This is a genomic window from Ruegeria meonggei (assembly GCF_042768335.1).
GTDB lineage: Bacteria > Pseudomonadota > Alphaproteobacteria > Rhodobacterales > Rhodobacteraceae > Ruegeria > Ruegeria meonggei.
In genome coordinates, this window is record NZ_JAXHBT010000001.1 from 620065 (window position 1) to 734834 (window position 114770).

Annotated in this window: 108 protein-coding genes and 4 tRNA genes (2 of these 112 only partly in view); 63 read left to right on the forward strand and 49 right to left on the reverse strand. The window is 57.4% G+C overall.

Annotation, left to right across the window (positions count from 1 at the left end):
* The 6 genes from lexA to SJY13_RS03125 all read right to left on the reverse strand — a co-directional run.
* On the reverse strand, positions 1-540 hold the 5' portion of the coding sequence (lexA, locus tag SJY13_RS03100) for a transcriptional repressor LexA (RefSeq protein WP_377187563.1). It extends 159 nt beyond the left edge of the window; 540 of the gene's 699 nt are visible here — the first part of the coding sequence; the start codon lies at positions 538-540; the stop codon falls past the left edge of the window.
* Positions 541-618: 78 nt separating this feature from the next.
* Complete coding sequence (locus SJY13_RS03105) at positions 619-1791, reverse strand: molybdopterin molybdotransferase MoeA (protein WP_377187566.1); 1173 nt, start codon at positions 1789-1791, stop codon at positions 619-621.
* Entirely contained in the window at positions 1788-2261 is a 474-nt protein-coding gene (gene moaC, locus SJY13_RS03110; RefSeq protein ID WP_085820656.1) for a cyclic pyranopterin monophosphate synthase MoaC, read from the reverse strand. Before moaC ends, SJY13_RS03105 begins: the two co-directional genes overlap by 4 nt.
* Complete coding sequence (gene trpC, locus SJY13_RS03115; protein ID WP_377187570.1) at positions 2261-3073, reverse strand: indole-3-glycerol phosphate synthase TrpC; 813 nt, start codon at positions 3071-3073, stop codon at positions 2261-2263. The genes moaC and trpC overlap by 1 nt, the downstream gene beginning before the upstream one ends.
* A complete protein-coding gene (trpD, locus tag SJY13_RS03120) occupies positions 3070-4089 on the reverse strand; it encodes an anthranilate phosphoribosyltransferase (protein ID WP_377187573.1) in 1020 nt (339 codons plus the stop codon). Before trpD ends, trpC begins: the two co-directional genes overlap by 4 nt.
* Complete coding sequence (locus SJY13_RS03125) at positions 4086-4667, reverse strand: anthranilate synthase component II (RefSeq protein ID WP_377187576.1); 582 nt, start codon at positions 4665-4667, stop codon at positions 4086-4088. Before SJY13_RS03125 ends, trpD begins: the two co-directional genes overlap by 4 nt.
* A 75-nt stretch (positions 4668-4742) precedes the next feature.
* Here SJY13_RS03125 and SJY13_RS03130 point away from each other — a divergent pair, with 75 nt between their 5' ends.
* Positions 4743-6281: a divergent polysaccharide deacetylase family protein gene (locus SJY13_RS03130; RefSeq protein WP_377187579.1), complete on the forward strand. Its 1539-nt coding sequence runs from the start codon at positions 4743-4745 to the stop codon at positions 6279-6281.
* Positions 6282-6326: 45 nt separating this feature from the next.
* Here the strand turns inward: SJY13_RS03130 and trpE are convergent, their stop codons facing one another.
* The 5 genes from trpE to fabI all read right to left on the reverse strand — a co-directional run bounded on the left by trpE (position 6327) and on the right by fabI (position 12298).
* Positions 6327-7838, reverse strand: coding sequence for an anthranilate synthase component I (gene trpE, locus SJY13_RS03135; RefSeq protein WP_377187582.1), 1512 nt, complete (start codon positions 7836-7838; stop codon positions 6327-6329).
* A gap of 12 nt (positions 7839-7850) precedes the next feature.
* A complete protein-coding gene (locus tag SJY13_RS03140; protein ID WP_377187585.1) occupies positions 7851-9692 on the reverse strand; it encodes a peptidyl-prolyl cis-trans isomerase in 1842 nt (613 codons plus the stop codon).
* An 80-nt stretch (positions 9693-9772) separates the two neighbouring features.
* On the reverse strand, positions 9773-10948 hold the full coding sequence (locus SJY13_RS03145) for an aminotransferase (RefSeq protein ID WP_377187588.1): 1176 nt from the start codon (positions 10946-10948) through the stop codon (positions 9773-9775).
* 30 nt (positions 10949-10978) lie between these two features.
* Positions 10979-11488 carry a xanthine phosphoribosyltransferase gene (gene gpt / locus SJY13_RS03150; RefSeq protein WP_085820648.1) on the reverse strand — a complete coding sequence of 170 codons (510 nt, stop codon included), beginning with the start codon at positions 11486-11488 and terminating at the stop codon, positions 10979-10981.
* Between the two features lie 3 nt (positions 11489-11491).
* Positions 11492-12298: an enoyl-ACP reductase FabI gene (fabI, locus tag SJY13_RS03155; protein WP_085820647.1), complete on the reverse strand. Its 807-nt coding sequence runs from the start codon at positions 12296-12298 to the stop codon at positions 11492-11494.
* A 135-nt stretch (positions 12299-12433) separates the two neighbouring features.
* Here fabI and pdxH point away from each other — a divergent pair, with 135 nt between their 5' ends.
* The 4 genes from pdxH (at position 12434) to SJY13_RS03175 (ending at position 14282) form a co-directional block, all read left to right on the forward strand.
* Complete coding sequence (gene pdxH / locus SJY13_RS03160; protein ID WP_377187592.1) at positions 12434-13039, forward strand: pyridoxamine 5'-phosphate oxidase; 606 nt, start codon at positions 12434-12436, stop codon at positions 13037-13039.
* A gap of 121 nt (positions 13040-13160) precedes the next feature.
* Positions 13161-13688: a cold-shock protein gene (locus SJY13_RS03165; protein WP_085820646.1), complete on the forward strand. Its 528-nt coding sequence runs from the start codon at positions 13161-13163 to the stop codon at positions 13686-13688.
* Between the two features lie 42 nt (positions 13689-13730).
* On the forward strand, positions 13731-14162 hold the full coding sequence (locus SJY13_RS03170) for a DUF192 domain-containing protein (RefSeq protein ID WP_377187595.1): 432 nt from the start codon (positions 13731-13733) through the stop codon (positions 14160-14162).
* 43 nt (positions 14163-14205) lie between these two features.
* Positions 14206-14282 (forward strand) — tRNA-Pro (locus tag SJY13_RS03175).
* Positions 14283-14292: 10 nt separating this feature from the next.
* Here SJY13_RS03175 and SJY13_RS03180 read toward each other — a convergent pair.
* A complete protein-coding gene (locus SJY13_RS03180; protein ID WP_377187598.1) occupies positions 14293-14727 on the reverse strand; it encodes a hypothetical protein in 435 nt (144 codons plus the stop codon).
* A gap of 531 nt (positions 14728-15258) precedes the next feature.
* On the opposite strand from SJY13_RS03180, the gene SJY13_RS03185 reads away from it, so the two are divergent.
* Positions 15259-18879, forward strand: coding sequence for a vitamin B12-dependent ribonucleotide reductase (locus tag SJY13_RS03185; protein WP_377187601.1), 3621 nt, complete (start codon positions 15259-15261; stop codon positions 18877-18879).
* A gap of 543 nt (positions 18880-19422) precedes the next feature.
* Positions 19423-19668 carry an EF-hand domain-containing protein gene (locus SJY13_RS03190; protein ID WP_085820642.1) on the forward strand — a complete coding sequence of 82 codons (246 nt, stop codon included), beginning with the start codon at positions 19423-19425 and terminating at the stop codon, positions 19666-19668.
* A gap of 57 nt (positions 19669-19725) precedes the next feature.
* On the opposite strand, the gene SJY13_RS03195 is transcribed toward SJY13_RS03190, so the two are convergent.
* The gene (locus SJY13_RS03195; RefSeq protein ID WP_377187604.1) at positions 19726-21267 is read right to left on the reverse strand and encodes a trimethylamine methyltransferase family protein; all 1542 of its coding nucleotides are present in this window, start codon (positions 21265-21267) and stop codon (positions 19726-19728) included.
* Between the two features lie 419 nt (positions 21268-21686).
* On the opposite strand from SJY13_RS03195, the gene SJY13_RS03200 reads away from it, so the two are divergent.
* A complete protein-coding gene (locus tag SJY13_RS03200; protein WP_377187607.1) occupies positions 21687-22205 on the forward strand; it encodes an outer membrane protein in 519 nt (172 codons plus the stop codon).
* 6 nt (positions 22206-22211) lie between these two features.
* Here SJY13_RS03200 and SJY13_RS03205 read toward each other — a convergent pair whose 3' ends face one another.
* The gene (locus SJY13_RS03205; protein ID WP_377187610.1) at positions 22212-23399 is read right to left on the reverse strand and encodes a pyridoxal phosphate-dependent aminotransferase; all 1188 of its coding nucleotides are present in this window, start codon (positions 23397-23399) and stop codon (positions 22212-22214) included.
* Positions 23400-23456: 57 nt separating this feature from the next.
* A complete protein-coding gene (locus SJY13_RS03210; RefSeq protein WP_085820638.1) occupies positions 23457-23801 on the reverse strand; it encodes an MmcQ/YjbR family DNA-binding protein in 345 nt (114 codons plus the stop codon).
* Between the two features lie 216 nt (positions 23802-24017).
* Here SJY13_RS03210 and cysS point away from each other — a divergent pair, with 216 nt between their 5' ends.
* The 3 genes from cysS to SJY13_RS03225 are packed head-to-tail and all read left to right on the forward strand — an operon-like array spanning position 24018 to position 27828.
* Complete coding sequence (gene cysS / locus SJY13_RS03215; protein WP_377187614.1) at positions 24018-25415, forward strand: cysteine--tRNA ligase; 1398 nt, start codon at positions 24018-24020, stop codon at positions 25413-25415.
* Complete coding sequence (cimA, locus tag SJY13_RS03220; RefSeq protein WP_377187617.1) at positions 25415-27049, forward strand: citramalate synthase; 1635 nt, start codon at positions 25415-25417, stop codon at positions 27047-27049. The genes cysS and cimA overlap by 1 nt, the downstream gene beginning before the upstream one ends.
* Positions 27046-27828: a squalene/phytoene synthase family protein gene (locus tag SJY13_RS03225; protein WP_377187620.1), complete on the forward strand. Its 783-nt coding sequence runs from the start codon at positions 27046-27048 to the stop codon at positions 27826-27828. Before cimA ends, SJY13_RS03225 begins: the two co-directional genes overlap by 4 nt.
* Positions 27829-27832: 4 nt before the next feature.
* Here SJY13_RS03225 and SJY13_RS03230 read toward each other — a convergent pair whose 3' ends face one another.
* Positions 27833-29059 carry an MFS transporter gene (locus SJY13_RS03230; RefSeq protein ID WP_377187623.1) on the reverse strand — a complete coding sequence of 409 codons (1227 nt, stop codon included), beginning with the start codon at positions 29057-29059 and terminating at the stop codon, positions 27833-27835.
* 97 nt (positions 29060-29156) lie between these two features.
* On the opposite strand from SJY13_RS03230, the gene SJY13_RS03235 reads away from it, so the two are divergent.
* From SJY13_RS03235 to SJY13_RS03250, 4 genes are read left to right on the forward strand one after another with little or no spacing between them, the layout of a single operon-like run.
* A complete protein-coding gene (locus SJY13_RS03235; protein ID WP_377187626.1) occupies positions 29157-29789 on the forward strand; it encodes a DNA-3-methyladenine glycosylase family protein in 633 nt (210 codons plus the stop codon).
* On the forward strand, positions 29786-30451 hold the full coding sequence (locus SJY13_RS03240) for an alpha/beta hydrolase (RefSeq protein WP_377187629.1): 666 nt from the start codon (positions 29786-29788) through the stop codon (positions 30449-30451). Before SJY13_RS03235 ends, SJY13_RS03240 begins: the two co-directional genes overlap by 4 nt.
* A gap of 2 nt (positions 30452-30453) precedes the next feature.
* Positions 30454-30957: a GNAT family N-acetyltransferase gene (locus SJY13_RS03245; RefSeq protein ID WP_377187632.1), complete on the forward strand. Its 504-nt coding sequence runs from the start codon at positions 30454-30456 to the stop codon at positions 30955-30957.
* Positions 30951-31253, forward strand: coding sequence for a putative quinol monooxygenase (locus SJY13_RS03250; protein ID WP_085820630.1), 303 nt, complete (start codon positions 30951-30953; stop codon positions 31251-31253). Before SJY13_RS03245 ends, SJY13_RS03250 begins: the two co-directional genes overlap by 7 nt.
* A 10-nt stretch (positions 31254-31263) precedes the next feature.
* Here the strand turns inward: SJY13_RS03250 and SJY13_RS03255 are convergent, their stop codons facing one another.
* Positions 31264-31689, reverse strand: a complete 426-nt coding sequence (locus SJY13_RS03255) for a VOC family protein (RefSeq protein ID WP_085820629.1) — start codon at positions 31687-31689, stop codon at positions 31264-31266.
* A gap of 31 nt (positions 31690-31720) precedes the next feature.
* Complete coding sequence (locus SJY13_RS03260; RefSeq protein WP_377187636.1) at positions 31721-32326, reverse strand: pseudouridine synthase; 606 nt, start codon at positions 32324-32326, stop codon at positions 31721-31723.
* A gap of 212 nt (positions 32327-32538) precedes the next feature.
* Here SJY13_RS03260 and SJY13_RS03265 point away from each other — a divergent pair, with 212 nt between their 5' ends.
* Entirely contained in the window at positions 32539-33126 is a 588-nt protein-coding gene (locus SJY13_RS03265; RefSeq protein WP_085820628.1) for an HNH endonuclease, read from the forward strand.
* 3 nt (positions 33127-33129) lie between these two features.
* Here SJY13_RS03265 and SJY13_RS03270 read toward each other — a convergent pair whose 3' ends face one another.
* Positions 33130-33594 carry a disulfide bond formation protein B gene (locus SJY13_RS03270; RefSeq protein WP_377187639.1) on the reverse strand — a complete coding sequence of 155 codons (465 nt, stop codon included), beginning with the start codon at positions 33592-33594 and terminating at the stop codon, positions 33130-33132.
* The gene (locus SJY13_RS03275; RefSeq protein WP_085820626.1) at positions 33591-34169 is read right to left on the reverse strand and encodes a YqaA family protein; all 579 of its coding nucleotides are present in this window, start codon (positions 34167-34169) and stop codon (positions 33591-33593) included. The genes SJY13_RS03270 and SJY13_RS03275 overlap by 4 nt, the downstream gene beginning before the upstream one ends.
* Before the next feature lie 144 nt (positions 34170-34313).
* On the opposite strand from SJY13_RS03275, the gene SJY13_RS03280 reads away from it, so the two are divergent.
* From SJY13_RS03280 to SJY13_RS03295, 4 genes are all read left to right on the forward strand, one after another.
* Positions 34314-34399, forward strand: a tRNA-Leu gene (locus SJY13_RS03280).
* A gap of 489 nt (positions 34400-34888) precedes the next feature.
* Positions 34889-35857, forward strand: a complete 969-nt coding sequence (locus SJY13_RS03285) for a TAXI family TRAP transporter solute-binding subunit (RefSeq protein WP_377187643.1) — start codon at positions 34889-34891, stop codon at positions 35855-35857.
* A 99-nt stretch (positions 35858-35956) separates the two neighbouring features.
* Positions 35957-38566, forward strand: a complete 2610-nt coding sequence (locus SJY13_RS03290) for a TRAP transporter permease (RefSeq protein WP_377187646.1) — start codon at positions 35957-35959, stop codon at positions 38564-38566.
* Positions 38563-38994, forward strand: a complete 432-nt coding sequence (locus SJY13_RS03295) for a universal stress protein (RefSeq protein ID WP_377187648.1) — start codon at positions 38563-38565, stop codon at positions 38992-38994. The genes SJY13_RS03290 and SJY13_RS03295 overlap by 4 nt, the downstream gene beginning before the upstream one ends.
* A 1-nt stretch (position 38995) precedes the next feature.
* Here the strand turns inward: SJY13_RS03295 and SJY13_RS03300 are convergent, their stop codons facing one another.
* From SJY13_RS03300 to SJY13_RS03310, 3 genes are read right to left on the reverse strand one after another with little or no spacing between them, the layout of a single operon-like run.
* Entirely contained in the window at positions 38996-40036 is a 1041-nt protein-coding gene (locus SJY13_RS03300) for a lipocalin-like domain-containing protein (RefSeq protein ID WP_377187651.1), read from the reverse strand.
* Complete coding sequence (locus tag SJY13_RS03305; RefSeq protein ID WP_377187654.1) at positions 40026-42440, reverse strand: ABC transporter permease; 2415 nt, start codon at positions 42438-42440, stop codon at positions 40026-40028. The genes SJY13_RS03300 and SJY13_RS03305 overlap by 11 nt, the downstream gene beginning before the upstream one ends.
* A complete protein-coding gene (locus SJY13_RS03310; RefSeq protein ID WP_377187657.1) occupies positions 42437-43084 on the reverse strand; it encodes an ABC transporter ATP-binding protein in 648 nt (215 codons plus the stop codon). The genes SJY13_RS03305 and SJY13_RS03310 overlap by 4 nt, the downstream gene beginning before the upstream one ends.
* A gap of 165 nt (positions 43085-43249) precedes the next feature.
* Between SJY13_RS03310 and SJY13_RS03315 the strand changes: the two genes are divergently transcribed.
* A complete protein-coding gene (locus tag SJY13_RS03315; protein ID WP_085820619.1) occupies positions 43250-43684 on the forward strand; it encodes an ion channel in 435 nt (144 codons plus the stop codon).
* On the opposite strand, the gene cls is transcribed toward SJY13_RS03315, so the two are convergent.
* The 4 genes from cls to SJY13_RS03335 all read right to left on the reverse strand — a co-directional run bounded on the left by cls (position 43681) and on the right by SJY13_RS03335 (position 49069).
* Complete coding sequence (cls, locus tag SJY13_RS03320) at positions 43681-45093, reverse strand: cardiolipin synthase (RefSeq protein WP_377187660.1); 1413 nt, start codon at positions 45091-45093, stop codon at positions 43681-43683. The two genes, SJY13_RS03315 and cls, sit on opposite strands and share 4 nt — an antisense overlap.
* A gap of 23 nt (positions 45094-45116) precedes the next feature.
* A complete protein-coding gene (locus SJY13_RS03325; RefSeq protein ID WP_377187663.1) occupies positions 45117-46091 on the reverse strand; it encodes an HAD family hydrolase in 975 nt (324 codons plus the stop codon).
* A gap of 72 nt (positions 46092-46163) precedes the next feature.
* A complete protein-coding gene (locus SJY13_RS03330; RefSeq protein WP_370738028.1) occupies positions 46164-47750 on the reverse strand; it encodes an arylsulfatase in 1587 nt (528 codons plus the stop codon).
* A gap of 230 nt (positions 47751-47980) precedes the next feature.
* Complete coding sequence (locus SJY13_RS03335; RefSeq protein ID WP_377187666.1) at positions 47981-49069, reverse strand: AI-2E family transporter; 1089 nt, start codon at positions 49067-49069, stop codon at positions 47981-47983.
* Between the two features lie 178 nt (positions 49070-49247).
* Between SJY13_RS03335 and SJY13_RS03340 the strand changes: the two genes are divergently transcribed.
* From SJY13_RS03340 to SJY13_RS03350, 3 genes are all read left to right on the forward strand, one after another.
* On the forward strand, positions 49248-50114 hold the full coding sequence (locus SJY13_RS03340; RefSeq protein ID WP_377187669.1) for a YihY/virulence factor BrkB family protein: 867 nt from the start codon (positions 49248-49250) through the stop codon (positions 50112-50114).
* Positions 50111-52012 carry a multiheme c-type cytochrome gene (locus SJY13_RS03345; RefSeq protein ID WP_377187672.1) on the forward strand — a complete coding sequence of 634 codons (1902 nt, stop codon included), beginning with the start codon at positions 50111-50113 and terminating at the stop codon, positions 52010-52012. The genes SJY13_RS03340 and SJY13_RS03345 overlap by 4 nt, the downstream gene beginning before the upstream one ends.
* 97 nt (positions 52013-52109) lie before the next feature.
* On the forward strand, positions 52110-52298 hold the full coding sequence (locus SJY13_RS03350; RefSeq protein ID WP_377187675.1) for a hypothetical protein: 189 nt from the start codon (positions 52110-52112) through the stop codon (positions 52296-52298).
* A gap of 2 nt (positions 52299-52300) precedes the next feature.
* Here SJY13_RS03350 and SJY13_RS03355 read toward each other — a convergent pair whose 3' ends face one another.
* Positions 52301-53017 (reverse strand): RlmE family RNA methyltransferase, encoded by a 717-nt coding sequence (locus tag SJY13_RS03355; protein WP_377187678.1) that lies wholly within the window; start codon positions 53015-53017, stop codon positions 52301-52303.
* A 270-nt stretch (positions 53018-53287) separates the two neighbouring features.
* The gene (locus tag SJY13_RS03360) at positions 53288-54400 is read right to left on the reverse strand and encodes a Ppx/GppA phosphatase family protein (RefSeq protein ID WP_085820611.1); all 1113 of its coding nucleotides are present in this window, start codon (positions 54398-54400) and stop codon (positions 53288-53290) included.
* 240 nt (positions 54401-54640) lie between these two features.
* Between SJY13_RS03360 and SJY13_RS03365 the strand changes: the two genes are divergently transcribed.
* From SJY13_RS03365 to SJY13_RS03385, 5 genes are all read left to right on the forward strand, one after another.
* On the forward strand, positions 54641-54937 hold the full coding sequence (locus tag SJY13_RS03365; protein ID WP_085820610.1) for a virulence factor: 297 nt from the start codon (positions 54641-54643) through the stop codon (positions 54935-54937).
* Positions 54938-54963: 26 nt separating this feature from the next.
* Entirely contained in the window at positions 54964-55890 is a 927-nt protein-coding gene (locus SJY13_RS03370; protein WP_377193549.1) for a methylenetetrahydrofolate reductase, read from the forward strand.
* A gap of 9 nt (positions 55891-55899) precedes the next feature.
* Positions 55900-56961: a methyltetrahydrofolate cobalamin methyltransferase gene (locus SJY13_RS03375; RefSeq protein ID WP_377187682.1), complete on the forward strand. Its 1062-nt coding sequence runs from the start codon at positions 55900-55902 to the stop codon at positions 56959-56961.
* Positions 56962-57089: 128 nt separating this feature from the next.
* Positions 57090-57917, forward strand: coding sequence for a polyphosphate kinase 2 family protein (locus tag SJY13_RS03380; protein WP_377187685.1), 828 nt, complete (start codon positions 57090-57092; stop codon positions 57915-57917).
* Positions 57918-57993: 76 nt separating this feature from the next.
* A tRNA-Gly gene (locus SJY13_RS03385) sits at positions 57994-58067 on the forward strand.
* A gap of 1 nt (position 58068) precedes the next feature.
* Here SJY13_RS03385 and SJY13_RS03390 read toward each other — a convergent pair.
* Together SJY13_RS03390 and SJY13_RS03395 are read right to left on the reverse strand one after the other, a co-directional pair.
* Positions 58069-58926: a class I SAM-dependent methyltransferase gene (locus SJY13_RS03390; RefSeq protein ID WP_377187688.1), complete on the reverse strand. Its 858-nt coding sequence runs from the start codon at positions 58924-58926 to the stop codon at positions 58069-58071.
* A 24-nt stretch (positions 58927-58950) separates the two neighbouring features.
* Positions 58951-60993 (reverse strand): ASKHA domain-containing protein, encoded by a 2043-nt coding sequence (locus SJY13_RS03395; protein WP_085820605.1) that lies wholly within the window; start codon positions 60991-60993, stop codon positions 58951-58953.
* Between the two features lie 217 nt (positions 60994-61210).
* On the opposite strand from SJY13_RS03395, the gene guaB reads away from it, so the two are divergent.
* The 3 genes from guaB to SJY13_RS03410 all read left to right on the forward strand — a co-directional run bounded on the left by guaB (position 61211) and on the right by SJY13_RS03410 (position 66286).
* On the forward strand, positions 61211-62659 hold the full coding sequence (guaB, locus tag SJY13_RS03400; RefSeq protein WP_085820604.1) for an IMP dehydrogenase: 1449 nt from the start codon (positions 61211-61213) through the stop codon (positions 62657-62659).
* Between the two features lie 74 nt (positions 62660-62733).
* On the forward strand, positions 62734-63891 hold the full coding sequence (locus SJY13_RS03405) for an RsmB/NOP family class I SAM-dependent RNA methyltransferase (RefSeq protein WP_377187692.1): 1158 nt from the start codon (positions 62734-62736) through the stop codon (positions 63889-63891).
* A gap of 190 nt (positions 63892-64081) precedes the next feature.
* The gene (locus tag SJY13_RS03410; protein WP_449314363.1) at positions 64082-66286 is read left to right on the forward strand and encodes an ATP-binding protein; all 2205 of its coding nucleotides are present in this window, start codon (positions 64082-64084) and stop codon (positions 66284-66286) included.
* A 3-nt stretch (positions 66287-66289) separates the two neighbouring features.
* On the opposite strand, the gene SJY13_RS03415 is transcribed toward SJY13_RS03410, so the two are convergent.
* Positions 66290-66883 carry a sulfotransferase family 2 domain-containing protein gene (locus tag SJY13_RS03415; RefSeq protein WP_085820601.1) on the reverse strand — a complete coding sequence of 198 codons (594 nt, stop codon included), beginning with the start codon at positions 66881-66883 and terminating at the stop codon, positions 66290-66292.
* 192 nt (positions 66884-67075) lie between these two features.
* Between SJY13_RS03415 and recA the strand changes: the two genes are divergently transcribed.
* From recA to SJY13_RS03435, 4 genes are all read left to right on the forward strand, one after another.
* Positions 67076-68143: a recombinase RecA gene (recA, locus tag SJY13_RS03420; protein ID WP_085820600.1), complete on the forward strand. Its 1068-nt coding sequence runs from the start codon at positions 67076-67078 to the stop codon at positions 68141-68143.
* A gap of 212 nt (positions 68144-68355) precedes the next feature.
* On the forward strand, positions 68356-71025 hold the full coding sequence (alaS, locus tag SJY13_RS03425; protein WP_377187699.1) for an alanine--tRNA ligase: 2670 nt from the start codon (positions 68356-68358) through the stop codon (positions 71023-71025).
* 1 nt (position 71026) lies between these two features.
* Complete coding sequence (locus SJY13_RS03430; protein WP_085820598.1) at positions 71027-71314, forward strand: DUF1330 domain-containing protein; 288 nt, start codon at positions 71027-71029, stop codon at positions 71312-71314.
* Positions 71315-71665: 351 nt separating this feature from the next.
* The gene (locus tag SJY13_RS03435) at positions 71666-72295 is read left to right on the forward strand and encodes a transglutaminase-like cysteine peptidase (RefSeq protein ID WP_377187703.1); all 630 of its coding nucleotides are present in this window, start codon (positions 71666-71668) and stop codon (positions 72293-72295) included.
* Positions 72296-72438: 143 nt separating this feature from the next.
* Here SJY13_RS03435 and SJY13_RS03440 read toward each other — a convergent pair whose 3' ends face one another.
* The 6 genes from SJY13_RS03440 to SJY13_RS03465 form a co-directional block, all read right to left on the reverse strand.
* On the reverse strand, positions 72439-73143 hold the full coding sequence (locus SJY13_RS03440; RefSeq protein WP_377187705.1) for a hypothetical protein: 705 nt from the start codon (positions 73141-73143) through the stop codon (positions 72439-72441).
* Between the two features lie 459 nt (positions 73144-73602).
* Entirely contained in the window at positions 73603-75420 is a 1818-nt protein-coding gene (typA, locus tag SJY13_RS03445) for a translational GTPase TypA (RefSeq protein WP_377187708.1), read from the reverse strand.
* A gap of 76 nt (positions 75421-75496) precedes the next feature.
* The gene (locus tag SJY13_RS03450) at positions 75497-75832 is read right to left on the reverse strand and encodes a DMT family transporter (protein WP_085824188.1); all 336 of its coding nucleotides are present in this window, start codon (positions 75830-75832) and stop codon (positions 75497-75499) included.
* A gap of 394 nt (positions 75833-76226) precedes the next feature.
* Positions 76227-77384: an HD domain-containing protein gene (locus SJY13_RS03455; protein WP_377187712.1), complete on the reverse strand. Its 1158-nt coding sequence runs from the start codon at positions 77382-77384 to the stop codon at positions 76227-76229.
* On the reverse strand, positions 77381-77626 hold the full coding sequence (locus SJY13_RS03460; RefSeq protein ID WP_085824186.1) for a hypothetical protein: 246 nt from the start codon (positions 77624-77626) through the stop codon (positions 77381-77383). Before SJY13_RS03460 ends, SJY13_RS03455 begins: the two co-directional genes overlap by 4 nt.
* Positions 77626-78279 carry an alpha/beta hydrolase gene (locus tag SJY13_RS03465; protein ID WP_085824185.1) on the reverse strand — a complete coding sequence of 218 codons (654 nt, stop codon included), beginning with the start codon at positions 78277-78279 and terminating at the stop codon, positions 77626-77628. Before SJY13_RS03465 ends, SJY13_RS03460 begins: the two co-directional genes overlap by 1 nt.
* 177 nt (positions 78280-78456) lie before the next feature.
* On the opposite strand from SJY13_RS03465, the gene SJY13_RS03470 reads away from it, so the two are divergent.
* The 10 genes from SJY13_RS03470 (at position 78457) to SJY13_RS03515 (ending at position 86556) form a co-directional block, all read left to right on the forward strand.
* Positions 78457-78915 (forward strand): Fe-S cluster assembly transcriptional regulator IscR, encoded by a 459-nt coding sequence (locus SJY13_RS03470; protein WP_377187716.1) that lies wholly within the window; start codon positions 78457-78459, stop codon positions 78913-78915.
* Between the two features lie 60 nt (positions 78916-78975).
* Entirely contained in the window at positions 78976-80019 is a 1044-nt protein-coding gene (locus tag SJY13_RS03475) for a cysteine desulfurase family protein (RefSeq protein ID WP_377187719.1), read from the forward strand.
* An 18-nt stretch (positions 80020-80037) separates the two neighbouring features.
* The gene (gene sufB, locus SJY13_RS03480; RefSeq protein ID WP_377187722.1) at positions 80038-81561 is read left to right on the forward strand and encodes a Fe-S cluster assembly protein SufB; all 1524 of its coding nucleotides are present in this window, start codon (positions 80038-80040) and stop codon (positions 81559-81561) included.
* A 2-nt stretch (positions 81562-81563) separates the two neighbouring features.
* Positions 81564-81986, forward strand: a complete 423-nt coding sequence (locus tag SJY13_RS03485; RefSeq protein ID WP_377187725.1) for a hypothetical protein — start codon at positions 81564-81566, stop codon at positions 81984-81986.
* Between the two features lie 110 nt (positions 81987-82096).
* Complete coding sequence (gene sufC / locus SJY13_RS03490; RefSeq protein WP_085824180.1) at positions 82097-82852, forward strand: Fe-S cluster assembly ATPase SufC; 756 nt, start codon at positions 82097-82099, stop codon at positions 82850-82852.
* Complete coding sequence (gene sufD, locus SJY13_RS03495; protein WP_377187728.1) at positions 82852-84132, forward strand: Fe-S cluster assembly protein SufD; 1281 nt, start codon at positions 82852-82854, stop codon at positions 84130-84132. Before sufC ends, sufD begins: the two co-directional genes overlap by 1 nt.
* On the forward strand, positions 84132-84617 hold the full coding sequence (locus tag SJY13_RS03500; protein WP_377187731.1) for a YIP1 family protein: 486 nt from the start codon (positions 84132-84134) through the stop codon (positions 84615-84617). Before sufD ends, SJY13_RS03500 begins: the two co-directional genes overlap by 1 nt.
* Positions 84614-85180: a YIP1 family protein gene (locus tag SJY13_RS03505; RefSeq protein ID WP_377187734.1), complete on the forward strand. Its 567-nt coding sequence runs from the start codon at positions 84614-84616 to the stop codon at positions 85178-85180. The genes SJY13_RS03500 and SJY13_RS03505 overlap by 4 nt, the downstream gene beginning before the upstream one ends.
* Positions 85181-85192: 12 nt before the next feature.
* Positions 85193-86413: a cysteine desulfurase gene (locus SJY13_RS03510; RefSeq protein WP_377187738.1), complete on the forward strand. Its 1221-nt coding sequence runs from the start codon at positions 85193-85195 to the stop codon at positions 86411-86413.
* 66 nt (positions 86414-86479) lie between these two features.
* Positions 86480-86556: transfer RNA gene (locus SJY13_RS03515), tRNA-Arg, on the forward strand.
* A 121-nt stretch (positions 86557-86677) separates the two neighbouring features.
* On the opposite strand, the gene SJY13_RS03520 is transcribed toward SJY13_RS03515, so the two are convergent.
* The gene (locus SJY13_RS03520; RefSeq protein WP_085824175.1) at positions 86678-87247 is read right to left on the reverse strand and encodes a YcbK family protein; all 570 of its coding nucleotides are present in this window, start codon (positions 87245-87247) and stop codon (positions 86678-86680) included.
* Positions 87248-87598: 351 nt separating this feature from the next.
* On the opposite strand from SJY13_RS03520, the gene SJY13_RS03525 reads away from it, so the two are divergent.
* From SJY13_RS03525 to SJY13_RS03540, 4 genes are read left to right on the forward strand one after another with little or no spacing between them, the layout of a single operon-like run.
* Entirely contained in the window at positions 87599-89203 is a 1605-nt protein-coding gene (locus tag SJY13_RS03525; protein WP_377187742.1) for a L,D-transpeptidase family protein, read from the forward strand.
* 35 nt (positions 89204-89238) lie between these two features.
* On the forward strand, positions 89239-90330 hold the full coding sequence (gene lpxD, locus SJY13_RS03530; RefSeq protein WP_377187745.1) for a UDP-3-O-(3-hydroxymyristoyl)glucosamine N-acyltransferase: 1092 nt from the start codon (positions 89239-89241) through the stop codon (positions 90328-90330).
* A gap of 32 nt (positions 90331-90362) precedes the next feature.
* The gene (locus tag SJY13_RS03535) at positions 90363-90620 is read left to right on the forward strand and encodes an acyl carrier protein (protein WP_037306781.1); all 258 of its coding nucleotides are present in this window, start codon (positions 90363-90365) and stop codon (positions 90618-90620) included.
* A gap of 9 nt (positions 90621-90629) precedes the next feature.
* Positions 90630-91838, forward strand: a complete 1209-nt coding sequence (locus tag SJY13_RS03540) for a beta-ketoacyl-[acyl-carrier-protein] synthase family protein (RefSeq protein WP_085824172.1) — start codon at positions 90630-90632, stop codon at positions 91836-91838.
* A 67-nt stretch (positions 91839-91905) separates the two neighbouring features.
* On the opposite strand, the gene SJY13_RS03545 is transcribed toward SJY13_RS03540, so the two are convergent.
* The gene (locus SJY13_RS03545) at positions 91906-92499 is read right to left on the reverse strand and encodes an invasion associated locus B family protein (protein WP_377187750.1); all 594 of its coding nucleotides are present in this window, start codon (positions 92497-92499) and stop codon (positions 91906-91908) included.
* A gap of 461 nt (positions 92500-92960) precedes the next feature.
* On the opposite strand from SJY13_RS03545, the gene SJY13_RS03550 reads away from it, so the two are divergent.
* Entirely contained in the window at positions 92961-94502 is a 1542-nt protein-coding gene (locus SJY13_RS03550) for a helicase HerA-like domain-containing protein (protein WP_085824170.1), read from the forward strand.
* Positions 94503-94543: 41 nt separating this feature from the next.
* On the opposite strand, the gene SJY13_RS03555 is transcribed toward SJY13_RS03550, so the two are convergent.
* The 7 genes from SJY13_RS03555 to SJY13_RS03585 all read right to left on the reverse strand — a co-directional run bounded on the left by SJY13_RS03555 (position 94544) and on the right by SJY13_RS03585 (position 100801).
* Positions 94544-94795 (reverse strand): hypothetical protein, encoded by a 252-nt coding sequence (locus SJY13_RS03555; protein WP_085824206.1) that lies wholly within the window; start codon positions 94793-94795, stop codon positions 94544-94546.
* Positions 94796-94976: 181 nt separating this feature from the next.
* Complete coding sequence (locus SJY13_RS03560) at positions 94977-96290, reverse strand: branched-chain amino acid ABC transporter permease (RefSeq protein WP_377187755.1); 1314 nt, start codon at positions 96288-96290, stop codon at positions 94977-94979.
* Entirely contained in the window at positions 96287-97297 is a 1011-nt protein-coding gene (locus tag SJY13_RS03565; RefSeq protein WP_085824168.1) for a branched-chain amino acid ABC transporter permease, read from the reverse strand. Before SJY13_RS03565 ends, SJY13_RS03560 begins: the two co-directional genes overlap by 4 nt.
* Before the next feature lie 5 nt (positions 97298-97302).
* Positions 97303-97860 carry a hypothetical protein gene (locus tag SJY13_RS03570; RefSeq protein ID WP_377187758.1) on the reverse strand — a complete coding sequence of 186 codons (558 nt, stop codon included), beginning with the start codon at positions 97858-97860 and terminating at the stop codon, positions 97303-97305.
* Between the two features lie 2 nt (positions 97861-97862).
* Positions 97863-98693: an ABC transporter ATP-binding protein gene (locus tag SJY13_RS03575; protein ID WP_085824205.1), complete on the reverse strand. Its 831-nt coding sequence runs from the start codon at positions 98691-98693 to the stop codon at positions 97863-97865.
* Between the two features lie 8 nt (positions 98694-98701).
* Positions 98702-99490, reverse strand: a complete 789-nt coding sequence (locus tag SJY13_RS03580) for an ABC transporter ATP-binding protein (protein ID WP_377193551.1) — start codon at positions 99488-99490, stop codon at positions 98702-98704.
* Positions 99491-99619: 129 nt separating this feature from the next.
* Positions 99620-100801: an ABC transporter substrate-binding protein gene (locus SJY13_RS03585; protein ID WP_377187761.1), complete on the reverse strand. Its 1182-nt coding sequence runs from the start codon at positions 100799-100801 to the stop codon at positions 99620-99622.
* 167 nt (positions 100802-100968) lie between these two features.
* Here SJY13_RS03585 and SJY13_RS03590 point away from each other — a divergent pair, with 167 nt between their 5' ends.
* Positions 100969-102066 (forward strand): PQQ-dependent sugar dehydrogenase, encoded by a 1098-nt coding sequence (locus SJY13_RS03590; protein WP_377187764.1) that lies wholly within the window; start codon positions 100969-100971, stop codon positions 102064-102066.
* On the opposite strand, the gene SJY13_RS03595 is transcribed toward SJY13_RS03590, so the two are convergent.
* Positions 102063-103067, reverse strand: a complete 1005-nt coding sequence (locus SJY13_RS03595; protein WP_377187767.1) for a GlxA family transcriptional regulator — start codon at positions 103065-103067, stop codon at positions 102063-102065. The two genes, SJY13_RS03590 and SJY13_RS03595, sit on opposite strands and share 4 nt — an antisense overlap.
* Before the next feature lie 169 nt (positions 103068-103236).
* Here SJY13_RS03595 and SJY13_RS03600 point away from each other — a divergent pair, with 169 nt between their 5' ends.
* Positions 103237-104607 (forward strand): class II 3-deoxy-7-phosphoheptulonate synthase, encoded by a 1371-nt coding sequence (locus SJY13_RS03600; protein WP_085824163.1) that lies wholly within the window; start codon positions 103237-103239, stop codon positions 104605-104607.
* A gap of 56 nt (positions 104608-104663) precedes the next feature.
* Here the strand turns inward: SJY13_RS03600 and SJY13_RS03605 are convergent, their stop codons facing one another.
* Positions 104664-105338 carry a PAS domain-containing protein gene (locus SJY13_RS03605; RefSeq protein WP_377193553.1) on the reverse strand — a complete coding sequence of 225 codons (675 nt, stop codon included), beginning with the start codon at positions 105336-105338 and terminating at the stop codon, positions 104664-104666.
* A 256-nt stretch (positions 105339-105594) separates the two neighbouring features.
* On the opposite strand from SJY13_RS03605, the gene SJY13_RS03610 reads away from it, so the two are divergent.
* From SJY13_RS03610 to phoB, 10 genes are all read left to right on the forward strand, one after another.
* Positions 105595-106473: a YicC/YloC family endoribonuclease gene (locus tag SJY13_RS03610; protein ID WP_377187771.1), complete on the forward strand. Its 879-nt coding sequence runs from the start codon at positions 105595-105597 to the stop codon at positions 106471-106473.
* Positions 106474-106490: 17 nt separating this feature from the next.
* Complete coding sequence (gene gmk, locus SJY13_RS03615; RefSeq protein ID WP_085824201.1) at positions 106491-107132, forward strand: guanylate kinase; 642 nt, start codon at positions 106491-106493, stop codon at positions 107130-107132.
* Positions 107129-107653, forward strand: a complete 525-nt coding sequence (locus SJY13_RS03620; RefSeq protein ID WP_377187775.1) for a gamma carbonic anhydrase family protein — start codon at positions 107129-107131, stop codon at positions 107651-107653. The genes gmk and SJY13_RS03620 overlap by 4 nt, the downstream gene beginning before the upstream one ends.
* A gap of 32 nt (positions 107654-107685) precedes the next feature.
* Positions 107686-108732 carry an ATP-binding protein gene (locus SJY13_RS03625; protein WP_377187778.1) on the forward strand — a complete coding sequence of 349 codons (1047 nt, stop codon included), beginning with the start codon at positions 107686-107688 and terminating at the stop codon, positions 108730-108732.
* Between the two features lie 206 nt (positions 108733-108938).
* Positions 108939-109994, forward strand: a complete 1056-nt coding sequence (locus SJY13_RS03630; protein ID WP_377187781.1) for a substrate-binding domain-containing protein — start codon at positions 108939-108941, stop codon at positions 109992-109994.
* An 82-nt stretch (positions 109995-110076) separates the two neighbouring features.
* Positions 110077-111549 (forward strand): phosphate ABC transporter permease subunit PstC, encoded by a 1473-nt coding sequence (gene pstC, locus SJY13_RS03635; protein WP_377187784.1) that lies wholly within the window; start codon positions 110077-110079, stop codon positions 111547-111549.
* Positions 111546-112907, forward strand: coding sequence for a phosphate ABC transporter permease PstA (pstA, locus tag SJY13_RS03640; protein ID WP_377187787.1), 1362 nt, complete (start codon positions 111546-111548; stop codon positions 112905-112907). Before pstC ends, pstA begins: the two co-directional genes overlap by 4 nt.
* A 12-nt stretch (positions 112908-112919) precedes the next feature.
* Entirely contained in the window at positions 112920-113717 is a 798-nt protein-coding gene (gene pstB, locus SJY13_RS03645; protein ID WP_085824200.1) for a phosphate ABC transporter ATP-binding protein PstB, read from the forward strand.
* Between the two features lie 16 nt (positions 113718-113733).
* Positions 113734-114435 carry a phosphate signaling complex protein PhoU gene (gene phoU, locus SJY13_RS03650; protein WP_085824157.1) on the forward strand — a complete coding sequence of 234 codons (702 nt, stop codon included), beginning with the start codon at positions 113734-113736 and terminating at the stop codon, positions 114433-114435.
* Positions 114436-114447: 12 nt separating this feature from the next.
* Positions 114448-114770 carry the 5' end (the start) of a phosphate regulon transcriptional regulator PhoB gene (phoB, locus tag SJY13_RS03655; protein ID WP_085824156.1) on the forward strand. Its footprint extends 367 nt past the window's final position, so the window shows 323 of its 690 coding nt (coding positions 1-323); its start codon is at positions 114448-114450; the stop codon falls past the right edge of the window.

Consider the following 114770-nt stretch of genomic DNA (forward strand, 5'->3'; position numbering starts at 1 on the left):
GACAACGATGTCTCCGTTATCTGCGACCTTGGTTTCACGGATCACCACAACATCGCCGTCATTGATGCCTGCATCGATCATCGAATCGCCGTGCACCTCAAGCGCATAGTGATCCCCTCGGCCAGAGACCATGCTACCCGGCACTGCAACGCGGTGCGATACGTGGCTGATCGCCTCGATCGGAACCCCAGCGGCGATGCGGCCCATTACCGGCAACTCCAGCGCATCCACTGTAACCGGGTCAAAGTTGGCAGGTCGCGGTCCTTCGGGCTTATCGCCGTCGATCACACGCGGTTTGAACGCAACCGTAGGCTCACCCCCCAGACTTTCAGGCAGTTTGACAATCTCAATCGCACGGGCGCGGTGAGCTAGGCGGCGGATAAAGCCGCGCTCTTCCAGCGCGGTGATCAGGCGATGGATGCCGGACTTAGAGCGCAGATCCAACGCTGCCTTCATTTCGTCGAAACTGGGCGGAACACCGTCCGCTTGCACGCGTTTGTGGATGAATTCCAACAAATCCAACTGTTTCTTGGTCAGCATTGCTCACACCTCGTCGGTTATGCGTTTTCTTTTGTTCTACGCATGTTCACGTTTTGTGTCAATGGATTTGCGCCGGGCCTAAATCGGCAAATACTGCACTTCATCCCCGGCAGGGCGCGCAGGGTCGTTGGGTTCCCGCACCAATAGCGCGTTGGCCTGTGCCAGAACACTGAGCAATGAGCTGTCCTGATCGTCGCATACACGAATGCCCGTATCATTCAGAATGGCGCGCATATAATGTTCACGCGGCCCGTTCTTGTCGATGGGCTCGGCCAGTCGGGCACGTTGTAAAGGCGTCAGAGCCTGCGCAATCCCCAGCATCCGTCGCACCATAGGCACCAGGAAGAGATAGCCGCAAACCATTGCACTGACAGGGTTTCCTGGAAAGCCGACCATCGCCGTCTTACCCAAACGCCCAGCCATCAAGGGTTTTCCCGGGCGCATCCTGATTTTGTAAAAGGACCGCTCCATCCCCAGTCCCTGCGACACGTCCGAGACCAGATCATAGTCTCCGACCGACGCCCCCCCGATGGTAACCACCAGATCGGCGCCATCGGCTAGTCCAAATGCTGTTTCCAGCGACGCGACAGTATCTTGGGCAATGGGAAGGACGCGAACCTTGGCACCAGCTTTTTCAAGCAAAGCCTTGAGGCCAAAGGTATTTGAAGCAATGATCTGATCCGGGCCAGGGGTTTCACCCGGTAAAACCAATTCATCCCCGGTTGAGATCAGAGCGATCACCGGCTGCCGCGCCACCGGCACTTTGGGAATGTTCATTGCTGCTATCAGCGCAACATCCTCGGGTCGCAGGCAGCGGGGGGCGGTGATCTTGGTGCCGCTGACAAAGTCAACACCAGCCGAGCGAATATTGGATTTGGGGCCGGGCGTATCGGTGATCGTCAATAGATCACTACGTTGCTCGGTATCTTCTTGAATAACAACAAAATCTGCACCTTCTGGCACTGGCGCGCCAGTAAAGATCCGAACAGCCTGACCGGGGCCGACTGAACCTTCAAACCGGCGACCTGCGGCGGCCTCGCCGATGACCTTGAACATGGCGTGCGGCTCAACTTCGGAGGATTTGACGGCATATCCATCCATGGATGAGGCCGCAAAAGGCGGTTGATCCCTGGTCGCAACAATATCCTGTGCCAGAATTCGTCCAGCGGCGTGAGCTAACGGGATCGCCTCGGATTCCAGCGGTGAGACGAGATCAAACAGCAGAGCACGGGCGTCTTCGACGGTTATCATTTCGCCTCGTAACGCCCTGATTTTCCGCCGTCTTTCAGAAGGACGCGGATGCCACCGATTTCCATGCCTTTGTCTACAGCCTTGGTCATGTCATAGACCGTCAGAGCAGCGGTAGAGACCGCAGTCAGCGCCTCCATTTCAACACCGGTCTGCCCCGAGGTCTTGACGGTGGCCTCGATCCGAACACCGGGCAAATCGGGATCCAAGGACAATTCCACCGCAATTTTAGTAACCGGCAGAGGGTGGCAGAGCGGGATCAGATCAGGCGTCTTCTTGGCCCCCATAATGCCCGCAAGGCGCGCAACACCCAGAACATCGCCCTTTTTGGCACCACCTTCTGAAATTAAATCAAGGGTTTCCTGTGCCATCTTGATGTAACCGGTAGCCACGGCCACGCGGTCCGTTACGGCCTTGCCCGAAACGTCGACCATATGGGCCTGACCCTGAGAGTCAAAATGGGTCAGCGGCATCACATCACTCCGGGGATCAGCGGATTGGCCAACAACTGGCGTGTGGCTGCGGCCACATCATCCTGACGCATCAGGCTTTCGCCAATCAGGAAACACCGCGCGCCATAGCGGGCGATGTCGGCCAGGTCCTCGGGGGCGCTCAACCCGCTTTCACAGACAATCGTCCGGTCGCCAGGCACGAGTTTGGACAGCCGGCGCGTTGTATCAAGCGAGGTCTCGAACGTTTTCAGATTGCGGTTGTTTATTCCGATCAAAGGACTTTTTAGCTGTGTTGCGCGGTGCAGCTCGTCCTCGTCGTGAACTTCGATCAGAACATCCATTCCCCATTCAAACGCGGTGTGTTCCAGCTCTGCCGCCTGGCTGTCTTCGACAGAGGCCATGATGATCAGAATGCAATCCGCGCCCAACGCGCGCGCTTCGACCACCTGATAGGGGTCGTACATGAAATCCTTGCGCAAGACCGGTAGCGAACAGGCGGCGCGGGCTGCAATTAGGTAATCTTTGGCCCCCTGAAAGCTGGGAGTGTCGGTTAGCACAGAAAGGCAGGCGGCTCCGCCTTCTTCATACGCCTTGGCCAGCATCGGCGGATCGAAATCCGGACGGATCAAGCCTTTGGACGGGCTGGCTTTTTTAACCTCAGCGATCAGGCCGTACCCGCGGCGTGTCGCTGCCTGCAGAGATTGCGCAAAGCCGCGCACCTCTGGGGCATTGCGTGCTTCATTCTCCAACGTTTCCAGAGATTTCTGCGTCTTATCTGCCGCAACTTCTTCCAGCTTATAGGCTTTGATCTTGTCCAGTACCGTCTCGGTCATGCGGCCTCCTGCGTAATTCGGGCCAGTGCGGCGATTTTGTCTTTGGCGTTGCCGCTGTCGATGCTTTCGGCGGCTCTGGCGACGCCGTCTTTGAGGTCGCTGGCCACATCTGCAACCACCAGGGCGGCCGCAGCATTCAGCAACACCGCGTCACGATAGGCCGAAGCTTGACCGTCCAGCAGAGCGCGAAAGGCCACGGCGTTTTCTTCTGGTGTGCCGCCGATGATATCTTCGAACGGGTGAACCGGCAGCCCGGCATCTTCGGGGTGCAACTCAACATCTTTCACCGCGCCGTCTTCCAGCGCCGCGATCCAGCTGACGCCGGTAATGGTCAGCTCATCTGTTCCGTCTGATCCGTGCACCAGCCAGGCGTGTTCGGCTCCAAGCAGGCCCAATGTCTCGGCCATGGGGCGGATCAGATCACGGCTAAATGCACCGGTCAGCTGACGCTTGACGCCTGCGGGATTGGTCAACGGGCCGAGGATGTTGAAAATTGTGCGAGTCCCAAGCTCTTGTCGGGAGGGCATAACATGCGCAATGGCCGGGTGGTGCATCGGCGCCATCATAAAGCCGATCCCCACTTCTTTCAGTGCTTTTTCAACAGTTTGCGGGCCGACCATTACGTTGATACCCAACTGTCCCAGCGCGTCAGCGGCACCGGATTTTGAGCTGAGATTGCGGTTGCCGTGCTTGGCAACGGTAACGCCTGCGCCTGCGACAACAAAGGCCGTAGCGGTCGAGATGTTCAGTGTGCCCTTGCCGTCGCCGCCGGTTCCGACAATGTCCATCGCACCTGTCGGGGCCTGAACAGCATTGCACTTTGCGCGCATCACGGCGGCGGCGGCGGCGTATTCGTCGACCGTTTCACCCCGGGTCCGCATCGCCATCAACAGCCCGCCGATCTGGCTGGGCGTGGCTTCGCCGTCAAAGAGAATTCCAAATGCCTGTTCGGCCTCGGCGCGGGTCAGCGGCCGGTCGGCAGCGGCTCCGATCAGCGGTTTCAGAGCGTCGCTCATGCGGGGACTTTCATTTCGGACAGGAAGTTTTTGAGCAGGGCGTGACCATGCTCGGAGGCGATAGATTCTGGATGAAACTGAACGCCGTGAATCGGAAGCTCTTTATGCTGCAGGCCCATAATCGTGCCATCTTCCAGCTCAGCCGTGATCTCAAGGCAATCGGGCAGGGTGTCACGATTGACGATCAAAGAGTGATAGCGCGTCGCCTCGAACGGTGAGGGCAGGCCGGCGAAAACGCCCTTACCGGTGTGGTTCATTGTTCCCATCTTGCCATGGACAATCTCGTGGCAGCGGATGACGTCACCACCAAACGCCTGCCCGATGGCCTGATGCCCAAGGCAGACCCCCATCAAAGGCGTATTCGTTTCAGCCGCAGCTTCGGTCAGGGCCAAGCAAATCCCGGCCTGATCCGGATCACAGGGGCCGGGGCTGAGCAGGATACCCGCCGGGTTCATGGCCATGGCTTCCTGAACATCTAAGGCGTCATTCCGCCGAATGACCATTTCGGCGCCAAGTTCGCCTAAGTAATGCACCAGGTTGTAGGTAAACGAGTCGTAGTTGTCGATCAGCAGCAGCATTTGGGCACTTGTCTCGGCTTGGGCATTTCGGGCTGGCGATGCAGCCCCGAGCCACGGTATAATGTCGAGACATACATGCTCAGGCTTGCACGGCAGCGTCAAGAGGACATCCCATTCTTGGTGCTGCAGCAAGGGAATACCGCGAAAGACGGCGTGCGAGCGATCGAAGCAGGGCTTAGACGAGAGGCAAAAGTGATGGGCGGATTTCTTGGTGGAATGATCGTGGGGGCGGTCGTTGTGGTCGCGGTGGGAATTGTGCTGTCCTTGAGCGCGCCATTGACCAACACGCCAGAGGTTGCGGTTTCAGCTCCTGAACCTGTGCCGCTTGAGGTGCCGGAAGTGGCCAATGACGCCAAAGATATCGGCAAGGACGCCGATCTGGTCGAACTGGCGCCGCGGGCTCCGGATCCTTCAGATGAAAAGACGGATACGCTGGCTGAACTCGCGGACGTCGAAATCAAGGCAGATGCGCAGCCGGAAATCAACGAGGCTTTAGCGCAGGTTGATACCCCGGACGTTGCCAGTGAGACTCAGGTGACTGTGTCGACAGAAGCCCCTGTCGCGCCGCAGCCCCCGGCGCTGTTGCAGGGCGAAACGAACGCAGAATCCTTGCCAGAGGTCGCCTTGAACGTGCCCCAGCCCGCCGAGGTAGAGCTCGAGCCAGTGGAGGCGGACCCGACTGCCGAAGTTGCAGAACCTCAGCCCGCGCCCGAGGCGGACCCTACCGACGTGACGGTGGCCGAAGAAAACCCCTTTGAAGACAGCCCGATTGCGGTTGAAGGTGACGAAGATACGGCTCCGCGCAACCTACCCGGTATTGCGGCAGTGCCACAGATCGGGGGCGAAGCAGAGCCCGCCGAAAACCAGACCGTTGGCCAGCGAGTCGTGCCACTGACTGAGCGGGACGACGCTCTGGTCATTGGCGCTGCCGTAGTGCCCGGCAAACCGATCGAAGCCTTCGCGGCCAAGTTTGAGAACCCCGAGGCCAAGCCGCTAATGTCGATTATTCTGATCGACGACGAAGGCGCATTTGGTGCCGAAGCGCTGCAGGATTTCCCGTACCCGCTGAGCTTTGCGGTCAGCCCGTCTGATCCCGCAGCCTCGGAAAAGATGGCCCGGCACCGGGACGCGGGGTTTGAGGTTCTGGCCCTGGCCGATCTGCCCGAAGCCGCCAGCGCGCAGGATGCCGAGGTGTCACTGGCCGTTTGGTTGGAGACCCTGCCAGAAACCGTTGGTATCCTCGAAGGCGTGGATTCGGGAATTCAGGGCAACCGCAAGCTGGCCGATCAGGTCGCCGCAATTGCCGGGGGAACCGGTCGTGGGTTGATCACGCAAGATAACGGCTTGAACACGACGCAAAAATTGGCGGCGCGCAACGGCGTTCCTTCCAGTGTTATCTTCCGCGATATCGACGGCGCCCGTCAGGATCCCAAGATTATGCGGCGGTTTTTGGATCAGGCGGCGTTCCGCGCCGGTCAGGAAGGCACTGTCGTCATGTTGGGACGGTTGCGCCCCGATACGATCTCGGCGCTGCTGTTGTGGGGGCTTGAGGATCGCGGCGGCCGCGTGGCCATGGCGCCGATATCGGCCGTCATGATGCAAGAGGTTCAGTAAAATCTAAACAACGAATATGGCTGCCCCGCTGTAGGCAGCTCCCCACTAGCTGTTCCCAGAGCCCGCGAAACGCGCCGCATCTGCTGCGGCCCGCCGGATAGCGTTCGATTTATGCACGGTTTCCATGTATTCGGCTTCGGGGTTGCTGTCGTAGACAACGCCGCCGCCTGCCTGAATATAGAGCTTGTGATCTTTCACAATGGCAGTGCGCAGGGCGATACACATATCCATGTCCCCGCCTGCGCTGAAATAACCGACACCACCGCCATAGACGCCGCGCTTTTCCGGCTCCAGCTCGTCGATAATTTCCATCGCACGGACCTTGGGCGCACCCGAGACGGTGCCCGCAGGCATTCCGGCAAAGAACGCATCCAGCGCGTCCTTGTCTTCGGCCAATTCGCCGACCACGTTGGACACGATATGCATCACGTGGCTGTAGCGTTCGATGATGAACTCTTCGGTCGGGCGCACAGTGCCGATCTTGGCGACACGCCCGGTGTCGTTGCGGCCCAGATCCAACAGCATCAGATGTTCGGCCAGTTCTTTTTGGTCGGCCAGCAGATCGACTTCGTTGGCCTTGTCCTCTTCGGGTGTTGCTCCACGCGGGCGGGTGCCGGCGATGGGTCGGATCGTGACTTCGTTGCCAAAGACGCGCACCAGAATCTCGGGGCTGGCGCCAACCACCTGAAAGCCGCCGAAATTGAAATAGAACATGAACGGCGATGGGTTGGTGCGCCGCAGTGACCGATAGAGTGCGAAGGGTGGCAGCGGGAAGTCGTGTGTCCAGCGCTGTGCCGGGACCACCTGAAAGATATCGCCCGCGCGGATATAATCTTTGGCTTTTTCAACCGCTTCCATATAGCCGGATTTGGTAAAGTTCGACACCGGAGGCGCAACCTCGGAGGCGTCACCCAAATCGCGGGTTTCAGCGGGCATGGCGCGTTCCAGATCGCGGACCGCGTCCATCACACGTTCGGCAGCCTGCGCATAGGCGGCCTTGGCGGATTGGCCATCACTGACCCAAGCGGGGGAAACGACCGTCACCTCTCCTTTCACGCCATCCAGAACCGCGATGACCGAAGGCCGCAGCATGATCGCATCCGGCAGGCCCAGAGGGTCGGGGTTCACGTCGGGCAAGTATTCCACCAGCCGCACCATGTCATAGCCCAAATAGCCAAAAAGACCCGCCGCCGCCTGTGGCAGATCGCCGGGCAGTTCAATCCGGCTTTCGGCCAGCAGTGCCCGCAGATTAACCATTGGGTTGCCGTCCTGCGCCGAGAACGCTTCGGGGTCGAACCGGGCTGAGCGATTCAACTCGGACACTTCACCCCGGCAGCGCCAAATCAGGTCCGGCTTCATTCCGATGATGGAATAACGCCCCCGGACTTCGCCGCCGGTGACTGATTCCAGCATGAATGCGTCTTTTTGCGCGCCCGTCAGCTTGAGCATTAGCGACACCGGCGTGTCCAGATCTGCGGCAAGTCGGGTATAGACAACCTGGTTTTCGCCCGCTTCATACGCGCGAGCGAAACTGTCAAAATCGGGGGTCAGGGCCATTTCAGCTCTCGTTCAATAGCTCGACTGCACAGCGTTCAGAGCCCGCTGATCAATCTCGGGGCGGGCGCGGGTCTGGGCGTCTCGCACATAGACGTCAAAGATGTTCTGCGCCAGTGCCTGATTCAACTGTACCTCAAGCGCTGCCTGGGCCTGACGCAACTCATCAGTCTCGGCTGGGGGCAGTTCTTCGTCCATTCGGACAACAAAGGCCGAGCCAACGCCGGGAATGACGCGCAAATCGCCGGGTTCCATTTCGAACACCTGAGCCATGAAATTCGCAGGCACGTCATCCAGAAACGCCGTGCGGGTCAGCGCGTTTTCAACTCGGAAGGGCAGTCCTGTTGCGCTGAAGTCTCCATCTGTCTTCAATTGCTCCAGCGTGGTGCTGGCCTGTTTTTCCAGCGCGGTGTTGGTTTCAGCCAGCGTCCAGGCCGCAGCAACACGATCACGCGCGGTGTCCAAAGGTTCGGGGCGACGCGGCAGCACCTCATTCAGGCGCAGGGCAAAGATCGAGCCGTCTTCAAGGAAGGCCACTTCGGGGAAATCCCCTTCGTTTACAGCTTGGGCCGCGGTGCGGAAGCCGTCATAAGCCGCTACGCCGTCTTGGCTTTGGCGGGACCAGTCGATCTGGCCAAGCTCCATATCGGTTTCGCCAACCAGTTCCTCCAGCGTGGCACCGCCAGCAAGCAGGTCGTTGATATCTTCGGCCTGCGCTTCGATCTGGCGGCGAGCGCGAACAGCGGCAAGCTCTTCGCGCAGGGCAGGGGCTGCATCTTCAAACGTGGTGTTGCTTTCAGCCAGCGAGCCATTGATGCGGAACAGGGCAGGCCCAAAGGTCGAAGGCAACGGCCCAACCACAGCGTCCAGATCGGCGTCAAAGACAGCATCGGCCGCCTCGCCCAAATCTTCGCGTGTCACATCGCCCAAGTCGATATCCCGCAATTCCAGCTCGCGATCTCGCACCAGCTGTTCAAAGGTCGTACCGCCAACTTCAAGCTGCGCCATTGCGCTTTTCGCTTCTTCCTCGTTTGGGTAGGTCAGGCGTTCAACCAGACGACGCTCGGGCTGTTGGAACTCAGCCGCACGCTGGTCGTACAGGCTGCGCACGGCTTCTTCGTCAACCTCAACACTGTCCAGCAGCATCTCGGGTGACAGGATCGCATAGGTCAACTGTTTGGTGCGGGGCAGAGTGAACCGGTCAGAGTTGTCGTCGTAATAGGTTTGAATCTGCTCCTCCGTCGGTGCAGGTACCGGGGCGGGCAGGGCGTCAGGGGACAACGTGGCCACGGTAAAGCTGCGCCGCGCGCCTACGTAATCCGTCAGAACATGAACCAGAGTATCAGGCATCTCGACCCCGCTGACCACGGCGTTTTGCACGATGGTCCGGGACGATTCCTTACGCAGATCCGATTCGAACTGAGAATCCGTCATCCCGATCTGTTCCAGCTGAAATTGATAGGCCTCACGGTCGAAAGTGCCGTTTACACCCAGAAACGCCGGGATGGCGACGATTTCGCGTTGCAGGTTTTCGTCACCGATCGAAATGCCCAGCTCTCCGACCTCATTGTCCAGCGCGGCCAGAGCAGTCAGGCGCGACAAGGCCAACTGGTCCAGTCCAAACTCATGCGCCTGCGACATTTGCAGCGGCTGACCTGTCTGGCTTTCGACCGCCCGGATTTCACGCTGCAGTTCACGAACATAGGCGTCGATCGAGATCGTTTCATTCCCGACATGCGCAACCGTGCGGACGGTGCCGGACAAGCTGGTGGCGCCGAACCCGGCAAGGCCGAGCATCAATAGGCCCATGAGAATCCAGACAAAGGTCTTTGATAGCTTTTTCATGCCTGCGGCCATGGTGCCCTCTTGATTTTATGGCAGGTGACTGCCCTGTCGGTTGCGGCCCTGAATACGATGCACACAGCCGGGGGGCAAGCTTAGAAGGGTAGCGCCTGCAAGCGATCGAACAATTGCCCGATACCTGCACGGTCAAGGTTGGCAAATGCGACCCGAACCTGACGTTTGCCAGCCGGATCATCCGCCGGCATGAACATGGTTCCGGGCAGCAGCAGAACACCGGCCTCGGGCACCATTCGGCGGGCCAGCTGATCCGAAGGGATATCGAACGGGTGTTCGAGATAAGCGAAATAAGCACCCAACCCCAACAACCGCCAGCCCTTGTCCGTCAGGCGCGGCAATTGCTCGGAAATTGCGGCGCGGCGGTCCAGGATTTCATCGCGTTCCCCTGACACCCATTGCGACAGGTTTTGCATTCCCCAAAGGGCCGCGAACTGTCCGATCTGACCCGGGCAGATCGCCACTGTGTCCAGGAACTTTTCGACCTCGGACAAGAATGCAGCGCTGGTCGCAATGGCGCCAACCCGGTGGCCGGTCAACCGGTAGGACTTTGAGAAGGAATAGAGGTGGATCAGCGTATCTTCCCAGCCGGGTTGGCTGAACAGATCATGCGGCGGGCCGCTACGGCTGTCGAAATCGCGATAGGTCTCATCAACCAACAAGCGAAGGCCGGTTTCACGGGCCAGCTCATAAAAGGCGCGCACCAGGTCTGCGGGGTACTCGACACCGCCCGGATTATTCGGGGTGACCAGGGAAATGGCGCGGGTTTTGTCGGTGATTAGCGCCTGGGCCGCTTCGGGATCGGGCAACAGATCATCACCGGTTTTCAGGTCAACAGCGTGAACGCCCGCCATATCCAGCCACATTTTATGGTTGAAGTACCACGGCGTCGGCAGGATGACCTCGTCCCCTTGGTCGGTGATCGCAGAAATCGCCGCAGCAAAAGCCTGATTGCAACCCGAAGTGATTGCAACATTTTCCGGTGCAAGGATCGCGTCGTAGTGCTGCCCGATCTGTTCTGCCAGCTCTGCCCGCAGGTTGGGATTGCCCAGAACCGGCCCATAAAGATGCGCTGCATCTTCGGTCACAGCAAACTCTGCAATGGCTTTCCGTAAGGCCAGTGGGGGCGGATCAACCGGCGCAGCCTGGCTGACATTGATCAAAGGCCGGTCGGTTGGAAAAACCACACCCTCCAACCAGCGCCGCGCCTCCATCACCGGAGGGGCGAAGGTGGCGGCAGTGCGTGTTTGGCTCATGCGTGATCTCTGATTTGAGGTAAAGGCGCGTCAGTCCGTGCCGCGATAGGGTTCGACGTATTGCAGAGCCATGTCCCACGGGAAGAAAATCCACGTGTCTTGACTGACCTCTGTGATGAAAGTGTTGACCATCGGGCGGCCTTTTGGTTTCGCATAGACCGTCGCGAAATGTGCTTTGGGATACATCGCACGCACCAGTTCCAGCGTTTTGCCGCTGTCTACCAGATCGTCGATGATCAGAATGCCCGTGCCATCGCCCATCAGATCCGCATCGGGAGCTTTTAGAACTTCGGCTTCGCCTTGATCCTGATGGTGGTAGGACCGGACGCTGATCGTGTCGACGGTGCGAATATCCAACTCGCGGCTGACGATCATTGCCGGGGCCATACCACCGCGTGTGATGGCAACAACCCCACGCCAAGCGCCGTCCTCCGGGCCCTGACCGTCAAGCCGCCAGGCCAGAGCGCGGGAATCACGGTGGATCTGATCCCAGCTGATGTGAAAGCCTTTTTCATGGGGCAGGCGGTCTTTGGCGCTCATTGATTAACCCTTTTCAACGTCTGGTGCGTCGACGGCTTTCATGCCGACGATGTGATACCCCGAATCGACGTGCAGGTTCTCACCCGTGACGCCGCTGCTGAGGTCGGACAGAAGATAAAGCGCTGACTTGCCCACTTCATCAATGGTCACGTTGCGGCGCAGGGGCGAGTTATACTCGTTCCACTTCATGATATAGCGGAAATCGCCGATGCCGCTGGCGGCCAGCGTCTTGATCGGACCCGCCGAGATCGAGTTCACGCGGATGCCATCCTTGCCCAGATCCTCGGCCAGATATTTGACCGATGCCTCAAGCGCCGCCTTTGCAACACCCATGACATTGTAATGCGGCATGACCTGTTCGGCACCGTAATAGGTCAGGGTGACAGCACTGCCGCCTTCCGACATCATCTTCTCGGCGCGCTGCATGACGGCCGTGAAGGAATAGACCGACACATCCATGGTCAGTTTGAAATTGGCACGGCTGGTGTCAACATAGCGTCCGCGCAATTCGTTCTTGTCGGAAAAGCCAATGGCGTGAACGACAAAATCCAGCGTGCCCCATTTTTCTTCCAGCGATGTGAACAGTGCGTCTACTGACGCCTCGTCGCTGACATCGCAGGGCAGGACAATCTCACTGCCCAATTGGGCGGCTAGGGGATCAACCCGTTTCTTCAGCGCATCGCCCTGATAAGAAAAGGCAAGTTCGGCCCCGGCCTCGGACAAGGCGCGGGCGATTCCCCATGCGATTGATTTGTCATTGGCCAGTCCCATGATGAGGCCGCGTTTGCCGGCCATCAACTGATTTGACATGTTTGGTTCTCCGCCTGTCTTCGCATAACGTTGCGTTGGTTTATGCCATTGGATGCGCTGCATCAAGGCCGCGCGGTCTTGCCCGTAGCGGGTTCTCGCCTTAGGGTGGTTAACAAAAGTTTCCAGGGGATGGAAATGAGCGAGCGTGACGGCATTTTCGCCGGCACCGATCCGTTCGTGATTGCGGGGCGGTGGCTGGACGAGGCCAGGGAAAGTGAATCGAATGATCCGAACGCGATCGCATTGGCGACCGTAGACGTGGACGGTATGCCAAACGCCCGAATGGTCCTGTTGAAAGAGATCGAAGGCGGAGCTTTCGTATTCTATACAAACTATGAAAGTGCCAAGGCTGGCGAACTTGATGCAGCTGGAAAAGCGGCATTTGTCATGCATTGGAAATCATTGCGGCGACAAATCCGTGTTCGTGGTATAATCACCCGGGAAAATGGGCCGCAGGCTGATGAATATTATGCGTCCCGTTCGCTGAAAAGCCGCCTTGGGGCTTGGGCGTCAAAGCAATCCCAGCCCCTCAGCAGTCGGTCCGCATTGATGGCCGAGGTTGCGAAAGTGACGGCGAAACTGGGGCCGAATCCACCGCGCCCTCCGTTTTGGGGAGGGTACAGGTTAGAGCCCACCGAAATCGAGTTTTGGGCCGATGGGGCATTCAGGCTTCATGACAGGTTCAGATGGCGGCGGGATCAGGCGGGGTCTGAGTGGCAAGTGCAAAGGCTGAATCCATGACTCTCACGTATCGTGAAATGCAAAACGAAGAAAACAAAGGCTTTTTTCAGCTTGAATTTGCGAGCCATTCCCATACACATCGGGGCGTTAACGAATTGGTAAATTTCGTGATGGGAACACCGTGCCAGAAGATCTGAACAACATGTACCGCGTCCATGGACACGTAAAATGGTTCGACCCTGCCAAAGGGTACGGGTTCGTTGTGTCTGACGAAGGCGGCCCAGATATTCTGTTGCATGTGAACGTGTTGCGCAATTTTGGCCAAAGCTCAGTGGCGGATGGTGCCGGCATCGAGATCATGACCCATCGCACGGACCGAGGTGTTCAGGCAGTCGAGGTTATCAGTGTAGATCCGCCCGCACGAGCCGACGCAATGATGCTGGCGGATTTTGCAGAGCTCGACCCGGTTGTGATCGCTGCGGCCCCGCTGGAAGCAGCGCGCGTTAAGTGGTTCGACAAGGGCAAAGGCTTTGGCTTTGCAAATGTTTTTGGCCGTGGAGAAGACGTGTTCTTGCACATCGAGGTTCTGCGTCGCTCCGGCCTTGCAGACCTGCAACCCGGTGAGGCGCTTGCGATGCGCGTGATCGACGGCAAACGCGGGCGCATGGCAGCTCAGGTCATGGCCTGGGAAGCCGCTTTGGACGACTGATTCCTCATGATCCGACTCATTACAGGTCTTGTTTTTGCAACGATGCTGTGGACCGGACACGTTCAGGCGGCGTGCCAGTTAGATCGCGTCGGGCTTCGCAACGAAAAAACGCAGGTAATCTTCGATATCGAACTGGCCGTGGCACCGCAGGATCGGGCGCGTGGTCTGATGTTCCGAGAATCGCTGCCGAAGCGCGCAGGCATGCTGTTCATCTTTGATCCACCGCAGCCGGTGGTGTTCTGGATGAAGAATACCCTGATTCCCCTGGACATCATTTTTGTGGACAGGACGGGCACGGTGACCAGCATCCATGAAAACGCGATTCCCAGTGACCTGACCCCGATTGAAGGCGGCGATTCGGTTTATGCAGTGCTGGAAATCAATGCCGGACTCGCTGCTCGCTATCTGATCACCCCTGGAACGCAGATGCGGCACGAAGTTTTTTCACAAGGTCCCGCAATTTGGCCCTGTTAGGGCTTTTCAAATCAGAACAGCCCCGTTAGGAAGGCGCACGGTTCGGGGCGTGGCGCAGTCTGGTAGCGCACCTGTTTTGGGTACAGGGGGTCGTAGGTTCGAATCCTGCCGCCCCGACCACTTTTTCTCCTCACGTAGGTGATCCACCCATATCTCGGTAAAGCGCGCTCAGCGCCTTATCGAGTGTTTTACTCTCGACCGGAACCCGGATCGCCGGGCCGGATCGCTGAGGGACATTGAAGAACAACTCGGCGTCTACTCGGTAACCTGATCTGGTCTTTGTCGACGTCAGCCTCATGACACTTTCGGGCAGGTCCTGCGGATAGCCATCATAAGTCAGAATCAGAAACGCGGTGGCGTTAGGCGGCAACAACTCTGAACATTCGAAAACCCGATTCCCGGTCTTCTCAAAGCGTTCCGCAGGGCCGTTACAATCCGTCTCAAACGTTTCGAACAGGCGTTTGGGGTAGGTTTCGAACTGGGCACTGCGCGACGGAGGGGGCATATCTTGTGGTGTGCAGGCCACGATAAGGGCCAATACGGGAAGCAAGCGAAACGCATACATTATTCCTGGTACCCTTTATCTATGGCGCCGCACCCGCTGGCCTAATTTGGTCGCCCGATGGATGCCGCGTCGATTCTTATTCAGCCTAGCCATCTTAAAGCAGGATTACCAAATTCCGATAACTATGCCGACAAACACAGTTAATCGTTCTCGTGCTTTTTGGAACCAGTTGCAGGGCGCAGTGGATGAACCTGTGGAGGAATCGGAACCTAACGTCAGCAGGTTCATGATCACGTCTCGGTCAATACAAAAGATTCCAAAAATGACTGAAAAAGGCCGTTGACGTCATATGGTTGAATACGCCAAGTTGTATAGGCCGAAAGAAATGCCACAAAATCTGGTAGCCAAACCAGAATAGGGCATAGGGCGAGGGTCGGAAAGCACATCATTTACCGTGCAGCCGTTTGGGCGGTTTTGCGCTGTTAATCGCAGCGCCCGGTCTTTTACGCCCAATTTTTCTGGCACGGCTGCGGGGACACTAACGCGACCTCAATGCCATCGGACAAGTTGATTGAATCTAGGGCGGCGGACATGAAGATTGACAGGAATTTTACCAAACCGGGACAGGATGCATACGCAGATCTGGACTTTGTGACGGCCACGTCCGAGATCCGGAACCCGGACGGCACCATTGTTTTCCGTCTCGATGATATCGAAATTCCTGCCCGTTGGAGCCAGGTCGCAAGCGACGTCATTGCGCAAAAGTATTTCCGCAAGGCAGGCGTCCCGACCAAGCTGAAGAAAGTCAAAGAAAAAGACGTCCCTGAGTTTCTGTGGCGCTCTGTCCCTGCGGAAGGTGCCGAGTTTAATGGCGAAACCTCGGCCAAGCAGGTGTTTGACCGTTTGGCCGGTGCTTGGGCCTATTGGGGATGGAAGGGCGGCTATTTCTCGACCGAAGAAGACGCGCGAGCCTATTTCGACGAGATGCGCTATATGCTGGCGACCCAGCGCGCCGCGCCGAACAGCCCGCAATGGTTCAATACCGGTTTGCACTGGGCTTATGGTATCGATGGCCCGGCACAGGGGCACCACTATGTCGACTATAAGACCGGCAAGCTGACCAAATCCAAATCTGCTTATGAGCATCCGCAGCCGCATGCATGTTTCATCCAGTCCGTCGACGATGATCTAGTGAACGAGGGCGGTATCATGGACCTGTGGGTGCGCGAGGCGCGCCTGTTTAAATACGGCTCGGGTACCGGGACCAACTTTAGCCACCTGCGTGCAGAGGGTGAGTCACTGTCAGGTGGCGGCAAGTCTTCGGGGCTTATGGGTTTTCTCAAGATCGGCGACCGCGCCGCTGGCGCGATCAAATCAGGCGGGACAACCCGTCGAGCAGCAAAGATGGTAATCGTCGATGCAGATCACCCCGATATCGAAAAGTTCATCGAATGGAAGGTGATCGAAGAGCAGAAGGTGGCCTCGATCGTTGCCGGATCGAAGATGCACGAAAAGATGCTGAACGGTATTTTCGAGGCCATCCGCACATGGGACGGTGCGCAGGATGATGCGTATGACCCCAAGAAGAACGACGCCCTTAAAATCGCCGTTCGCGAAGCGAAAAAGGTTGCAATCCCCGAGACGTACATCAAGCGCGTGTTGGACTATGCGCGGCAGGGTCACGACAGCATCGAATTTCCGACATACGATACAGACTGGGATTCTGAAGCATATAGCTCGGTCTCGGGCCAGAATTCTAACAACTCGATCAGGGTGACCAATACGTTCCTGACGGCGGTGAAGAAAGACGCCGATTGGGAGTTGATCAACCGCACCAATGGCAAGGTCGCCAAGACCGTCAAGGCGCGCGATCTGTGGGAAAAGGTTGGCCACGCGGCCTGGGCCTGTGCCGATCCGGGTATCCAGTTCCACGACACTGTCAACGAATGGCACACATGCCCCAAAGACGGTGAGATTCGCGGATCGAACCCGTGCTCGGAATACATGTTCCTGGATGACACAGCCTGTAACCTGGCGTCGATGAACCTGCTGACCTTTCTCAAGGACGGCGAGTTTCAGGCCGCCGACTATATGCACGCCTCGCGCCTGTGGACCCTGACACTGGAAATCTCGGTGACTATGGCGCAGTTCCCGTCCAAGGAAATCGCGCAACTATCCTATGATTTCCGCACCTTGGGTCTGGGGTACGCCAATATCGGCGGTCTGCTGATGAACATGGGGCACAGCTACGACTCGGACGAAGGTCGGGCCATCTGTGGCGCGTTGACTGCGATCATGACCGGTGTTGCTTATGCGACCTCAGCCGAGATCGCAGGTGAGCTGGGTCCGTTCAAAGGGTATGAGCGCAACGCTGACCACATGCTGCGGGTCATCCGCAACCACCGCCGTGCATCGCAGGGTGTAACCGATGGTTATGAGAAGCTGGCCGTCAAACCGGTACCTTTGGATCATGGCAACTGCCCGGATAAGCGCCTGATCGACCTGGCCATGTCGGCTTGGGGCGAGGCGCTGAGCCTGGGCGAAAAGAACGGATACCGCAACGCACAGGCCACGGTGATTGCGCCCACTGGCACCATCGGGCTGGTGATGGATTGTGACACGACCGGGATCGAGCCTGATTTTGCGCTGGTCAAATTCAAGAAGCTGGCCGGTGGCGGGTACTTCAAGATCATCAACCGCTCGGTGCCTTCGGCGCTGGAAAAGCAGGGCTATTCCTCGGCCCAGATCGAAGAAATCGTGTCTTATGCCGTCGGTCACGGCAGCATCGGCAACGCACCGGGGATTAACCACACTTCACTGACCGGTCACGGGTTTGGCCCGAACGAGCTGGCCAAAGTGGACGCCGCACTGGAAAGCGCATTCGACATTCGGTTCGTGTTCAACCAGTGGACGCTGGGAGAAGACTTCTGCACCGGCGTCCTGGGCATCCCGGCGACCAAGCTGAATGACCCGACCTTCGATCTTCTGCGTCACCTAGGCTTTACCAAAGCGGATATCGACGCGGCCAACGACCATGTCTGCGGGACAATGACGCTGGAAGGCGCGCCGCATCTGAAGGAAGAGCATTATTCGATCTTCGACTGCGCCAACCCGTGCGGCAAGAAAGGCAAGCGTTTCCTGGGTGTTGACAGCCACATCACCATGATGGCAGCAGCCCAGAGCTTTATTTCGGGCGCGATCAGCAAAACGATCAACATGCCGAATGATGCCACCATCGAAGATTGCCAGAAAGCCTATGAACTAAGCTGGTCGCTTGGTGTGAAGGCCAACGCGCTCTATCGTGACGGCTCGAAATTGTCGCAGCCTCTGGCCGCGGCTCTGGTCGAGGATGATGATGAGGCGGCAGAGGTACTGGAAAGCGGATCGCCACAGGAAAAGGCTGTAGTGCTGGCCGAGAAGGTCATCGAAAAGGTTGTGGTCAAGGAAATCATCCGCAGCCACCGCGAAAAGCTGCCGCATCGCCGCAAAGGTTATACCCAAAAAGCCATCGTGGGTGGTCACAAGGTGTATCTGCGGACGGGTGAATTCGAAGACGGCCAGCTGGGCGAGATCTTCATCGACATGCACAAGGAAGGCGCTGGCTTCAGGGCGATGATGAACAACTTTGCCATCGCCGTGTCGGTTGGCCTGCAATATGGCGTGCCGCTCGAGGAATTCGTGGACGCGTTTACCTTCACCAAGTTCGAACCAGCCGGGATGGTGCAGGGCAACAACTCGATCAAGAACGCGACCTCGATCCTGGACTATATCTTCCGGGAACTGGCCGTTTCTTATCTGGATCGTACCGATCTGGCCCATGTGAAACCCGAAGGCGCAAGCTTTGACGACTTGGGTCGCGGAGAAGAAGAGGGCGTATCGAACCTGTCTGAAATCAGCGACAGCGCGGCGTCCAAGTCACTGGAAGTGCTGAAACAAATCAGCTCAACCGGGTATCTGCGCAAGCGTCTACCTCAGGATCTGGCGGTTTTCAACGGCGGACAGGTTGAGGTCAGTGGCATGTCGGAAGCTGCACCGCAATTCGAAGCGCCAGTGACGGAAACCGCCGTGGCAACCGGCATGGATGCACGGACCAAGGCCAAGATGCAGGGGTACGAGGGTGATCCTTGCGGCGAATGTGGAAACTACACGCTGGTGCGCAACGGCACCTGCATGAAATGCAACACTTGCGGTTCGACCAGCGGGTGTAGCTAAGCCAAACGCCCCGCCAGGCGGGGTGTAGGGGCCGGGATTATCCCCTCGGATATCTGGTCCCGACGAACACGGATCAAGGCGCTGAGACTTACCATCAATGCCATGGTCCACTCGGTCGACATGCCCGTGTCGACCGGGAACAGGGTGGGGCGGAATATTTGCTCTTTCCCACTCTTTCACGGAACGGGTGCGCTCGTTCCATGCGACGTCCAGGCCGCAGGCAAACAAAACACCGGGCGGTCAACGAATGGAGCCTGGATGGCGAAACTGACAGGGGGCCTCGGCCCCCTTTCTTTTTGCCCGCCCTTTGTAGCTATTTAGGCAACGCCTTGCCGGATTGCTCTTATCCCGTCGGGCAAGAACCGCCGAACGCGGATGGGGGAATTTTGCCCAGCGGCCAACCGCAGACGCGACTCTGTCAAACACGCGGAGATTGGCGCGAAAACTTCGGGTTCTCGCAATGCGGGTGACACCGGCGGTGTTGCGGTGTTTTTGGTGCCTGTCCGGACAGGAAATACACAAACTTAATCAGGAGGCATCACAATGAAACCGAAGACTCTGGCCACACTCTCTGTACTTGCTTTTGGACTGCCAGCGCTGGCCGTTGCGCAATCGTCGGCTGACACCAACGGAGACGGGGTTCTGACAATCGAGGAAGTGCAGGCTGTTGTTCCCGAAGTTGACGCAGACGGATTTTCGCTGATGGACGCCAACGGCGATGGCGCGTTGGATGAAGCAGAGATTGCTGTCGCGCAGGAAGCAGGTTTGCTGCCGTCCACCAACGGTTAACTTCCCTTGAATCAGGAAATCGGCCAGAGCGATTCTGGCCGCTTTTTCAAATTACTATCAAGAGAGGTGGATGTTGAATGAATCGCGCAGCTTTGCGTCCAGCATCGGGTCAAAACGGGCCGGGGACGGCGTTGACAGGATCTCTTGTTTCCGTTGGATCGCCTTTTCGATCAGATCCGGCTTGCCAAGTTCCACCCATTCCTTGGGGGATGCGCGGTCACCGAAGGTTGGATAGACATAATCCGCCTGCATCCGGCTTAGTGTGGCATCCGTTCCCAGATAGTGACCGGGTCCGTCCATGCAAACTTCGGCCATCTGATCCAGCGCCAATGTCTCATCCGTCACTTCGATCCCACGTACGCAGCGCAGTGCCTGACCGATCAGATCATCGCTGAGGATCAGGCTTTCAAAGCAAAAACCCAGCAGTGAAGCATGCATGCCCGCTGCTTCATACACCATGTTCAGGCCGGACAGCCCGGCCATGACGTTCGAACACATCTGTTCCCAACCGGCCTGCATATCCGGCAATTTCGAATCAGACGCACCGGCAGCAGCCCCACCCGGTAGATCGTAGAACCTGTGCATCTGAGCACATCCCGAGGACAGCAAAGCCTGTTCCCCCGACCCGATGGACATCGCCCCCGTGCGCAAGTCCAGCCCGAAGGGCCAAGTGCCAAAAACTGCGGGCGCACCGGGGCTTACAGCGTTTACATAAACCAGACCAGCCAGGCATTCCGCAGTGGCCTGGGTGATCGCACCGGCAATGGTCGAGGGTGCCGTTGCTCCGGCCATTCCGGCAGAAAGCAGCAGAACCGGCATTCCGGCCTTGATGCACAGTTCCATCACCTCGCAGCTTTCGGTCGCAAACTTCATTGGCGGTACGACAAAACAGTTCGAATTCGACATGAACGGACGTTCCCGCCATTTGTCCTCACCCCCGGCAATCATGTGGAGCATTTCGATTGCAGGGCCGACATGGCTGGGTTCGGTGAAGGAGGTGCCGATATGTTTAAACGTGCCAGAGGTGGTGGCATAGACCGTGTTCAGGTCCATCTCCAGGTTGTCTGTGATGTCACGACAGACCATAGGTCGTTGAACAAAGTGAATATTTTCAAGGTTTTCGCAGATACGTGACGCGTCATGCAAATCCTGTACCGTCGAATCCCGGTATTCCCGCCCTTGAACGTCCACCATGCTGACAGCTGCACCAGCAGTGCCGTAGTGAACTTTGGTGCCGGACAATTCCAGATCGGTTTTACCGTCCCGGCTGTGCAAGGTGACGGACCTGTTTGCCTTGGCCAGCGTATCTTCGACCAAAGCGCGAGGAAATCGGATGCGGCCATCATCGCCCAGAATGCATCCAACACCCGTCAAGTAGTCGATGCCGCTTTGGGGCGCATCTGCCAGCCCGATGGTTTCAAGCGCGGTCAGGGCCGCCTCGTGGATACGTTCGATCTGCGCCTGTGTCAGGACATTCAGAACTCCGCCTTCCATGCCGGGGCGGATGGGGCGCAAATGTTCTGGCAGGGCCGAGGCACGGGCCGCACGGCGCGCGGCGCGTCCACCGCTGCGAGGTGTATTACGGGGTTGGTCGTTCATGGTCTGGATTCCGGGTGTAGAAGTGTCTTTCAGGGTGGCCAAAGTCAGACCAGCCCCGGTCGCCCCCGTGCCGCACGCCCGCGGTCCGCACCGATAGTGCGGCTGATCAGGCGAATTATCCAAAATTCGTTTCGCATGCGTGTCCTCGGTATCTGGTCACGAATGTTACTAGGCAGGTGGCCGCGTTCTGTTCTGTTTGCGACCCACATGCCTAAAAACGAAGTGCTTGATGTATCTGTCACAGTGTTAGCGGTGACGTCCCAGTTTTTTCCCCTGAGCGGCAAAAGTCTGTTATCCTACCTTCACTTATTTAAGAAAAGGTCGTGATCTCAATTGAATTTTAACGATTGCTGACCAATTTTGTGTAACGATGTACCGAATTGATCAAGGCTTTGGCCCAAAGCTTTTTGGAGAGGTTGATGAAAGCCCATAAGGCCCTCATTGTCGGTTTGATGATGACCTGCGCCGCTCCGGCAATTGCCGAAGATTGGACTGGGGCTTATGCCGGATTCAGCTTTGGGTACACAGATGCGGATGGTACAAACGGCTCCAGCGGAAATGACACCAGTTTCGGCCCCCACGTTGGGTATGACCGCGATTTCGGGTCCTTCGTTTTGGGTGGAGAGCTGGAGTATAACCGCCTGTCCCTGAACCTGGGTGATGGTGAGGGCAGTTTGGACAGTATGACCCGTCTGAAACTGCGTGGCGGGTACGATTTCGGTCCTGCATTGGGGTATGTTGTAATCGGCGCGGCCCGGGTCGAATCCTCGGTCGAGAGTGATACGGCGGCTGTCTACGGCATTGGCGTGGCTTACCCCATTGGTGAGCATTTCGTGATCAGCGGCGAGGCTTTGCGCCAGGAGTTTAACGATGTCACCCGTTCTGAGGGTGGGTTGGATTCAAACGTGTTCAACCTGCGTACAACTTTCCGGTTCTAGCCTAAACTACTCGGCGGCGCGACGGTCGGCCAGCACTGCGGCATAAGTGCAGATCGTGGTCAGGGCCGCCGCGAACCTGTCGTCATCGATTGTCATAGCAACGCGAATATGACCCCTGGCGGCGGTACCAAAGCTTTCCCCTGGCATGGCGGCAATTGAATGCGTGTCCAGTAAGGCGTTGGCAAAACCCTCACCGTCCAGGCCAGTGGCGCGGATATCCAACATAAGATACATTGCCCCTTGCGCCGGAACCAAGCCAACCGTGTTCTGGGTACTCAGAACTTCCATCGCCAGCGCGCGCCGTCTGCGGAAGGGGGCGGCGATCTCTTCCTCCAGTAAATTGCCCGCGTTCAGGGCAAAGCTGGCGGCGTCCTGAATAAACCCGGGCACGCCATAGGTCGTGTGCGTGGCTAGATTGATCAGGTGGGCGATTACCTCTTCCGGCCCAACAACCCAACCACAGCGCGAACCTGTCATGGCATGAGATTTCGACATTGACCCGACGATCAGAGTGCGCTCGGTCATTCCGGGCAATGTGCGCGGAGAGATATGCGTGCCGTCCCAAACCTGTGTGTCATAGACCTCATCCGAGATCAGCCAAAGATCGCAGGCCTGACAGACCTGTGCGACGCCCTCTAAAGTTGTGCGCGAATAAACCACACCGGTGGGGTTGTTTGGCGTGTTGATCAATAGAGAAACCGCGCCGTCTGCTGCGGCGTCGATCCGCTGGGCACGGGGTTGGAACGCGTCATCGGCACTGGTCTGGATGGGCCGGGCCGTTGCACCAGCCCCACGGATCGTGCCGGGATAAGTGGCGTAATATGGGTCGATGAAAAGGCCAACATCACCGGGATCGCACACCGCGACATGAGCCGCGAACAGAGCGGATTGACCGCCCGGTGTGATCAGCACGTTGTTTCGCGTGGTGGGAACGCCGGTGCGGGTCTGCAGACGGGCGGCCACTGTATCGCGTAACAGGTCGGTGCCAGGCATCATTGCATAACCGGTGTGACCCTGCCGGGCGGACAGGTCCATCGCCTCAAGGATTGAGGCATCGGTGCGGATGTCATGCTCACCAATGGTCAGTTCAGTCACGGCGTGGCCTTCGTCGATCATGCGACGGGCGCGGTAGAACACATCCCACCCGTCACTGCCGCCTTCGGTCAGGTGCGTGATGCGCTGCGACAATTTCATGGTACGCTCCGGTCTGGGATTTACGCAGAATGGGCCAGAGGCGTTCGGAATTGTCAATCAGCTTCGCGGGGGCAGAGCGGCCTGTGCTTTCTTGGTCAACGAAGCCCGGACCAGATCATAAGATGTGGCCAGACGGTGAAGCAATTCCTCGCCGTCGCAATCGAAGGGCAATCGTATCCAGCTGCGGTGAAAATAGGGGGCTTTTACACCGACCCCTGCGTCGATCAGCATCTGGGCGGTTTCGATATCGGGTGTTTTGACTGAAACGCCGTCATTGGCAATGCCGATGCAGGCAAACATCTTGCCGCCGATTTTCCAGGCATCATGCCCGCCGCCCCAAGGATCTGACCATTCGGCACCGGGAAGGGTTCTACATATGGAATTCACATTTTCACGCGTCATTAGACCGAAAATGCGCCAGGGCGAGATGGAACTCAAGACTTGGCGTAGAGAGATCCACGTGCTAGGGGATGGTCATGAACCGTATGACCTGCATCATTATTTGCTGCATTACCTGCTGATCCTTCAAGCGGGCCGGTTTCTTTCGTTTTCATCTCCGAGACAAGTTGCTAAGCCCGCGCCAACGCGAGTAGGTATGCTGTCTTTAGGAGCCGACCGATGACGACGATCAAACTGCACAACACACGGACGCGGACGAAAGAGAACTTCGTTCCAATCAGCGCCGACAATGTGCGGATGTATGTCTGTGGACCCACGGTTTATGACCGGGCTCATCTGGGCAACGCCCGACCGGTGGTGGTGTTTGACGTGCTGTATCGGCTGTTGCGCCATACCTATGGGGCGGATCACGTCACTTATGTGCGCAACTTCACCGACGTGGATGACAAGATCAACGCGACCGCGCTGGCCCGCCAAAAAGCCGGAGCCGTAGGCACGTTGGAGCAGTTGGTCCAGGAACGCTCGGACGAGACCATTAGTTGGTATCTGAACGATATGGGCGCTTTGGGGGCGTTGCAGCCGAACGAAATGCCGCGTGCCACGCAGTACATCCCACAAATGGTTGCGATGATCGGGGATCTGATCACGAAGGGCCACGCCTATGCGGCCGAAGGACATGTGCTGTTCGCCGTAGACAGCTGGAGAGAGCGATACGGCGCCCTGTCCGGCCGGTCGGTGGACGATATGATCGCAGGCGCGCGTGTTGAAGTCGCGCCCTATAAGAAGAACCCGATGGATTTCGTCCTGTGGAAACCCTCCAGCGATGAGCTGCCGGGATGGGACAGCCCTTGGGGTCGGGGGCGCCCGGGGTGGCATATCGAATGCTCGGCGATGTCGTACGAGCTGTTGGGCGAGAGTTTCGACATCCACGGCGGCGGCAACGATCTGATGTTCCCGCACCATGAGAATGAGATTGCCCAAAGCTGCTGCGCCCATCCCGATGGTGAGTTCGCGCGTGTCTGGCTGCACAATGAAATGCTGCAGGTGGAAGGCAAGAAGATGTCCAAGTCATTGGGCAATTTCTTCACCGTGCATGACCTGCTGGCCCAAGGCGTGCCGGGCGAAGTGATCCGCTTTGTCTTTTTGCAGACTCACTACCGAAAGCCGATGGACTGGACCGAGAAGAAAGCTCGAGATGCCGAAGCAACGCTGCGCAAGTGGCGGGTGCTGACAGCGGGCATCGAGCCCGCCGCCAGCGCGGCACCCGCCGTTGTCGCGACGCTGAGTGACGATCTGAACACAGCGGGCGCTCTGACCGAGCTTTATCGTCTGGCGGCAGATGGAGATACCGCGGGGCTGTTGGCCAGTGCGCAGCTGCTGGGTGTGTTGACGCCCGAGATGGGGGCGTGGGCGGAAACCGACGCGATGAACCTGTCTGCACATGCAGATCGATTGGCGGATGCGCGGGCGGTTGCGATGCAGAGCAAGGATTTCTCGGAAGTGGATCGCCTGAAGGCGGCTTACATCGCAGCCGGTTTGGAGGTTCGCATGAGCAAGGGTGGTGTTGAACTGGTGCCGGGTACCGGATTTGACGCCACCAAGCTGGAGGAGGTTTGATGCACACGGAACGCCTCTACCTTTACGACACCACGTTACGCGACGGCCAGCAGACGCAGGGCGTGCAGTTCTCGACAGCTGAGAAGGTCCAGATCGCGCAGGCTCTGGACCAGTTGGGCGTGGATTACATCGAAGGTGGATGGCCCGGGGCGAACCCGACGGATAGTGCGTTCTTTGATGCTGCACCAAAAACGTCTGCTCGGTTGACCGCCTTTGGGATGACTAAGCGGTCCGGCCGGTCTGCAGAAAATGACGATGTTCTGGCGGCTGTGATGAATGCGGACACTCAGGCGGTCTGTCTGGTTGGCAAGTCGCATGACTACCACGTCACCCAAGCGCTTGGCATCCCGCTGGAGGAGAATGTCGAGAACATTCGTGCCTCGGTCGCGCATGTCGTGGCTCAGGGGCGTGAAGCGCTTTTTGATGCCGAGCACTTCTTTGACGGGTACAAGGACAACCCCGGCTACGCAATTGAAGTCTGTCGGGCCGCATTAAACGCTGGGGCGCGCTGGGTTGTGCTGTGCGACACCAATGGTGGTGCTTTGCCAGCCGAGGTTTCGCGCATCGTGTCAGAGGTTATCGCCGCGGGTTTTCCGGGGGATCGGTTGGGTATCCACACTCATAATGACACCGAAAACGCAGTGGCTTGCTCCTTGGCTGCGGTCAACGCGGGTGCACGGCAAATTCAGGGCACGTTGAACGGGTTGGGCGAGCGGTGCGGCAATGCGAACCTAACCGCGTTGATTCCAACCTTGTTGTTGAAAGAGCCGTATGCCTTGCAGTTTGATATCGGCGTCAGCAATCAAGCTCTGGCGGACCTTACGCGGATCAGCCGGATGCTGGACGACATTCTGAACCGGGTTCCCAGCAAGCAATCGGCCTATGTCGGGGCGTCAGCGTTTGCTCATAAGGCTGGGCTGCACGCAAGCGCTATTCTCAAGGATCCGACAACCTATGAACATGTCGATCCGGCCAGCGTTGGCAATGCACGGATCATCCCGATGTCGAACCAAGCGGGCCAGTCGAACCTGCGCAAACGCCTGGCCGAGGCTGGCCTGACCGTCGATCAGGGTGATCCCGCGCTGGGGCGCATTCTGGACCGGATCAAGCTGCGCGAGGCCGATGGCTATTCCTATGACACCGCGCAGGCGAGTTTTGAGCTGCTGGCGCGGGACGAGCTGGGGCAGCTGCCCGCATTTTTTGAGGTAAAGCGCTATAAAGTCACCGTCGAGCGGCGCAAGAACAAGTACAACAAGATGGTCAGCCTGTCTGAGGCGGTCGTTGTGGTTAAGGTCGATGGTGAAAAGAAACTGTCGGTCAGCGAATCCCATGACGAAACGGGCAATGACCGGGGGCCAGTGAATGCGTTGGCCAAGGCGCTGTCGAAAGATCTGGGACAGTACTCGCGCATTCTGGACGACATGCATTTGGTGGATTTCAAGGTACGGATCACACAGGGCGGGACCGAAGCCGTGACCCGCGTCATCATCGACAGCGAAGACGGGCAGGGGCGGCGCTGGTCGACCGTCGGCGTCAGCGCCAACATAGTCGATGCCTCGTTCGAGGCACTGCTGGACGCGATACAGTGGAAGCTGGTCCGCGATTGCGGGCGGCAGTCGGCGGTGGCCGAGTGACCGTTCAATTCGACGCGGACATAAAGGCCTGCGCAGAGCTGGTGTATAAGGCTGATCCTGACCGCTTCATGGCTGCGATGGCCGCCCCAATCGCAGCCCGGACAGTGCTGTTTCCGATCTTCGCGTTGAATGTCGAGGTCGCCCGCGCGCCATGGGTGACCCAAGAGCCGATGATCGCCGAAATGCGCCTGCAATGGTGGCGCGACGCGCTGCAAGAGATAGCCGATGGGCAGACCGCGCGCAGGCATGAGGTGGTGACGCCGCTTTCCCGCGTTTTGTCACCGCATCTGGCAACGGTCTTGGATGAATATGTGGCTGTCAGACGTTGGGATATCTATCGGGATCCGTTCGAAGATGAGGCCCATTTCGATGCCTATATCAACCACAGTTCTGCGACCCTGATCGTCGCCTCGGCGCAGGCGCTTGGGGTGGCGGATGAGGCTGTCCTGCGCGACTTTGGCTATGGCGTCGGGGTTGCGAATTGGCTGCGCGCCATTCCTGACCTTGAGGCGCGTGGCCGAATTCCACTACTGGACGGCACACCTGACGCTGTTGGAGACCTCGCCCAAACAGCGCTGGATCGACTAAGACGCGCACGTGTTGATCGGGCCGCCGTATCCGCGGACGCGCGCCCGGCGCTTTACGCCGGCTGGCAGGCGGACTGGATTCTGCGGCAAACCGTGGCTCAGCCAGAACGTGTCGCTGCAGGCGCGTTGGGGCAAGGAGAGATACGCCGCAGGGCGTCCATGATGTGGACCGCAGCCACTGGTCGCTGGTGAGGCGTTAGACGGTTTCCGGATCAGACGGCCTCAATACCAGCCACAACAAAGCGCCACCTGCGAGTGTTAGCAAAGGGATCATAGCGAGGTTAACGGCCGTCCAACCCTCGACCGCTGAGCCACCCGAACAGTTCATCAAACCGCCCGATGCCAGCGATGCGACCGTCACACCGCCGAACACCAACAGATCGTTCAGACCCTGCATCCGGCCCCGCTCACTGACATGATGCGACGCTGCCAGCATGGTTGTGGCGCCGATAAAGCCAAAGTTCCAACCGAATCCCAACAAGATCAAAGCGATGAAGAAGTTTTCCAGCTCAACGCCTTGCAGGGCGACGACGCCAGCCCCGGCCAGAATGGCCAGACCCAAGGCCACGATCTTTTCTACGCCAAAGCGCGCGATCAGCTGGCCGGTGAAAAAGCTGGGAACATACATGGCCAAAACGTGGGTCGTCACCACATCGGCCGCGTCATTTGCGCTGTACCCGCATCCCACAACCGCCAGAGGGGTCGAGGTCATCACAAGGTTCATCAGCGCATACGACACCATCGCGCAGATTATAGCCACTGCGATGCGGGGCGTTTTGAGCATTTCCATGCGGCTCCGACCCTTTGGCGCGTCTGCCGCCGGTTTTTCTGGTGTCGGGATGTCGAGGAAGAAGAACAGGGCCGAACCAAAGATATTCACCGCAATCACGGCCAGATAAGTGCCGAGAAACGGAATGACATAGGCCTCTGCCGTCAGTTTGACGATCTGTGGGCCAATGATAGCTGCGGCCAAACCCCCGGCCATGACGTAAGAAATGGCCTTGGGGCGAAACTCGTCGGATGCTGTATCAGCCGCGGCAAACCGGTAGAATCCGTGCGCGCTCATATAGATGCCTGTCAGCAGGCTGCCGAGCAGGAAGATGGGGAAAGACCCCAGGTACAGCCCATAGGCCCCGACCAGACCGCCGCAAGCGCCCGCAGTGGCCCCGACCAGAAATCCAACCCGACGCCCCCAGCGCTGCATGATTGCAGAAATCGGTGTGGCTGCCATCATCGAGCCCAGAACGATCAGCGAAATCGGCAGAGTGGCAAGGCACGGATTGGTAGCCAGCGACTGTCCCGCAAGCCCGCCAACGATAAAAATCATTGGCATCTGTGCACCAAGTACGGCCTGCGCAGCCACCAAAACGGCGACGTTGCGTTTGGCCTGACTGTTATCCGGGGTGGTCGAAGTCAGTGTCATGCGCCCATGCGTAGCCCTGAAAAGGCAGTCACACAAGCGGGTTGCATCTGCGGCAAAGCGACGTAACGTGCGCGCTACCCCAACTGCCGGAGCGCACATGTCTGTCGGACGGATCATTGACACACCTGACTGCGTCGAAGAAGGCGCGGCATGGTTGGCGCAGGCCTGTCCACGAATGGCATACGCGATGGAACAGACGGGGCCTTTGCCCCTGCGTCGCAAGCCGGACGGGTTTGCCCAGCTTCTGAGCGCGATTGTCAGCCAACAGGTCAGTGTCGCGTCGGCCAATGCAATCTGGAAGCGTTTGCAGCAGGCCAAACTAACCGGGCCGCGCAAGATCACTTGGGCCACAGATGACGACTTGCGTGCTGTCGGGTTGAGCCGCCAGAAAATCCGGTATGCTAGGGCCTTGGCTGCAGCACGCATAGATTACAGTGCCTTACGCGATGTTCCTGATGAAGAAGTTATTGCAATCCTGACCGAAGTGTCGGGTATCGGTGTCTGGACGGCCGAGATTTACGCGATGTTTTCACTGGGTCGCGCGGATGTGATCGCCCCCGGTGATCTGGCGCTGCAAGAGGCAGCCCGCATCCTCTATGACCTGCCCAAGCGGCCCACTGACAAGGAACTGCGTCAGATGGCCGAGGCCTGGTCGCCCTGGCGGTCGGTTGCGGCCCGGGTTTTGTGGGCCTATTACCGGGTAGCCAAAGAACGAGAAGGGATCAGATGACACGGGTTTTGAATGCGCTCCGAAAAGAGCCGGTTTCGGGCGACATCCGCTCAGTCGTGGTGTTCGTGCACGGCTTTGGGGCCAATGGTGCAGACTTGCTGGGTCTGGCCGACCCGCTGGGCGAACACTTGCCCGATACGCTGTTTGTAGCCCCTGACGCGCCCGAGCAGATCGAAGGGATGCCCAACGGGTTTCAGTGGTTTCCAATCCCCTGGATCGACGGCTCGTCCGAAGAAGAGGCCCGCCGTGGCATGGACATGGCGGTCGAGGATTTCAACGCCTTTCTCGACGCCCTGATGGTGGATGAAGATGTGTTGCCGGAACAGGTTGTGCTGTTTGGATTTTCGCAAGGCACAATGATGAGCCTGCATGTCGCTCCGCGCCGCGAGGACCCGGTGGCGGGCATCGTGGCCTTCTCGGGCCGCTTGTTGGAACCGGATCTGCTGCCCGACGAAACGGTCAGCCGGATGCCTATCCTTCTGGTGCATGGGGATGCTGATGATGTGGTGCCGCCCCAATCCCTGCCCGAAGCAGCCGAAGCTCTGCAGGCGGCTGATTTCAAAGAGGTCTACGCGCATGTGATGAAGGGCACCGGGCACGGAATCGCCCCGGATGGCCTGAGCGTTGCGCTGGCTTTCATGCGCGACAAGCTGAGCCTGTAATCATGATCGTTGTCCGGCAGATGATGTCCGAAGATGTGGCGGCTGCATGCCAAATCCTGAATGAGATCATCGAAATCGGCGGCACGACGGCGAATGAACTGCCGTTCTCCAAGGCTCTGTTTGTGCAGAAATATCTTGATGGTTCGGACAAGATCTGCTGCCATGTGGCGCTGGATGATCGTGGCGAGGTGGCCGGGTTTCAATGGCTGGGTGTGAACGAAAATTTACCGCAGGATTGCGCCGATATCGCGACTTTTGCTCGACAACATCCGGTTTTAAAGGGCACGGGACGCGCTCTGTTTCGGGAAACGGTCAAGATGGCGGGTGCGATGGGGTATACGACCCTGAATGCGACTATCCGGGCTGATAACGCTCCGGGCCTTAGCTATTATGGCAAAATGGGGTTTCAGGATTTTGCCATAGCATACGGCGTGCCCCTGCGGGATGGCACCCCGATTGATAGAATTTCAAAACGATTTGAACTGAGAAAGGACGCGGCATGTTGATTGTAACCGGAACGGTTGAGGTCTCGGTGGAGGGCGTTGAAAAAGCAGCCAAAGCCGCGCAGGAGATGGTCGCCGAAACGGTTAAGGAACCCGGCTGCCTGATTTATGAATTCAGCCAGATACTGGGCCATGCCAACCGGTTTCGCGTCTATGAGGAATGGCAGGATCAGGCTGCGCTCGAGGCGCATTTTTCGGCCCCCCATATGGCGGCCTTTCAGGCTGTTCTGGGCGAGGTCGGCGTGACTTCCAGCGATATCTACCGCGTTGCCGGTGGCGAAAAGCAACCTCTGCGATAAGGTTCGAGTGTCACGCCCAAAGATGGCTTTCGGCAAATTCGACCGAGTTTCCCGCCGGGTCGCGCACATAGAGTGAGCGTGCCCCGGATGGCCAGTCAAACTGGGCATCTACAGGGATGTTCCAATCGAGAAGGTGTTTGCGCATCGTGTCGATCTGCGCGCGCGTCAGGATCAAACAGACATGGCCCGGTCCGCGTGCGCCATGGGGCGGCACAGGTAGGTCGGGATTTCCCGGCGGTTTTTCCGTCTCATCGGCGTTGAACAACAACAGAACCGACCCGCCTACACGAAAAAACACATGGCGATTGGATGCTCTTTGGATTTTCTCAAGCGCCAGAACGTCGCCATAAAACCGCTCAGCCTCGTCCAGATCGTCGACGTAAAGCGCGGCCTCAAGAATGCCGATCGGCGCAGGTATGTCCGGCGTGACCTTCATGTGATAAGCCTATCACATTGTGGCGTTTTTGTCACCTTCGCGGGCGACGGTCCCGTTTGCGCTGTGGGGCTGCTGTCAATGCAGGTGCGGGCAAGCTGTCCCATTGGCCGGGATCTAGGCCGTCCAGTGTCCAGTCGCCGATCTGCGCCCGGATCAGACGCAGGGTCGGATGCCCCACCGCTGCCGTCATCCGGCGCACCTGACGATTACGCCCTTCGCGCAATGTCAGTTCAATCCAGCAATCAGGAATAGTCTGACGCACTCGGATCGGAGGAGTTCTGGGCCACAATCCCAGCGGCTCATCCATAAGCCGTGCCTTGGCGGGGCGGGTCATGCCATCCTTTAGGTCCACACCTTCTTGCAGGGCCTTCAGGGCTGTTGCATCGGGCAGACCTTCGACCTGAACCCAATAAGTCTTGGTCATTTTGTGCTTTGGGTCGGAGATATGCGCCTGCAGCCGACCGTTATCCGTCAACATCATCAGCCCTTCGCTGTCGCGATCCAGCCGCCCGGCGGGGTAAACGCCGGGCAGGTTGATGTAATCCGACAGTGTGCTGCGCGGAGAGTCCGCGTTGGCGCTGTCGGTGAACTGCGGCAGAACATCAAACGGTTTGTTGAAGCGAATGAACCAGGACATGAACCACGCCATAGCCCGGCGATCACATCGGTGCAACCTGTGGATAAGTGTCACGATGTTGTTACGGATCGGGCTTATCCAATCCCCGAGATATTGTGGAAACTCAGGGCTTGTCAGAGTTTTAACACGATATATAGTTAACTAAAGGCCGGGGCGGATGATCTCCGCTCTGATGTCAAAAAAGGCAGAGCAGAGCGTGGAGCGATTCTGATATGGACGGAGACTTCAGGACCGAATTTGTCAGGGAACCCGGTGCGCTGAGGCATCATCCGGCATTGGTTTTGAACGCCGACTATCGCCCTTTGTCCTACTACCCATTGTCCCTGTGGCCCTGGCAGGAGGCGATCAAAGCGGCCTGGTTGGACAGGGTGGACATTGTCGCCGAGTATGACGAGGTTGTCCGAAGCCCGAGTACACAGATACGAATACCTTCGGTCGTGGTGCTGAAAGACTATGTAAAACCCAGAAAGCGCGTGGCCTTCACGCGCTTTAATTTATTTCTGAGGGACGAATTTCGCTGTCAGTACTGCGGCAGCCGCGGAGATCTGACCTTTGACCACGTTGTCCCGCGCGCGGCTGGCGGCGTGACGAGTTGGCAAAACGTTGTGGCGGCGTGCAGCCCCTGCAATCTGCGCAAAGGGTCGAAATCGTTGCGACAGGCCGGAATGAACTTGCGCAAACCACCGCGCCAGCCAGATGCCGAAGCACTGCGCAATACCGGGCGCAAGTTCCCGCCGAACCATCTGCACGACAGCTGGATAGACTTTCTTTACTGGGATGCAGAGCTCGATGAGTTCTGAACGTTAGCGCGCGCGCCACGCGGCAAGCCACACCAGAACCAGAACGCCCGAAAGAACGGCGTTCCACCCGGCCATGGACAAGCCAAACAATTCCCACGGGATGTCATCGCACCGGACCAGTGGCGCAGACAGGATTTGATCCATCAGTTCTTGCGTCGACAGTCCGCCAATATCACCGGAAGTGCAGCTTGTTGGGCCTACCCACCAACCCTGTTCGACCCCGGCGTGAAAAACGCCAATGGCTGCGGTCGTTAAGGCTGCAAGGGCGCCAAGAAGTGGCAGCAGTACCTGGCGAGGCAGGGCAAGCGCCAACACTCCGATCAGGATGGCCGCGCCATGAGGATAACGTTGCCAGATGCACATTTTGCAGGGCGGAAGTCCACCGAGGTGTTGAAAACCCCAGGCCCCAAGCAACAACGCCAAAGAGCCGCCAGCGGCGATGAGAACCAGTAAATTTCTGCGTGTCATAGGTACCGCACCAGAAGAAATCCACCGAAAAGCAGAATGATGAACAAGGTGAACATAAGGCCCAGCCGTTTTTCAATAAAGGCTCGGATCGGCTCACCAAATCCCCAAAGCAGACCGGCGACAATGAAAAACCGCAAGGCCCGCGCCAGAATCGATGTGGCGATGAAAGTGCCCAGCGGCATGCCCGTCCACCCCGACATGATGGTGATCACTTTATACGGGAAGGGCGTAATCCCGGCTGCCAGAACAGCCCAGAACCCGAAATCGTTGAACCGTGTGTTGAATTCTTCCATGGCGTGCGCCTTGCCCATGGATTCCAGTATCGGCTGGCCGATTCCTTCGTAAAAAAACGCACCGATTGCGTATCCCAGCATGCCGCCCAGCACCGAAGCGACCAGAGCCACCGATGCAATCAGCCAGGCCCGCGATGGTCGGGCAAGGATCATCGGAATCATCAGAACATCCGGGGGGATCGGAAAGAACGAGCTTTCTACAAAAGCCACAATAGCCAGCGCCCACAAGGCGTGCGGATGTTCGGCCAGACGGATCGTCCAGTCATAAAGCGAACGCAACATAAGGTGTTAAAATCCCATACTCATCGGATGCTAGCCAAACCATGCAGCCATCAAAGCGTCAACCGCCGCCGGAAAACAAACTGGATTTGAGGTGTTTTTTGCCTCTGGACCTTCCCGGTTATGAACGCTAATTCAATGTTCGAGGCCCAAGTGGCGGAATGGTAGACGCAGGGGATTCAAAATCCCCCGTCCTAACGGACGTGCCGGTTCGAGTCCGGCCTTGGGTACCAAAGTAAAAACAGAGGGTTAGGGGAACCTGCTCTCTGTTTTTTCTTTTCTGGATTCTTGTTTGCTCGATTTCCCACATTCCGGGAATTCATGCCGTCCTAGCCATGAGATTCACTTTTTTTCCTTGTTCCCCGTCAGTCAGGCGGTTTTCGCCGCAGTTGCGTTCAGGTTCCTTGAGAGTCCGACCTGCAGAGGCTGACATACCATGCGGTTCTGGGCCGGAATCGAGGGGCTACGACCAAACTGAGAAGCTGTGAAGCTGACGGGGAAACTTCTTCGATTGCCGTCAGATATGCAGCTTTGGGCACTGGATCAGGGCACGGGGCTTGACAAGTGCAGTATCTGAATGAAACGTCGAAGGTGTTGGGAGATTTTGGAATTTCAAGCGCTTGCACCTTTAGCAAGGCGTGCGCGCTTGATGTATCGGCGGGGCCCCAGGAGGGGGTGCCGACAAATCTCCCATCCACCATAAGAATTGGGAGTTCTCAAAAATGAAAAACAGCAGCAAGCTCAGCCTCGGCGCGGTGGTCACCGCCGCCCTCATGGCTCCGGCCGCTTATGCAGAAGAATTTATTACCATCGGCACTGGGGGTGTGACCGGGGTTTATTACCCAACGGGCGGCGCGATTTGCCGTCTGGTGAACAAAGGCCGCAAAGAACATGGCGTGCGGTGCTCGGTCAAATCGACTGGCGGTTCGGTTTACAACATCAACACCATTCGCGAAGGCGAGCTGGAGTTTGGCGTTGCGCAGTCCGACTGGCAGTACCATGCCTATAACGGCAGCTCAAAATTCGAAGAAGCGGGTCCGTTCGAAAACCTGCGCGCGGTCTTTTCGGTGCACCCTGAGCCGTTCACCGTTGTTGCACGTGCCGATTCCGGCATCACCAATTTCGAAGACATGAAGGGTAAACGCGTCAACATCGGCAACCCCGGTTCCGGTCAACGCGGCACCATGGAAGTTCTGCTGGGCGAAATGGGTTGGACCACCGATGATTTCGAACTGGCGACCGAACTGAAGGCGGCTGAACAGTCGGCTGCTCTGTGCGACAACCAGATCGACGCAATGGTCTATACCGTGGGCCACCCCTCGGGTTCGATTCAAGAAGCGACCACGGCTTGCGACTCGGTTCTGGTCAACGTCAGCGGCGATGCGGTCAGCAAGCTGGTTGACGACAATTCGTTCTACCGCACTGCGACCATTCCCGGTGGCATGTATCGCGGCTCAGACGGCGACACCGCGACCTTTGGTGTTGGTGCAACCTTCGTGACGTCGGCAGACGTGTCGGATGACGCGGTTTATGCGGTTGTCAGCTCGGTCTTTGAAAACTTCGATGATTTCAAAAAGCTGCACCCGGCCTTTGCCAACCTCAAGCCCGAAGAAATGATCGCAGACGGCCTGTCGGCTCCGCTGCATCCGGGCGCCGAGAAGTACTATAAAGAAAAAGGCTGGATTCAGTAATTCAGACCTGACGCAGGGTGCCTATGGGCGCCCTGCACAACGCCTGTATCAAACAGGTGAATTAGAAGGCCAAAAATGGCCACGACGGGGAGACATTTTATGAGTTCCGACACACAATCCAATCGTCCGCTATCCGAAGAAGAGCTACAGGACCTTGTAGCCTCGTCCGACGCGGGTGGACGCAATCCAGTTGGCAATGTCGGGATATTCCTGGCGATCGTCGCGGCAATCTGGTCCATCTTTCAGGTGGTTCTGGCCTCACCTATTTCCAACTATGTTTTGCCCGGCAGCGTGGTGAACAACTCGCGCCAGTTCCATCTGGCCTTTGCGATGTTTCTGGCCTTTGCGGCCTATCCGGCGCTGAAATCCAGCCCGCGGGATTATATTCCTGTCCAGGATTGGATCATGGGAATTCTGGGCGCGTTTGTCGCGCTTTATGGCTATTTCTTCTATGACAAGATCGTCGATGCTGGCGGCCTTGCCGACGATACGGACAAGTGGATCGCCCTGGGAGGCTTGATCCTGCTGTTCGAGGCGGCGCGCCGTGCGCTTGGTCCGGCAATGGCGATCATCGCGACGATCTTCTTGGCCTACGTGTTCTTCGGGTCCTCTGAATGGGTGCCCGAGGTAATCCGATGGAAGGGCGCCAGCCTGAAAAAGGCGATGAGCCATATGTGGATCACATCTGAGGGTGTGTTCGGCATCGCATTGGGCGTTTCGACCAAATTCGTTTTCCTGTTCGTCCTGTTTGGCGCATTGCTGGATAAGGCCGGGGCCGGGAACTACTTTATCAAGATGGCGTTTGGCGCGCTTGGACACCTGCGCGGCGGCCCCGCCAAAGCGGCGGTTGTCGGCTCGGCTGCAACCGGCCTGATCTCGGGTTCGTCCATCGCCAACGTTGTCACCACCGGCACGTTCACCATTCCGCTGATGAAGCGGGTGGGCTTTTCCAGTGAGCAGGCGGGCTCGGTCGAGGTAGCCTCGTCGGTCAATGGTCAGATTATGCCGCCGGTCATGGGGGCTGCGGCTTTCTTGATGGTGGAATATGTCGGCATTTCGTATGTCGAGGTGATCACCCACGCCTTCCTGCCTGCCGCGATCTCGTATATCGCGCTGGTCTATATTGTGCATCTGGAAGCCGTAAAGCGGAACATGCCGACACTAGGCGATCGCGACGTAAAACTGGCGCGCACCGTTGTTGGGATGCTGTCCTTCTTCCTGGTGTTTGCGGGCCTTTGCTATGGTTCTCAGTTCCCGGTGGATGTTGTCACCAGCTTGGTGCCTTCTGCTGCTGGTCTGGTGCTAAGCCTGATCGTCTGCGCGCTTTACATGGCGCTGCTGTTTCTGGCCGCACAGGTACCGGATCTGGAGCCGGATGATCCGAACGCCAAGGAAGTCACGCTGCCGGTCATCGCCGACATCTACAAAGCTGGTCTGCATTACCTGTTGCCGATCATCGTTCTGGTCTATTTCCTGATGATCGAACAGAAATCGCCGGGCCTGTCAGCTTTCTGGGCCACGTCGTTACTGTTTGTAATCCTGCTGACGCAGAAGCCGCTTAAGGCGATCTTCAGGGGTCAGAGCAATGTTTATAACACCTTCATCGATGGCGTGGCCGACCTGTGGCAAGGCCTGATCGACGGCGCGCGCAACATGATCGGTATCGCTCTGGCTACGGCCACTGCGGGCGTGATCGTTGGCACCGTGACTTTGACCGGTGTGGGTCAGGTCATGGCTGACTTGGTTGAGTTCCTGTCGGGCGGCAATTTGATCCTGATGCTGGTCATGGTGGGTATCCTCAGCCTGATCCTGGGTATGGGGCTACCGACAACAGCGAACTACATTGTTGTCAGCTCGCTGATGGCCGGGGTGGTTGTTGAACTGGGCGCGCAAAGCGGTCTGATCGTGCCGCTGATCGCGGTGCACTTGTTCGTCTTCTACTTTGGCATAATGGCAGACGTGACGCCGCCCGTGGGTCTGGCAAGTTTTGCTGCCGCCGCCGTGTCGGGTGGGGATGCAATAAAAACTGGCTTTATCGCTTTTTTCTACAGTCTTCGGACCGTGGCGCTGCCGTTTGTATTCATCTTCAATACCGACTTGCTGTTGATCGATGTCACGTGGGTTGAAGGGATAATCGTGGCCATATCGGCGACAATAGCCATCCTTGTCTTCACAGCAGGAACGATGGGGTACTTTCTGACCCATAGCCGCATCTATGAGAGCTTTGCCCTGATCTTTGTGGCCTTCGCGCTGTTCCGACCAGACTATTTCATGGACCGCATCTCACCGCCCTATGCCGCAGTTGAGCCCGCTGCCTTTGTTGAAACCATTGGCCAGACGCCTCCGGGGACTGAGGTGCGCATGGTCGTCAGCGGCCCCGATTTCGACACGCTTGAGATGACGGACACGACCGTCGTCGTGACTGTCGGTGATGAGGACGGCGGTGAGGCGCGGGTCGATGCCATGGGTCTACTGCTTGTGCCCGAAGATGGCTTGATCAAGCTGGAAGAGCCGCTGTTTGGCACTCCGGTCGCGGATGAGCTGGACATGTTTGACTATTACGGCGATGACGCGGTGCGTCTGACCTCGGTCAACCTGCCGTCCAGCCAACCTCCGAAACAGCTGATCTTTATCCCGGCGTTTATCCTGTTGGGGTTGATCGCTTTCCTTCAACGTGGCCGTGCCGCCAGACAAGAGGTGCCCGCATGACAAACTCAGTTCTTTGTGCCGTCGATATCAGCAACGGTGATTTGGACGTAAATGTCTTGAAAACAGCTGCTGCATTGGCCGATCAGGGCGGTTCGCAATTGGATGTGGTAACGGTTCTGCCGGATTTTGGGGAAAGCTGGGTTTCCGGCTTTTTCCAACAGGATTTCCACGAAAAAGCCCTGGCAGAGGCGCGTGATAAATTGACCGAGATGTGCGTCTCAACCCTGGGTGCAGAGCGGAACGAAAACATCCGCCATGTGGTCGCCACCGGGACTGCCTATCAGGAAATTCTGAAGACAGCCGAAGGCGCCGGCAGCGATCTGATTGTAATCGGGGCGCACAAGCCGGACCTCAAGGACTATCTTCTGGGGCCAAATGCCGCGCGGGTTGTGCGGCACTCTACAGCTTCGGTCTACGTCGTGCGCTGATCTAATACCCCGTCATCTCAAGGTATCCGCGGCCGGACCGGTTGCCTGATACTTTGACGGGGCCTTCCCAATACTCAAACTGTGTGGCCATCCAGGCCTTGGGGGTCAGAGCTGTGACTTCGACGTCCAGATCATAGTCGGGCAGGGTAACCTGCCACGTAACAGGGACTTCGCGGTCTTCTACGCGCGCAGTTTCCAGCGGGATGAAGGACGCTGACCCATCAGGCAGTGGTGTTGCGGTGCCATCAGCGCTGATCCAGGTGGCGGCGGTGAAATCTCCGCGCCCTCCGCGCAGACGAAACGCCATCAGCTTATCACCATCATCGAAGCTGAGAGAGAACCAGTCCCACCCGCTTTGATCCTCGGCCAAAGGTTGCGAGGACCATTCCCGGTCCAGCCATCCCTGACCGGTGACTGCAACGTCGCCATCAGGAAGATGTAACACGCCTTCGACATCATAAAAGGGCTGTGAGTAGTAATGGCTGGCTTGTCCGTCCGCAGACTTGACGGAATACCCGGCGTCCCCGTGAAACACCAAAGGCCCCTGCGCCGTGAGGGACAGATCATAGTGGAACTCTTCCCCGCTTGCGGTCAGGGTCAGCGTGTCCGGATCGGGGCCGCGCATATGCCATTCGTCAATCCAGGCCTCATAGGGGGCGGCTGTTACGCCGGCCTGACCGATTCCGCCCCGCGACAGACGCTCTGCCAGGTAATGCGCGTCTGGTGTCGTCACCGCCGCGTGTCCCATCCACAATTGCGGGCTCTGCCAGCCGTCTGTCTGGGTGGGTTTCAGGGCAGACCTAAAAAGGGTCCACTGAACGCCATAGTCGCGCCCGTCCTCTCCGGTCAGGTTCGCGGTCAGGTACCACCACTCAATCCGGAAACTCGGATGTGGGCCGTGGTCGCGCGGAAACTGGAATTGATAGCCCTGTTTTGGAATATCAAACCCGTCCACCGAGCCACCCAGACCCGCATAACCCTGCGCCCACATCGGGGCGGGCAGCAGAAAGAGCAGACCAAAAAGCAAGGCTTTAACGTTCATAGGCAAACACCTTCAGCAGGTCAGCGGGCGGCAGGCGCAGCAATCGCAGCGCGGGGAGGGCGGCGGCGATAAAGGCGGCCAACAGGGTCAGGGCAAACAGATAGGCCCAATCCTCGGGAAACAGATACATCGGCAACCGCCAGCCAAAGGCCTGAACATTAATTACCGCCAGCAGAGCCCAGGCCAGAACCAGCCCAAGGGGCAGGGCCAGAACTGCAGTCAGCGCGGCCAACAATACACTGCGCAACAGTTCAATCTGCGCAAGCTGCGCCCGCGTTAGCCCCAGTGCCCAGACCGGCGCAATCTGCGGCAGGCGCTGGGTCCACAGGGTCAGCAGGCTGGTAAGAATGGCGAACCCTGCAACCCCAAGCGTCAGAATGTTCAGGGCAGAGGTCACCACAAAGGTCTTGTCAAAAACCGCCAGTGATTGCGCCTTCATCGCGGCCTGCTGGACCACTGCTTGGCGCGGCAGATCAAACTGATCGCGCAGGGCCTGGGCCATCTCGGTCGCGCGCTCTGGTGCAAGGCGAATGCCGAACCGTCGGGTGTCGGCACCCGGCGCGATCCGGTCCAGTTGGGCCATGGACACGATGGCTTGTCCGGTGGGGTTGCCGTAGTCCGAATACACTCCGGCAATGGTCAGCGTCTGGTCAGGTTTCAGGGTCAGGTCGTCGCCGGGCCACAAGTTCGATCGGCGCGCAAGCTGTTCGTTGATCAGTACGGCTTCTCCAGCCAATACGCGATCCCATACCTCGTCAGAGGACGCAATAAGCGGCCAGTTCTGGCGATAGCTCTGGTGATCGACAATCCCATACAGGAACAGCGGACCTGACAAATGCGCCAGTTCGATGCTGCGGATTGGCAGCACGGCGTCCACCTGCGGGTCCAGCCATTGTGCGATCTGTTGCCCTTGTTGGTCGTCGGCGGCCGTCACGTACAGCTCTGATGTCAGGCGTTGATCCAGCCATCCGGTAAAGGTCAGCCGAAAACTGGATACCATGGTTCCCACACCGATATTCGCCGCCAGTGCCAACAACAGGGCCATCAGCGCCAGAGAAAGACCAGGCAATTGCGCACGCATATCGGCCCAAACCCATTGCGTCACTGGTCCTCGTGCACCACGCTGAAGAAGCGACAGCGCAAATGATAGAAGGGCGGGCAAGACTAAAGCTGCACCAGTCAGGATACCCGCCACCATCGCAAATCCAGCGACTAATCCTTCAAGCGCGTAAGCCGTGACAAACCCGCCTGCAATCAGCGTCAGACCGATCAGTACTGTCGCCCGTCTGCCTGATGCAGCACCCCGCCACGCCTGCAGGCCAGCCCCGCTCAGCAAGGGCATGCGTGACAGTCTGTGCAAGGCGTGCCCGCTGGCCAGCAACGTTCCCGCCAGGGCTATCGCAAGCCCCGCCACCACCCATTCAGGTTGCAACCGCATCTGCCCATCAACGGGCGCACCGTATAGACCACGCAGTGTTGCGGCGACGTCCGGCAACAGTGCTCCGGCCAGAAAGAATCCCAGGATCAACCCCAGCGCTCCGCCAATCAGGGCCAGCAGCGTCAGTTCCGCGGTGATCATCCACACAAGACGCCGCATGGACACACCCAACGCACGCAGGGTTCGGATCATCCCGCGCCGCTGGGCAAAGGCCAGACCAACCGTGCCGTGAACGATGAACAACCCAACCGCAAAGGACAGTAGACCAAAGGCGGTCAGGTTCAGGTGAAAGCTGTCGGTCAGCTGCGTCGTATCCAATCGGGTTGAGGCATTGATGCGCTCCAGATCCGGCGCGATTTCTGACAGCGGAGAGATGCCCATTGGTTGATCTGGCAGCACAATCAGGCGCGAGATTTGCCCCGGTTGGTTCAACAGAGTTTCGGCCACGCCGATATCTGTCAGGATCAGATCGGACGGCAACGCATCAGACGGCAAGATCGGTGGAAAATCGGAACGTACACCGAGAGTCTGCGCAAGATCGGGCGCAGCCAATAAGCGACCAGGTGCGGTCAACATATCGGCCGGATCGGGGGGCGTGTCGCTTTGTTCCACCTGCGTGACGGCGGGCAGGGCGGGGTAGGTGACCATGTCCACGCCTAGCACCTGCACTCTGCGATCACCGACTTGCAAAGACCCTTCCAGCACTGCCGCAACTTGCCACCCTGCGCGGCGCAGTGCGACATAGCGTGCAAGAGGGATCGGACCGGACGGATCGCGCAGCTCATCATAGCGGCCCAGCGCCAATTGGTCTGAGGCGCGTTGATAGCTGGCGCGTGCCTCGGCATTGATGGCCTGAACCGCCGACCATAGCCCGGTTGCCAATGCGATCCCAATCAGCAGCGTCGCCAGTTGCAGGCGGTGCCGACGCCAGTGAGATAGCAGAGCTTGGGTGACAGCCCAGGTCATGCGATGCGACCACCGGTCAGATGCGCGTGCCGGTCCAGCCGTGCGGCGATATCTTGCGAATGGGTCACTAACAGCAATGCTGCCCCGGTGTCGGCCACCAGAGACAGCATAAGATCCAGAACCGTCGCGCTGGCTGTTTCGTCCAGATTGCCCGTTGGTTCATCCGCCAGCAGCAGTTTTGGTCGGGCGGCCATGGCGCGGCCTATCGCAACGCGCTGTTGCTGTCCGCCTGACAGGTTCTCGGGGTAACGTGGCAGCAGCTCTGACAGGCCCAGCCGGTTTGCCAGATGGGCTGTCCAGCCCGTGTCCTCGCGCCTGGTCAGCCGGGCGTGAAAGGACAGGTTCTGGGCAACCGTCAGCGAAGGGATCAGGTTGAATTGCTGGAACACCAACGAAACGCTCTGCCGCCGCAAGGTGGCTCTGCCGTGATCATCCAGCGACGACAGCGCGGTGCCGTCCAGCGTGATCTCGCCCCCATCCAAACTGTCCAGCGCCGCGGCGAGGTTCAGCAGGGTGCTTTTGCCGCTGCCGCTTTCTCCGGTCAGCGCTAGCGTCTGACCCTGATCAAGGGTCAATGATACATCCCGCAATACGGGACGCCCGCCCGGATAAGATTTCTGGACTTTGTCGATGTTGAGCAGCATGCAAAACCCTTGGACTGTGCTCGCAACAATGTGCGCCGCCGCGCGGCAAAGTCCAGCGCCTAGGCACATTCGTTTCCATTCGTCGCAGCTGTTGCTGTGGGGTTGTCCCGTTTAGCCTAAACCGCCATTGTGTGACGAATAATGCAGACCGGGACATGAGAATTAATGACCTTAACTGAGCAGATTGTTTGGGGCAGTATTTATCTGGGCATCTGCTTTATAATTGAGATCATATTTCTGACATGGTGCACGCAAGTGATCCGGGTGATGTCCCTGCGTTTGGAACAAAGCAAAAAGTTCCTAACGATTGCCGCGCCAATCTGTATTTCCTTGGTGTTCATCGTGACCATCCACACTTTTCAGGTCTGGTTGTGGGCCATCGTCTGGGTATTGGGGGACGTGCTGCCCGATTGGAACTCGGCGCTGTATTTCTCGTTGGTGACCTTCACCACACTGGGTTACGGCGACATAGTTTTGGGTGAGCAATTGCGCATCTTTGGCGCATTTGCATCCGTTACCGGGCTGTTGTCGTTTGGTCTGTCTACGGCCTTTATGGTGGCTGTCATGACCGAGGTCTTCAAAGAAGAGCTGTCGGCCTAGAGGATCGGTGCAAACAGTCGCGCCAGCGGTGAGCCGAACCGGATAAAGGCGGGCTGATCAGGCAAGTTGCGGGTCAGCTCATAGCTGGACTCGAAATCTTTGCGCAGCATCTTGTCCACTGCCCCGGCGGCCCGTGGATCAAAGAACAAGGCCATTGCCTCGAAATTCAGTCGGAACGAGCGGTTATCCAGATTGGTCGTACCAACGGCGGCCAGCGTATCGTCCACCACAAATGCCTTTTGGTGCATGAACCCATCCGTGTACCGGAATACACGCGCGCCGCAGTCCCGGATCTCGTCGAAATAGGCAAAGGCTGCGAGCCAGGGCAGGCGGTGGTCGATCTTTTCGGGCACTAAAATTCGCACGTCCACGCCGCGTAAGGCCGCGTGTTGCAGGGCCGTCATGATGTCGATATCCGGCACAAAATAAGGCGACGCGATCCACAGCCGTTCTTTGGCCTCGGCGATGGCGGCAAAGAACATCATCGCTCCGGTCTCGGTCTCGTCGCCAGGGCCGGTGGCGACGATCAGAGCATTCATGTTTTGCTCGGATTCCGTGCCGGCCCAGTCCAGCTGGTCAATAAGGTCCTCAGCATGCGCCCAGTGCCAGTCTTCAGTGAAGATCAATTGCAATTGTCGGACGATATGACCGGTCATCTTGACATGGGTGTCGCGCCAATGGCCGAAATGTGCGTCCTGGCCCAGGTATTCGACCCCCACATTGTGGCCACCGATAAATCCGGTCTCACCGTCTATGATCACTGTTTTACGGTGATTGCGGTAGTTCAGCTGAAAACGGTGTTGTGGGCCCCGGCGGTCACGTGGGTTGGCAATCTCGACCCCTGCTGCGCGCAACTCGTCCAGATAGGCGGTCGGCAGGCCGTAGCTGCCCACCGCATCCGTCATGAACCGCACCGAGACACCACGATAGGCAGCCGCGATCAAATTGGCTTTGAGTTGTTTGCCCAGCGCATCGTCGCGAACGATGTAGAACTGGATCAGTACATAGTTTTTTGCCGCGTCGATCGCCGTGAAAATCGCTTCGAACGTGGCTTGTCCATCAATCAGCAGTTCCACGCCATTCCCGCGAGAGACCGGCAGATGCGCCAGCGCCTCGAAGGGGCGGGGGTTGATCGGCATTGATCCGGGGTCGGGTTTCGAGAAATCCGCAAAGCTCTTGATCCCTTCAACCACGGTTTCGCTGTGTTTGCGCGCGATGCGGTAGCCTTGAAACCGGTGATGCCCCAGAAACAGATAGAGGGGCACCGCAAACATCGGGGCCGAGATCAGAAAGACCACCCAGCCAACTGCGCCCTGCGGCGTGCGCGCGGTCTGTGCCGCCCGTATCGCAAACACCACGGCCGTCACATAAAGTGTCAAGGCAAACGCGGAAACAAGCAGTGTCCACATGGGGTTACCAGTCTCTGAGGTTCTTATTCTGCCCCAGTGTAGATGCGATCCCAATCCTGCGCCATATCAACAATGACCCATCCATTTTCCGGACCTTTGTCCAGACCGTCGGCGAGTTTTCCAATTGGGCTTTCCCGGTCATAGGCCCATTCCCGTTCCGCATCCGTGTGATGGATCAAAACACCAAGCCGGGGGCCATCGCCGGCCGTGGTCCATTCCAGCATGGCGAAATCCCCGTCGGAATTCCCGGCCGCGAGAATTGGACGCCTGCCAATGGTGCGTTCGATGTTGATTGGTTTGCCTTCTTTGTCATCGATGAAGGCAATGCCGGGTGCCTTAATGATCGACGGTGTGCCGTTGGTGACCTCGTAAGTGGTGTCGGTATAAGTGCCCAAAACCTGTTCGGGTGGAATGCCATAGGCTTCCTCAGCAAATACGCGCATGAAGTGGAGCCCGCCGCCCGATACGATATAGGTGCGGAACCCTTCGTCCCGCAGATAGCGCAACAGTTCGACCATCGGCTGATAGGTCATCTGATCATAGGGCAGGCCGGTATCCGGGTGTCGTGTGGTTTGTAGCCAATCCGCGACCGCAGCCTGAAAATCCGGGACATCCATGCCGGAATGCGACGCGTTTAACACTTCGATCAATGCTTCATGGCCGCCGTCGACAATTGCCTGCAAATCGCCCTCCGCCGCGGCTTTTAGGGTAGGGGTCGTCAGGATCGAGGGATCAGCATCAGCCATCTCAGAAAGGCGGTCCAAGGCGAAGGTCAATTGAAAATAGACCGGCTGTTCAGACCACAGGGTTCCGTCATTGTCGAACACCGCAACGCGCGCTGCAGGTGTGACATAATCCGTGCCTTCAGGATCGGTCACGGCGCCAACAAAGTCGATGATCCGGGCGCGGGTTTCGGTGTTCGCCCAGCTTGGTAAAGGATCGGCGAATACACAAATAGGGGTCGCTGAAATGACGGCGGCTAAGGCAAGGCGCAGCATAATGAATTTCCTTGTTGGTAAGGACAGAGGCCGCAGGTAAATGCGGCCTCTGCGTTCGTTCAACGGTCTGTCTTAGTTGGACGTTGGTGTAGACAGTTTTTCCATCACCTGATCCAGGCTAAAGCTGGCCGCTTTCTGGCGTGGCGGGTACTCCTGGAACGTGCTGAGGAAGTTGCCAACATATTGCTGGGCAGGCACCAGGAAATAGACGCGGTCGATCATCCAGTCGTAATAGGTGTTCGACGTGCGGTAGCCACGTTCATACGGGTCACGCCGCAGGTTGATGATGATAGGCACACGCAGTTCAGTAAACGGCTCCATCCACGCGCGCAGCGTGGCCCAGGCTTTCTGCTCGAGGAAGATCAGTTTCCAATCGTCGAAACGCAGTGCCGACAGATCGCCATCGTCGGTGAAATAGAATATCTCACGACGCGGACTGTCGACGGTTTCACCGGTCAAAAGCGGCAGGATGTTGTAGCCATCCAGATGCACCTTATAGTCCCGGCCCATCGCTGGAGAGGAATATCCGGTTTTCAGCTTTTCCTTGATCTCGGCATCACCAGCGACGGCCAGATAAGTCGGCAACCAGTCCATGTGGTGGACGATCTCATTGGTGACCGAGCCGGGCTCGATCTTGCCGGGCCAGCGCACCATTGAGGGGACCCGCCAACCGCCTTCCCAGTTGGTGTTCTTCTCACCCCAGAACGGGGTCGAAGCAGCGTCAGGCCATGTGTTGTAATGCGGACCATTGTCGGTCGAGTAATGGACGATGGTGTTGTCGGAAATGCCTAATTCATCCAGCAGATCCAGCAGCTGGCCGACCTGAATGTCATGTTCAATCATGCCAGCGGTGTACTCATCCGCCGCACCACCGATCATATCATTCGCCTGTTCGCGCATCTCGTCTTTGACATGTGTGCGGAAATGCATCCGGGTGCCATTCCACCAGACATAGAACGGCGTTCCATTCTCGTTGGCTTGACGAATGAACTCTACTGCGGCTTCCAGTGTTTCTTCATCGACTGTTTCCATCCGCTTTTTGGTCAGTGGACCGGTGTCTTCGATCTCACCACCTGCGGCCGAACGGATCACGCCGCGCGGGCCATAGGCTTCGCGGAAAGTGCGTCCGTCGGGCATGACGGCGTCACCGGGGTAATCCTCGTGCTCGGGTTCTTCTTCAGCGTTCAAGTGGTAAAGATTGCCAAAAAACTGGTCGAATCCGTGGTTGGTCGGCAGATGCTCATCCCGGTCGCCCAGGTGGTTCTTGCCAAATTGGCCGGTGACATAGCCGTGGTCTTTCAGCAGTCCGGCGATGGTTGGGTCTTCGATCTGCATGCCTTCTTTCGCACCAGGAAGGCCGACTTTGGACAGGCCAGTACGGAACACCGATTGCCCCATTATGTAAGAAGAGCGTCCGGCGGTACAGGATTGCTCGCCGTAATAGTCGGTAAAGATCATGCCTTCTTCGGCGACACGGTCGATATTGGGAGTTCGGTAGCCCATCATCCCCATCGTGTAGGCAGATATATTGGATTGACCGATGTCATCTCCCCAAATGACAAGAATATTGGGTTTTTGCTCCTGCGCCCAAGCGGGGATGGCAAGGCATGCAGCAAAGGTTGCTGCGGCAATCTTGCCGATCCATTTCGTTGATATCATTTCTGACTGCGACATAGAAAGCTCCTAAAATACTGGGGCCCATCGAGGGCCGCTTTCAAATCGAGAACGGTGTGCCAGCACCGCTGTAAGCTACTGATTCACGTCTAATGTCGTTGATTTAGGCGGATACGATTGTTCCAAAGCCCGAGACAAACCAGCGACGGTTCTCATAACACATACAGAAAATTAAATACATGGTTGTGCGAAATAATTTAAGTGAATCAGGGCCTTTAAGTTGAACCCGCAGAGGCTTTTTGATCCTCTGTTAGTCGTCCGTCCAGCGACATCAGGATCGCGATAGGGCGCAGCGCCGGTATGTGGCTGAACACGATCAGGATGCAAACCGTCAGTGGTACGCTGAGAAAGGCACCGATCAAACCCCAGATTGTGGTCCAGAAGGTCAGGGCCAAAATCACAAGGAAAGTGGACATGTTCAAGGAACGCCCCAGCATGGCCGGGTCCAGGAAATTTCCGATCATGAATTGCAGCGTGCCACAGCCCAGTACGATGATCAGAAATGGACCGACGCTTTCGAATTGAACCAGCGCGATCATTGCCGGAAAGATGACCGCAATGATCGAACCGATGGAAGGGATGAAGTTCAGCGCAAAGGTCAGAACGGCCCATGTCTCGGCATATTCCAGCCCAAGCACTTTGAAGACCGAATAGCTGATGCCAGCGGTGATCAGGCTGATAAAGGTTTTGACCCCGACATAGCGCTGCAGGCTGTTGGTTATCGCATCCAGAATGGCCGCAAACTCGGCCCCGGTTTTCGGGTCGCCCGCCGCCAGTTGAATCTTTTTTCGAAACGCCAACCGCTCGGCCATCAAGAATGCGACGTAGAGGCTGATCAGAAAGAAGTGGTTCAGCAGCGACGTGGCGCTTCCCAGCAAAACCCGTGCCACATAGGACATGTCGATGCTGATCAGATTATCCCTGATGAAAGAGGTCACATCACTGCCGATCAGCCCGGCAATGCGGTTAACGGCCCCATCGAACTGGGCTTCATAGGTATTGATGGATCGCGCAAACTGGGTCGCCTGACTGCCCAGAATATACATGATGACAAACAACCCGGCCAAAACAAACGTGACGCCTGCGATATTGGCCAGCCAAACGGGCACACGCGTCAACGAGGTGATACGGTCGCTCAGCGCTATGATCAGAACGTTGATCAACAAAGCCAGGGTCAGCGGAATAAGAAAAGCAGACCCGGCATAGAGCCCTAGCACCATCAGCGTAGCCACAATCGACACGTCCCGCACGACCGGCAGCCGGAGTTTCGCGGTGTTTGCAGTGTCGTTGTTTTTTACAGTCATTGGTTGGCCCATGTCAGAGGCTGCCCTTTTTGCGGATGCGGCAACAATCAGTATATGCGGATGATCCTGCACAGCCGGGCAGGATTATGCAATGCGGCCAGACGTTTGTATGAGTTTATTTGCCCATTACGCGGATTTGCCGGTTCAGTGGCGCGGACAGGCAGGATAGACTTCGAGGATGAGCGCGCGAGTGATTCCTTCTTTCGGTCGACCGGTTCAGGCGCTTTGGGTGGCAGTTGTCCGCTTTGACGCCAAGAACGGCTTTGTCATGAGCAGCCACGTCGCCATGTCACTTATGCTGGCCCTTTTTCCCTTTGTTCTGTTTACAGTGGCTTTGGCCGGATCGTTGTCGCAGGACTATGTAACCAACGAACTGATCGAGCTGATTTTCGGCGCGTGGCCAAAAGACGTCGCTGGTCCGATTGTGGCCGAACTGCGCTCGGTCCTTGCCGAATCCAGTTCGGGTGTCATCACGCTCGGTGGTTTGCTAGCGGTGTTTTTTGCCTCGAACGGCGTTCTTGCGGTGCGGAAGGCAATGAACCAAGCTTATCACGATCATGACAGTTGGCCGTTCTGGAAAACGCGGCTGTTGTGTTTGGTGCTGGTGATTGTCGGAGGTGTCGCCATCATGATCATCGCGGCGGTTGAGGTGGTGCTGCCTTTCTACACTCAGCTGGTTTCGGAGAAGACGGATGTGAATGTGTCCGAGTGGCTGTCGGTGGATCGCCTGCGCTGGACCTTTACAGTGGCCGTTCCCGCAGGTGTGGTAGTTGTGGCGCATCTGATCCTGCCAACGGGGCGGCACAAGTTGCGGCAGATTCTGCCGGGGGTACTGCTGACGCTTGCTCTTTGGGCTGCTGGCGGATGGGGGTTTTCGGTCTATATCGCGCAGTTTGCTACTTATAGCGCGACTTATGCCGGCCTGGCCGGTGTTATGGCAGCATTGATCTTTTTGTACCTGTGTGCCGCGATTTTGATCTTGGGTGCCGAATACAACGGGGCTTTGATGGACCTGCAGAACGAACCGGAAGGCCCCATTGAATGAGGCTTTTGGGATTTGCCTTATGGCTGTTCACTCCTTTAGCCGCTTTAGCTGAACCGCCAAGCTACGTCGGCTCGGACCAATGTACGGATTGCCATGCAGACGCGGCCGAGGCGTGGTCTACGTCGCATCACGCACTGGCTTGGACGCAGATGAGCGCGGGACATGTGGAGGCGGATTTTGACGGCACGCAGTTCGAACATGACGGGATGTCAGTGACCTTCAGCAAGACCGGTGGTGCGCTTCAGGCAAACGTAGTCGAAAAAGATGGCGCAACCACGCTTTATGATGTGCATTCCGTGGTCGGGATCGAACCCCTGCAACAATATCTGTTCGAAACCGAACCCGGGCGGTTACAGAGTTTTGACGTGGTTTGGGACACCGAGAACAAGCGCTGGTATCACCTCTATCCCGATCAGGACCTGCCGCCTGACGACGGGTTGCACTGGACGGGACCATATAAGAACTGGAACGCGCGCTGCGCCGAATGTCACGCCACTGGTTTTGCAAAGAACTATGACGTGCACACCCGCAGCTATAGCTCGACCCAGGCCGAGATCGGAGTCGGGTGTGAGGCATGCCATGGCCCTGGGTCTGCCCACATAGACTGGACCAAGGGCCAGAACATCGCGGACGACTTGAACGACTTTGGGTTCACCATGAGCTGGGGCAGGGGTCAGACCGAGGCGGAAATCCAGCAATGCGCCGGATGCCATTCCCGGCGTGAGGCGCATCTGGACGGCAACCCACTGCCCGGTACGCCCTATCATGACGCCTATAACCTGGCGGTGCTGCGACCAGGGTCTTACCATCCCGACGGCCAGATTTTGGACGAGGTATACGTGTACGGCTCGTTTCTGCAGTCCAAGATGTATGCGCAGGGTGTTGGCTGCATGAACTGCCATGAACCACACAGCACCGATTTGCGGGCCGAGGGAAACGGTGTCTGCACACAATGCCACTCACCAGCCGCCAATCCGGAATTTCCGACTCTGACAGCCAAGAACTATGACACACCAGATCATCACCACCATCCGGACGGCAGTGCAGGGGCGCAGTGTAAATCTTGCCACATGATCGAGCGGGTTTACATGGGCGTCGATGGGCGGCGCGACCACAGCTTTCGCATTCCACGCCCGGATCTTGGGCTGGGTGAGGATGCGTGCACCGATTGCCACGAAGATCAGGATCAGCCCTGGGCCGCACAGCGGATCGAGGGTTGGTATCCTGCGTCCCAACACCGCGGGCCCCATTTCGGAACTGCTTTTCAAGCAGCGGCAATGGGCGCAGCCACCAGCTCCGACGATTTGTTGAGGATAGCGATTGATCAAAATGCAGCAGGTATCGTGCGGGCGACGGCCGCTTATCTGTTGCAACCTTTCGGGTCACCCGACATTGCGGCCCAAACGGCCCCGTTGCTGACGGATTCCGACCCGCTGGTGCGCGCTTATGCGATCCCTTTGCAGGGTCAGGCTGACTTGCCGGACCGGCTGCAGCGCCTGGAGCCTTTGTTATCAGACCCTTTGCGCAACGTGCGAATTTCGGCGGCGAAAGAGTTCCTGTCCATTCCCGGCCAGTCCCTGACGCCCGAACAACAAGCGCTGGCCGGGCAGGGGATGGCAGAATGGCAAGGCGCCATCGCCAACCGTCTGGACTTTCCGGAAACACATCTGGTGCTGGGCGGTATGGCATTGACTTTCCGCAACTCACAGGCGGCCGAACGTGCGTTCCGCGAGGTTGTCTCGCTGGACCCGCAACGGGCCGAGGCTTGGCCGATGCTGGTGCAACTGGTCCAGATCAATCGCGGCAACGCGGCGGCACGAGATGTCTTGCGCGAGGGATTGGAGCTGGTGCCGGAGCATCCGGCGCTACTGCAGCTGAGGACCCAGATCGGACCCTGAAACGGCATGGCTTGGCCCGGTTTCGGCCATTATCCCGGCAAAATTACCGGTTAACGCTAGGGCAGCACAGAAATACCGCAATGCCCTTAGGTGACGAATGTCTGACAAACCGGTCCATACATCGCAGCTGCAGCGCCCGATGTCATTGAATCAGCGGATTGCTGATCTTCAGGCCAAAAAGCCGGAATACATCAACCATGGTGAGGCGCTTTTACTGCAGCGCATGGCGGAAAATTCGTTGCGAGAACAGTTTTTGACCGGGGGCCGGATTTCCTTCGACGACTGATCTCAACCGCGGAATCCGGTGGCGACCACAAATTTTTCGGAACTGTCCGAGCGCGACGCAGGCGGCTTTACGTTTGCCACCTTGTCGAATTTCTGTTTCAGTAGCTTTTGCAGATCGCCCTCAGCACCCCCGGCCAAAACTTTGGCGACAAACGTCCCGCCTTCCTCCAGAACGTCAAAAGCAAAGTAAGCCGCTGTCTCGCACAAGGCCATGATCCGCAAGTGGTCGGTTTGTTTATGTCCGGATGCCGAGGCAGCCATGTCCGACATTACCACCTCGGCCTTGCCGCCAAGCCAGTCCTTCACCTTCTGATCCGCATCATCTTCCATGAAATCCAGCACATATGTGTCGGCACCTGCAACGGGCTCGACCTGTTGCAGGTCAATGCCCAGAACGGTGCCGACGCGCTTGCCGGGCCGTTCGCCCAGCGCGTTGACGCGTTTTGCAGCGACCTGACACCAGCCACCGGGTGCACAGCCCAAATCGACCACACGCGCGCCGGGAACAAGAAAGCGAAACTTGTCGTCCAGCTCCAGTATCTTATAGGCCGCTCGCCCGCGATAACCGTCCACCTGCGCACGCTTGACGTAAGGATCGTTCAACTGCCGTTCAAGCCAGCGGGTTGAACTGAGCGTTCGCCCACGCGCGGTCTTGACCTTTACTTTCAGGTCGCGTTGCCCTCGGCCAGAAGTGTTTTTGCCTGTGGGTGTTTTCGCCATTGGGTCGCTTTCAGTCTGTATTGTGTTCGGGGCTGTTCATCGGATGCCCGTTTCGGTCCCGGTCACCCCCGTGATACTGCCAGTGATTGACCGCAAGCAAGGCCTACTGTCGTGTCCCAGATCTATGTAAGTCGATTTCGAGTTGAGATAGGTCCTTATCACTGGGTCATGACCTGCGGGTGTCGTCGAAAACCTGCGTCCGGAAGGTATCGAGACCATTGTGGATTTCGATCTGCCGAACGGGATGCGTCAGCCCAAGGGGTCCCGACATCAGAAAGGTCCGTCTTCCAAAACGCCATTCGCGCTCATTTGTGCGTAGAGCAAACCCTCGCGCAGTCCACGGTCGGCCACCGATAACCGATCCGTAGGCCAGCACCGCAGTAATGCCTGCAAAATCGCCGAGCCCGACATGATCAAGGCCTGACGGTCATCACCGATCCGTGGATCCCGACGCCGACCCACCGGGCCCAGTTCCAGATAACCGCGGATGACTTTGTCAATCTGATCGCTGGTCATACGCAGACCGTCCACCTTGGTCCGGTCGTACCGTTTCAGCCCAAGATGCGACGCGGCCACGGTTGTAACAGTGCCGCTTGTCCCAACGATCTGGAAACCCTCGCGTGCCTGCACGTCTTTATAGGGAGCAAAATCGGCTAGATTTTCTTCGAAAAACCAGCTCATCAAGGCAAAGCGGGCCGAGTCGTCCTCGACATCGTTGAACTGATCCCGCAGCGTGGCAACGCCCAGCGGAACGCTGATCCAGTCGACCACCTTAGCTGCCGGAAAAGGGCTTTCGGCAGTATGGAATCCGTTGTGCAATCGCATGATCGCGGCTGGCCGGTCGCGGCGCGGAACGGAAGAGATATCGATCCACACCAGCTCGGTCGAGCCGCCGCCGATATCCACCACCAGCAATTGTTCGGTTTTGGTCGACACCAACGGCGCGCAAGAGATCACGGCCAGACGGGCTTCTTCCTCGGGCTGGATGATCTCAAGCGTCAATCCGGTTTCGCGCTTTACCTGGCGAATGAAATCGCGTGAGTTGCGGGCGCGTCGACAGGCTTCGGTTGCGACCAGACGCATCCGTTTGACCTTGTTGCGCTTCAGTTTTTGCTGGCAAATTCGCAACGCCTGAATGGTGCGCGCCATTGAAGACCGTGACAGTCGTCCGGTCCGTTCCAAGCCTGCACCCAATTGCACAGACTTCGAGAAACTGTCTACCACATGGAACCCGCTACCCTTGGGCTGGGCTATCAACATGCGACAGCTATTGGTTCCCAAATCCAGCGCTGCATACAACGCATCTGGATCGGGTCTTGCCGGCGCGGGGCTTTCGACCGCCTTCGGGAGCGCGCCCGCACCTTTGGGACGCTTGGGCGCCATCTTAACGCCCTCCGATATTTCAAGTTACCCCGACCATAGGTCGCGCAATTGTCTCGTGCAAGATGCTCATTAAAGTGATGAGCATTTTGATATGCGCATTCTGCGGCGACTAAGGTACAAGCCCGGTAATCCATCGGGGCAAAAAGGTCGCTGGAAATACGCCTTGTGTCGAAAATCGACCGACGCAAGCCCACATTGAGGTCTAGAACCGATCCATCTGGTTAGGAGGAATCATAGGCGATGCCTGACGTAACTATCGTTTACTGGCGCGACATTCCCGCCCAAGTCATCGTTGGCAAAGGCCGACGCGGCGCAAAGCGGCAATTGGAAGAGCGGTTCGAGCAAGCCATCGACCGGGCTGCAATGAAAGTAAATGCCAAAGACAGTGACGCCTATCTGGCCGAATGGCGCAAGGCCGCCCCTTTTGCAATTGACGGCGACCCGTCCGAAATTGCCGAGGCCGAGGCCGTGCGTCTGGAGACGGAATATGATCAGGACCGCATCAAGGCGCTGATCGCTAATGACGGTTGGGCATGAGCCCCAAATCTTTATGGGAGGCCGCAATGGCTTTGCTGAACTTCAAGAAACGCGATGCGGTCGAAAACGGACCGGTGAACCCGACCGTCGAAGCCTTTTTGCAGGGCTACTCGATCGAGGTGATGCCCCGGACGGCCGAAAAGGTCGAGGATTTCCGCGCGCTGCTGCCCGAAGGTACCCGCGTCTACATCGCCCATATCGAGGGCACGCCCATCGAGGACATGGTGAAAACCGCCAAGCGGATCGCGGCCGAGGGTTACCCGGTGATGCCGCATTTCCCGGCACGGATCATCAACGATGCCGCCACGCTGGAAAACTGGATTTCCATGTATCAGGGTGAGGCCGGTGTAGATCAGGCGCTGCTGCTGGCCGGTGGCGTGGCCAAACCGCACGGGGATTTCGACAGCTCGATGCAGATGCTGGAAACCGGTCTGTTCGACAAGGCAGGCTTCAAGCGCCTGCATGTGGCAGGTCATCCCGAGGGCAACAAGGATATCGACCCGGACGGCTCGACCAAGAACGTCGATGACGCGCTGCGCTGGAAGCAGAAATTCAGTGAGACCACGGATGCCGAAATGGCACTGGCCACGCAGTTCGCGTTTGACGCTAAGCCAATCATCGCCTGGGCGAACAGCCTGAAAGAAGCCGGGATCGACATTCCGGTGCATATCGGCATCGCCGGCCCGGCCAAACTGCAGACGCTGATCAAATTCGCGATTGCCTGTGGCGTTGGTCCGTCGCTGAAGGTGCTGCAGAAACGCGCCATGGATGTGTCAAAGCTGTTGTTGCCCTACGAGCCGACCGACGTGATCACCGAACTGGCCAACCATAAGGCAGCGAACCCGGATTTCAACATTACCAACGTTCACTTCTTCCCACTTGGCGGCATCAAGACCAACGCCAATTGGGCCATCAATAACGGCGGTGCTTCGGCGCAGCCTGTAAACTCCTAAGGAACGGACATGACCCGTACAGTCGTAGAATCAAAAACAAAAACTGCCGTTCTGGGCTTTGACGAACCGTTCTGCGTGATTGGCGAACGGATCAATCCCACCGGTCGCAAAAAGCTGGCGGCCGAACTGGAGGCCGGCGATTTCTCGACCGTTGAGAAAGACGCGATTGCGCAGGTTGCTGCAGGTGCGACCGTTCTGGATATCAATGCGGGCGTTGTCTACAACTCAAACCCCAACCCGAATGAAACCGAACCGCCGCTGATGCGCAAGATCGTTGAGATGGTGCAGGGACTGGTGGATGTACCGCTCTGCGTGGATAGCTCGGTTCCTGGCGCGCTGGAAGCCGGCCTTGAGGCGGCCGAAGGACGTCCGTTGCTAAACTCTGTGACTGGTGAAGAGGATCGTCTGGAACTGGTTCTGCCACTGGTCAAGAAATACAACGTGCCGGTTGTTGCGATCTCGAACGACGATACCGGGATATCCGAGGACCCTGATGTGCGGTTCGAAGTTGCCAAGAAGATCGTTGAACGTGCCGCTGATTTCGGCATCCCTGCGCATGACATCGTGGTCGATCCACTAGTCATGCCGATTGGCGCGATGGCGACTGCAGGTCTGCAGGTCTTTGCCTTGGTTCGTCGCCTTCGGGAGGAGCTGGGTGTGAATACCACATGTGGCGCATCTAACGTTTCGTTCGGCCTGCCGAACCGTCATGGTATCAACAACGCCTTCCTGCCTATGGCGATGGGGGCGGGTATGACCTCGGCGATCATGAACCCTGTGGCACTGCCGGTTGGTCCAAAGAAACTGGCAGAGAAAAAAGCCGAAGTTGAAGCCAAAGGCATCATTCTGCCTGCGGATATGGACGATGAGACCTTCTGCCAACTGTTCGGAGTGGGCTCGACCATGCCGCGTGCTGGCAAAGAGATGGAGGCCATCCGCGCCGCCAATCTGCTGACCAACAACGACCCGCACGGAGGTGCCTGGATCAAGTTCAACAAAGCCCCCAGCGAAGCCCGGGCCGAAGGGGCCGGAGGTGGCCGTCGCGGCGGGGGTCGCCGTCGTCGCGCCTGATCACTTTAGCACTACAAACCGAGGCCGGGCCAAGCGCCCGGCCTTTTTCGTTTTGACACTGATCAAAGTCAAAACCCGCAAGAGTTGCGACACTTACCGGACCCTCGCAGCAAGGTTCAGGTGCAGTGATGAGCAAACACCACCCTCCGAAACTGGCAGATGCCGACCTCAGTAAACGGCTGGCAAAACATGACTATTTCAGCCAACTGGCTGAACTGCAGGCGCAATTAACGCTGATCCAGCAGGCATTTCTGTTCCACGGAATCAAGGGTGTACTGGTGTTTGAAGGTTGGGATGCCGCAGGAAAGGGCGGAACGATCCGCCGGATCAGCCAAGCACTGGACCCGCGCAGCTTCAAGGTCTGGCCTATAGGAGCACCCCGCAACTACTATCTGAACCGTCACTACTTGCTGCGGTTTTGGGAAAGATTACCACCTGACGGGGCCATTTCAGCGTTCGACCGCAGTTGGTATGGCCGGGTTCTGGTGGAACGGTTGGAAAAATTCACACCCGAAGAGCGTTGGCGTGCGGCCTATCGCGAGATCAACGATTTCGAGAGGATGTTGGTCGATGACGGAACCCGCCTTGTGAAGCTGTTCTTCCACATCTCTCCGGAAGAGCAGATGAAACGGTTTTCAGAGCGTTTGCGCAACCCTCTTAAACGCTGGAAGTTGACCTATGAGGATTTCCGCAATCGCGAGCGTTGGGCGGATGCCGAAGTGGCGGTGGAAGAAATGCTGTCGCGTACTTCGACTGAAACCGCGCCCTGGTATGTGATTCCTGCCAATAACAAAAAATATGCGCGAATCAAGGCGATGCGCGCAATTGTGGATGTGTTTTCAAAGGACATGGACCTTAACCCACAACACTTGGACCAGCGTACTTTGGATGCGGCCAGCCAGGCCTTGGAACTGGATCGCGCCCTGATCGACGGCTTGCGCGCGCGAACGGAATAGCGGGCCTGATGGGTGCTACTTTTGGGCAAAAGACGCTTGAAGTCGATTAAGGCAGAATGCTATCCACAGCAGCGCGGCGGGTATGATGTAATGGTAGCCTGTCAGCTTCCCAAGCTGAACGCGCGGGTTCGATTCCCGCTACCCGCTCCAATCACTCGGATCGACGAGCCTGAAACAGGTTGATGACGGCTGGAATGTGCAGGTCTGCGCCGGTTTGGAATTGACGGAACTCTTCGGCGACGGTGGACTGGATCGCCTGAACGTCTTGCTCATCCCCTTCAAAATGGTCGATCACGCGGGCAGCGGGACCGACACGAGTACACAAGGTTGCCGTCCCATCAGCGCCATCAACACTGGCCAGTCCCACCGGGACTGCTTCGGCCTGGATGTCTGACAGTCCGGCCTGGGCCATCATGCCGGTAACATGATCGATATCGTGAAATGCCAGTGGACCGGGCGCATAGCGATCCACACGCGGGGGTTGGCCCAATCGCGTGACTGCAGCGACATGGGGCACGCGAAACCACGGGTTATCTGCCAAGGGGCCCCACGCGGCAAACGTCATTTGTCCACCAAGCCTTAGGGCCTTGGCAATATTGACAAATGCGGCCACGGAATTGCTGAAGAACATGACACCAAACCGAGAGATTGTGGCATCCATTTGCGCAGGCGGAAACTCAAAAGTCTGGGCATCCGCGTGTTGGAAACTGATATTGCTTTGACCAGCCTCCGCCGAGCGGGCAGCCGCGCGATCCAAAAAAGGTTGCGAGATATCAACGGCCAGAATGCGCCCCTCTGCACCAACTTGACCGGCTGCTGACAGCGTGCTGACACCCGTACCGCAGCCAATATCCAGTACGCTCTGACCGCCGGATAAGCCTGCGCGATCCAGAACCAGATCCAGAACAGGTGCCAACGCATGATCCAGTTGATCTTCGTAGGTCAGCCATTTGGCACCGTTTTCGGACTTGCCCCAGAACTCTGCCTGCTCGTCATTCGCTGATTGCATGTCGGCCTCCTGTGAATGGGGCGACTATGACCGTCTGCGTCGACGGCGACCAGAGCCTTCGTCGCCACCACCGGTGTTGAAGGACGGCGCAGGCAGGGTGACCACCTGCGCTAGTTCCGGGAACGGGTCGGTTTTATGGGGGATCGCGTTGGCGGCCACGAAATGATCCTGGAACTTGGGCTCGATCGCGGTTTCAACCTTGGTGATCTGGCGCACGATGCGTTCGATTTCGGCGCGGGCAGTGATATTGCACAGCGCGATCCGGGCACCGGTTCCGGCGGCGTTACCCGCGCTTGAGACCTTGTCCAGCGGCGCGTCAGGGATCATCCCCAGAACCATTGCGTGCTTGGTCGATATATGGGCACCAAACGCCCCGGCCAGAACGACACGATCCACAGTGTCGACTGCCATCTCATCCATCAGCAACCGCGCACCGGCATAGAGCGCCGATTTGGCCAGTTGAATGGCGCGGATGTCGCCTTGGGTGACGGTAATACGCGGGCCACCTTCGGCGCTGGCATCGTGGATCAGGTAGGAATGAGTGCGCCCTTCGGGGATACAGCGCGGCGTGCCGGTTTGTTCTGCCGACCCAATCAAGCCGCTTTCGTCCAACAGACCGGCGATGCGCATTTCTGCCACCGCTTCGATGATCCCCGAGCCACAGATGCCGGTAATGCCCGTTGTTGCAACGACCTGATCGAAGCCCTCTTCGTTCGACCATTTCTCGGACCCGATGACACGAAAACGAGGCTCCTTGGTGACCGGGTCGATTTCTATCCGCTCAATCGCACCGGGCGCGGCCCGCTGGCCCGAACTGATCTGAGCGCCCTCAAAGGCCGGTCCTGTAGGCGAGGAACAGGCCAGCACCCGGCTGGTGTTGCCCAGCAGAATTTCGGCGTTCGTACCGACATCGACGATCAGCACAAGGTCTTCGGACTTTCCCGGTTCCTCGGACAGCGCCACAGCCGCACAATCGGCCCCCACATGGCCCGCGATACAGGGCAGGATATAGACCTGTGCCCGCGGGTTCATTTTGGTCAACTCCATCTCTCGTGCGGGCAGGGACATGCTTTCAGAGGTAGCCAGCGCAAAGGGTGCCTGTCCCAATTCAACCGGATCCAGCCCTAGCAACAGGTGGTGCATGACCGGGTTGCAGACGAATACAGTCTCGACGATCAGGGCGGCGTCAATCCCGGCCTCTTCGGCAATTGAGGTGGTCAGGTCGTTAATCGCCTCGCGCACGGCGCGAGTCATCTCTTGATCACCGCCGGGGTTCATCATCGCGTAAGACACCCGGCTCATCAGGTCTTCGCCAAAGCGGATCTGCGGGTTCATCAGGCCCGAAGACGCCTTGACCTCACCCGTGTCCAGATCGGTCAGGTGCGCGGCTATGGTGGTCGATCCTAGGTCGATTGCCAGACCGTACAGCCCGTCTTCGTGCAGGCCGGGCCAGATTTCGACGACTTGCGCGACCTCGTCCTTGTGACCTCTGTGAACGGCAACTGTGACTTCCCATTTCCCCTTGCGCAGAACCGGTTGCAGCTTGGACATCAACGACAGATCTGCGGTGATCGCGTCGATCTGCCATTGTTCACGCAGGGCACGCTCCAGCCGCTCAAGATCGCCGGTGGGAGAGTGCATGTCCGGTTCCTCTACCACGACAAAATACAACCGCGTTGCCGGATCCATGGTAATGGACCGCGCGGCGGCAGCCTTGCGCACGACCTGGCGGTGAACCTGGCTTTCGGGGGGCACATCGATCACCACGTCACCCTGAACCGTCGCCTGACAACCCAGACGACGCCCCGGTTTCAGGCCACGTTTGTCGTCATAGCGCTGTTCGACCGCGTTCCATTCGCTCAGCGCGCCCTCGGATACCGTGACGCCGTGTTTGGGGAACTCACCATAGCTGGGTGTGATCTGACATTTCGAGCATATGCCGCGCCCGCCACAGACCGAATCCAGATCAACCCCCAACTGCCGGGCCGCAGTCAGTACCGGGGTGCCGAGGGGGAAATGCCCGCGTTTGCCCGACGGGGTAAAGACAACAAGGGGATCGGTGGTCATGATTTGCCTGCCTTTTGTATTCGCGCCTATGTCGCGCAAGATATGGGTTTGTGCGCAAAGGGAAAGGCCATTCCGCGGCACGTTTTGTGCGCGTTGCGTCGTTTTTCACCGCGCCATCGGCCCGCAATCGAAAACTAGTTTAGGTCAGGGGCTTTTCCTTAGCCTGAATCCATGTAATAGGGTCACCGCCAAACGGGCTTTTGCATGGGGTTAACAGATGCAGATTCGTGAGGCACTCACCTTTGACGACGTTCTCCTGGTTCCGGGCGCATCTTCTGTGCTTCCGGCAACGGCGGATACAACCACGCGCGTGACGCGGGAAATCACCATGAACATCCCGCTGCTCAGCTCGGCGATGGACACGGTGACCGAGGCGCGCATGGCCATTGCCATGGCGCAAGCCGGCGGAATTGGCGTTGTTCACAAAAACCTGACGGTGGATGAACAGGCCCGCGAAGTGCGCCGGGTCAAACGATTCGAATCCGGTATTGTCTATAACCCTGTGACACTGCGGGTGGATCAGACGTTGGCTGACGCCAACGCGCTGGTACAGCGCTATAACTTCACCGGCTTCCCGGTGGTTGACGAACAGGGGCGCGTCGTTGGCATTTTGACCAACCGTGATATGCGCTTTGCAACGTCGGACGACACACCGGTTCACGCGATGATGACTTCGGACAATCTGGCGATGCTGCAGGAACCTGCCGATCTGGAAGAGGCCAAAAGCCTGATGAGGGCCCGTCGCATCGAAAAGCTGCTGGTGGTTGATGGTGGCGGAAAGCTGACCGGTCTTTTGACGTTGAAAGACACAGAACAGGCCGTCCTGAACCCAACCGCGTGCAAAGACCGGCTGGGACGTTTGCGCGTCGCGGCCGCGACCTCAGTCGGCGATGCCGGGTTTGAACGGTCCGAGCAGTTGGTGGATTCCGGCGTGGACATCATTGTGGTCGATACCGCACATGGGCATTCGCAGGGCGTTCTGGATGCGGTTTCACGGGTCAAGACTTTGTCGAATGAGGTTCAGATCATCGCGGGCAACGTAGCCACGGGTGAGGCGACCAAAGCACTGATCGACGCGGGTGCGGATGCGATCAAGGTGGGGATCGGGCCGGGCTCGATCTGTACCACTCGGATGGTTGCTGGTGTCGGTGTGCCGCAGCTGACGGCGATCATGGATTGCGCCACAGCTGCAGGGGATGTGCCGGTGATTGCGGATGGTGGCATCAAATTCTCGGGCGATTTTGCCAAGGCGATTGCGGCGGGTGCGTCCTGTGCCATGGTTGGCTCGATGATTGCGGGTACCGACGAAAGCCCGGGTGAGGTGATTTTGTATCAGGGCCGTTCGTTCAAATCCTATCGCGGCATGGGCAGCCTTGGCGCGATGGCGCGGGGTTCGGCGGATCGCTATTTCCAGAAGGATGCCGCCAGCGACAAGCTGGTGCCCGAAGGGATCGAGGGGCAGGTGCCTTACAAAGGATCTGCCAGCGCCGTGGTTCACCAACTGGTCGGCGGCCTGCGTGCAGCCATGGGCTATACCGGCTGTGCAACCGTTGAAGAGATGCGCAGGAACTGCAACTTTGTGAAAATCACCGGTGCGGGGCTGAAAGAAAGCCATGTGCATGATGTGCAGATTACACGTGAAAGCCCGAACTACCGGGTCATGTAACCCAGACTATCGCCTTGTGCGGCGCCCTGACCGGGGCGCCGTTTGCGTTTCTTTTAGCAGGATCGGATCGTGCAATGACCCCCGCCGCGCGTGTTCAGGCGTCGATTGAAATCCTTGATGACATTCTGGCTGGGGCTCCCGCCGAGAAAGCCCTGACCGGGTGGGGCCGCCGCAGCCGCTATGCCGGGTCCAAGGACCGGGCGGCGGTGCGTGACCATGTGTTTGCTGCGCTCCGGTGCCAGCGATCCTATACAGTGCTTGGTGGATCACAGACAGGGCGCGGCCTGATGATCGGAGCGCAGCGCGCGACCGGTACAGACCTCGACGTTGTGTTCACCGGCGACCGTCATGCGCCCGCGACTGTGTCCGGGGATGAGGAAGGTCGCGACTTTGCAGGTGACGCTGAGCAATATGATATCCCTGAATGGCTGTGGCCTCGATTCCAAATGTCTTTGGGCGATCAGGCGATCCCGGTTGCGCAAGCGTTGCAAAACCGGGCGCCGGTTCATCTGCGGGTCAATCTGATCAAGACTGATATCGCCGGGGCTATTGCTGCGCTTGAGACTGACGGTATTCAGGCGCAGGCGCATCCTGCCTGTGACACTGCACTCGAAGTGAGCGAAGGCGCGCGTAAGATCGCACAGAGCAGCGCTTATGCTAATGGCCTGGTTGAGCTTCAGGATGCCGCCAGCCAGGCCGTTGTCGCTGCGCTGGAATTGCACCCGGGCTTGCGGGTTCTGGACTATTGCGCGGGTGGTGGGGGCAAGTCTCTGGCCCTGGCAGCGCATCCGGGTGTAGAGGTTTTTGCCCATGATGTGAACGCGGCCAGACTGCGGGACCTGCCTGTAAGGGCTGGGCGCGCAGGGGCCAAAGTTACGGTCCTGACAACGGATGAAGCGACAAGGCAGCCGCCTTTTGACGTGGTGCTGGTGGATGCACCCTGCTCGGGCAGTGGGTCATGGCGGCGTGCGCCTGCCGGCAAATGGGCCCTGACCGAAACCCGCCTGCAAGAGCTTACGACCATTCAATTCAACATTCTGAACCAGTTGTCGCCTCTCGTCGCGCCAGGTGGTGCTCTGGCCTATGCGACCTGCTCGATGCTGGCCGACGAAAATGGTGCCGTTGTTGACGCCTTTTTGCATTCCAACACGGATTGGCGCGAGAGTTTTCGCAAAACGTGGCTGGTATCACACGGCACCGACGGTTTCTTTACGGCACACTTGACGCGATAGCGCGTCAAGCCGTAGCAACTTTAAGGAGAGTGTTTAGCTTTTTTAAGCTGGCATTAACCTTGTTTGGGCTCATTTGAGAAAAGCCCACTAATTTGAGCTGTTTATGTCTGACACCGCAGAAATTTCTATTGATCCCTCCTATAAAAAAGCACCATCTGGTTTACGATTTGCCGCCCTTGTTGCGCTGGGGATGATTCTCAGTTTGACGCCGGTTGCAAAAATCTTACCGCAGGCCTGGAACACAGGGCTTCTGGTCGCAGGTATTTCTCTGCTGGCCACGGCGTTTCTGGTGGTGCTACGGGGCCAGATCTCCGATTTTTCGTCACGCCAGTCCGTTAGGTCCATGGCCGTATTTACTGAGCAAGATTTGTTCCCCTCTCTGATCGCAAATGCGCAGGGGGATGTTCTGGCCTGCAATGGGCAGGCACGAACACAACTTCACGCGCGCCCGGGTCTTCGCCTTGAGCAATGTCTGAAAACACTGTTTGCGAACCCGCCCGCCATTTTGCTGCGTCTGCAATCGTTGGCCGAGATTTACGGCAAGGCGCGCGAAGATATCGTGACCGTTGGGTCCACTGTTCCAGTTACAGTATTTAGCGTTGGAAACGGCCTGTTTTGCTGGCGGTTTCACATGGACACCCCCGGACAGTGGGATGATGTCGCCTTTCCCGTCGTGACCGAGGGCCGAAATGGAGCGATCCTGCGGGTGAACGCCGCAGCCGAGAATCTGCTGGGGTTCAGGCCGGACAACCTGAAGGAGGTGTTTCAGACCGAACCCGGTGGCGAAAGTGCGTTTCTTCAGGCCCAAACCGCGACCGAGCAAGTATCGGCCGTGGTGAGTGAGATCAGCCGCTCGGGCACTATGCGGGACCTACTTGTTCTTCCGTTGACTGTTTCAGGGCCAAGCGCAAGCGGCGCGTCATTTGCCGATCTGCCCGTTCCGATCATGTGTGTGTCCCCCGAAGGCAGCATCGTCGAGGCCAACCGGCTGGCCGCCAAACTGATTGGGGACATTCAGCCGGGCGAAACCAATCTCGATCAGATCATGGAGGGGTTGGGATACCCCATTCTGGACTGGCTGCAGCGCACCGCAGCGGGCGAACCTGCGATGCGGTCCGAGTTTCTACGCCTGACGCGTCAGGACAAGGAAGTGTTCGTGCAGGTCACGCTGCACCGGGTGATCAACCACGGGCAGACAACTCTGATTGCCGTTCTGAATGATGCGACTGAGCTGAAGACACTTGAGGCACAGTTCGTTCAGGGACAGAAAATGCAAGCAGTCGGGCAGTTGGCGGGCGGTGTTGCGCATGATTTCAACAACCTGCTAACGGCGATTTCCGGTCACTGTGATCTGTTGTTGCTGCGGCACGATCAGAACGACCCAAATTACGGTGACCTGGTGCAAATCAATCAGAATGCCAACCGGGCGGCTGCTTTGGTTAGCCAGTTGCTGGCCTTCTCGCGCAAACAAACATTGCGGCCCGAAGTGTTGGACCTGCGGGACACGATTTCTGACTTGATCCATCTGTTGAACCGGCTGGTGGGCGAGAAAGTGCGCCTTATCCTCAGCCACGATCCGGTGCTCAAACCGGTGCGCGCGGACAAGCGGCAGTTGGAGCAGGTGTTCATGAACCTCGTCGTCAACGCTCGGGACGCTATGCCGGATGGTGGCGAAGTGCGGATCGAGACTGAGGTGGTGATCTTGACCCAACCCATATCGCGCGACCGCGCAACGGTTCAGCCCGGAGAATACGTGACCGTAAAGGTGATCGACAGCGGAGTTGGTATCCCCGCAGACAAGCTGCAAAAGGTGTTTGAGCCCTTCTACACCACCAAAAGAACCGGCGAGGGCACAGGGCTGGGCCTGTCGACTGTCTATGGTATCGTCAAGCAGACTGGCGGCTTCATATTTGTTGACAGCTTGCAGGGTCACGGAACCGAATTCACAGTGTATCTGCCGGTGTCCACAGCTCCTCAGGAACCCGCACCTGCAGAAGTGGCTGCGGCGGAAATTCCAAGCGCCCGTCAGGGCGAGGGTGTTGTTCTGCTGGTTGAAGACGAAGCGCCTGTGCGGGCCTTTGCGACACGTGCCCTACGGCTAAAAGGGTATACCGTGCTCGAGGCGGAATCGGCAGAAGAGGCGTTGCGCCTGCTTGAGGACGGGGAGCTGAACGTGGACGCGTTTGTCACGGATGTGGTCATGCCCGGTATGGATGGCCCAACCTGGGTGCGCAAAGCGATGGAGACGCGGCCCGATGTCCGGGTGATCTTCATGTCCGGATACACCGAAGGCGCCTTCGGTGACTCCGGGCCGCAAGTTGTAAACTCGACCTTTTTGCCGAAACCCTTTTCGCTGAACCAACTGACCGAAGCGGTCTTTCAGCAGCTCAATTGACAGCTACAGCGCCGCGTCGTGGCAGGTAAACTCTGCTGCGTGACGTTTGCGAAAGGCCCGCTCGGTCCGAGGTGTCAGCGACAGGTCCCGCTGGGGTGAGACGTTTTCCTGCTGGAGATCGATCTGCATGTTCAGCCGGTCCTGCAGGAATGCCAGTATCTTGTCCTGGTTTTCGTATTTGAAGACATGGCTCGCGCCGGCGCCATTGCTGCGGGTACGGAAAAACTGGCTTTGGCTGCCGACATCCGCGAAGTCCGGGCGCGGATTTTGCATATAGGCCTGAACGAATTCGTCAAAGCTCAGATCGTGGGTGGAATGCGGATGCCCGATCCGATCTGGCCTGCTGCGGAATCGATACCAACTGCCCAGCCAGTCGATGGGCTCGCGCACCACAGCCATGATTTCCATTTCGGTGTCGTGCATTTTGCGAAAGATGTTTTGAAAAAACCGATCATATCGCCGCACGGGGGCATGTTTCAGATCCGGCGGACCTGTAACCACAAAGTCAGCCCGGTCGCGCAGGGCCGAGTGGTAGGCCGTGCTGCCTGTCTTGGGAACGGCAAGAAACGCAAGGCGTTCCTTATAAAAAACAAGCATTTATCAGCCCCTCGGCGAACTTTTTTTCAGGTGCAGCTTGGCGTAAACAACTCTTTAACACAATTGCCCAACAGTAAGTATTGTAAGTTTTAGTTGAAATGTTCTCTTTTTGGTCCCATAAGGAACAAGAGGCGAACAAAGCAGCGATTGCCGCCCGTTCAAGGGTGTGACAAAAGGGAAGGCGACAGGACAATGGCGGATCTTCTGACGATGAGCGACAAGAAAAACGCAGATAAGCAAAAGGCGCTCGACAGCGCGCTGGCACAGATCGAACGCCAGTTCGGCAAGGGCTCGATCATGAAGCTGGGCGAAGACTCCAAGCAGGATATCGAGGCCAGCTCGACCGGGTCTTTGGGCTTGGATATCGCGCTGGGGATCGGCGGCTTGCCGATGGGCCGGATTGTTGAGATTTACGGCCCCGAAAGCTCGGGCAAGACAACGCTGACCCTGCATTGCATTGCCGAGCAGCAAAAACGCGGTGGTGTCTGCGCCTTTGTGGACGCGGAACACGCGTTGGACCCGCAATATGCACGTAAACTGGGCGTGGATCTGGATGAGCTTCTGATCTCGCAGCCCGACACAGGTGAACAAGCGCTTGAGATTACCGATACGCTGGTGCGCTCGGGTGCGGTGAACATGGTTGTGGTCGACTCGGTTGCGGCGCTGACACCCAAATCCGAGCTGGAAGGCGACATGGGCGACAGTAGTGTCGGTGTGCAGGCCCGATTGATGAGCCAGGCGATGCGTAAACTGACCGGCTCAATCAGCCGTTCGAAATGTATGGTTGTTTTCATCAACCAGATTCGGATGAAGATTGGTGTGATGTTTGGCAGCCCAGAAACCACAACCGGTGGTAACGCGCTGAAATTCTACAGCTCGGTCCGTCTGGACATTCGCCGCATCGGCGCAATTAAGGATCGTGACGAGGTGGTTGGAAACCAAACCCGCGTCAAGGTCGTCAAAAACAAGGTGGCGCCGCCGTTCAAGCAGGTTGAATTTGACATCATGTATGGCGAAGGCATCTCGAAGATGGGTGAGCTTCTGGATCTGGGCGTCAAGGCTGGTGTGGTCGAGAAGTCCGGATCGTGGTTCAGCTACGGTGACGAACGGATCGGGCAGGGGCGTGAGAACGCCAAGCAGTATCTTCGTGACAACAGCCGAGCCGCGCTTGAGATCGAAGACAAAATTCGCGCCGCACATGGGTTGGAATTCGACATGCCGCCAGGCGCGGCCGAGGATGACGATATCCTTGAGGCCTAACTCATAGTTACAAACCCTGTGGTTACTTGTGGGGGCCCAGAAAAATCAATGCAGGGCGGTCTATCCGGGCCGCCTTGTTTTTGTTGGGCCGCCCTTCCTTGAACGACCCACCTAATTCTATCCTTTTGCTGAGTTGCCAATCCTGTGGACTATCCTTGGGGACAAGGATAAACCCGTCTCAGAACAAGATTATTGCGCGCTGAGAGAGCCCCATGCCCACGCTGAACGATATCCGATCCACTTTTCTGAACTACTTTGACAAGCAGGGGCACGAAGTGGTGGCGTCCAGCCCTCTGGTCCCGCGCAACGACCCGACGCTGATGTTCGTGAACTCGGGCATGGTGCAATTCAAGAACCTGTTCACCGGGGTTGAGACCCGCGACTACCAGCGTGCCACGACGGCACAAAAATGTGTGCGTGCAGGCGGCAAGCATAACGACCTGGACAACGTTGGGTACACTGCACGGCACCACACATTTTTTGAAATGTTGGGGAATTTTTCCTTCGGCGACTACTTCAAGCCCGAGGCGATCCCCTTTGCCTGGGAGTTGATCACCAAAGAATTTGGGATCGACAAGAACCGGTTGCTGGCCACGGTGTATCACACAGATGAAGAGGCATTCGAGATCTGGAAAAAGGTTGGCGTGCCCGAAGACCGGATCATCCGCATCGCCACCAGCGACAATTTCTGGCAGATGGGCCCGACAGGCCCCTGCGGCCCGTGTACCGAGATATTCTATGACCATGGCGATCACATCTGGGGTGGCCCTCCGGGCTCACCCGAGGAAGATGGTGACCGGTTCATCGAGATCTGGAACATCGTTTTCATGCAGAACGAACAGTTCGAAGATGGCTCGATGGTCGAATTGGATATGCAGTCGATCGACACCGGCATGGGGCTGGAACGGATCGGCGCTCTGCTGCAGGGCAGCCATGACAACTATGACACCGACCTGTTCAAAACGCTGATTGAAGCGTCGGCTAATGCCACCAATGTAGACCCGTATGGCGATCAAAACGTGCATCACCGGGTGATCGCGGATCACCTGCGTTCTACGTCTTTCCTGATTGCGGATGGGGTGATGCCATCGAACGACGGGCGCGGATATGTTCTGCGCCGGATCATGCGGCGCGCAATGCGCCATGCGCATCTGTTGGGCGCGAAGGACCCGGTCATGCACCGTCTGGTCCCGACATTGGTGCAATTGATGGGCGCGCAGTATTCCGAACTGGGTCAGGCACAGGCTTTGATCGAGGAAACCTTGCTGCTAGAGGAAACCCGGTTCAAGCAGACCTTGGATCGCGGGTTGAAGCTGTTGGATGACGAGGTTGCAAACCTGCCCGAGGGTGCGGCTCTGGACGGGGACGCCGCGTTCAAACTTTATGATACCTACGGCTTTCCGTTGGACTTGACGCAAGATGCACTGCGGGAAAAAGGCCGGACCGTAGACACGGACGGTTTTGACGCCGCTATGGCCGAACAAAAGGCCAAAGCCCGCGCGGCCTGGTCAGGATCGGGTGAAGCTGCGGACCAGGTGGTTTGGTTTGACGTGCTTGATACAGCCGGAGCTACGGATTTTCTGGGGTACGACACTGAAAAAGCCGAAGGGCAGGTGGCGGCTCTGGTCGTGGATGGCGCTCTGGTCGATCAGATCGAAGCGGGTGGAAGCGGTTGGGTCGTCGTGAACCAGACCCCGTTCTATGCCGAGGCCGGCGGTCAGATTGGTGACACCGGTGAGATTCGCCGCCTTGACGAACGCAATGATGTTGCGCGGGTCGAAGACACCCGAAAATTTGCCGAGGGCAAAGTCTATGCCCATAAGGTCACAGTCGATCACGGTACATTGTCCAGGGGCGACGCGGTAGAGCTTGAGGTTGATCATACCCGCCGCACGGCCATTCGGGCCAATCACTCGGCAACGCACCTGCTGCATGAAGCGCTGCGTGAAACGCTTGGAGATCATGTCGCTCAGCGCGGCTCGCTGAACGCCTCCGACCGGTTGCGCTTTGATTTCAGCCATTCCAAGGCGCTTAGCACGGAAGAAATTCAGAAGGTCGAGCGTGAGGTGAATGGCTTCATCCGCCAGAATTCCTCGGTAGAGACCCGCATTATGACACCGGATGATGCTCGTGAGCTCGGCGCTCAGGCGTTGTTTGGTGAGAAATATGGCGATGAGGTACGGGTTGTGTCGATGGGCAAGGCGCCCACTGGTAAGGGCCAGGATGGTGAGACCTGGTCGATCGAACTCTGCGGCGGTACCCATGTGCGCCAGACCGGCGACATTGGGACATTTATTGTTCTGGGCGACAGCGCCAGCAGCGCGGGCGTGCGCCGCATTGAAGCTTTGACAGGGGATGAGGCGTTCCGTCACCTGTCTGCGCAGGACCAACGTCTGAGCCAGATCGCGACCGAATTGAAGGCACAGCCTGATGACGTGGTCAGCCGTGTCAAATCGTTGATGGACGAGCGCAAATCGCTGCAAAACGAAGTGGCACAGCTGCGCCGCGATTTGGCGATGGCTGGCGGATCGGGACAGGGCGGAGCTGAGGCGCGTGACGTTAACGGCATCCCCTTTCTGGCGCAGGCCCTGACCGGGGTGTCAGGCAAGGACCTGCCCGCATTGATCGATGAACACAAAAGTCGTTTAGGATCGGGCGCAGTTCTGTTGATCGCGGATGCCGGCGGCAAGGCTGCTGTTGCAGCGGGCGTGACATCTGATCTGACCGGGAAGGTATCTGCCGTTGATCTGGTTCGCGCCGCTGTGGTCGAGCTGGGCGGTAAAGGCGGCGGTGGTCGTCCTGATATGGCTCAGGGTGGCGGCCGAGACGCGACTAATTCCGAAGCGGCGATCAAAGCCGCTGAACACGTGTTGGGAGGATAAAATGGCAGCACTTTGGATTGCCCATGTGACGGTAACGGATACGGAAGCCTACGCAAAATATGCCGAGTTGGCTGGTCCTGCGATTGCCAAGCACGGCGGCGCGTTCATCGCCCGCGCGGCGCGCTATGTTCAGCTTGAGGGAAAAGAGCGTCCCCGCAATGTCGTCGCGCGTTTTCCGTCCGTCGACGCAGCGGTCGAATGCTATGAATCCCCCGAGTACCAGCAGGCGCTGGACCACGCGCGTGGTGCAAGTGAGCGTGAATTGGTTGTTGTAGAGATCACCGAATAGAATCAAACTGACCACTCGAGCCCTACTTTGGGTTGAGTGGGCGGATTTCAGCCAATGGTAGAGCCGGGTAACCTGACAGGTTGCTCGGTTTTTGCCTTACTAAGCCAACTTGATATTTTTCAGTCGGTTACGAGTGGATGTGAATGTTGAATTTCATGCTTTCCCCCATAGATTGTGGCAGCCGCCTCTCAATTCTTGCCAGAAATGGACATATTGACGGACGAATTTCTGCCTCTTTTCGATTGCAATTTCGCTATTGATTGCAGAAACGACACCGTCCATCGATATTTAACCACATCGGAATACGGTCCGTGTTGTCCGCAATCGAACGGATAAAAACGAGATCGAGGGATGGGTATGAACTCAATTAGCATTGACCTCAGAGCTGCAACGGCTCGGTCGGCAACGACTTTTGGTCGCGCGATCGGTGTATTTGCTTTGGTTTTGGCATCGATGGCCATTGGTTCCGAAGCTACTGCTACCGAAGGTAAGTTTATCCCAAGTGCGTACGCATCGCCGCCGCCATCGGGCGCGCGTCAGTTGTGCCGTCAATACAATTGGGCCTGCTCAAACAAAGTGTCGGTTTCCTTGTCTAACAGGCAAGAGATGCAGATTATTAAGCGGGTCAATCGACAGGTTAACGCGACCACGCGGTCAGTTACGGATCAGTCTCAGTACCGAACAACTGAGCGGTGGGCATTGCCTACGTCGCAAGGCGGTGATTGCGAAGATTTTGCTTTGTTGAAGAAAAGAGATCTGATCAGGGCGGGTGTCGACCCCAGCAAACTGCTGATCGCAACTGTTCTTGATACAAAACGAAACTCTCATGCGGTTTTGGTCTACCGGTCAGCAGGCGGAGATTTGGTTCTGGACAACCTGACCAACCAGATCAAACCCTGGTCTGCGACTCGGTATTTGTTCCTGCGGATGCAGAATCCTCGAAAGCCTAGCGTGTGGGTTGGGATTTACGGACGAAGCTGACGAACGTCTCGGACCGAGGCTTTTCAGGGTCCGACTTGGGCCAGACTACCTAAAAAGGGCGACTTAACAGTCGCCCTTTGTCTTTGCAGATTGGGTAGGTGCCAAACCTGGCACTGGCATAGCCACCCAAAAGAGTTGGTCGTTTAGAACGTGCCGCCGCTGCCCGGACCACCAGCGTTTCCGCCGCCGTTGCCACCGCCACCGGTACTACCCGATCCGCCGGTGTTGCCACCGTCATTGCTTCCGCCGTTGCCGTCGCCGCTGTTGCCGCCATCGCCGTTGTTACCGCCGTTGCCGTCGCCGCTGTTGCCGCCATCGCCGTTGTTACCGCCGTTGCCGTCGCCGCTGTTGCCGCCATCGCCATTGTTGCCGCCGTTGCCGTTACCGCTGTTGCCGCCGCCGCCGTTGTTGCCGCCGTTGCCGTTGCCGCTGTTGCCACCGCCGCCGTTGTTGCCGCCGTTGCCGTTACCGTTGTTGCCGCCGCCGCCGTTGTTGCCGCCGTTGCCGTTGCCGTTGTTGCCGCCGCCACCGTTGTTTCCGCCGCCGCCGTTGTTTCCGCCGCCGCCGTTGTTGCCGCCGCCGCCATTATTGCCGCCACCGCCATTATTGCCGCCACCGCCATTATTGCCGCCACCGCCATTATTGCCGCCACCGCCGTTGTTGCCGCTGCCGCCATTATTTTCGCTGCTGCCACTCAGGCCGCCGTCGTTGGAATCACCGTCGCGGTCATTGGTCGCCGTCGTTGCAGTTGGAAGGTCGGTCAGAACCGCCGCGAAAGCAGGGCAGCTGTCGAGCGTACGGGCCAGAATGTCATCGAAATCAGCGCGGCGTTGAATGTAACGCAACATGCGTGTGTCAACGACTGTGCAATCACACAGGGTTTCAGTTGAAACCGATTGCTTGGCTGTTTTGATGTTACATCTTTCCGCATGAGCCGTGCTGGCGGAGATCAGGGGAAATGCTGCAGATAAAAATATTATAGACAATAAACGGGATTTCACGCGCATGGCGCCACTCCTTCAATACTCGTTACTAACACTTGCACAAACTCGTCGTGCCACACGTTTTAGGTACTATAATTGTGCCACACTTCAACCATAATTACACCTGTTTTGCGTCACATTTTCAAGAGGTGTTCACCCAGAATTAATATTTGAAATATCCTCTAGCGATAGAAAACGGATAAAAAACAAAGAGAAAGCCCGCCAAAATGGCGGGCCCCAAGAACTCTGAAACACTCAATCCGGAAGCAAATATGTCACGAATGCGTCATTGTTTCCATAGTGTGAACTATATCACTGTCAGAACTAAGCAGATTTCGCCATACGTTTACGTTCGTGAGGATCAAGAAAGCGTTTGCGTAGACGAACCGCGTTCGGAGTGACCTCAACCAGCTCATCATCGTCAATATAGGCAATCGCCTCTTCCAACGAGAACTGGATATGGGGTGTCAGCCGAACCGCATCATCGGATCCGCTGGCCCGAACGTTGGTAAGTTTTTTACCTTTCAGAGGGTTAACCTCAAGATCGTTGTCACGAGAATGCTCTCCGATCACCATGCCTTGATAGACGTCTGTTTGAGGGGAAACAAACATGCGGCCACGCTCTTCCAGGTTCCATAGCGCATAGGCGACAGCCTGACCGTTTTCCATCGAAATCAGAACCCCGGCGCGACGTCCTGGGATCGGTCCTTTGTGCGCCGCCCAGCCGTGGAACACGCGGTTCAGGACACCGGTTCCGCGTGTATCTGTCAGGAATTCGCCGTGATAACCGATCAACCCACGCGAGGGGACATGGGCGATGATCCGGGTCTTGCCGACCCCGGCGGGGCGCATCTCGGCCAGTTCGCCCTTGCGTGCACCCGTGATCTTTTCGATGACCGAGCCTGAGTATTCGTCATCCACATCGATGGTGACTTCTTCAATCGGTTCAAGGCGTTGTCCGTCTTCTTCGCGGAACAGAACCTGTGGGCGCGAGATGCTGAGCTCGAACCCTTCGCGGCGCATGTTTTCGATCAGAACACCCATCTGCAATTCACCACGACCGGCAACCTCAAAGGCTTCGCCGCCGGGGGTGTCAGTGATGCGAATGGCGACGTTAGATTCAGCCTCCTTCATCAGGCGGTCGCGAATGACACGGGACTGCACCTTTTTGCCGTCGCGCCCGGCCAGTGGCGAATCATTGATGCCGAACGTCACCGTGATGGTTGGCGGATCGATGGGTTGCGCGGGCAGGCCCTCTTCGACCTGGGGTGACACCAGTGAGTTGGCCACAGTGGCCTTGCTCATACCGGCGATGGTGACAATATCGCCGGCCTCGGCCACGTCGATGGGCTGTTGCGCCAGACCGCGGAATGCCAGAATTTTCGACGCGCGAAAGTTCTCGATCAATGTGCCATCCCGGCTGAGCGCCTTGAGGTTGTCACCCGCCTTCAGCGTGCCGCTTTCGACACGGCCGGTCAGAATGCGCCCGATGAACGGATCGCTGCCCAGTGTTGTGGCCAGCATGCGAAAGGGTTCATCCTTGTGTTCGATCTGCTGCGGGGCAGGGACGTGGTCCACGATCAAGTCGAACAGAGCCGAAAGGTCCTTGCGCGGCCCGTCCAGTTCCATATCCGCCCAGCCGGACCGTCCCGAGGCGTACATGGCCGGAAAATCCAGCTGGTCGTCATCAGCACCCAGATTGGCGAACAGGTCGAAACATTCGTCCAGCGCGCGATCAGGTTCAGCATCCGGTTTGTCGACCTTGTTCAGCACCACGATGGGACGCAGGCCCAGCGCCAGCGCCTTGGACGTGACAAACTTGGTCTGCGGCATCGGACCTTCGGCGGCATCGACCAGCAGGACAACGCCATCGACCATACTGAGGATACGTTCGACCTCACCGCCGAAATCGGCGTGGCCAGGGGTGTCGACGATGTTGACGCGCGTGCCGTTCCACTCAACCGATGTGGCCTTGGCCAGGATGGTGATCCCACGCTCGCGCTCCAGATCGTTGCTGTCCATGGCGCGCTCTGCCACGGCCTGGTTTTCCCGGAACGCGCCGGATTGTTTGAGCAGCTCATCCACCAGGGTCGTCTTGCCGTGGTCCACGTGAGCGATGATTGCGATATTGCGCAGGTCCATGAGAGGTCAGCCTTTGAACGGGAAGTTGCCGCGCGCATAACGCGGCACGGCAAAATATACCAGCCCTAACCGGCGATCAGTGCCCGGCAGTCTTGGAAAACAGGTGAATGATCAGGATTCCACCCAAAATCATGGCAAGACCAAGAACCGCAGGCCAATCCAGTTTCTGCCCAAAGGCGATATACCCGATGATCGCTATCAGAAAGATGCCCAGGCCCGACCAGATAGCGTAGACAATGCCGACAGGCATGAAACGCAAAGTCAGGCCAAGCAGATAGAAAGCGATCCCGTAACTGATCACAACCAGAACCGAGGGCCAGAACCGACTGAACTGCTGACTGGCCTGCAGCGCGGTGGTGCCGATGGTCTCTGCGGCAACCGCCAGCAACAAAATCAGATAGGCTTTGGGCATGTCAGAAATCTCGTTCTGGGTTTTGTTTGGTTGATCACAAAACGCAGTTCTGCGGCAAGAGAAATTTGGATATCTCAAGAGTTAGCGATTGCGATACCCGAAATCTGGGGCAAACAGTCAGGTCAGGATAACCTGACTATTTTCTCAGCTGTGTTTGTGTTATCAGTGTATTGTTTTTAATGATTTTTTGTTTGGTGAGTATTTACAATGACGTTATTTGCTAAATCCGTCATCTTTGTTTCGGCACTTATTGTGGCGCTTGGGTGGCTTGCTGACGGGGGGTCCGTCGACAAAAACGCAGCCAAAATTGTTGAACGGTTGAATAGTACACAGGTTTAGGCGCCAGCCGAAAACGGGAAAAGAGGCATTCGTGCCTCTTTTTCTTTGCGGGTCGTCAGACGCGGATTTCAGCCGTAAAGTACGCCACAAGCTGAGGGCGCAGCCAAGCCCATAAATCGGGTGCACCCTGTTGAATGGGATTGCCGACGCGCTTTTCGATTTGTGCGAAGGTGACGTCATAATCCACCCATGATCCACCTCCGGTTTCAAGGTTGCCGATGGGCGTCTGAATCCGGTCGATTGCTTTGGCAAAGCGGGCATCCTGGCTGTCGGCGGCTTCGAACTCTTGCCACAGGGCCAAATAGCTGATCCTCTGATCCGTCGGCAACATCCCGAACAGCCTGTTAGCCGCCGCCTGTTCTTCAGCTTCTTGCGCCGCGTGGTCGACCTGACCGTGGATCGGGTGGTCACCGGCATCAATCTCGACAATGTCGTGCAGCAACAGCATTTTCAGGACACGGTCGATAGAGACACCGGGCGTGGCGTATTCACACAGGACCCAGGCAAACAACATAATGTGCCAGGAATGCTCGGCCGAGTTTTCGAAACGCTGATCAGACAACAAGCGCGAGGCGCGGTAGACCGACTTCAGCTGGTCCGTTTCCGCCAAAAAGGGCAGGCGGGACGAGAATGCCGATTGTGCTGGGGCCTCGCCGATCAACAGACGATGCGCCGCGTCATAAGCCTGCGGGAGTGCCGTTTTCAGATAGGCCGCACGCCCGCTGTTCAGATTGTTCTGGACGATTGCAAGGTGTTCAGGGTTTGGCGCAGGCGAGCACAGGACCTGAAACATCGGTTGGCACCGGTCGAGGTGCTTGGCGAATTTCGCGTCCGGGGTCCTGTCGGCCTCAAACTCTTGCCACAAGGCCAGAAAACTGGCGGCTTGATCCGCGGGCAGCAGCCCGAACAACTCTGCTGCTGCGGCTTGTTCGGCCTGTTCCAGAGCCTGCCAGTCTGTCTGCAGGTGAATGGGATGGTCACCGACTACGATTTCCACCAAATCATGCAGCAACAGCATCCGGATGACCCGGTTAATGCTGACATCTTCATCCGCCACGGGTTCCATTGCCAGAGCCCACAAAGCCAGCTGCCAGCTGTGTTCGGCTGCATTTTCAGGGCGGGACTGGTCCAGCAGGAAATTGGCGCGATCAACTGACTTGAGCCTGTCCGCGCGTTTCAGGAATTCAATCTGCGCGGACAGTCTTTCGGTCATTGTTTTTCGATCGCTTTCGTCTTGGCTCGATGCTCAGTCAGTTTCCGCACCACGAATTGCCGGGCTTTGCGCTCGGCCAGTCGCACGCGGATTTCGGTCAGGAACGCTTCTTCCAGGGTTTGAGAGGACGCGCCCAAAAGCTCGCCCACTTCAACGAAAAAACGATCATTCCCGGTCTCATCCATCACTTTCATCGTGTCCTCGGCCAGTTTGGCCGCAAGGGTGATGATGGTATCGGACATCAGCGTGTGGTCTCGGTCAGGCGGCGTTTCACATAGTCGCTGACATCGGTGATCATCGTATCCATATGGCGGTCCTGGAAGAAGTGATCGGCTCCTTCAACTTCGTTATGGGTGATTGTGATTCCCTTTTGCTCATGCAGTTTATTCACAAGCGAGACGGTGTCTGCGGGCGGGGCCACGCGGTCGGACGAGCCGTTGATGATAAGGCCAGACGACGGGCAGGGTGCCAGGAACGAGAAATCATACATGTTCGCCGGCGGCGAGACACTGATGAACCCGGTGATTTCCGGACGGCGCATCAATAGCTGCATGCCGATCCACGCCCCGAACGAGAACCCGGCCACCCAGCAGTGTTTCGAGTTGTTGTTCATCGACTGCAGATAATCCAGCGCCGACGCCGCATCGCTCAGCTCGCCCACGCCTTGATCGTATTCGCCCTGGCTGCGGCCGACGCCGCGAAAGTTGAACCGCAACACGGTAAAGCCCATGTTGTAGAACGCGTAGTGCAGGTTATAGACCACCTTGTTGTTCATGGTCCCGCCGAACTGAGGATGTGGATGAAGCACGATAGCGATCGGTGCGTCTTTTTCCTTTTGCGGGTGGTAACGGCCTTCCAGGCGGCCTTCGGGTCCGGGAAAAATCACCTCGGGCATGTGTGCTTTGGTCCTGTCTTTTTCTTCTTGGTGCCGCGAAATACTTGACGGTTCTCGTCAGGCACCTTAGAACGGTTCTAATTGTGATACTATGCGCAAGTCGCTGCCAGTCGGAGATACGCACTGGCGACGGCGGCGTCAATGTTTTCGCGCTGAACCTGCCATGAGGTAAACAAAATGAAGCTGTCGACCAAAGGTCGTTATGCGATGGTTGCTTTGGCCGACATCGCTCTTCATCCGGCTGAAACGTTGGTCACCCTCAGCGAAATATCTGAGCGTCAGGATGTTTCCTTGCCTTATCTTGAGCAGCTTTTTGTGAAACTCCGCCGTGCAGAGCTTGTGGTTTCGGTGCGCGGGCCGGGTGGCGGGTACCGTCTGGCGCGCCCACCGTCGGAAATTCGCGTGGTCGAAGTTCTGGCCGCCGTGGATGAAACCGTAGACGCATTGCAAAAGGGCGCAGGCGCGTCTGGCGCGTCCTCGGGTAGTCGGGCCCAGTCGCTGACCAATCGCTTGTGGGAGAGCCTGAGCGCGAATGTCTATGTCTTCCTGCATCAGACTCGGTTATCGGATGTGATCAAGAATGATCTTGCGCCGTGTCCCGCAGTGCCAAGCCTGTTTGCTGTTGTGGATGATTAGGGCAATGCGATCGGATTTTAGGACTGCCGGGCGTTTCCGAGTTTGGGAAAAGATGTATCCATGAAACGTGTATACTTGGATCACAATGCAACGACGCCTCTGCGGCCCGAGGCCCGCGATGCAATGATCGCTGCAATGGATGTCTGCGGCAACCCGTCGTCAGTGCATGCCGAAGGACGCGCTGCCAAGGCTCTGGTCGAACGGGCAAGGGCGCAGATCGCGGCAGCCTTTGGGGCCGAGGGGGCGGATATCGTGTTTACTTCAGGTTCAACCGAAGGGGCGTCGTTGGCCTTGGCGGGCCGAGAGATACATGGCTCTGCAATAGAACATGACGCTGTAAGGTCTTGGATTGTTGAAGATCTAGCGGTTTCTTTGTCTGGGGTGGTCACCGTGCCTGACCCGGAAAATGCCACTGTGCAACTGGCCAATTCCGAAACCGGAGTCGTACAGAGGTTGCCCGCGGGCCTTGCCGTGACCGATGCCACTCAGGCTTTTGGCAAATTGCCCGTTGCTTTTAACTGGCTGGGTGCGCAGATGGCGTTGGTCTCGGCACATAAGCTGGGCGGTCCCAAGGGCGTTGGCGCGGTGGTGATAAAGCGCGGCACTGATCTGCAAGCGCAGATCAAAGGCGGCGGCCAGGAAATGGGCCGTCGGTCAGGAACCGAAAATGTCATTGGAATCGCGGGGTTCGGGGCCGCAGCTGAAGCCGCTGCCAGGGATTTGGCCAATGGTGTTTGGGAGCAGGTGAAAGAATTTAGAAATATTCTAGAAATGGCCCTTGAGGCTGGTTCTAAATCTACTATTTTTGTCGGGAAAGATACCGAACGTCTGCCCAACACTTTGTGCTTTGCAACGCCCGGCTGGAAGGGTGAGACGCAGGTGATGCAGATGGATCTGGCCGGTTTTGCAGTAAGCGCGGGTTCAGCCTGTTCCAGCGGCAAGGTTCGGGCCAGCGCGGTTTTGACCGCAATGGGATATGACGAGGGGACGGCCGCAAGCGCAATCCGCGTTTCGCTGGGCCCTCAGACGAGTGAAGAAGATGTGCTGCGTTTCGCCGAAACGTGGCTTGAAAAAGAGAAAAAGCATCGCGCGCGTGCTGCGTGATCTGACGGAGGGTGTTTTATGGCCGCTTTGGACCAGACCCAGGTAAAAGAGGGTGTCGATCAGGAAACCGTGGATGCGGTGCGCGAAGTCGGCGGAGCCTATAAATATGGCTGGGAAACCGATATCGAGATGGAATACGCCCCCAAAGGCGTGAACCCGGATATTGTCCGTCTGATCTCGGAAAAGAATGAAGAGCCGGAATGGATGACCGAATGGCGTCTTGCCGCGTTCGAACGCTGGACCCAAAAGGATGAGCCGAACTGGGCCATGGTCAGCTATCCCAAGATCGATTTTCAGGACCAGTATTACTATGCCCGTCCCAAGTCGATGGAGGAAAAGCCCAAATCGCTGGACGACGTCGACCCCAAGTTGTTGGCGACTTACGAAAAATTGGGTATCCCGCTGAAAGAACAGATGATTCTGGCAGGCGTTGATGGGGCCGAGGATGCCCCGGCCGAAGGCCGTAAGGTCGCTGTTGATGCAGTGTTTGACTCGGTTTCTGTTGGCACGACGTTCCAGAAAGAGTTGAAACAGGCGGGCGTTATATTCTGCTCGATCTCTGAGGCGATCCGGGAACACCCGGAACTGGTCAAGAAATATCTCGGGACGGTGGTTCCGGTGTCGGATAACTTCTACGCCACGCTGAATTCGGCCGTGTTCTCGGACGGCTCGTTCGTCTACATCCCGCCAGGCGTGCGGTGCCCGATGGAACTGAGCACCTACTTCCGCATCAATGCGGAAAATACCGGTCAGTTCGAGCGGACCTTGATCATTGCTGATAAGGGCAGTTATGTCAGCTACTTGGAAGGCTGCACTGCACCACAGCGCGATACCGCGCAGCTGCACGCTGCTGTTGTTGAGATCATCATCGAAGAAGATGCTGAGGTGAAATACTCGACCGTTCAGAACTGGTACCCCGGGGATGAGAACGGCAAGGGCGGTATCTATAACTTTGTGACCAAACGCGCCGATTGCCGGGGTGATCGGTCCAAGGTGATGTGGACCCAGGTTGAAACCGGTTCGGCAGTCACATGGAAGTATCCGTCGTGCATCCTGCGCGGCAACGAAAGTCAGGGTGAGTTCTACTCAATCGCGATTGCCAACAACTATCAGCAGGCCGACACCGGCACCAAGATGGTTCATCTGGGCAAGAACACCAAGTCACGCATTGTGTCCAAGGGCATCAGCGCTGGCAAGGCGCAGAACACCTATCGCGGACTGGTTTCGATGCACCCCAAGGCCAAAGACAGCCGCAACTATACCCAATGTGACAGCCTGCTGATCGGTGACAAGTGCGGTGCCCACACGGTGCCTTACATCGAGGTCAAGAACAACTCGAGCCGGGTGGAACACGAAGCGACCACATCCAAGGTGGATGACGATCAGCTGTTCTATTGCCGTCAGCGCGGCATGGACGAAGAAGAAGCCGTGGCCCTTGTGGTCAACGGGTTCTGCAAGGATGTCCTGCAGGCGCTGCCGATGGAATTTGCGATGGAAGCTCAACAGCTTGTTGCGATCAGCCTCGAAGGTTCTGTGGGGTAGTCGTGAGCCAGCCCGATTTTCAGAAAAGGATTGAACGCATTCAATCCAATCAAGGTACCGCAGTATTGATTGGAGGCGAAAGTCTGCAGCCCACACTGCTTAACAGCAGTGGTGGCAGCCGTGTCTTGCGCAGCATCGGAGGACTGCTGTGCGGCCTCCTTGGCCTTGTAGTGAGCACTATTTTGGCGTTCACAGCATCAAACTACGAGAACCTGAAAACGGACGCCGATGAAATGCCGGGGTTTGTGCTCTCTGTATTGGCTGCTGCTGGCGTTTCAGCCCTGACGTTGCTGGTCTTTGCCGTCTGGGGATTGAACGCACTGCTGAGATTCAAAAAAGGGCGGGCGCGAAATGTACTGATCGCCATGTTCTTTGTCGGGATGGGGGTCGCTTCTCTGGCGATGCGAACAGCGGCGATAATGTGATGACGAAAGAATGGGTCGCGGGCAGAACGAATGCCACATGCCCGGACAACAACAATCGAGATTGAGACCTGAGGCGCACTGGGCCCGGTCACCTTAGAAAAGGGTAAGAAATGCTGGAAATCAAGAACCTGCACGTGAAACTTGAGGAAGAAGACAAGGAAATCCTCAAGGGCGTCAATTTGACAGTTGAGGCCGGAAAAGTGCATGCGATCATGGGGCCGAACGGGTCGGGCAAATCGACGCTTAGCTATGTCTTGTCGGGCCGTGATGGTTACGAAGTAACTGACGGTTCAGCCGAATTGAACGATAAAGACCTGCTTGAGATGGAACCAGAAGAACGAGCCGCTGCTGGTATCTTCCTGGCGTTCCAGTACCCGGTGGAAATTCCGGGCGTCGGCAACATGACCTTTCTGCGCACCGCGGTGAATGCGCAGCGAAAAGCACGCGGCGAAGAGGAAATGTCGGCTGCCGACTTCCTGAAAGAAATCCGCGCAAAGGCGAAATCGCTAAAGATCGACGCCGATATGCTAAAGCGCCCCGTGAACGTAGGCTTTTCTGGCGGCGAGAAGAAACGCAACGAAATCCTGCAGATGGCTATGTTAGAGCCTAAAATGTGCATTCTAGACGAAACAGATTCGGGTCTGGATGTCGACGCGATGAAACTGGTGGCCGAAGGTGTAAATGCCTTGCGCGATGCGGGCCGTGGCTTCCTTGTCATCACTCATTACCAGCGCCTGCTGGACCATATCAAACCGGATGTTGTTCATATCATGGCGGATGGTAAAATCGTTAAAACCGGCGGTCCCGAATTGGCGCTGGAAGTTGAAAACAACGGCTATTCCGACATTCTGGCCGAGGTGAACTGATGGCTCTGCCCGAAGTGAAGCAAACCGCAACAGAGGCGCGACTGGCCAATATGGTCATGCCTGACGCCGGGTGTACCCGTGCCGCGCGCGAAGACGCGCTGGCCCGTGTGTTGGAAATGGGCTTGCCCAGTCGGCGGGATGAGTATTGGAAGTACACCCGCTCCGATACGCTGGTATCGCCCGAAGCCCCGCACGCAGCGCTTTTTAATGCCGATGAGCCGATGCTGTTTGACGAGTTTGATCGCCTGAAAATCGTCTTCGTGGACGGCGTGTTCAGCCCCGAACATTCGGATGATCTGGTTCTGGAAGGGGTTAGTATCGACCGGATCGAGGATATCTGCTGCAAGGACATCCATTGGGCCAAGGAACTGTACGGCGTGCTGGAATTGCATGGACAGACCCCGGTGCAGCGGCCTTTGGCGGCGCTGAATACGGCGTTTGCAGCCGACGGTGTGGCCATCCATGTCACCGGAAAACCCTCCAAGCCGATCAGCCTGATCTACAAGCACCGTTCTGAGTCCTCGGATGCCATGCTGCATCACATTGTTCGCGTCGAAAGCGGCGCCGAGGTGACCATTCTGGAAAACGGCCCGGCGGCCTCGCGTTTTAACAAATGTATTGAGATCGACATCGCTGATGGCGGTGTGCTGCATCATGTACGTGCGCAGGGCAGGGATCATGAACGACGCGCGGCCACACATATGTTCACGCGTTTGGGTCAGGACTCGGTCTACAAATCATTTACGCTGACAGTGAACGGCGTTCTGACGCGCAACGAACAGGTTGTTGAGCTGACCGGTGATGACGCAGTTGCCCATGTTGCAGGCGCTTGCGTCGGGGATGGTGATTTCCACCACGATGACACAGTCTTTGTCACCCATGATGCAGTGAATTGCGAAAGCCGCCAGGTGTTCAAAAAGGTGCTGCGCAACGGAGCTACCGGCGTGTTTCAGGGCAAAATTCTGGTCAAGGAAGGCGCGCAGAAAACCGACGGGTATCAGATCAGCCAGTCGCTGCTGCTGGACGAGGATAGCCAGTTCCTGGCCAAGCCAGAGCTTGAGATCTATGCCGACGATGTCATCTGTTCACACGGGTCGACCTCGGGCGCGATCGACGAAACGGCCTTGTTCTACCTGCGGTCGCGTGGGATTCCGACCAAGGACGCCACCAACTTGCTGACATTGGCCTTCCTTGCCGAAGCGGTGGACGAGATCGAGGATGCGGCATTGGCCGAAGCCATGGTAGCCCGCCTGGAAGGCTGGCTTTCGCGACACAGCTGATGCCTGTCACTTCGGATATCGTGGCCACGTATCGCGGGCCGGGCCGGGTTGTGCAGCGTTTGTTGGACCTTGGACAACGCGAAGACAGAGCGTTGGTCTTTGTCATGGGCTTTTGCGTGGTGGCTTTCATCGCGCAATTGCCAAGCCTTGCGCGCCGGGCTCATCTTGAAGGGCTGGAGCTGAACATGTTGATGGGCGGAGCTCTGTTGGGGTCGGTCATCATCCTGCCGCTGTTCTTTTACGTACTCGCTTTCGTCTCTTTCGGCGCCGCCCGTCTGGTCGGGGGGCGGGGCTCGGCCTATGGTGCTCGTGTCGCCTTGTTCTGGGCGCTGTTGTCGTCTACGCCTTTGGTATTGTTGAACGGTCTGGTTGCCGGGTTCATGGGCCCAGGTCCTGCGTTGACACTGGTTGGGATTGTCTGGCTTGGTATCTTCGTCTGGATTTGGCTAGCGGGCTTGGTGCAAGCACAAAGGCAAGCGGAATGAATTTTGTAGCCTTCGCAAACTTGGCGGTCCTGACCCTGACCAATCCCGTGGACGCCGCACGGCAACTGATGGCAATTAGACCCGGACGCGAAGTTCTGTGGTTGGCTTTCTTTCTGGCGGTGGTGCTCAATTGCCTTGTTCAGGTTGGGCTTGGTAACTTCATTCCGACCCCGGCAGGCCAAGCCCTGCCGCCACCGGATCCGATTTACCTGATTCTGATCCGTTCGGCCGGGGCGATCTTCCTCAGCATCATGACCTTCCTCTTTTTTGGTCGTCTTCTGGGTGGCGTGGGATCGTTCGATGACATCATGATCCTTACAGTATGGCTGCAATATTTGCAGATTGCGGCACAGTTTCTGATCCTGATCGTCACAATCCAGCTTCCGTTCCTGATGCTGATGTTCCTGTTGGCGACAGCGGTACTGAGCCTTTACGTGACGCTGCATTTCCTGAATGAAGCGCATAAATTCGGGTCACTTTGGAAATCATTTGGGGTCATTTTGCTCTCTGGCACTGTCGCTTTGCTATTTGTCCTCATGTTGTCGCCCGCAGGCCCCGTATAGGGAAAGAAGACTATGTATGATGTGCAAAAAATCCGTTCGGATTTCCCGATCCTTTCGAGGCAGGTAAACGGAAAGCCGCTGACCTATTTGGACAACGGCGCCTCGGCGCAAAAACCTCAGGTCGTTATTGATGCCGTCACCCGTGCTTATGCCGAAGAATATTCGAATGTGCATCGCGGTTTGCATTTCCTGTCCAATCTTGCGACCGAGAAATACGAATCCGTGCGCGGCACAATTGCCCGGTTTCTGGGGGCATCGGACGAGGATGAAATCGTCCTGAACTCCGGCACGACCGAGGGGATCAACCTTGTGGCTTATGGCTGGGCCATGCCCCGATTGAAGGCCGGCGATGAAATCGTCCTCAGTGTCATGGAACACCACGCCAACATCGTGCCCTGGCATTTTCTGCGCGAACGGCAGGGTGTTGTCCTGAAATGGGTTGATGTGGACGCCGGTGGCGGCTTGGATCCGCAGGCGGTGATAGACGCGATTGGTCCCAAGACAAAGCTTGTCGCCGTGACGCAGTGTTCCAACGTTCTGGGCACTGTGGTGGATGTCAAAGCAATTACCGAAGGCGCACATGCCAAGGGTGTACCGGTGCTGGTCGATGGCAGTCAGGGTGCAGTACACATGCCGGTGGACGTTCAGGATATCGGGTGCGATTTCTACGCGATCACAGGCCATAAACTCTATGGTCCGTCCGGATCAGGCGCGATCTACATCAAATCCGATCGCATGGCCGAGATGCGCCCTTTTATCGGTGGCGGAGACATGATCAAAGAAGTCAGCAAGGATCAGGTGATCTACAACGACCCGCCCATGAAGTTCGAGGCCGGCACCCCGGGTATCGTGCAGACTATCGGTCTAGGCGTGGCGCTGGAGTATATGATGGACCTGGGGATGGAGAACATCGCCGCACATGAGGCCGGGATACGCGACTACGCCATGCAAAAGCTGACCGGTCTGAACTGGGTTCAAGTTCAAGGAACACGACCCGACAAGGCCGCCATTTTCAGCTTTACGCTGGATGGGGCAGGGCACGCGCATGACGTGTCGACAATTCTGGACAAAAAGGGCGTTGCTGTTCGTGCCGGTCACCACTGTGCCGGACCTCTGATGGATTTCTACGGAGTGACCGCAACCTGCCGTGCCAGCTTTGGCCTGTACAACACAAAAGAAGAGGTCGACACCCTGATCGACGCGCTTGAACTGGCGCATGATTTGTTCGCGTGAAACCTGCTGAAACCGGGCAGATTTCCAGTTGCGCCCGGGCGGGAACAAGGATAGCTAACGGCCAAGGCACCTGTAGCTCAGCTGGATAGAGCGCTGCCCTCCGAAGGCAGAGGCCAGAGGTTCGAATCCTCTCAGGTGCGCCATAACTCTCTGGTATCAAAACAGATCGAACCGCGTCGCGCTGTGCGAGTAAGCTTTTCGTGCTGCACAAAAACAAAGAGCGCCAAGTGGCGCTCATCGTTGGTTGGACTTGTGAAAGGGCTGTTAACCGCCCCAGGCCCGGACGACGCCGCAATCCATATGCACAAAGTTCGAACGGGAATATTTGCCCACTCCGCCTGCGTGACAGGACATGGCAGCGCGCGCCATCTGTGAAACTGATCGCGATGACAGGCGAAGATCAGCCGCTTGCCCCTGCATATGCAGAGAGTTCTTGGCAACCCGGCGCGAGCGCGAGCGCAGCATGGCGTTGGTCTGAGGAGAGCGATAGCCGGACAACAGCATGTAGGGTTCGTTGACGTCCAGCATGTTGTGCGAAGCGGCCATGATATCGATGGTGCGTAGGTCCATGTCCTTGACCTGGTCGGTGCGCCAATCGCGCATGAAGTGGTTCACTTCTTTGACAGCATCCTTGATGTATTTACCATCGACCCAATATATCATGTCGATACGTTCGCCTGTGCGACCGGAATACATGCGAATTCGACGGATATCACCGCCGCCACGAAGGAATCCTGCTGCATGGGAATAGGTTGGTGCCGCCACGACTGCTGTAGCTGCAAATGCACCCAATAGGGCACGCCGGGTCAAGCCCGAGGTACTGCTCTTAGTCATTTCAGTTTCGTCCCGTACTGTTCCTGCCTGCACACGATGTTACGTGCGCGATCTTAATTTTTCCCATCCCAGATGCGGATTTTATGACACAGTCGCGAAAGCCAGCCAAGAAGTCTTTCAAATTCACCTTTTCAAGGGGGAATTTTCGGCAGAATTTTGCGCAGGTGATGCAATTTTGTATAATCTGGGGGCAATTAGCGCCCGGCATTTTCCAGCCGATGCAAACAAGCATCACGCGCGGATAGATGCATTGAACTGATGTATTTGTGAATAGACAAGATGTACCGCGCGCAACAATAGTTATCGACGCAATCCTTGCGACCTAAGATATTGATTAACCAAGGCCATCCCATGCTCTCTGTTTTTCGGACGCGTACCAGTACATTTCTCACCGCCTGTTTTCTGGCTTCAGCGGCTGTCGCAAGCCCGGATAGTCGGCCTGCAACCGCGTTCCAGATGGCCGTGGCAGAATTCGCTCCGTCCGGTTCGGGAATAGCGGAATTTTACCGAACAAACGGATTTTCTCCGGTTTGGGTCGGCGATACGCCGGAACATGCCGTACGCCGGGCCAGATTGATCAAAGCCTTGTCTGCATCGCATTTGCACGGGTTGCCCGAGGGGGCGTTCAGTGTGCAGACCCTTGTGGATCAGATGGAGAATGCGCGTTCAACGCGGGACCTTGGGGCCGTTGAAATCGAGCTGACGCGTGCCTTTGTCGAATACGCCCGCAACCTTCAATCTGGCGCGCTGCGTCCGCGGGACATCGACGACGGTTTGGTGCGCAAGGTTGAGCGTAAATCGGCCAAGGATCATCTTCACGGGGTGATTTCCGCGGGAAACGGGCAGTACTTTGATGAATTGGCGCCACAGACGTACCAATACAAAGCACTGATGAAGCAAAAGATTGCCCTGGAGCATCTGGTACAGCAGGGCGGTTGGGGTGCGACTGTCCCGGTGGCTAAACTGGAATACGGCGACACTGGACTGAATGTCATCAAGCTGCGTAACCGTCTGGTTTCATTGGGATACCTCAGGCCTACAGCCAGTCCAGAGTTCGACGATGCCTTGCTGGCAGCGGTTCAGGCCTTTCAAGGGGACCATGGCCTTGCGGCGGATGGGGTTGCCGGTCAGGGCACGCTCAGCGAGGTAAACCGCAGCGCCTCAGATCGACTTAAGGCCGTCTACGTCGCCTTGGAACGTGAACGCTGGCTTCCGCGAGAGCGGGGAGAGCGGCATATTCTGGTCAACCAGGCAGATTTTTCGGCCAAGATTGTCGATGATGGGCTGGTCACCTTTGAAACACGCGCCGTTATCGGCAAAAACATCCATGACCGCCGCAGCCCTGAATTCTCGGATGAGATGGAGCATATGGTGATCAACCCAAGTTGGTATGTGCCGCGCTCGATTATCACCAAGGAATACCTGCCCAAACTGCAATCGAACCCCAACGCGGTTGGACATATCCAGATCACGGATCGCAGCGGTCGGCAGGTCAATCGAGGTGCGGTGGACTTTACGCAATTCACCGCTCGGAACTTTCCGTTTGCGATGCGACAGCCGCCCAGCAAAAGCAATGCGCTGGGGCTGGTGAAGTTCATGTTCCCCAACAAGTACAACATCTATCTGCATGATACGCCTCAGAAAAGCCTGTTCGCGCGCGAGGTCAGGGCGTTTTCACATGGGTGTATCCGACTGGCGCAACCGTTCGAGTTTGCCTACGCATTGCTGGCCAAACAAGAAGAAGACCCCAAAGCGTTTTTCCACCGCGTGCTGGCATCGGGCAAGGAAACCACTGTTCAGTTGGATCAGCATGTTCCGGTTCACCTGATCTATCGTACGGCCTATATCGGCCCCAAAGGCGAGGTTCAGTATCGCCGGGATGTCTATGACCGGGATCGCAAAATCTGGGATGCTCTGCAAAAAGCGGGGGTAGCCCTGCCGGACGTTCAGGGATAATCACCGGGGCAGGTCCTCAATCCGGGAAGCCCAAGATGCAGTACACCATTCAGCAAATTGCCGACGCTCTGGGATCAGAATGCCAGGGCGATACCAGTCTGGTTATCCACCGCGCCGCAGAGCCTGCGGATGCTGGTCCGACGGATCTGGCGATGGCCATGTCACCTAAATACGCCGAAGCGCTGAGCGGCGGCTCTGCGCGGGCCGCGGTGTTGTGGGATGGGGCGGATTGGCAGGCGCTGGGTCTTGAGGCTGCGATCTTTGTGTCCCGCCCGCGCATGGCCATGGCGGGGATAACCAGCATGCTGGACCACGGGCAGGGTGTTGCACCTGGTGTTCACCCTTCAGCCGTGATTGATCCGACCGCTGACCTGGCAGATGATGTCGCAATTGGGCCGCTGACCGTGGTCGGGCCAGGGGCCCGTATAGGCAAAGGCTCCGTGATCGGTGCACATTGTGTGATCGGGATGGATGTGGTTCTGGGAGCAAACGCGCTGCTGCGCGAGATGGTCAGCATCGGTGCCCGCGCCCGGATCGGAGACCGCTTTGTGGCGCAACCCGGCGCCCGCATCGGAGGGGACGGGTTTAGCTATGTCACGCCCGAAGTCTCAGGTGCAGAAAACGCGCGGAAAACTCTGGGGGATCAGGGGGACGCACAGGCGCAAAGCTGGCTGCGCATCCACTCTTTGGGCGCGGTCGAGATCGGAGACGATGTCGAAGTCGGGTCCAATTGCACGATCGACAATGGCACGATCCGCAATACCCGGATCGGAAGCGGGTCAAAACTGGATAATCTCGTGCATTTGGGCCACAACACACGCGTGGGACAGGATTGTCTGCTGTGTGGTCAGACCGGTGTGTCCGGCACAGTCGAGATTGGCAACAACGTCGTATTGGGTGGTCAAACCGGCGTGGTCGACAACATCTTTATCGGTGATGGCGTGATTGCCGCCGGAGGCTCTAAAATCCTGTCAAACGTACCTGCCGGTCGTGTGATCATGGGATATCCTGCCGTCAAAATGGAAACTCATACGGAAATCTACAAAGCCCAGCGCCGGTTGCCCCGGATGGCCCGTGACGTCGAGGCGTTGAAAAAGGCTGTTTCCAAACAGCCCCCGAGCGATTAAATCACACTCAACGTGATAATCAGAGGATCGACATGAGCATCACCGACCGCGTCATCGCCATCATCGCTGAGCAGGCGGTGCTGGAGCCTTCGGATGTGACGCCCGAAAGTACGCTCGAGGATCTGGGGATCGACAGTCTGGGTCTGGTCGAGAGCATCTTTGCCATTGAAGAAGAATTCGACATTTCGATTCCATTCAACGCCAATGAACCTACGGCAAGTGACTTTGACATCTCAAACGTTGCCGCGATCATTGCAGGCATCGAAAAACTTGTGTCAGAAAAGGTCTGACCCCAGCCCATGAAACGCGTTGTCATTACCGGGGCGGGGACGATCAACTCGCTGGGCCATTCCGTCCCCGATACTTTGGAAGCCATGCGTGAAGGCCGTTGCGGCATTTCGCAGCTAGAGTTTCGCGACGTAGAACGGCTTGCCATCCAGATCGGTGGTCAGGTGCGCGGGTTCGAGGCCGAAGGGCGCTTTAACCGCCAGCAGATGACGCTGTATGATCGGTTTACTCAATTCACTCTTACAGCCGCAAAAGAGGCGATTGATCAGTCGGGCATCGAATTCCACGGCGATATTGCAGCCCGCTCGGGCGTTGTTTTGGGCACAGCGGGGGGCGGTGTATCGACATGGGACGACAATTACCGCTCTGTCTATGAAGATGGCAAAAACAGGGTGCATCCGTTTGTCGTGCCTAAGCTGATGAACAACGCTGCAGCCAGCCATGTGTCGATGGAACATAACCTCAAGGGGCCAAGCTTTACGGTCTCGACGGCTTGCGCCTCATCCAACCATGCGATGGCGCTGGCTTTCCAGATGGTGCGCAGCGGGGCAGCTCCGGCGATGCTGACCGGTGGTTCGGAATCCATGTTGTGCTTTGGTGGCGTGAAGGCCTGGGAAGGGCTGCGCGTCATGTCCAAGGATGCCTGCCGTCCCTTTAGCGCCAACCGTAACGGTATGGTTCAAGGTGAAGGCGCAGGTGTTTTTGTCTTCGAAGACTACGACCACGCAAAAGCCCGTAGCGCGGATATCCTGTGCGAGGTTGTCGGGTTTGCGATGACGTCTGATGCGTCGGATATCGTTATGCCCAGCAAACAGGGCGCGGCGCGGGCGATGTCGGGCGCGCTGGCGGATGCGAAGCTGAACGCGGATCAGGTCGGCTATATCAATGCCCATGGGACGGGCACGGCGGCAAATGATAAAACCGAATGCGCCGCGGTGGCGGATGTGTTCGGCCCACATGCGGATGATCTGATGATATCATCCACGAAATCCATGCATGGTCACCTGATCGGCGGCACCGGCGCGGTGGAATTGCTGGCCTGTATCATGGCGCTGCGGGATGGCGTCATTGCGCCGACGATTGGGTATGAAGAACCCGATCCCGAATGTGCGCTAGATGTGGTACCCAATGACGCCCGCGAGGCCAGGGTGGATGTGGCCCTAAGCAATGCGTTTGCCTTTGGCGGGTTGAACGCGGTGCTTGCCCTCAAAAAAGTCTGAACAGTAAACTGACCAAACAGAAAACGCCGCTGATGTTAACCAGCGGCGTTTTACATTTCTAGTCCGATCAGTTTGGATTGACGGTCAATCCGTCAAATCCGCTGGTGAAGCCAGCTAGGGACATGTCCATCGTCATAACCTGATCCGGAAAACGCGCAGGCACCAAGGACAGCACAGCTTTGGTGCCGGATTTCATTGCTGCGACATCGCCATCGCTTAGTCCAAGCTGCGCGACACAGCCGACGGGAAGGCAATGGTGATAGTTGTACAATTTGCGCGGGGCACCGTCGATCGACAACGCCAGCTGCGCTTGAAGAAGTGTTTCCAGCGGTACGATCACACTGGCCCATGCCACTGCAGCGCCGCCTTCGGGCAGCTTCCCAATAGTGACTTCGGCAATTGGTTCGCCTTGGGGTCCATTAAGAATCTGAACCATGGCACAGGGGTCTTCACCAGCCTCTGCCTTGATGCAGGATACTTCCCAATCGCCCGAGGTTTCTTTGGTGAACTGCTCCCCGATACGCGGTCCGGCTTGACCCAGATCAAGGCCGTTATCCGCAGGAGCGGGCTGTACTTCGTCGGTTTGTGCTTCCTGCGCCGCGACCGCGCCGGACATGAGTAGAGCAGCAACAACATTGAGTGAGAGAAGGTTCTTGAACATGAATGCCTCGGCAGTGTGATTGATCTTTTTGCTGGGTCTAGCACCGTTGGGCCAAGGTGTCAGGTCCTAAGCGGGCCAAATCGCACCTTGTGAACGGATTATTGCTGGTACGCTACGCAAATCAGCCCATCAGGCAGAGGGGACAGGCTGGGAAATCAGAGAATGAGAAAGGGAGCCGGTGGAGCGGCTCCCTTTCAAAATTTTTCTCCCCGTCGGACTGGCCGACTTATTTATGCGCAGACGTTACGAAAGGGGATCGCATCGGTCAACTGCTAAGCTGAGATTTTAATGGAAGGCTGAGCATTCTTTTAAAAAAACCGCGCCCGAGGGCGCGGTCAGTCGACAGGGAGGAAGTTTGCCGCCTTGCCCCTTTCGGTGCAAAAGCAGCGATTAGACTATCGCAGTCAAAGGTTAACTTTGTATGCTGGGCGCAGATCGGTGGAAATCAAGGCCTTACATTTATGGACAAAAGTATCTTTCTGGGCGGCGCGGGCGAAGACTATGCGCAGCCTCAATCTCTAACATTGAAATATGCCAACCGGCACGGGCTGATCGCCGGTGCCACAGGCACGGGCAAAACGGTAACCCTTCAAATTCTGGCAGAGGGGTTTTCGCAGGCCGGTGTTCCGGTTTTCCTATCGGATGTAAAAGGCGACTTGTCGGGATTGGCCAAGGCGGGAAGTGATACTCACAAGCTGCATCAAGCCTTTCAGGACCGGGCCACGCAAATCGGGTTTCAGGACTATTCCTATGGCGCATGCCCGGTCACCTTCTGGGACCTGTTTGGCCAGCAAGGGCACCCCGTCCGCACCACTGTGACCGAGATGGGCCCTTTGTTGCTGTCGCGCCTCATGGACCTGAGCGAAGCGCAGGAGGGTATTCTGAACATCGCATTCCGGGTAGCTGATGAAGAGGGGATGCCTCTGCTGGATCTCAAGGACTTGCAAGCCCTTCTTGTCTGGATCGGAGAGAACCGGACGCAACTGTCGCTGCGCTATGGCAACGTTTCGACCGCCTCGATCGGGGCCATTCAGCGGCGTTTGTTGGTGCTGGAAAACCAGGGCGGGACAAACCTGTTTGGTGAACCGGCGCTAGAGCTTGCCGATCTGATGCGCACAGATGCAAACGGGCAGGGGATGGTCAATATCCTTGCCTCCGACAAGCTGATGGGCGCACCGCGTCTTTATGCAACTTTCCTGCTGTGGCTACTGAGCGAACTGTTCGAAGAGCTGCCAGAGGTCGGCGACCCCGACAAACCCAAGCTTGTCTTCTTCTTCGATGAAGCGCATTTGTTGTTTGAAGATGCGCCGAAGGTTCTGGTGGACAAGGTCGAACAAGTCGCGCGTCTGATCCGGTCCAAAGGCGTCGGGGTTTATTTCGTCTCGCAAAACCCGGCTGACATCCCCGAGGATATTCTCGGCCAGCTTGGCAACCGGGTTCAGCATGCGTTGCGCGCTTTCACAGCGCGGGATCGCAAGAACCTGCGTCTTGCAGCCGAAACCTACCGCGAGAACCCTGTCTTCGATACCGAAGCCGCCATTCGCGAAGTTGGTGTGGGCGAGGCGGTTACATCCATGCTGCAGAAAAAAGGTGTGCCGGGCATTGTTGAGCGCACGCTGATCCGACCTCCGGGTTCTCAGCTTGGACCGATTGCAGCCGCGGACCGTCAGGCCGTGATGGATGCCTCTCCGATGACGGCGAAATACAATACTTTGAAGGACAGAAAGTCCGCCTTTGAAATCCTGCAGGCCCGGGCGGATGCGGCGGCGCAAGCGGCCGAAAAGGCTGAGGCACAAGAGGAAACGCAATCCGTGGCCGAACGCGAATTTGCCACGGCCCGGCGGTTCTCTGGCAGCAGGGTTGGGCGGTCATCATCCCGGGTCACACGCCAGAAGGACACATTCGCCAGCGCGATGAGTCAGGCCGTCATCAAAGAGCTGAAAGGCACCACAGGCCGGCGCATCGTGCGTGGTATTCTGGGTGGGTTGTTTAAGGCCAGATAGGTGTCAGGCGCCGGACACCAAGAGCGTTCGGCGCCAGGACATTACTTCAAGCGCCGCTGGCCTTCCTGACGACAATAGGCATCAGCCTCGGGTACCGTCATTTTAGTGGCCGGGTAATTGATGGCGCGATCCCAGGTCACGCGGTCCTGACGATAGAGCTGACAGGTCACCTCACCCTTTGGGGTTTGAACTTTGACCGGAGTGGTTTCCAAATCTTCGGGCGAGGGAATACATGCTGTCAAAACCGCCAGAACCGGCAGAGTCAGGACCAATTTGACTGTTGTGGATTTCATAGGGCGCGTTCTTTTCTTGTTTGTTAACATTGGTGATCGTCAAAGATCGGCTTTTCGGTGTGAGTGAGTGCCGACACTTGCTTAAACAAGGTATTGAGCTCGTTTATTCAGAAAAATGTTTGAAATCAAGAAAACGCGCCGAGTTCTCGACGCGTTTCAAGTATTTGTAGGGCTGAGGGATTTATTTTTCGGGTATCAGTCCTCTTGGGCTGAATCTGAGAACAATCAGCAAAATCAGCCCCATGGTGAACAGCCGCATATGCGCTGCACTATCGATCAGATGGGCCTTTAGCGCGCTGCCATCGGGCATACCCACGGTGATCAGGTTCATCAGCCACTGGCCGATTGGTTCAACCTGAACCCACAGGAACCAAATTAGGAACGCTCCCAGCACCGATCCGAAATTGTTGCCCGAACCGCCAACAATCACCATCACCCACACAAGAAAGGTAAAGCGCAGTGGCTGATATGCGCCGGGGGTTAGCTGACCATCCAACGTGGTCATCATCGCCCCGGCGATCCCGCAGACGGCTGAGCCCAGCACAAAGATCTGCAAATGGCGGCGGGTGACGTCCTTGCCCATGGCCTCGGCTGCCACTTCGTTGTCCCGGATGGCGCGCATCATGCGACCCCACGGGCTGCGCAGCGCCATCTGGGCCATCCAAAGCAAAACCAGCAACACGATCAGAAACAGTAGCGAATACCCAAGTTTGACCGACAGGGTCGAAGCCGTGACAAGATCGAGCCCAAGCCAGTCGGCACGGGCGATAAAACTCGGATCGTTCTGCAGCTCGACCTCGTAGCCCACAACAGGTGCGGGGCGCGGAATGCCATAGACATTCTTGACGCCTCGGGCCAACCAATCTTCGTTTTTCATAACGGCGATGATGATCTCGGCAATGCCAAGTGTCGCAATCGCAAGGTAGTCCGAACGCAGACCCAGCGCTGTCTTGCCGATCAGCCACGCCGCGCCCGCGGCCAAAAGACCACCCGCGGGCCAGGCCAGCAACACGGGTAGGTTCAGGCCACCCAGATTGCCTGCAACCGCCGGGTCGATGGCCTCAACCGCAGCGGCGTTGGGATCAAACACCGCGCGATAGATAAAGAAACCCGCGATCAGGATGGCGATGATGACCAAGGTCTGTACCCGACCTCTGGGCATTTTCTGTACTACCAAAACGGCTGCTACAACGGTCGCGGCCCCAAGTAGCAAGGCTAGAACAATGCCGTATCCGCCAGCGGACCATGCCCCGTCTGTTGGAGGCGTCGAGACCAGCACGACGGCCAGCCCGCCCAGTGCGACAAAGCCCATGACGCCCACATTGAACAGGCCGGCAAAGCCCCATTGCAGGTTCACCCCGATGGCCATGATGGCAGATATCAGCCCCATATTCAGGATCAGGATCGCGGCGTTCCAGCTTTGCGTGAAACCCGACAGAAGGATCAGACAGCCGACAACAACGAAAAGCAGCGTGTTTTTGACAGTTTCGGTCATACCGCGTTCCCCTTAAACAGACCCGTCGGTTTGAACAGCAACACGATCAGCAGGATCACGAAACTGACCGCGAATTTGTAGTCGGTGGATAGGAATTGCACCAATCCCGATGGTTCAAGGTTTTCGGGTGCCAGATAGGTCAGCACTTTCTTCCAGGCATAGGTGATCGTGACCTCGGAGAACGCGATGATGAACCCGCCCGCGATGGCCCCCAGCGGGTTGCCGAGGCCGCCGACGATGGCCGAGGCGAAAATCGGCAGCAACAGCTGGAAATACACAAAAGGCTTAAAGCTTTTGTCCAGCCCGTACAGCACGCCTGCCGTGGTCGCGAGGGCGGCGACGAGAATCCATGTGATCATCACCACGCGTTCCGGGTTAATGCCCGACAGCAGGGCCAGATCCTCGTTATCGGAATAGGCGCGCATCGACTTGCCGGTGCGCGTCTTGTTGAGGAACCAGAACAGTGCCGCCACAGCGGCCACCGCAACTACCACGGTGATCACTTGCGAGGTGCGGATTGCCAACCCCTCGCTCAGACCGGTCCATTCCTTGAAATCGCGGGCCCGGATCAGGAACCGCGCCCCGTCCGAGAACCTCTGGTCGTCTGGTCCAATGATGAACCGCACCAGCCCGTTCATGATGAACATCACGCCCATCGAGACGATCACCAGAATGACGGGTTTGGCCTTTTGTTCGCGGTAGAACCGATAGACCATCCGGTCGGTGACCAGCACCAGAACGATACAGCCGAGGATGGCAAAGGGCAGGGCAAGCAGGGCGGTCGGCAGTGGCCCGAAACTGACCCCGGCGGCCTGTAGGCCCCAGGTGACCAGCACCGCGATCATCGCGCCAAAGGCCATCGTGTCGCCATGGGCAAAGTTCGAGAACCGCAGGATGCCATAGATCAGTGTCACTCCCAAAGCGCCCAGAGCCAACTGGCTGCCATAGGCGATTGCGGGAACAAGGACGAAGTTGGAGAGCGCCACAAGGGCGTTTAGGAAGTCCATGTTATTTACCAATCGCTATCACAAAGAAGGTTTTGAGTGCGGTATTGGCCGTTCTCACTGCCACGCTTCTCGTAGATGGTTATTTGCCAAGGTAAATCGTCATCCTTGTCTAAATTGGCTCTGCTGTGGCAAATTTCCTCCAAGTCACCCGTTATAAAAAGTGCATAACCTTTTACGCCGTATGGAGAATCTTGTCGCCCGCTGAGCCAATCTTCCAGGCGGAAAGTAATTTCTCGATCAAACCCTGCGCCGTCTGGATACCAGACTGGCAATGGGAGCTTGCCAGCATGAGGATTTATGAAATCCACCCAGGCCGTCGCTTCTGTCCAAGTATCAAAAGGGTAATCTACCGGAGTTAACGATTTGGAAACAGTCAAGTCGTGGACCAATGAGGTGTAGGTTATCTGAGTGGATTCATCAGTTTTCATGCAAAGGAACTGGTGATCACACGTTTGGACTATCGTGCAATCGAATTCGACAAAGTGGCTTTGTGGAGCCGAGTAGGCCAATACAGGGCTGGTTGTCATTGCAAGAAATAATGAAGTTGCGACAAGTTTAAACATCCTCACCCCCCCAAGAAACTCTTACGTACTTCGGGATCGGCCAGCAGTTCCTTGCCCGTGCCGGTATAAGCATTCCGCCCTTGAACCAGCACATATCCCTTGTCTGCGATCTCCAACGCCTGACGGGCATTCTGTTCGACCATCAGGATCGGCAACCCGGTGCGGGAAACCTCGATGATCCGGTCAAACAACTCATCCATCACGATGGGCGAGACACCGGCAGTTGGCTCGTCCAGCATCAACACTTTGGGCTGGGTCATCAGTGCGCGGCCAACGGCGACCTGCTGGCGCTGACCGCCCGACAGCTCTCCGGCCGCCTGGTCGCGTTTGTCACGCAGGATGGGGAACAAGTCATAGACCTGTTCCATCGTGTCCGAGATATCGTCACGGCGGATGAACGCGCCCATTTCGAGGTTCTCTTCGACCGTCATTGAAGTGAAGATGTTCTGCGTTTGCGGAACAAAGCCCATGCCCCGGATCACCCGGTCCTGCGGAGTGAGGGTGGTGATATCCTCACCATCGAGCCGCACCGCGCCTGCGCGCACGTCCAGCATGCCGAACACGGCCTTCATGGCAGTGGATTTACCAGCACCGTTGGGGCCGACGATCACCGCGATCTCACCTTTGTCGACGGCGATAGTGCAATCGTGCAGGATGTCCGGCCCTTTGCCGTAACCGCCCGTCATCGTGTCGCCAATCAGAAACGGACCACCTTTGACCGAATGCGTTTCACCGCTTTTGCGATGGGCCGGCGTCATTGTCCCAATGCCCGCCGTGTTTGTGATCGAGGCATCCTTGTTGCCCTTATCGTCCTGGTAGGGATTGTCACTCATGCCAGCGGTCATGTTTGGGCCTCCAGCTTGTCTTTGTTCTTCAGGCCGGTGCCCAGATAGGCTTCGATCACGTGCTCATTGGCCTTAATCTCGTCCAAAGTTCCCTCGGCCAGAACCTTGCCTTCGGCCATACAGATGACCGGGTCGCAGATTTTGCCAATGAAATCCATGTCGTGCTCGATGACCACAAAGGTATAGCCGCGTTCCTTGTTCAGACGCAGAATGGTGTCGGCGATGGTCATCAGCAGGGTGCGGTTCACACCTGCGCCGACTTCGTCCAGAAAGACGATCTTGGCGTCGACCATCATGGTGCGTCCAAGCTCCAGCAGTTTCTTCTGCCCACCCGAGACCTGACCGGCCTTGTGATCGGCGAGATGTTCAATGGTCAGAAATTCCAGCACCTCATCGGCGCGGGCCGCCAGGGCGCGTTCTTCATCTGCGATGCGCTTGCGCCCGAACCAGGTGTTCCACAGCGATTCACCCGATTGCGCGCCGGGCACCATCATCAGGTTCTCGCGGCAGCTCATCGACGAAAACTCATGCGCGATCTGGAAGGTCCGCAACAAGCCTTTGTGAAACAGATCATGCGGCGGCAGGCCGGTGATGTCCTCACCATCCATGAACACCCTGCCGCTGGTTGGTGGCAGAACGCCCGCAATCACGTTGAACAGTGTGGTTTTTCCGGCACCGTTCGGCCCGATCAGGCCGGTGATCGAGCCCATTTGGATTTCAAGCGATGCCCCGTCCACCGCATGAAAACCGCCGAAATGCTTATGCACGTCCTCGACGACGATCATCTTTTCCCCTAGCCGCCCTGTTCGGCGTTCTTGTTTGCCCATCCCCTGCAAAGAGGTGCGGCCTTTTGTCATTGAAGCAGCCCGGACACAAGGCCCGGGCTGCTTGGTATTATGACTTTTATTGCTGGATCAACGGAAGTTGACGGTCTTGTTCTCGCCGTCGGTCACTTCGATCTCGCGGTAGGATCCGGCGCTTTCACCGGGGCCGATCAATTCCACGCCGGACGCGCCGACATAGTCGATGTTCTGACCTGCAGCCAGCAGTTCCAGACCTTTGGCCAGTTCACCCGGATAGATTTTCTCGCCAGGCTCGTTGGCGACGTCCAGGATTTTGGCGCCATAGTCGGCAGGGTTGGTCGACCCAGCGGCCTGCATCGCCAACATGAACAACGCAGCAGCGTCGTAGGATTCAGGCGAATAGGGTGACGAGCCGTCAAAGCCCGCGGCTTCGGCCATGGCAAAGTACTTTTCAGCACCTTCGCCGCCGGAACCGGCGATCTGGCCAAACGACCCGTTCAGGTCAGCACCAACGTTCGCAGGCAGCGAGTCGCCGATCATGCCACCCGGCAGGCCGAACGTGTCAAACGCACCGCTGTCCAGCGACGACTGAATGATGCCCAGACCGCCCTGGTCCAGATAACCCGCGACGACCAGAATGTCGCCACCGGCCGAGGCCAGAGCACCAACTTCGGCCGAGTAGTCGGCTTTGCCGTCTTCGTGGGCTGCGACGATGGTCACTTCCCCACCTGCCGCTTCAAACGACGACTGGATCGCATCCGCCAGGCCCTTGCCGTAGTCGTTGTTGGTGTAGGTCAGAGCGATCGAGCTGATGCCACGATCGTTCAGGATGTCAGCCATCACCTGACCTTCACGCGCATCCGACGGGGCGGTGCGGAAGAACAAACCGTTGTCTTCCATGGTCGACAGGCCCGGTGAGGTTGCCGAGGGTGAAATCATCACCATGCCGTTTGGAATGGCGACGTTCTGCAGGATCGCACCGGTCACGCCCGAGCAATCGCCACCTATGATACCCGAAACGCCGTCCGCGATCATGCGTTCTCCGTTTGAGGTCGACAGACCGTTGTCGATGCAGCCTGTGTCGGCGCGCATCCCAACAACGGATGTGCCATCCAGCAGCTTGCCAGATTCGGTGACTTCGGCCATCGCCATTTCCGCGCCGGAACCCATAGCAGGTGCCAGCGATTCAATTGGTCCGGTAAATCCGAAAAGGACCCCCAGCTTGACATCTTCGGCCATCGCGGTGCCCGCCAGCAGGACGGTTGCTGCAGTTGCTGTAAGCAGCTTTTTCATTAGGTTACTCCCATATTGGAACGTTTTCGTTCTGGGCTCGACCCTAGGCAAGCTGTCTGAAAAAGAAAAGTCCTAACGAAATTGTGTTTTTACCGCCAACAATCCTATTTGTTTCTATGGGTTTGTCGTGCCGTTCACCGGCGAACATCCAGAAAATGGAGACCAAGATGATAAGAGCTGTTGCGATTCTGGGTTTGTCCCTCGGTGTTGGTTCGGCAAGCGCGGATGTCTTGCAGACTTCATCCGGGCCCGTGCAGGTGACACCAATGATCGAAGGGCTGGATACACCTTGGGCAATCGGAATTCTGCCGGATGGCACTTTTCTGGTGACCGAACGCGATGGTGAGCTTTTGTATGTGGCGAATGGGCAGGCGGACCGGGTCAAAGGCGTGCCCAAAGTCGCAACACGCGGGCAGGGCGGGTTGCTGGATGTCACTGTTGCGCGGGACTTTGCGCAAAGCCGTGAAGTCTTTCTGACTTATTCAAAACCCCAGAAGAACGGTGCCGGAACCGCACTTGCCGTTGCTCGGCTGTCAAAGGACGGGCACCGTCTAACCAAGCTGCGCGTTTTGTTCGAGGCGGTTCCGGGCGGATCATCGGGCCGTCATTTCGGCTCTCGCGTGGTTGAGGCCGAGGACGGCACGTTGTTTGTCACAATTGGCGATCGGGGTGACCGCCCTGCCGCACAGGACCGCAGCAACCTTATGGGAACGATCATTCGGATCAATCGCGATGGGACGGTGCCAGCGGATAACCCCTTTGTCGGTGACGCCAACAGTCGCCCCGAAATCTGGACCTATGGCCACCGCAACCCACAGGGTGCCGGGCTGGATGCGCAGGGACGCCTGTGGGTGTCGGAACATGGCGCCAAAGGCGGGGACGAGGTCAACCTGATTGCACCCGGGCAGAACTATGGCTGGCCGATCATTTCTTATGGTGTGCATTACTCGGGTCAGAAAATCGGCGATGGGACTGCAAAACCGGGGTTGGAGCAGCCGCAGCACTATTGGGATCCGTCCATCGCCCCCTCGGGGTTGATGGTCTATTCAGGGAAGCTCTGGCCGCAATGGGCGGACAACATTTTTGTCGGGTCACTCAAGTTCGATTACATCGCCCGGCTAGCCGGAACACCGCTGCGCGAGGTTGAACATATCGAAGGCTCAGAAACCGACCGCGTGCGCGACATCGTCGAAGCGGCTGACGGGTCGATCTGGTTTATTTCGGTCGGTCAGGGCGTTGTGTACCGCATGACCCCGGGCAGCTAGACCGACAACCGCCCACTCTGCGCACCTCGTTCGCGATAGGGCGTAGTGTTGTAATGCGCCCGGTAGCATTTTGAGAAATGCGACGGGCTGGCAAAGCCGCAGGCCAGCGCGACGTTGATCACGCTCATGTCGGTCTGCATCAGCAGGTTGCGGGCCTTGTGCAGGCGCAACTCCATGTAATAGCGCTTGGGAGAACGGCTCAGATATCTCCGGAACAGGCGTTCCAATTGGCGCGTCGACATACCCACATCCTTTGCCAGGACCGAAGGCGAGATCGGCTCTTCAATGTTCTTTTCCATCATCAGGATAACCTGGCTCAGCTTCGGGTGACGCACGCCAATCCGGGTCGGCGTGGACAGGCGTTGAGTGTCCTGATCTGTGCGGATCGAGGAATATATCAGCTGATCCGCGACAGCGTTGGCAAGGTTTTCACCAAAATCTTGGGCGATGATTTTCAGCATCAGGTCAATAGAAGACGTGCCGCCGGCTGTGGTCATCCGATTTCCGTCAATCTGGAAAACCGATTTGGTCAATTCGACCTCATCAAACTCTTCGATAAAACTGTCCGAGTTTTCCCAGTGAATGGTCGCGCGCTTTCCGTCTAAAAGACCGGCCTTGGCCAACGTATAGGCTGCAGTGCAAAGCCCGCCGATACGCAGTCCCCGGCGTGCCTCGCGGCGGACCCAGTTCAAAACTTTCTTGGTCGTCGCCGCCTGAACATCGACACCGCCGCAGATAAGGACGACATCGTCGCGCTGTAATTCGGTCAGGTCTGTGTCCAGATTGAACTCGGTGCCGGCGGAACATTTGATGGTTTCACCACCTTCACCGGCGAAGCTCCAGGAATAAAGCTCTTTGTGGGCCATTCGGTTCGCGATACGCAAACTGTCCAGGGCCGATGCAAAACACAACAGCGAGAACTTGTCCAACAGGACAAATACGTAGTGACGAGGCTTGGTCGCAGTGTCTTCCACAGTGACAACTTGGCGTTGCTCTTGCATGGCGAGGTGTCCTTGATTCGGCGCTGAGTGACGTGGCGTCCGGCGACAGGTTTGGCGGCCACCATGATCAAAGCTTGTTTGCCACGTCAAGAGGTCCAAATCGGATATGGTCACTCTTCATTGCATTTTGTATAGAGACGACCTGACTACTTCAGCGGAGATCAAAGCTATGACCGAATGGCAAAAAACGAACTGGCGCAACAAGCCACGGGTTCAGATGCCAGACTATACCGACGCGGCCGCCTTGGCCAAGGTCGAGGGCCAGCTTTCACAGTATCCCCCGCTGGTCTTTGCTGGTGAGGCGCGGCGTCTGAAGCAACATTTGGGTGCCGCCGGTCGCGGCGAGGCCTTCCTGTTGCAGGGCGGGGATTGTGCTGAAAGCTTTGAACAATTCAGCGCGGATGCGATCCGCGACACCTTTAAGGTGATGCTGCAGATGGCAATGGTGCTGACCTATGGTGCCAAGGTGCCCGTGGTGAAAGTGGGCCGGATGGCCGGACAGTTTGCCAAGCCGCGCAGCGCGCCTACCGAAGTGATTGATGGCGTGGAACTGCCCAGCTACCGCGGTGATATCATCAACGAGCTCGCCTTCACCCCAGAATCGCGTATCCCGAATCCCGGCAAGATGTTGCAGGCCTACACGCAGGCTGCTGCAACGCTAAACCTGTTGCGCGCGTTTTCGACCGGTGGTTTTGCTGATATGAGCATGGTGCATTCTTGGACCTTGGGCTTCACGGATGAGCAGGACGTTCAGAAATACTCGGAAATCGCGGACCGTATTCAGGACACGATTGACTTTATGGGCGCGGCCGGGATTACGGCGGATACGACGCATGAATTCTCGACCGTGGAATTCTACACCAGCCACGAAGGCCTGCTGCTGGAATATGAAGAGGCGCTGACGCGGCTTGATTCCACTTCGGGCAACTGGTTGGCAGGCTCGGGTCACATGATCTGGATCGGTGACCGTACGCGTCAGCCGGACGGTGCGCATGTGGAATTCTGCAGTGGTGTACTGAACCCGATCGGTCTGAAATGTGGCCCGACAACAACTGCTGAGGACCTGAAGGTTCTGATGTCCAAGCTGAACCCCGAAAACGAAGAGGGTCGCCTGACCCTGATCGCGCGGTTCGGTGCGGGCAAAGCGGGCGAGCATCTGCCGCGTCTGGTCAAGGCCGTCAAGGAAGAGGGCGCCAAGGTTACCTGGGTCTGCGACCCAATGCATGGCAATACCATCAAGTCGGCGACGGGGTACAAGACCCGCCCGTTTGACTCGGTCCTGCGCGAGGTGCGCGATTTCTTTGGCGTGCATCAGGCCGAGGGCACCATCCCCGGCGGCGTGCATTTCGAGATGACAGGTCTGGACGTGACCGAATGCACCGGCGGCGTGCGGGCCGTGACAGAAGAGGACCTCTCGGACCGCTACCACACCGCTTGCGACCCGCGCTTGAACGCGACGCAATCGCTGGAGCTGGCCTTCCTGGTCGCCGAAGAACTGACCAACTTGCGCCGCAACGGTAAAAAACGCGCAGTCAGCTAAGGTCTGCAAAACTGAGAAATCCAAAGGCGGGCTGATTGGCCCGCCTTTTTTAATGGTTAATCGTCGCGCGACACTACAAGGCGCAGATGTGATCCAGGCCGTTTGAAATCGGCCTGATCTTCGGCAAAACCGTCGACGGTTTCCGGAGCCTTGGGCTGAGGTGCCTGCACGTCTGACGCCGCGCGCATCTGGTGATCGGAAATGGTGAAGCGCCGCGGCGGCGTACCAACTGCCCCATCACTGACCATGACGCCCAGAACGCGGCTGACGTCGCCCAGATCGCTTTTCAGCGGCAACAGGATCATACGCGCCTGCATGCGCGCCCGACCAAGCTTGCCCGGTGATATCAACCCAAGCTCTGCAATCGAAGGCCCGGTGAACACTTGTTCCAGGACATCCGTGAATTCCGTCCGCGCGTCAGGTTCAAAAAATGCCGTCAAAGGCATACCGCGCACCTCCATGCCTGCCAGCTTGTTCAGATGGCTTCCGGCCAGACGGAACCGAGCCAATCCGGGCGCGATCCTTTCCAGAATGAAGGTGTACTCCAGGATGTTCTCAAGCCCACGCGGATCGATTTGCGACCGCATTGGAACCCCGTCGCCTGTCAGCAACGCGGTCCAATACGCCTCGGCCTGGCGAAGGGGCGACAAGCTGCGCCCACTGTCAAAACGATCCATTCCGACGATCTTTCCAAAGTTTGACCCGGATCCGTTCCCGAAAAAGGTTTTCATTTTCATCACCCTACAGTCAATCGACCGTCATTTTCTTAAAATGCCAGATATCGAGGCTTTGCAAGACTGAACAGCCCCGGTGAAGGTCAGATTGACACGGGTTAATTCAATTTTGGAGGAATTCTTTAATGAATGGTTAACTTCTGGCGCGCAGGGGCAAACTCTGCAAAGACTTGCTCTGGGTGGGCCGATGGCTTTAGGTGCGGCAGGCGCGCAAAAGCGGGCAGGGACAGAAAGGGCAGGCATGATCAGATCCATGACCGGTTTCGCTTCGGGCAAAGGGGCGTTGGGACCGCATAGCTGGACGTGGGAGCTGCGCAGCGTGAACGGCAAGGGGCTGGACATGCGCCTGCGTGTGCCGGACTGGCTGACCGGGCTTGAAGCGACGCTGCGGGGGCAGATGTCCAAGGCGCTCAGTCGGGGAAATGTCACCCTGTCGCTGCGGGTGAACCGGGATGAAACCGCGCCTGATCTGGTCCTGAACGAAACGGCAATGGATGCTGCATTGACCGCGATGGCCCGCACACAAAAGATGGCCGCAGCCTGTGGTGTCACGCTGGCCTCGTCAAGCGCGGCGGATCTGATTGCCATAAAAGGTATGTTGGATGCAGGAAATGACGCAGACGATCCCGCACCGATTGTAGCAAAGCTGACACGGGACTTTCCTGACCTTCTGTCGGCATTTATTGCAATGCGAGAGACCGAAGGCCAGGCATTGGCAAGTGTACTGAACAGTCAACTCGATCAAGTTGCCGACCTGACCGAGCAATCTGCCGAACTGGCCGAGCAGCGGAAAGACAAGGCGGCTCTGGCACTGCGTGAAAATCTGGCGCGGGTGATGGACAACGCGCAGGGTGCAGATCCGGATCGCGTCGCACAGGAACTGGCGCTGATTGCGGTCAAGACGGATATCACCGAAGAGATTGATCGCCTGAAAGCGCATGTGATTGCCGCGCGTGATCTGCTGTCGCAGGACGTCGCAGTCGGGCGCAAATTGGATTTTCTGATGCAGGAGTTCAACCGTGAGGCCAACACGTTGTGCTCGAAGGCGCAAAGCGCTGACCTGACCTCGGTAGGGCTTGAGTTGAAGGCTGTAATAGACCAGATGCGCGAGCAAGTGCAGAACATAGAGTAATGACAGGAGCGCCCCAAATGGCGGATCGACGCGGCCTTTTAATCATTCTGTCCTCACCTTCGGGGGCTGGAAAATCTACCTTGGCCAAACGGTTGATGAAGTGGGACAGTGGACTGAAGTTCTCGATTTCAGCCACCACCCGCGCGCCGCGACCGGGTGAAGAGCATGGGCGCGAGTATTACTTCCTTGGCGAAGATGAATTCAGACAGCAGGTGTCCGAAGGTCAAATGCTGGAACACGCCCACGTGTTTGGCAATTTCTACGGCTCTCCTGCCGGTCCGGTCCGCGAGTCAATCAATGCGGGCATGGATGTGTTGTTTGATGTGGACTGGCAGGGTGAGGTGCAGATCAGGAACTCGGATCTGGGCAAACATGCGCTGTCGATCTTTATCCTGCCTCCGTCGATCCCCGAACTGCGCCGCAGGCTGGAAGGCCGGGGGCAGGACAGTGAAGACGTAATATCGAAGCGGATGTTGAAAAGTTGGGACGAGATCAGCCACTGGGGCTACTATGACTATGTGCTGGTCAATGACGATCTGGATGAAACCGAAGACAAGCTGAAAACCATCGTCAGTGCCGAGCGTATGCGCCGCATTCAGCAACCAAGATTGCAAGATCACGTACGGACATTGCAAAACGAATTTGAGAGACTGGCATGACCATATACGCCTTGGGTGATCACGCGCCGCAACTCCACGACGACACATGGGTCGCACCGGACGCCAATCTAGTCGGCAAAGTGGTGCTGGAGCAGGGGGCTTCGGTCTGGTTTGGCTGCACCATCCGCGCCGATCACGAAGAAATCCGGATTTGTGAGGGCAGTAATGTTCAGGAGAACTGTGTCATGCATATCGACGCCGGTTTCCCGCTGACCATCGGCAAGAACTGCACCATCGGACACAAGGTCATGCTGCACGGGTGCACAATTGGCGACAACACCCTGATCGGGATGGGGGCCATCGTTCTGAATGGCGCGAAGATCGGGAAAAACTGCCTGATTGGGGCAGGGGCTCTGATCACTGAGGGCAAAGAGATCCCAGACAATTCTCTGGTCATGGGCGCACCTGGCAAGGTTGTCCGACAATTGGACGAGGCCGCCGCCCAAAAAATTACATTCAGCGCGCTGCACTACCAGGACAACATGCGCAAGTTCCGCGACACGATGAAGCCCGTCCAGTAAGGCGATCTGCGAAACCACACGAGAATTAGCTCATGTCAAACGAACTGCTCGCCGAAGTTGTATCGGCTGTTCCGATGCCGACTCTTATGGTGGATCAGACAGAGCGGATCATCGCCGCCAACACGGACGCCAGAACCTTGCTGGGCCAAAACATCACCGGCCGCCATTTTGCAACGATCCTCAGGCAGCCGCAGGTGATCGAAGCGATGGAGCAAAGCCTGCGCACCAAAGGCCAGGCAAGAACTCGGCACCTGTCCAACGATGGCGCACAGGACACCACGTTCGAAGTTGAATGCCGGTATATGAACGGGGTGGGCGCTGTGTCCGGTGGTGCGGTCCTGGTGGTGTTTCAGGACGTTACCCATCTGGAACATGCCAGTCAGATGCGGCGCGACTTTGTGGCCAATGTCAGCCACGAGCTGCGCACGCCGCTGACTGCTCTGATGGGATTTATCGAAACGCTGCGCGGACCTGCCCGTGATGACGTCTCTGCCCGCGAGCGGTTTCTTCAGATCATGATGGATGAAGCAAACCGCATGAATCGGCTTGTTGGGGATTTGCTGTCTCTGAACCGGGTTGAAAGCGAGGAACGCATCCGCCCCCGGGAACAGCTTGAACTGACGGCGCTGTTGCAATCCACGTTGAACAATCTGCGGCCGCTGGCCGAGGCGTCCAGCGTGGTGCTGACACTGAACGCCCCTGATGGCCCGGTGTCTTTGACCGGTGACAGCGATCAGTTGCGTCAGGTGTTCACCAACCTGATTGAAAACGCGATCAAATACGGGGGCAGCGGCGGTAGTGTCGAAGTGCGCGTATTGTCCTCTGATCGGGATACGGCGATGCGTGGACCCGCAGTTCGGGTACAGATCATCGACAAAGGTCCGGGCATTGATGCGACTCACTTGCCCCGGCTGACCGAGCGGTTCTATCGCGCCGACAGTCACAGGTCCCGAGAGCTGGGCGGAACCGGTCTGGGGCTTGCGATTGTGAAACACATTATCAATCGTCACCGCGGACGCCTACGGGTGGAAAGCGATTTGGGCAAAGGCGCTGTTTTTACAGTTATTCTGCCTCGATAGACGTAAATACCCCCGGGTCACCAAAGTACGGCACCACATCCTATGTAATAGTCGCATGGCTGCTTTGCGCAGGAACAGTCCATTTTATCGGACAGTGTCATAAAGCTGTTACACACCTGTCACAAAACACTTACGCCTGCCTCTTAGTGGTGTGCGCAAGATCATCATGGGGATGATCACTACCTATAATTCTCAAGGAGACTGAAATGTCCTTTGTAAAACTGTCGGCTTCGGCCCTGGCCATCGCGGCCGTATCGGCCACCACCGCCACTGCGCGTGACCAAGTACAGGTTGCAGGTTCGTCAACCGTTCTGCCTTACGCTTCGATCGTTGCAGAAGCCTTCGGTGAAAACTTTGACTTCCCGACACCGGTTGTAGAATCGGGTGGGTCTTCTGCTGGCCTCAAGCGTTTCTGTGAAGGTGTTGGCGAAAATACAATCGACGTTGCGAACGCGTCGCGTCAGATCCGTGAAAAAGAAATCAAAGCTTGTGCCGATGCGGGTGTGACCGACATCATCGAAGTTCAGATCGGTTATGACGGCATCGTTTTCGCATCCGACATCAACGGCAACTCGTTCGAGTTTACGCCCGAAGATTGGTACAACGCTCTGTCCGCTCAGATTGTTGTTGACGGCCAGCTGGTCGACAACCCGAACAAAACCTGGGCCGACGTGAACCCTGCGTTCCCGGCGCAGCCGATCGCTGCCTTCATCCCTGGCACCAAGCACGGCACCCGCGAAGTGTTCGAAGACAAGGTGATCCTTGCAGGCTGTGAGCACCTGGGTGACTTCGATGCTTACCTGGCCGCTGCCGAAGGCGACAACGACAAAGCCAAGAAAAAAGCTGCCGAGAAAGCCTGTATCGCGCTGCGGACCGATGGTGTATCGGTCGACATTGACGGCGACTATACCGAGACATTGGCCCGTATCGACAGCAACAAGGACGGCATTGGTGTCTTTGGTCTGGCGTTCTACGAGAACAACACCGACAAGCTGCAGGTTGCGACCATGTCGGGTATCGTTCCTTCGACTGAATCCATCTCCACCGGCGAATACCCGGTCTCGCGCCCGCTGTTCTTCTACGTCAAGAAGGCGCATATCGGCGTGATCCCCGGCCTGAAAGAATACGCCGAATTCTTCGTTGCGGACGAGATTGCTGGCCCCGACGGCCCGTTGGCCGAATACGGCCTGGTCTCGGACCCTGAGCTGGTAAAAGTTCAGGAAGCCGTTGCAAACGAGACCGTCCTGGGCGGCGGTTCTTAATAACCATACGAACAGAACCGGGGCGATAACTTTGCGCCCCGGTTCTTTTTGACTCTCGTACTGCCATCCCCACGGAGCTCTCATGGCGATTTCCTGGTTGTTGCTTATCCTGCTTGCGCTGGCAGTGATTGGATATTTCACGGGCCGATCCCGCGCACTTTCAAGTGCCGGCGGCAATGTCCGCGAATTGCATTCTCTTCCCTCTTACTATGGCTACAACGTTGCCCTGACCGCTTTGGTTCCTGCGTTGGGTCTGCTGATGATCTGGCTGCTGGTGCAACCGATGATCGTGAACAGCACCGTATCGGGTCTGATCCCCGATCAGGCCCTGCCTGAGGGCGCAGACCGCGGTCTGGTCATGAGCGAGGTACGCCGCGTTTCGGATGGTTTGGATGGTGCCGTGGCCGCCGGAGCCATTTCACAGGCTCAGGCCTCGAACGCGGATGCCGATATCGAAGAACTTACGCAGACGCTGAAAGATGCCGGTCAGGTACTGACCCAAGACATCACTCAGCCCATTCTGGTTGCGGCGCAGAAATACCGAAGCATGACCACGACCGGATCGGTCGCCATGCAAGTGGTTGTTCTGTCCCTTGCGCTGTTGGGGGCGGCATTTGCCTATATCCGAACGCACAAGGAATTTCGGGCCCGCAACGTGGTCGAGCAGGGGGTTCTGGCTCTTTTGCTGCTGGCCGCTTCCATTGCCATCCTGACCACGGTGGGAATTGTTCTGTCGATGGTGTTCGAGACGATGAACTTCTTCCAGTTGCATTCCTGGAAGGATTTCTTTTTTGGCGGCACATGGGCTCCGAATTTTCGCGGCGGAAGTGAACTGTCAATCCTTCCATTGTTGTGGGGCACTCTCTATATTTCATTGATCGCCCTGTTGGTCGCAGTCCCCATCGGACTGTTCGCGGCGATTTATTTGTCGGAATACGCGTCTGGCGCGACCCGTTCGGTTGCCAAGCCATTGCTTGAGATCCTGGCGGGTATTCCGACAATCGTTTACGGTCTGTTTGCCTTGCTGACAGTGGGTCCTGCGCTGGTGTCCATGTTCGGGGACGGTGGGATGCTGGGTGTCGGTTGGATGGCCAGCTCCAATGCGGTTCTGACTGCCGGTTTGGTCATGGGCATCATGCTGATCCCGTTTGTATCCTCGCTGTCGGACGACATTATCAACGCAGTTCCGCAATCGATGCGCGACGGCTCGCTTGGATTGGGTGCGACTCATTCCGAAACCGTACGCAGTGTCATCCTGCCCGCTGCCTTGCCGGGGATCGTGGGTGCCATCCTTCTGGCCGCAAGCCGCGCAATTGGTGAGACGATGATCGTGGTGATGGCCGCGGGCGCAATCGCCAAATTCTCGGGCAACCCGTTCGAGGCAATGACAACAATCACCACCCGTATCGTCAGTCAGCTGACCGGTGACACGGATTTCGCCAGTCCCGAGACATTGGTGGCCTTTGCGCTGGGTTTGACCCTGTTCATCATCACGCTGGGGCTGAATATCTTTGCTCTCTACATCGTACGCAAATACCGGGAGCAGTACGAATGACCGATTTTTCCCAATCGTCCGAAGCCACTCCGACTGCCAAGCCCAAAAGCGGATCGCTGTTCAAAATGGACGCGCGAACCAAAAAGCGCAACGCAGCCGAGACCCGGTTCAAGTTCTACGGGATTGTCGCCATCGGTATCGGCCTGCTGATGCTGGTCGTGCTTGTGACCAATATCGTAACCGCCGGAACCGGCGCGTTCCAACAGAGCTTTCTTGATCTGAATGTCGAGCTGAAAGCCGACAAGTTGGACAAGAAGGGCAACCGCAATATCGAGGATATCAAAAAGGTTTCAACCTTTGGCTATGCGCCTCTGATCGCCTCGGCATTGGAAAGCGAAGTGGAAAAGCTGGGCATTCAGTCTGAACTGACCCCTAAGGAGATGGGCAAGATCCTGTCCAAGGCGGCACAGGCTGAGCTCAGGAACTATGTCATCGCCAACCCCGGCAAGATCGGCGAAACCGTCAGCTTTAGGTTCTTGGTCAACAGCCGCGTCGATGGCTACATGAAAGGTCGTGTCAGCCGTGAGTTGATTGCAAACGACAAGGGAATTTCGGTCGAACAACTGGATTTCGTTGACCAATTGCGGAACGCCGGAGTGCTATACAAGGCCTTCAATCCGGACTTTATCTTTGGCACTGATGCCTCGGATCAACGGCCCGAGGCTGCGGGGATTGGTGTGGCGATGCTGGGCTCGTTGTTCATGATGTTTGTGGTGCTGGCGTTGGCACTGCCGATTGGCGTTGCGGCTTCGATCTATCTTGAAGAGTTCGCGCCGCAGAACCGGCTGACTGACATCATCGAGGTGAACATCTCGAACCTGGCTGCGGTGCCGTCCATCGTGTTTGGTATCCTTGGTCTGGCCGTGTTCATCAACTATATGCATCTGCCGACATCAGCTCCGCTGGTGGGGGGGCTGGTGCTGACGCTGATGACACTGCCGACAATCATCATCTCGACCCGGGCCTCGCTAAAGGCCGTGCCGCCATCGATCCGCGATGCGGCGCTTGGGGTAGGGGCCTCGAAAATGCAGGCGGTGTTCCACCATGTTCTGCCGCTGGCCGCGCCCGGTATTCTAACCGGTACGATCATTGGCCTGGCGCAGGCACTTGGAGAAACTGCGCCGCTGCTGCTGATCGGGATGGTAGGCTTTATCGCCTCGAACGCTCCAGACGGCGTGGTTGCAGGTTTCTTGTCGCCAAACTCAGCGATGCCTGCGCAGATCTATGAATGGTCCAAGCGCGCCGACCCGGCCTTTTACGAACGCGCATGGGGGGGCATCATCATCCTGTTGATCTTCCTCGTCACAATGAACACCATTGCGGTCATCCTGCGCCGCCGCTTTGAACGCCGCTGGTAGATGGGTGCTATTATGAATGATATGACACGAGTGGAGAGAACCGTGGACTCCAAAGCAATCAAGATCGCCGCGAACAAGGTTCAGGTCCATTACGGCGATACCCATGCCATCAAGGACGTGGATGTTGAAATCGAAGACAAGACCGTGACCGCGTTTATCGGCCCGTCAGGCTGTGGTAAGTCGACATTCCTGCGGTGTCTGAACCGGATGAACGACACGATCGACATCTGCCGGGTACAGGGCGATATCCTGCTTGACGGTGAGGATATCTATGACAAACGCGTTGACCCTGTTCAACTGCGCGCCAAGGTCGGCATGGTGTTCCAGAAACCCAACCCGTTCCCCAAGTCGATTTATGACAACGTCGCATACGGCCCGCGCATCCATGGCCTTGCCCGGAACAAGGCGGAACTGGATGAGATTGTCGAAAAATCCCTGCGCCGTGGTGCGATCTGGGATGAGGTCAAAGACCGCCTGGACGCACCGGGCACCGGCCTGTCGGGCGGTCAGCAACAGCGTCTGTGTATTGCCCGCGCGGTGGCGACCGAGCCCGAGGTTCTGCTGATGGACGAGCCGTGCTCGGCTCTGGACCCGATTGCAACCGCTCAGGTCGAGGAACTGATCGACGACCTGCGCTCGCGCTATTCGGTCGTGATTGTGACCCACTCGATGCAACAGGCCGCGCGGGTCAGCCAGAAAACAGCGTTTTTCCATCTGGGTAATCTCGTTGAATACGGTGAGACCGGGCAGATCTTTACCAACCCCGAAGATCCCCGCACCGAAAGTTACATCACTGGCCGTATCGGCTGAGCACAGGTATATTCTGATGACCGAACAACATATTGCATCTGCGTTCGACCGGGATCTCGAGGCGATCCAGGCCCATATCATGAAGATGGGCGGGCTGGTTGAAGCCGCCATCATAAGCTCAGCCCGGTCGCTTGAAACGCGGGACGAGGAACTGGCGCAAGAGGTGCGTCAAGGTGACAAAGCCATCGACGCGCTCGAAGAGCTGATCAACGAGGAAACGGCCCGCCTGATTGCCCTGCGCGCGCCAACGGCCAGCGACCTGCGTCTGGTGCTGTCCGTGCTGAAGGTCTCGGCCAACCTTGAACGCATCGGTGATTACTCCAAGAATATCGCCAAGCGCACTACGGTTCTGGTCAACGCCGGCGAGATCAACGGCAGTGCTGCTGCTCTGCGTCGTATGGCGCGCGAAGTTGAGCGGATGCTACGCGATGCGCTGGATGCTTATATTCAGCGCGATGCTGAACTGGCTGCTGATGTGATAGAACGCGACGAAGAAGTGGACCAGATGTATAATGGGCTGTTTCGCGAATTCCTGACCTTCATGGCCGAGGACCCGCGCAACATTTCCTCGTGTATGCACCTGCATTTCATCGCCAAGAATATCGAACGCATGGGTGATCACGTGACCGCGATTGCGGAACAGGTGGTGTATTTGGTGACCGGTGAGCGACCGACCGAGGCGCGCCCAAAGGCCGACATCACGTCGCAATCGGCATAGGAGACGAGGGACATGTCTGCTGATCAGCCAACCGTTCTGGTTGTCGAGGATGAACTGGCCCAGCGGGAAGTGCTGGCCTACAACCTCGAAGCGGAAGGATTTCGGGTGTCCAAAGCGGCCAGCGGCGATGAAGCCATTCTGTTGGTAGATGAGGAAAGCCCGGACATCATCGTACTGGACTGGATGATGCCGAACCTCAGTGGCATCGAGGTCTGCCGCCGTTTGAAAACCCGCCCTGATACGCGGTCTATTCCCATCATCATGCTATCCGCCCGCTCGGAAGAGGTCGACAAGGTTCGGGGGCTGGAAACCGGTGCGGATGACTATGTGGTCAA

Bases quoted from the DNA above. Each gene is read 5' to 3' on its own strand.
- SJY13_RS03105 (WP_377187566.1), bottom strand. From the start codon at position 1,791: ATGATAACCGTCGAAGACGCCCGTGCTCTGCTGTTTGATCTCGTCTCA.
- moaC (WP_085820656.1), bottom strand. From the start codon at position 2,261: ATGCCGCTGACCCATTTTGACTCTCAGGGTCAGGCCCATATGGTCGAC.
- trpC (WP_377187570.1), bottom strand. From the start codon at position 3,073: ATGACCGAGACGGTACTGGACAAGATCAAAGCCTATAAGCTGGAAGAA.
- trpD (WP_377187573.1), bottom strand. From the start codon at position 4,089: ATGAGCGACGCTCTGAAACCGCTGATCGGAGCCGCTGCCGACCGGCCG.
- SJY13_RS03125 (WP_377187576.1), bottom strand. From the start codon at position 4,667: ATGCTGCTGCTGATCGACAACTACGACTCGTTTACCTACAACCTGGTG.
- SJY13_RS03130 (WP_377187579.1), top strand. From the start codon at position 4,743: ATGCTCAGGCTTGCACGGCAGCGTCAAGAGGACATCCCATTCTTGGTG.
- trpE (WP_377187582.1), bottom strand. From the start codon at position 7,838: ATGGCCCTGACCCCCGATTTTGACAGTTTCGCTCGCGCGTATGAAGCG.
- SJY13_RS03140 (WP_377187585.1), bottom strand. From the start codon at position 9,692: ATGGCCGCAGGCATGAAAAAGCTATCAAAGACCTTTGTCTGGATTCTC.
- SJY13_RS03145 (WP_377187588.1), bottom strand. From the start codon at position 10,948: ATGAGCCAAACACGCACTGCCGCCACCTTCGCCCCTCCGGTGATGGAG.
- gpt (WP_085820648.1), bottom strand. From the start codon at position 11,488: ATGAGCGCCAAAGACCGCCTGCCCCATGAAAAAGGCTTTCACATCAGC.
- fabI (WP_085820647.1), bottom strand. From the start codon at position 12,298: ATGTCAAATCAGTTGATGGCCGGCAAACGCGGCCTCATCATGGGACTG.
- pdxH (WP_377187592.1), top strand. From the start codon at position 12,434: ATGAGCGAGCGTGACGGCATTTTCGCCGGCACCGATCCGTTCGTGATT.
- SJY13_RS03170 (WP_377187595.1), top strand. From the start codon at position 13,731: ATGCTGTGGACCGGACACGTTCAGGCGGCGTGCCAGTTAGATCGCGTC.
- SJY13_RS03180 (WP_377187598.1), bottom strand. From the start codon at position 14,727: ATGTATGCGTTTCGCTTGCTTCCCGTATTGGCCCTTATCGTGGCCTGC.
- SJY13_RS03185 (WP_377187601.1), top strand. From the start codon at position 15,259: ATGAAGATTGACAGGAATTTTACCAAACCGGGACAGGATGCATACGCA.
- SJY13_RS03190 (WP_085820642.1), top strand. From the start codon at position 19,423: ATGAAACCGAAGACTCTGGCCACACTCTCTGTACTTGCTTTTGGACTG.
- SJY13_RS03195 (WP_377187604.1), bottom strand. From the start codon at position 21,267: ATGAACGACCAACCCCGTAATACACCTCGCAGCGGTGGACGCGCCGCG.
- SJY13_RS03200 (WP_377187607.1), top strand. From the start codon at position 21,687: ATGAAAGCCCATAAGGCCCTCATTGTCGGTTTGATGATGACCTGCGCC.
- SJY13_RS03205 (WP_377187610.1), bottom strand. From the start codon at position 23,399: ATGAAATTGTCGCAGCGCATCACGCACCTGACCGAAGGCGGCAGTGAC.
- SJY13_RS03210 (WP_085820638.1), bottom strand. From the start codon at position 23,801: ATGACGCGTGAAAATGTGAATTCCATATGTAGAACCCTTCCCGGTGCC.
- cysS (WP_377187614.1), top strand. From the start codon at position 24,018: ATGACGACGATCAAACTGCACAACACACGGACGCGGACGAAAGAGAAC.
- cimA (WP_377187617.1), top strand. From the start codon at position 25,415: ATGCACACGGAACGCCTCTACCTTTACGACACCACGTTACGCGACGGC.
- SJY13_RS03230 (WP_377187623.1), bottom strand. From the start codon at position 29,059: ATGACACTGACTTCGACCACCCCGGATAACAGTCAGGCCAAACGCAAC.
- SJY13_RS03235 (WP_377187626.1), top strand. From the start codon at position 29,157: ATGTCTGTCGGACGGATCATTGACACACCTGACTGCGTCGAAGAAGGC.
- SJY13_RS03240 (WP_377187629.1), top strand. From the start codon at position 29,786: ATGACACGGGTTTTGAATGCGCTCCGAAAAGAGCCGGTTTCGGGCGAC.
- SJY13_RS03245 (WP_377187632.1), top strand. From the start codon at position 30,454: ATGATCGTTGTCCGGCAGATGATGTCCGAAGATGTGGCGGCTGCATGC.
- SJY13_RS03250 (WP_085820630.1), top strand. From the start codon at position 30,951: ATGTTGATTGTAACCGGAACGGTTGAGGTCTCGGTGGAGGGCGTTGAA.
- SJY13_RS03255 (WP_085820629.1), bottom strand. From the start codon at position 31,689: ATGAAGGTCACGCCGGACATACCTGCGCCGATCGGCATTCTTGAGGCC.
- SJY13_RS03260 (WP_377187636.1), bottom strand. From the start codon at position 32,326: ATGTCCTGGTTCATTCGCTTCAACAAACCGTTTGATGTTCTGCCGCAG.
- SJY13_RS03265 (WP_085820628.1), top strand. From the start codon at position 32,539: ATGGACGGAGACTTCAGGACCGAATTTGTCAGGGAACCCGGTGCGCTG.
- SJY13_RS03270 (WP_377187639.1), bottom strand. From the start codon at position 33,594: ATGACACGCAGAAATTTACTGGTTCTCATCGCCGCTGGCGGCTCTTTG.
- SJY13_RS03275 (WP_085820626.1), bottom strand. From the start codon at position 34,169: ATGTTGCGTTCGCTTTATGACTGGACGATCCGTCTGGCCGAACATCCG.
- SJY13_RS03285 (WP_377187643.1), top strand. From the start codon at position 34,889: ATGAAAAACAGCAGCAAGCTCAGCCTCGGCGCGGTGGTCACCGCCGCC.
- SJY13_RS03290 (WP_377187646.1), top strand. From the start codon at position 35,957: ATGAGTTCCGACACACAATCCAATCGTCCGCTATCCGAAGAAGAGCTA.
- SJY13_RS03295 (WP_377187648.1), top strand. From the start codon at position 38,563: ATGACAAACTCAGTTCTTTGTGCCGTCGATATCAGCAACGGTGATTTG.
- SJY13_RS03300 (WP_377187651.1), bottom strand. From the start codon at position 40,036: ATGAACGTTAAAGCCTTGCTTTTTGGTCTGCTCTTTCTGCTGCCCGCC.
- SJY13_RS03305 (WP_377187654.1), bottom strand. From the start codon at position 42,440: ATGACCTGGGCTGTCACCCAAGCTCTGCTATCTCACTGGCGTCGGCAC.
- SJY13_RS03310 (WP_377187657.1), bottom strand. From the start codon at position 43,084: ATGCTGCTCAACATCGACAAAGTCCAGAAATCTTATCCGGGCGGGCGT.
- SJY13_RS03315 (WP_085820619.1), top strand. From the start codon at position 43,250: ATGACCTTAACTGAGCAGATTGTTTGGGGCAGTATTTATCTGGGCATC.
- cls (WP_377187660.1), bottom strand. From the start codon at position 45,093: ATGTGGACACTGCTTGTTTCCGCGTTTGCCTTGACACTTTATGTGACG.
- SJY13_RS03325 (WP_377187663.1), bottom strand. From the start codon at position 46,091: ATGCTGCGCCTTGCCTTAGCCGCCGTCATTTCAGCGACCCCTATTTGT.
- SJY13_RS03330 (WP_370738028.1), bottom strand. From the start codon at position 47,750: ATGATATCAACGAAATGGATCGGCAAGATTGCCGCAGCAACCTTTGCT.
- SJY13_RS03335 (WP_377187666.1), bottom strand. From the start codon at position 49,069: ATGACTGTAAAAAACAACGACACTGCAAACACCGCGAAACTCCGGCTG.
- SJY13_RS03340 (WP_377187669.1), top strand. From the start codon at position 49,248: ATGAGCGCGCGAGTGATTCCTTCTTTCGGTCGACCGGTTCAGGCGCTT.
- SJY13_RS03345 (WP_377187672.1), top strand. From the start codon at position 50,111: ATGAGGCTTTTGGGATTTGCCTTATGGCTGTTCACTCCTTTAGCCGCT.
- SJY13_RS03350 (WP_377187675.1), top strand. From the start codon at position 52,110: ATGTCTGACAAACCGGTCCATACATCGCAGCTGCAGCGCCCGATGTCA.
- SJY13_RS03355 (WP_377187678.1), bottom strand. From the start codon at position 53,017: ATGGCGAAAACACCCACAGGCAAAAACACTTCTGGCCGAGGGCAACGC.
- SJY13_RS03360 (WP_085820611.1), bottom strand. From the start codon at position 54,400: ATGGCGCCCAAGCGTCCCAAAGGTGCGGGCGCGCTCCCGAAGGCGGTC.
- SJY13_RS03365 (WP_085820610.1), top strand. From the start codon at position 54,641: ATGCCTGACGTAACTATCGTTTACTGGCGCGACATTCCCGCCCAAGTC.
- SJY13_RS03370 (WP_377193549.1), top strand. From the start codon at position 54,964: ATGGCTTTGCTGAACTTCAAGAAACGCGATGCGGTCGAAAACGGACCG.
- SJY13_RS03375 (WP_377187682.1), top strand. From the start codon at position 55,900: ATGACCCGTACAGTCGTAGAATCAAAAACAAAAACTGCCGTTCTGGGC.
- SJY13_RS03380 (WP_377187685.1), top strand. From the start codon at position 57,090: ATGAGCAAACACCACCCTCCGAAACTGGCAGATGCCGACCTCAGTAAA.
- SJY13_RS03390 (WP_377187688.1), bottom strand. From the start codon at position 58,926: ATGCAATCAGCGAATGACGAGCAGGCAGAGTTCTGGGGCAAGTCCGAA.
- SJY13_RS03395 (WP_085820605.1), bottom strand. From the start codon at position 60,993: ATGACCACCGATCCCCTTGTTGTCTTTACCCCGTCGGGCAAACGCGGG.
- guaB (WP_085820604.1), top strand. From the start codon at position 61,211: ATGCAGATTCGTGAGGCACTCACCTTTGACGACGTTCTCCTGGTTCCG.
- SJY13_RS03405 (WP_377187692.1), top strand. From the start codon at position 62,734: ATGACCCCCGCCGCGCGTGTTCAGGCGTCGATTGAAATCCTTGATGAC.
- SJY13_RS03410 (WP_449314363.1), top strand. From the start codon at position 64,082: ATGATTCTCAGTTTGACGCCGGTTGCAAAAATCTTACCGCAGGCCTGG.
- SJY13_RS03415 (WP_085820601.1), bottom strand. From the start codon at position 66,883: ATGCTTGTTTTTTATAAGGAACGCCTTGCGTTTCTTGCCGTTCCCAAG.
- recA (WP_085820600.1), top strand. From the start codon at position 67,076: ATGGCGGATCTTCTGACGATGAGCGACAAGAAAAACGCAGATAAGCAA.
- alaS (WP_377187699.1), top strand. From the start codon at position 68,356: ATGCCCACGCTGAACGATATCCGATCCACTTTTCTGAACTACTTTGAC.
- SJY13_RS03430 (WP_085820598.1), top strand. From the start codon at position 71,027: ATGGCAGCACTTTGGATTGCCCATGTGACGGTAACGGATACGGAAGCC.
- SJY13_RS03435 (WP_377187703.1), top strand. From the start codon at position 71,666: ATGGGTATGAACTCAATTAGCATTGACCTCAGAGCTGCAACGGCTCGG.
- SJY13_RS03440 (WP_377187705.1), bottom strand. From the start codon at position 73,143: ATGTTGCGTTACATTCAACGCCGCGCTGATTTCGATGACATTCTGGCC.
- typA (WP_377187708.1), bottom strand. From the start codon at position 75,420: ATGGACCTGCGCAATATCGCAATCATCGCTCACGTGGACCACGGCAAG.
- SJY13_RS03450 (WP_085824188.1), bottom strand. From the start codon at position 75,832: ATGCCCAAAGCCTATCTGATTTTGTTGCTGGCGGTTGCCGCAGAGACC.
- SJY13_RS03455 (WP_377187712.1), bottom strand. From the start codon at position 77,384: ATGACCGAAAGACTGTCCGCGCAGATTGAATTCCTGAAACGCGCGGAC.
- SJY13_RS03460 (WP_085824186.1), bottom strand. From the start codon at position 77,626: ATGTCCGATACCATCATCACCCTTGCGGCCAAACTGGCCGAGGACACG.
- SJY13_RS03465 (WP_085824185.1), bottom strand. From the start codon at position 78,279: ATGCCCGAGGTGATTTTTCCCGGACCCGAAGGCCGCCTGGAAGGCCGT.
- SJY13_RS03470 (WP_377187716.1), top strand. From the start codon at position 78,457: ATGAAGCTGTCGACCAAAGGTCGTTATGCGATGGTTGCTTTGGCCGAC.
- SJY13_RS03475 (WP_377187719.1), top strand. From the start codon at position 78,976: ATGAAACGTGTATACTTGGATCACAATGCAACGACGCCTCTGCGGCCC.
- sufB (WP_377187722.1), top strand. From the start codon at position 80,038: ATGGCCGCTTTGGACCAGACCCAGGTAAAAGAGGGTGTCGATCAGGAA.
- sufC (WP_085824180.1), top strand. From the start codon at position 82,097: ATGCTGGAAATCAAGAACCTGCACGTGAAACTTGAGGAAGAAGACAAG.
- sufD (WP_377187728.1), top strand. From the start codon at position 82,852: ATGGCTCTGCCCGAAGTGAAGCAAACCGCAACAGAGGCGCGACTGGCC.
- SJY13_RS03500 (WP_377187731.1), top strand. From the start codon at position 84,132: ATGCCTGTCACTTCGGATATCGTGGCCACGTATCGCGGGCCGGGCCGG.
- SJY13_RS03505 (WP_377187734.1), top strand. From the start codon at position 84,614: ATGAATTTTGTAGCCTTCGCAAACTTGGCGGTCCTGACCCTGACCAAT.
- SJY13_RS03510 (WP_377187738.1), top strand. From the start codon at position 85,193: ATGTATGATGTGCAAAAAATCCGTTCGGATTTCCCGATCCTTTCGAGG.
- SJY13_RS03520 (WP_085824175.1), bottom strand. From the start codon at position 87,247: ATGACTAAGAGCAGTACCTCGGGCTTGACCCGGCGTGCCCTATTGGGT.
- SJY13_RS03525 (WP_377187742.1), top strand. From the start codon at position 87,599: ATGCTCTCTGTTTTTCGGACGCGTACCAGTACATTTCTCACCGCCTGT.
- lpxD (WP_377187745.1), top strand. From the start codon at position 89,239: ATGCAGTACACCATTCAGCAAATTGCCGACGCTCTGGGATCAGAATGC.
- SJY13_RS03535 (WP_037306781.1), top strand. From the start codon at position 90,363: ATGAGCATCACCGACCGCGTCATCGCCATCATCGCTGAGCAGGCGGTG.
- SJY13_RS03540 (WP_085824172.1), top strand. From the start codon at position 90,630: ATGAAACGCGTTGTCATTACCGGGGCGGGGACGATCAACTCGCTGGGC.
- SJY13_RS03545 (WP_377187750.1), bottom strand. From the start codon at position 92,499: ATGTTCAAGAACCTTCTCTCACTCAATGTTGTTGCTGCTCTACTCATG.
- SJY13_RS03550 (WP_085824170.1), top strand. From the start codon at position 92,961: ATGGACAAAAGTATCTTTCTGGGCGGCGCGGGCGAAGACTATGCGCAG.
- SJY13_RS03555 (WP_085824206.1), bottom strand. From the start codon at position 94,795: ATGAAATCCACAACAGTCAAATTGGTCCTGACTCTGCCGGTTCTGGCG.
- SJY13_RS03560 (WP_377187755.1), bottom strand. From the start codon at position 96,290: ATGACCGAAACTGTCAAAAACACGCTGCTTTTCGTTGTTGTCGGCTGT.
- SJY13_RS03565 (WP_085824168.1), bottom strand. From the start codon at position 97,297: ATGGACTTCCTAAACGCCCTTGTGGCGCTCTCCAACTTCGTCCTTGTT.
- SJY13_RS03570 (WP_377187758.1), bottom strand. From the start codon at position 97,860: ATGTTTAAACTTGTCGCAACTTCATTATTTCTTGCAATGACAACCAGC.
- SJY13_RS03575 (WP_085824205.1), bottom strand. From the start codon at position 98,693: ATGAGTGACAATCCCTACCAGGACGATAAGGGCAACAAGGATGCCTCG.
- SJY13_RS03580 (WP_377193551.1), bottom strand. From the start codon at position 99,490: ATGATCGTCGTCGAGGACGTGCATAAGCATTTCGGCGGTTTTCATGCG.
- SJY13_RS03585 (WP_377187761.1), bottom strand. From the start codon at position 100,801: ATGAAAAAGCTGCTTACAGCAACTGCAGCAACCGTCCTGCTGGCGGGC.
- SJY13_RS03590 (WP_377187764.1), top strand. From the start codon at position 100,969: ATGATAAGAGCTGTTGCGATTCTGGGTTTGTCCCTCGGTGTTGGTTCG.
- SJY13_RS03595 (WP_377187767.1), bottom strand. From the start codon at position 103,067: ATGCAAGAGCAACGCCAAGTTGTCACTGTGGAAGACACTGCGACCAAG.
- SJY13_RS03600 (WP_085824163.1), top strand. From the start codon at position 103,237: ATGACCGAATGGCAAAAAACGAACTGGCGCAACAAGCCACGGGTTCAG.
- SJY13_RS03605 (WP_377193553.1), bottom strand. From the start codon at position 105,338: ATGAAAACCTTTTTCGGGAACGGATCCGGGTCAAACTTTGGAAAGATC.
- SJY13_RS03610 (WP_377187771.1), top strand. From the start codon at position 105,595: ATGACCGGTTTCGCTTCGGGCAAAGGGGCGTTGGGACCGCATAGCTGG.
- gmk (WP_085824201.1), top strand. From the start codon at position 106,491: ATGGCGGATCGACGCGGCCTTTTAATCATTCTGTCCTCACCTTCGGGG.
- SJY13_RS03620 (WP_377187775.1), top strand. From the start codon at position 107,129: ATGACCATATACGCCTTGGGTGATCACGCGCCGCAACTCCACGACGAC.
- SJY13_RS03625 (WP_377187778.1), top strand. From the start codon at position 107,686: ATGTCAAACGAACTGCTCGCCGAAGTTGTATCGGCTGTTCCGATGCCG.
- SJY13_RS03630 (WP_377187781.1), top strand. From the start codon at position 108,939: ATGTCCTTTGTAAAACTGTCGGCTTCGGCCCTGGCCATCGCGGCCGTA.
- pstC (WP_377187784.1), top strand. From the start codon at position 110,077: ATGGCGATTTCCTGGTTGTTGCTTATCCTGCTTGCGCTGGCAGTGATT.
- pstA (WP_377187787.1), top strand. From the start codon at position 111,546: ATGACCGATTTTTCCCAATCGTCCGAAGCCACTCCGACTGCCAAGCCC.
- pstB (WP_085824200.1), top strand. From the start codon at position 112,920: ATGAATGATATGACACGAGTGGAGAGAACCGTGGACTCCAAAGCAATC.
- phoU (WP_085824157.1), top strand. From the start codon at position 113,734: ATGACCGAACAACATATTGCATCTGCGTTCGACCGGGATCTCGAGGCG.